General features: G+C 64.5%; 107 protein-coding genes, 1 tRNA gene, 1 other RNA gene and 3 pseudogenes (2 of these 112 only partly in view). 77 read left to right on the top strand and 35 right to left on the bottom strand.

Annotated elements, in window-relative coordinates; genetic code table 11:
• The 5 genes from dnaX to CA260_RS13390 form a co-directional block, all read left to right on the top strand.
• Positions 1-352 carry the 3' portion of a DNA polymerase III subunit gamma/tau gene (gene dnaX / locus CA260_RS13410; protein WP_111983582.1) on the top strand. It extends 1316 nt beyond the left edge of the window, so only the last 352 of its 1668 coding nucleotides appear in the window; the start codon falls outside the window, past its left edge; it ends in the stop codon at positions 350-352.
• A 21-nt stretch (positions 353-373) separates the two neighbouring features.
• On the top strand, positions 374-697 hold the full coding sequence (locus CA260_RS13405) for a YbaB/EbfC family nucleoid-associated protein (RefSeq protein ID WP_111983581.1): 324 nt from the start codon (positions 374-376) through the stop codon (positions 695-697).
• A 143-nt stretch (positions 698-840) separates the two neighbouring features.
• Positions 841-1434, top strand: coding sequence for a recombination mediator RecR (recR, locus tag CA260_RS13400; RefSeq protein ID WP_111983580.1), 594 nt, complete (start codon positions 841-843; stop codon positions 1432-1434).
• An 8-nt stretch (positions 1435-1442) separates the two neighbouring features.
• Positions 1443-1847 carry a GNAT family N-acetyltransferase gene (locus CA260_RS13395; RefSeq protein ID WP_111983579.1) on the top strand — a complete coding sequence of 135 codons (405 nt, stop codon included), beginning with the start codon at positions 1443-1445 and terminating at the stop codon, positions 1845-1847.
• Between the two features lie 17 nt (positions 1848-1864).
• A complete protein-coding gene (locus CA260_RS13390; RefSeq protein ID WP_111983578.1) occupies positions 1865-2209 on the top strand; it encodes a histidine triad nucleotide-binding protein in 345 nt (114 codons plus the stop codon).
• Between the two features lie 84 nt (positions 2210-2293).
• Here CA260_RS13390 and CA260_RS13385 read toward each other — a convergent pair whose 3' ends face one another.
• From CA260_RS13385 to CA260_RS13370, 4 genes are read right to left on the bottom strand one after another with little or no spacing between them, the layout of a single operon-like run.
• Positions 2294-2902 carry a Slp family lipoprotein gene (locus CA260_RS13385; RefSeq protein WP_111983577.1) on the bottom strand — a complete coding sequence of 203 codons (609 nt, stop codon included), beginning with the start codon at positions 2900-2902 and terminating at the stop codon, positions 2294-2296.
• A gap of 48 nt (positions 2903-2950) precedes the next feature.
• Positions 2951-4927, bottom strand: a complete 1977-nt coding sequence (locus CA260_RS13380; protein WP_111983576.1) for a transglutaminase TgpA family protein — start codon at positions 4925-4927, stop codon at positions 2951-2953.
• Entirely contained in the window at positions 4924-5880 is a 957-nt protein-coding gene (locus CA260_RS13375; protein ID WP_111983575.1) for a DUF58 domain-containing protein, read from the bottom strand. Before CA260_RS13375 ends, CA260_RS13380 begins: the two co-directional genes overlap by 4 nt.
• On the bottom strand, positions 5880-6821 hold the full coding sequence (locus CA260_RS13370) for an AAA family ATPase (protein ID WP_111983574.1): 942 nt from the start codon (positions 6819-6821) through the stop codon (positions 5880-5882). Before CA260_RS13370 ends, CA260_RS13375 begins: the two co-directional genes overlap by 1 nt.
• A gap of 41 nt (positions 6822-6862) precedes the next feature.
• Between CA260_RS13370 and CA260_RS13365 the strand changes: the two genes are divergently transcribed.
• Entirely contained in the window at positions 6863-8461 is a 1599-nt protein-coding gene (locus tag CA260_RS13365) for an ArnT family glycosyltransferase (RefSeq protein WP_111983573.1), read from the top strand.
• 4 nt (positions 8462-8465) lie between these two features.
• Here CA260_RS13365 and CA260_RS13360 read toward each other — a convergent pair whose 3' ends face one another.
• Both CA260_RS13360 and CA260_RS13355 read right to left on the bottom strand, forming a co-directional pair.
• On the bottom strand, positions 8466-9050 hold the full coding sequence (locus tag CA260_RS13360; protein ID WP_111983572.1) for a Maf family protein: 585 nt from the start codon (positions 9048-9050) through the stop codon (positions 8466-8468).
• Complete coding sequence (locus tag CA260_RS13355; protein ID WP_111983571.1) at positions 9047-9502, bottom strand: hypothetical protein; 456 nt, start codon at positions 9500-9502, stop codon at positions 9047-9049. The genes CA260_RS13360 and CA260_RS13355 overlap by 4 nt, the downstream gene beginning before the upstream one ends.
• Positions 9503-9678: 176 nt before the next feature.
• Between CA260_RS13355 and CA260_RS13350 the strand changes: the two genes are divergently transcribed.
• The 43 genes and pseudogenes from CA260_RS13350 (at position 9679) to gyrA (ending at position 54681) form a co-directional block, all read left to right on the top strand.
• Positions 9679-10161 (top strand): YceD family protein, encoded by a 483-nt coding sequence (locus tag CA260_RS13350; RefSeq protein ID WP_111983570.1) that lies wholly within the window; start codon positions 9679-9681, stop codon positions 10159-10161.
• Between the two features lie 18 nt (positions 10162-10179).
• Positions 10180-10374 (top strand): 50S ribosomal protein L32, encoded by a 195-nt coding sequence (gene rpmF / locus CA260_RS13345; RefSeq protein WP_038616846.1) that lies wholly within the window; start codon positions 10180-10182, stop codon positions 10372-10374.
• Between the two features lie 148 nt (positions 10375-10522).
• On the top strand, positions 10523-11500 hold the full coding sequence (locus CA260_RS13340) for a beta-ketoacyl-ACP synthase III (protein ID WP_111983569.1): 978 nt from the start codon (positions 10523-10525) through the stop codon (positions 11498-11500).
• Positions 11501-11774: 274 nt separating this feature from the next.
• Complete coding sequence (gene fabD, locus CA260_RS13335) at positions 11775-12722, top strand: ACP S-malonyltransferase (RefSeq protein WP_111984381.1); 948 nt, start codon at positions 11775-11777, stop codon at positions 12720-12722.
• A 63-nt stretch (positions 12723-12785) separates the two neighbouring features.
• Positions 12786-13529: a 3-oxoacyl-ACP reductase FabG gene (fabG, locus tag CA260_RS13330; RefSeq protein ID WP_111983568.1), complete on the top strand. Its 744-nt coding sequence runs from the start codon at positions 12786-12788 to the stop codon at positions 13527-13529.
• Between the two features lie 299 nt (positions 13530-13828).
• On the top strand, positions 13829-14068 hold the full coding sequence (acpP, locus tag CA260_RS13325; RefSeq protein WP_038616856.1) for an acyl carrier protein: 240 nt from the start codon (positions 13829-13831) through the stop codon (positions 14066-14068).
• Positions 14069-14282: 214 nt separating this feature from the next.
• Positions 14283-15521 carry a beta-ketoacyl-ACP synthase II gene (gene fabF / locus CA260_RS13320; RefSeq protein WP_111983567.1) on the top strand — a complete coding sequence of 413 codons (1239 nt, stop codon included), beginning with the start codon at positions 14283-14285 and terminating at the stop codon, positions 15519-15521.
• Between the two features lie 5 nt (positions 15522-15526).
• Positions 15527-16879, top strand: a complete 1353-nt coding sequence (locus tag CA260_RS13315; protein ID WP_111984380.1) for an aminodeoxychorismate synthase component I — start codon at positions 15527-15529, stop codon at positions 16877-16879.
• Positions 16879-17706, top strand: coding sequence for an aminodeoxychorismate lyase (gene pabC, locus CA260_RS13310; protein ID WP_111983566.1), 828 nt, complete (start codon positions 16879-16881; stop codon positions 17704-17706). Before CA260_RS13315 ends, pabC begins: the two co-directional genes overlap by 1 nt.
• The gene (mltG, locus tag CA260_RS13305) at positions 17703-18740 is read left to right on the top strand and encodes an endolytic transglycosylase MltG (protein WP_111983565.1); all 1038 of its coding nucleotides are present in this window, start codon (positions 17703-17705) and stop codon (positions 18738-18740) included. Before pabC ends, mltG begins: the two co-directional genes overlap by 4 nt.
• Positions 18737-19372, top strand: a complete 636-nt coding sequence (tmk, locus tag CA260_RS13300; protein WP_111983564.1) for a dTMP kinase — start codon at positions 18737-18739, stop codon at positions 19370-19372. The genes mltG and tmk overlap by 4 nt, the downstream gene beginning before the upstream one ends.
• Positions 19369-20304, top strand: coding sequence for a DNA polymerase III subunit delta' (holB, locus tag CA260_RS13295; protein WP_111983563.1), 936 nt, complete (start codon positions 19369-19371; stop codon positions 20302-20304). The genes tmk and holB overlap by 4 nt, the downstream gene beginning before the upstream one ends.
• A gap of 78 nt (positions 20305-20382) precedes the next feature.
• On the top strand, positions 20383-22008 hold the full coding sequence (locus CA260_RS13290; RefSeq protein WP_111983562.1) for a hypothetical protein: 1626 nt from the start codon (positions 20383-20385) through the stop codon (positions 22006-22008).
• 1 nt (position 22009) lies between these two features.
• Positions 22010-22939: a PIG-L deacetylase family protein gene (locus CA260_RS13285; RefSeq protein ID WP_111983561.1), complete on the top strand. Its 930-nt coding sequence runs from the start codon at positions 22010-22012 to the stop codon at positions 22937-22939.
• A 113-nt stretch (positions 22940-23052) separates the two neighbouring features.
• A complete protein-coding gene (locus CA260_RS13280; RefSeq protein ID WP_038616875.1) occupies positions 23053-23409 on the top strand; it encodes a PilZ domain-containing protein in 357 nt (118 codons plus the stop codon).
• Positions 23410-23690: 281 nt separating this feature from the next.
• Positions 23691-24047, top strand: a complete 357-nt coding sequence (locus CA260_RS13275) for an NADH-quinone oxidoreductase subunit A (RefSeq protein ID WP_038616877.1) — start codon at positions 23691-23693, stop codon at positions 24045-24047.
• Entirely contained in the window at positions 24038-24595 is a 558-nt protein-coding gene (locus CA260_RS13270; protein WP_111983560.1) for a NuoB/complex I 20 kDa subunit family protein, read from the top strand. The genes CA260_RS13275 and CA260_RS13270 overlap by 10 nt, the downstream gene beginning before the upstream one ends.
• Before the next feature lie 17 nt (positions 24596-24612).
• On the top strand, positions 24613-25341 hold the full coding sequence (locus CA260_RS13265) for an NADH-quinone oxidoreductase subunit C (protein ID WP_111983559.1): 729 nt from the start codon (positions 24613-24615) through the stop codon (positions 25339-25341).
• Between the two features lie 2 nt (positions 25342-25343).
• Positions 25344-26599, top strand: a pseudogene (locus tag CA260_RS13260) (NADH-quinone oxidoreductase subunit D).
• Positions 26600-26617: 18 nt separating this feature from the next.
• Positions 26618-27145: an NADH-quinone oxidoreductase subunit NuoE gene (gene nuoE / locus CA260_RS13255; protein WP_111983558.1), complete on the top strand. Its 528-nt coding sequence runs from the start codon at positions 26618-26620 to the stop codon at positions 27143-27145.
• A gap of 12 nt (positions 27146-27157) precedes the next feature.
• A complete protein-coding gene (gene nuoF / locus CA260_RS13250) occupies positions 27158-28468 on the top strand; it encodes an NADH-quinone oxidoreductase subunit NuoF (RefSeq protein WP_111983557.1) in 1311 nt (436 codons plus the stop codon).
• Entirely contained in the window at positions 28465-30786 is a 2322-nt protein-coding gene (nuoG, locus tag CA260_RS13245; protein ID WP_111983556.1) for an NADH-quinone oxidoreductase subunit NuoG, read from the top strand. The genes nuoF and nuoG overlap by 4 nt, the downstream gene beginning before the upstream one ends.
• A gap of 4 nt (positions 30787-30790) precedes the next feature.
• The gene (nuoH, locus tag CA260_RS13240) at positions 30791-31816 is read left to right on the top strand and encodes an NADH-quinone oxidoreductase subunit NuoH (RefSeq protein ID WP_111983555.1); all 1026 of its coding nucleotides are present in this window, start codon (positions 30791-30793) and stop codon (positions 31814-31816) included.
• A 103-nt stretch (positions 31817-31919) separates the two neighbouring features.
• Positions 31920-32411, top strand: coding sequence for an NADH-quinone oxidoreductase subunit NuoI (gene nuoI, locus CA260_RS13235; protein ID WP_111983554.1), 492 nt, complete (start codon positions 31920-31922; stop codon positions 32409-32411).
• Between the two features lie 10 nt (positions 32412-32421).
• Entirely contained in the window at positions 32422-33075 is a 654-nt protein-coding gene (locus tag CA260_RS13230) for an NADH-quinone oxidoreductase subunit J (protein ID WP_425479746.1), read from the top strand.
• Entirely contained in the window at positions 33072-33377 is a 306-nt protein-coding gene (gene nuoK, locus CA260_RS13225; RefSeq protein WP_038616898.1) for an NADH-quinone oxidoreductase subunit NuoK, read from the top strand. The genes CA260_RS13230 and nuoK overlap by 4 nt, the downstream gene beginning before the upstream one ends.
• Positions 33378-33381: 4 nt before the next feature.
• Positions 33382-35414 (top strand): annotated as a pseudogene (gene nuoL, locus CA260_RS13220) (NADH-quinone oxidoreductase subunit L).
• A gap of 13 nt (positions 35415-35427) precedes the next feature.
• Positions 35428-36936, top strand: coding sequence for an NADH-quinone oxidoreductase subunit M (locus CA260_RS13215; protein WP_111983553.1), 1509 nt, complete (start codon positions 35428-35430; stop codon positions 36934-36936).
• Positions 36937-36952: 16 nt separating this feature from the next.
• Complete coding sequence (gene nuoN / locus CA260_RS13210; protein WP_111983552.1) at positions 36953-38392, top strand: NADH-quinone oxidoreductase subunit NuoN; 1440 nt, start codon at positions 36953-36955, stop codon at positions 38390-38392.
• A 112-nt stretch (positions 38393-38504) separates the two neighbouring features.
• Positions 38505-38581, top strand: a tRNA-Met gene (locus tag CA260_RS13205).
• Positions 38582-38801: 220 nt separating this feature from the next.
• On the top strand, positions 38802-39317 hold the full coding sequence (gene rimP / locus CA260_RS13200) for a ribosome maturation factor RimP (RefSeq protein WP_111983551.1): 516 nt from the start codon (positions 38802-38804) through the stop codon (positions 39315-39317).
• Positions 39318-39365: 48 nt separating this feature from the next.
• Positions 39366-40871: a transcription termination factor NusA gene (gene nusA, locus CA260_RS13195; RefSeq protein ID WP_111983550.1), complete on the top strand. Its 1506-nt coding sequence runs from the start codon at positions 39366-39368 to the stop codon at positions 40869-40871.
• Between the two features lie 124 nt (positions 40872-40995).
• Positions 40996-43827 carry a translation initiation factor IF-2 gene (gene infB / locus CA260_RS13190; protein ID WP_111983549.1) on the top strand — a complete coding sequence of 944 codons (2832 nt, stop codon included), beginning with the start codon at positions 40996-40998 and terminating at the stop codon, positions 43825-43827.
• 159 nt (positions 43828-43986) lie between these two features.
• Positions 43987-44382: a 30S ribosome-binding factor RbfA gene (gene rbfA / locus CA260_RS13185; protein ID WP_111983548.1), complete on the top strand. Its 396-nt coding sequence runs from the start codon at positions 43987-43989 to the stop codon at positions 44380-44382.
• Between the two features lie 64 nt (positions 44383-44446).
• The gene (truB, locus tag CA260_RS13180; protein ID WP_111983547.1) at positions 44447-45388 is read left to right on the top strand and encodes a tRNA pseudouridine(55) synthase TruB; all 942 of its coding nucleotides are present in this window, start codon (positions 44447-44449) and stop codon (positions 45386-45388) included.
• A 145-nt stretch (positions 45389-45533) separates the two neighbouring features.
• Positions 45534-45803, top strand: a complete 270-nt coding sequence (gene rpsO / locus CA260_RS13175) for a 30S ribosomal protein S15 (RefSeq protein ID WP_038616913.1) — start codon at positions 45534-45536, stop codon at positions 45801-45803.
• 18 nt (positions 45804-45821) lie between these two features.
• The gene (gene pnp, locus CA260_RS13170; protein WP_111983546.1) at positions 45822-47927 is read left to right on the top strand and encodes a polyribonucleotide nucleotidyltransferase; all 2106 of its coding nucleotides are present in this window, start codon (positions 45822-45824) and stop codon (positions 47925-47927) included.
• A gap of 156 nt (positions 47928-48083) precedes the next feature.
• On the top strand, positions 48084-49127 hold the full coding sequence (locus CA260_RS13165; protein ID WP_111983545.1) for a poly(R)-hydroxyalkanoic acid synthase subunit PhaE: 1044 nt from the start codon (positions 48084-48086) through the stop codon (positions 49125-49127).
• A 9-nt stretch (positions 49128-49136) separates the two neighbouring features.
• Positions 49137-50204 carry a class III poly(R)-hydroxyalkanoic acid synthase subunit PhaC gene (locus CA260_RS13160; protein ID WP_111983544.1) on the top strand — a complete coding sequence of 356 codons (1068 nt, stop codon included), beginning with the start codon at positions 49137-49139 and terminating at the stop codon, positions 50202-50204.
• Between the two features lie 28 nt (positions 50205-50232).
• On the top strand, positions 50233-50418 hold the full coding sequence (locus tag CA260_RS13155) for a PspC domain-containing protein (RefSeq protein ID WP_111983543.1): 186 nt from the start codon (positions 50233-50235) through the stop codon (positions 50416-50418).
• A 56-nt stretch (positions 50419-50474) separates the two neighbouring features.
• Positions 50475-51485: an S-methyl-5-thioribose-1-phosphate isomerase gene (mtnA, locus tag CA260_RS13150; RefSeq protein ID WP_111983542.1), complete on the top strand. Its 1011-nt coding sequence runs from the start codon at positions 50475-50477 to the stop codon at positions 51483-51485.
• Positions 51485-51895, top strand: coding sequence for a GtrA family protein (locus CA260_RS13145; RefSeq protein ID WP_111983541.1), 411 nt, complete (start codon positions 51485-51487; stop codon positions 51893-51895). The genes mtnA and CA260_RS13145 overlap by 1 nt, the downstream gene beginning before the upstream one ends.
• Positions 51896-52032: 137 nt before the next feature.
• The gene (gene gyrA / locus CA260_RS13140; RefSeq protein ID WP_111983540.1) at positions 52033-54681 is read left to right on the top strand and encodes a DNA gyrase subunit A; all 2649 of its coding nucleotides are present in this window, start codon (positions 52033-52035) and stop codon (positions 54679-54681) included.
• Between the two features lie 59 nt (positions 54682-54740).
• On the opposite strand, the gene CA260_RS13135 is transcribed toward gyrA, so the two are convergent.
• The 3 genes from CA260_RS13135 to CA260_RS13125 form a co-directional block, all read right to left on the bottom strand.
• Positions 54741-56741 carry an amidohydrolase family protein gene (locus CA260_RS13135; RefSeq protein WP_111983539.1) on the bottom strand — a complete coding sequence of 667 codons (2001 nt, stop codon included), beginning with the start codon at positions 56739-56741 and terminating at the stop codon, positions 54741-54743.
• Between the two features lie 124 nt (positions 56742-56865).
• Positions 56866-57246, bottom strand: coding sequence for a DUF427 domain-containing protein (locus tag CA260_RS13130; RefSeq protein WP_111983538.1), 381 nt, complete (start codon positions 57244-57246; stop codon positions 56866-56868).
• A gap of 75 nt (positions 57247-57321) precedes the next feature.
• Positions 57322-57801, bottom strand: coding sequence for a peroxiredoxin (locus tag CA260_RS13125; protein WP_111983537.1), 480 nt, complete (start codon positions 57799-57801; stop codon positions 57322-57324).
• A gap of 229 nt (positions 57802-58030) precedes the next feature.
• On the opposite strand from CA260_RS13125, the gene CA260_RS13120 reads away from it, so the two are divergent.
• On the top strand, positions 58031-58930 hold the full coding sequence (locus tag CA260_RS13120) for a DnaJ C-terminal domain-containing protein (RefSeq protein WP_111983536.1): 900 nt from the start codon (positions 58031-58033) through the stop codon (positions 58928-58930).
• Between the two features lie 72 nt (positions 58931-59002).
• On the opposite strand, the gene pilH is transcribed toward CA260_RS13120, so the two are convergent.
• From pilH to CA260_RS13080, 8 genes are all read right to left on the bottom strand, one after another.
• On the bottom strand, positions 59003-59368 hold the full coding sequence (gene pilH, locus CA260_RS13115) for a twitching motility response regulator PilH (protein WP_038616934.1): 366 nt from the start codon (positions 59366-59368) through the stop codon (positions 59003-59005).
• A gap of 69 nt (positions 59369-59437) precedes the next feature.
• A complete protein-coding gene (locus tag CA260_RS13110; RefSeq protein WP_111983535.1) occupies positions 59438-60445 on the bottom strand; it encodes an oxidoreductase in 1008 nt (335 codons plus the stop codon).
• Positions 60446-60482: 37 nt separating this feature from the next.
• Positions 60483-61079 carry a TIGR00730 family Rossman fold protein gene (locus CA260_RS13105; protein ID WP_111983534.1) on the bottom strand — a complete coding sequence of 199 codons (597 nt, stop codon included), beginning with the start codon at positions 61077-61079 and terminating at the stop codon, positions 60483-60485.
• 221 nt (positions 61080-61300) lie between these two features.
• On the bottom strand, positions 61301-62725 hold the full coding sequence (gene lpdA, locus CA260_RS13100) for a dihydrolipoyl dehydrogenase (protein WP_111983533.1): 1425 nt from the start codon (positions 62723-62725) through the stop codon (positions 61301-61303).
• Positions 62726-62866: 141 nt separating this feature from the next.
• A complete protein-coding gene (odhB, locus tag CA260_RS13095; protein ID WP_111983532.1) occupies positions 62867-64075 on the bottom strand; it encodes a 2-oxoglutarate dehydrogenase complex dihydrolipoyllysine-residue succinyltransferase in 1209 nt (402 codons plus the stop codon).
• 143 nt (positions 64076-64218) lie between these two features.
• Entirely contained in the window at positions 64219-67065 is a 2847-nt protein-coding gene (locus tag CA260_RS13090) for a 2-oxoglutarate dehydrogenase E1 component (RefSeq protein WP_111983531.1), read from the bottom strand.
• A 249-nt stretch (positions 67066-67314) separates the two neighbouring features.
• Positions 67315-68265 (bottom strand): GNAT family N-acetyltransferase, encoded by a 951-nt coding sequence (locus CA260_RS13085; RefSeq protein WP_111983530.1) that lies wholly within the window; start codon positions 68263-68265, stop codon positions 67315-67317.
• Positions 68262-69455 (bottom strand): cupin domain-containing protein, encoded by a 1194-nt coding sequence (locus CA260_RS13080; protein WP_111983529.1) that lies wholly within the window; start codon positions 69453-69455, stop codon positions 68262-68264. The genes CA260_RS13085 and CA260_RS13080 overlap by 4 nt, the downstream gene beginning before the upstream one ends.
• A gap of 253 nt (positions 69456-69708) precedes the next feature.
• On the opposite strand from CA260_RS13080, the gene CA260_RS13075 reads away from it, so the two are divergent.
• From CA260_RS13075 to CA260_RS13035, 9 genes and pseudogenes are all read left to right on the top strand, one after another.
• Complete coding sequence (locus CA260_RS13075; protein WP_238149810.1) at positions 69709-71472, top strand: assimilatory sulfite reductase (NADPH) flavoprotein subunit; 1764 nt, start codon at positions 69709-69711, stop codon at positions 71470-71472.
• Position 71473: 1 nt separating this feature from the next.
• Complete coding sequence (cysI, locus tag CA260_RS13070) at positions 71474-73168, top strand: assimilatory sulfite reductase (NADPH) hemoprotein subunit (protein WP_111983527.1); 1695 nt, start codon at positions 71474-71476, stop codon at positions 73166-73168.
• Positions 73165-73887 (top strand): phosphoadenylyl-sulfate reductase, encoded by a 723-nt coding sequence (locus tag CA260_RS13065; RefSeq protein ID WP_111983526.1) that lies wholly within the window; start codon positions 73165-73167, stop codon positions 73885-73887. The genes cysI and CA260_RS13065 overlap by 4 nt, the downstream gene beginning before the upstream one ends.
• 70 nt (positions 73888-73957) lie before the next feature.
• Entirely contained in the window at positions 73958-75715 is a 1758-nt protein-coding gene (locus CA260_RS13060) for a bifunctional sulfate adenylyltransferase/adenylylsulfate kinase (RefSeq protein ID WP_111983525.1), read from the top strand.
• 1021 nt (positions 75716-76736) lie between these two features.
• Positions 76737-76835 (top strand): annotated as a pseudogene (locus tag CA260_RS13055) (IS481 family transposase); the annotation flags it as partial.
• A gap of 240 nt (positions 76836-77075) precedes the next feature.
• Positions 77076-77687 (top strand): HEAT repeat domain-containing protein, encoded by a 612-nt coding sequence (locus CA260_RS13050; protein WP_111983524.1) that lies wholly within the window; start codon positions 77076-77078, stop codon positions 77685-77687.
• A gap of 101 nt (positions 77688-77788) precedes the next feature.
• Positions 77789-78223, top strand: coding sequence for a hypothetical protein (locus tag CA260_RS20945; protein WP_146745350.1), 435 nt, complete (start codon positions 77789-77791; stop codon positions 78221-78223).
• Between the two features lie 61 nt (positions 78224-78284).
• Positions 78285-78641 (top strand): ExbD/TolR family protein, encoded by a 357-nt coding sequence (locus CA260_RS13040; RefSeq protein ID WP_111983522.1) that lies wholly within the window; start codon positions 78285-78287, stop codon positions 78639-78641.
• A 479-nt stretch (positions 78642-79120) separates the two neighbouring features.
• A complete protein-coding gene (locus CA260_RS13035; RefSeq protein WP_111983521.1) occupies positions 79121-79513 on the top strand; it encodes a hypothetical protein in 393 nt (130 codons plus the stop codon).
• Between the two features lie 173 nt (positions 79514-79686).
• Here the strand turns inward: CA260_RS13035 and CA260_RS13030 are convergent, their stop codons facing one another.
• From CA260_RS13030 to CA260_RS13010, 5 genes are all read right to left on the bottom strand, one after another.
• Positions 79687-80688: an aldo/keto reductase gene (locus CA260_RS13030; RefSeq protein WP_111983520.1), complete on the bottom strand. Its 1002-nt coding sequence runs from the start codon at positions 80686-80688 to the stop codon at positions 79687-79689.
• Positions 80689-80707: 19 nt separating this feature from the next.
• A complete protein-coding gene (locus tag CA260_RS13025) occupies positions 80708-81070 on the bottom strand; it encodes a MoaF-related domain-containing protein (RefSeq protein ID WP_111983519.1) in 363 nt (120 codons plus the stop codon).
• A 21-nt stretch (positions 81071-81091) separates the two neighbouring features.
• Positions 81092-82204 (bottom strand): alkene reductase, encoded by a 1113-nt coding sequence (locus CA260_RS13020; RefSeq protein WP_111983518.1) that lies wholly within the window; start codon positions 82202-82204, stop codon positions 81092-81094.
• Positions 82205-82336: 132 nt separating this feature from the next.
• Positions 82337-83140 (bottom strand): 2,5-didehydrogluconate reductase DkgB, encoded by an 804-nt coding sequence (dkgB, locus tag CA260_RS13015; RefSeq protein WP_111983517.1) that lies wholly within the window; start codon positions 83138-83140, stop codon positions 82337-82339.
• A 40-nt stretch (positions 83141-83180) separates the two neighbouring features.
• Complete coding sequence (locus CA260_RS13010) at positions 83181-84365, bottom strand: MFS transporter (protein ID WP_111983516.1); 1185 nt, start codon at positions 84363-84365, stop codon at positions 83181-83183.
• 100 nt (positions 84366-84465) lie between these two features.
• On the opposite strand from CA260_RS13010, the gene CA260_RS13005 reads away from it, so the two are divergent.
• A complete protein-coding gene (locus CA260_RS13005) occupies positions 84466-85368 on the top strand; it encodes a LysR family transcriptional regulator (protein ID WP_111983515.1) in 903 nt (300 codons plus the stop codon).
• Positions 85369-85506: 138 nt separating this feature from the next.
• On the opposite strand, the gene CA260_RS13000 is transcribed toward CA260_RS13005, so the two are convergent.
• Positions 85507-87195: a hypothetical protein gene (locus CA260_RS13000; RefSeq protein ID WP_238149756.1), complete on the bottom strand. Its 1689-nt coding sequence runs from the start codon at positions 87193-87195 to the stop codon at positions 85507-85509.
• A gap of 710 nt (positions 87196-87905) precedes the next feature.
• Between CA260_RS13000 and CA260_RS12995 the strand changes: the two genes are divergently transcribed.
• Both CA260_RS12995 and CA260_RS12990 read left to right on the top strand, forming a co-directional pair.
• Positions 87906-90164: a GH92 family glycosyl hydrolase gene (locus CA260_RS12995; RefSeq protein WP_202864095.1), complete on the top strand. Its 2259-nt coding sequence runs from the start codon at positions 87906-87908 to the stop codon at positions 90162-90164.
• A 14-nt stretch (positions 90165-90178) separates the two neighbouring features.
• On the top strand, positions 90179-90613 hold the full coding sequence (locus tag CA260_RS12990) for a hypothetical protein (RefSeq protein ID WP_146745349.1): 435 nt from the start codon (positions 90179-90181) through the stop codon (positions 90611-90613).
• Positions 90614-90754: 141 nt separating this feature from the next.
• Here CA260_RS12990 and CA260_RS12985 read toward each other — a convergent pair whose 3' ends face one another.
• Genes CA260_RS12985 through CA260_RS12965 form a run of 5 tightly spaced genes read right to left on the bottom strand, consistent with a single transcriptional unit; the run spans position 90755 to position 98332 of the window.
• Positions 90755-91612 (bottom strand): MurR/RpiR family transcriptional regulator, encoded by an 858-nt coding sequence (locus CA260_RS12985; RefSeq protein WP_111983512.1) that lies wholly within the window; start codon positions 91610-91612, stop codon positions 90755-90757.
• A 10-nt stretch (positions 91613-91622) separates the two neighbouring features.
• A complete protein-coding gene (locus CA260_RS12980) occupies positions 91623-92945 on the bottom strand; it encodes a peptide MFS transporter (RefSeq protein WP_111983511.1) in 1323 nt (440 codons plus the stop codon).
• 23 nt (positions 92946-92968) lie between these two features.
• Positions 92969-93985: a dipeptide epimerase gene (locus CA260_RS12975; RefSeq protein ID WP_111983510.1), complete on the bottom strand. Its 1017-nt coding sequence runs from the start codon at positions 93983-93985 to the stop codon at positions 92969-92971.
• An 11-nt stretch (positions 93986-93996) separates the two neighbouring features.
• Positions 93997-95988, bottom strand: coding sequence for a serine hydrolase domain-containing protein (locus tag CA260_RS12970; RefSeq protein ID WP_111983509.1), 1992 nt, complete (start codon positions 95986-95988; stop codon positions 93997-93999).
• A 28-nt stretch (positions 95989-96016) separates the two neighbouring features.
• The gene (locus CA260_RS12965; RefSeq protein WP_111983508.1) at positions 96017-98332 is read right to left on the bottom strand and encodes a TonB-dependent receptor; all 2316 of its coding nucleotides are present in this window, start codon (positions 98330-98332) and stop codon (positions 96017-96019) included.
• Between the two features lie 245 nt (positions 98333-98577).
• On the opposite strand from CA260_RS12965, the gene CA260_RS12960 reads away from it, so the two are divergent.
• Together CA260_RS12960 and CA260_RS12955 are read left to right on the top strand one after the other, a co-directional pair.
• On the top strand, positions 98578-98964 hold the full coding sequence (locus CA260_RS12960) for a DUF1398 domain-containing protein (RefSeq protein WP_111983507.1): 387 nt from the start codon (positions 98578-98580) through the stop codon (positions 98962-98964).
• Positions 98965-99079: 115 nt separating this feature from the next.
• A complete protein-coding gene (locus CA260_RS12955; RefSeq protein WP_172461839.1) occupies positions 99080-99475 on the top strand; it encodes a nuclear transport factor 2 family protein in 396 nt (131 codons plus the stop codon).
• Between the two features lie 128 nt (positions 99476-99603).
• On the opposite strand, the gene CA260_RS12950 is transcribed toward CA260_RS12955, so the two are convergent.
• Positions 99604-100362, bottom strand: coding sequence for a hypothetical protein (locus tag CA260_RS12950; protein WP_111983505.1), 759 nt, complete (start codon positions 100360-100362; stop codon positions 99604-99606).
• Positions 100359-100850, bottom strand: a complete 492-nt coding sequence (locus tag CA260_RS12945) for an RNA polymerase sigma factor (protein ID WP_111983504.1) — start codon at positions 100848-100850, stop codon at positions 100359-100361. Before CA260_RS12945 ends, CA260_RS12950 begins: the two co-directional genes overlap by 4 nt.
• A 120-nt stretch (positions 100851-100970) precedes the next feature.
• Here CA260_RS12945 and CA260_RS12940 point away from each other — a divergent pair, with 120 nt between their 5' ends.
• Together CA260_RS12940 and CA260_RS12935 are read left to right on the top strand one after the other, a co-directional pair.
• Positions 100971-102218 (top strand): S8 family serine peptidase, encoded by a 1248-nt coding sequence (locus CA260_RS12940; protein WP_111983503.1) that lies wholly within the window; start codon positions 100971-100973, stop codon positions 102216-102218.
• 106 nt (positions 102219-102324) lie between these two features.
• Positions 102325-103242, top strand: coding sequence for a hypothetical protein (locus tag CA260_RS12935; RefSeq protein ID WP_111983502.1), 918 nt, complete (start codon positions 102325-102327; stop codon positions 103240-103242).
• 223 nt (positions 103243-103465) lie between these two features.
• Here CA260_RS12935 and CA260_RS12930 read toward each other — a convergent pair whose 3' ends face one another.
• A complete protein-coding gene (locus CA260_RS12930) occupies positions 103466-104575 on the bottom strand; it encodes an S-(hydroxymethyl)glutathione dehydrogenase/class III alcohol dehydrogenase (RefSeq protein ID WP_111983501.1) in 1110 nt (369 codons plus the stop codon).
• A 56-nt stretch (positions 104576-104631) separates the two neighbouring features.
• Entirely contained in the window at positions 104632-104907 is a 276-nt protein-coding gene (frmR, locus tag CA260_RS12925; protein WP_111983500.1) for a formaldehyde-responsive transcriptional repressor FrmR, read from the bottom strand.
• A 330-nt stretch (positions 104908-105237) separates the two neighbouring features.
• On the opposite strand from frmR, the gene CA260_RS12920 reads away from it, so the two are divergent.
• The 9 genes from CA260_RS12920 (at position 105238) to CA260_RS12880 (ending at position 112305) form a co-directional block, all read left to right on the top strand.
• On the top strand, positions 105238-106185 hold the full coding sequence (locus tag CA260_RS12920; protein WP_111983499.1) for an ABC transporter ATP-binding protein: 948 nt from the start codon (positions 105238-105240) through the stop codon (positions 106183-106185).
• The gene (locus CA260_RS12915; protein ID WP_111983498.1) at positions 106182-106943 is read left to right on the top strand and encodes an ABC transporter permease; all 762 of its coding nucleotides are present in this window, start codon (positions 106182-106184) and stop codon (positions 106941-106943) included. Before CA260_RS12920 ends, CA260_RS12915 begins: the two co-directional genes overlap by 4 nt.
• A 695-nt stretch (positions 106944-107638) precedes the next feature.
• On the top strand, positions 107639-107950 hold the full coding sequence (locus CA260_RS12910) for a HigA family addiction module antitoxin (RefSeq protein WP_111983497.1): 312 nt from the start codon (positions 107639-107641) through the stop codon (positions 107948-107950).
• A 121-nt stretch (positions 107951-108071) separates the two neighbouring features.
• Entirely contained in the window at positions 108072-108428 is a 357-nt protein-coding gene (locus tag CA260_RS12905; protein ID WP_146745348.1) for a hypothetical protein, read from the top strand.
• Positions 108429-108534: 106 nt separating this feature from the next.
• Entirely contained in the window at positions 108535-108963 is a 429-nt protein-coding gene (locus CA260_RS12900; protein WP_111983495.1) for a hypothetical protein, read from the top strand.
• A gap of 298 nt (positions 108964-109261) precedes the next feature.
• Positions 109262-109744, top strand: a complete 483-nt coding sequence (locus tag CA260_RS12895; RefSeq protein WP_111983494.1) for a hypothetical protein — start codon at positions 109262-109264, stop codon at positions 109742-109744.
• A 256-nt stretch (positions 109745-110000) separates the two neighbouring features.
• Positions 110001-110303, top strand: coding sequence for a hypothetical protein (locus CA260_RS20940; protein ID WP_146745347.1), 303 nt, complete (start codon positions 110001-110003; stop codon positions 110301-110303).
• A 108-nt stretch (positions 110304-110411) separates the two neighbouring features.
• The gene (locus tag CA260_RS12885) at positions 110412-111191 is read left to right on the top strand and encodes a DUF4253 domain-containing protein (RefSeq protein WP_111983492.1); all 780 of its coding nucleotides are present in this window, start codon (positions 110412-110414) and stop codon (positions 111189-111191) included.
• A 700-nt stretch (positions 111192-111891) separates the two neighbouring features.
• Positions 111892-112305 (top strand): hypothetical protein, encoded by a 414-nt coding sequence (locus CA260_RS12880; RefSeq protein ID WP_111983491.1) that lies wholly within the window; start codon positions 111892-111894, stop codon positions 112303-112305.
• Positions 112306-112457: 152 nt separating this feature from the next.
• On the opposite strand, the gene CA260_RS21365 is transcribed toward CA260_RS12880, so the two are convergent.
• A complete protein-coding gene (locus CA260_RS21365) occupies positions 112458-113003 on the bottom strand; it encodes an NIPSNAP family protein (RefSeq protein ID WP_238149754.1) in 546 nt (181 codons plus the stop codon).
• Between CA260_RS21365 and CA260_RS12870 the strand changes: the two genes are divergently transcribed.
• Positions 113002-113754, top strand: a complete 753-nt coding sequence (locus tag CA260_RS12870) for an ArsR/SmtB family transcription factor (protein WP_202864094.1) — start codon at positions 113002-113004, stop codon at positions 113752-113754. The genes CA260_RS21365 and CA260_RS12870 overlap by 2 nt on opposite strands.
• An 843-nt stretch (positions 113755-114597) precedes the next feature.
• Here the strand turns inward: CA260_RS12870 and CA260_RS21180 are convergent.
• Entirely contained in the window at positions 114598-114738 is a 141-nt protein-coding gene (locus CA260_RS21180) for a hypothetical protein (RefSeq protein ID WP_172461838.1), read from the bottom strand.
• A 130-nt stretch (positions 114739-114868) separates the two neighbouring features.
• Positions 114869-115221: a transfer-messenger RNA gene (gene ssrA, locus CA260_RS12865) on the bottom strand.
• A 107-nt stretch (positions 115222-115328) separates the two neighbouring features.
• Here ssrA and CA260_RS12860 point away from each other — a divergent pair.
• Positions 115329-115343, top strand: partial view of a GNAT family N-acetyltransferase gene (locus CA260_RS12860; protein WP_111983489.1) — the start only. The gene runs 498 nt beyond the window's last position; only the first 15 of its 513 coding nucleotides appear in the window; the start codon lies at positions 115329-115331; the stop codon falls past the right edge of the window.

Raw genomic sequence — 115343 nt, 5'->3', positions numbered from 1 at the left:
GAACCTGCGAGGCCCGTTGGGTCAGCTGGCGCAGAACGCGGCGTTGCGTGGCCGCGACGGCCCCACCCTGATCCTCGCCCTGCAGCCGGCGCACATGCATCTGGCCGTGGAACCCATGGTGAGCCAGATGGAGGAACGCATCAGCCAGGCCCTGGGCGAGCGCGTCAAGCTGCGCTTCACCGAGGAGCGTGCTGCGTCGGTGGAAACACCGGCGGCACGAGCCGCCAGCGCCCGCGAAGCGGCCCAGTCGGCCGCGGAACAGGCCATCGATGAGGATCCACTGGTGCAGTCCCTCAAGCGCGAATTCGGCGCGCGCGTGGTGCCCCAGTCGATCAAGCCCTACGAAAACTGAAAGCAATAGCGGAGTAACGCCATGAGAGGACAGATCGGTCAGCTGATGCAGCAGGCCCAGCGCATGCAGGAGGAAATGAAGCGTGCGCAGGAAGAGATCGCCAAGCTCGAAGTAACCGGCAGCGCCGGTGGTGGCCTGGTGACCGTGCTGATGACCGGCGCGCACGAAGTGCGCCGCGTGCAGATCGACCGCAAGCTGTTTGCGGACGACCCGGAAATGGCCGAAGACCTGGTGGCCGCGGCGATCAACGACGCCGTGAACAAGGTCGCCGAGGTCAGCAAGAACAAGCTCGGCGGTGTGACCGCCGGCATGAGCCTGCCGCCCGGCTTCAAGATGCCGTTCTAAACCTGCCTCCCGTAGGAGCGCACCCAGTGCGCGACCGCGGAGCCTGGGTTGTACGGCGTCGTCAACACAGGCGAGCGCCAACGCCACTGTCCGCAGGTTGATCGCGCACTGGGTGCGCTCCTACAGGGTCGAATGTTCGATTCATGAGCAAACTCCTCACCGACCTCATCGAAGCCCTGCGTTGCCTTCCTGGCGTGGGAGGCAAGAGCGCGCAGCGCATGGCCTTCCATCTGCTGGAGCGCGATCGCGAGCGTGGCCTGCGCCTGTCGCAGGTGTTGGGGCAGGCGATGCGCGATATCGGCAATTGCTCGCGCTGCCGCAACTTCAGCGAGACGCCGGTGTGCACGCTGTGCGCCAGCAGCAGCCGTGACCGGCAGGTGCTGTGCGTGGTGGAGTCGCCGACCGAACTTGCCGCGATCGAGCAGGCCACCGGCTATCGCGGACAGTACTTCGTGCTGCTGGGCCGCCTGTCGCCACTGGATGGCCTGGGCCCGCAGGAGCTGGGCCTGGACCTGCTGGCCGACCGGCTCGCCGAGGGCGAAATCGAGGAAATGATCATCGCCACCAATCCCACCGTGGAAGGCGAGGCAACCGCGCATTACCTGGCGCAGCTCGCCCGCGCCGGCAACGTGAGGCCTACGCGGCTGGCGCATGGCGTGCCGCTGGGCGGTGAGCTGGAGTACGTGGACCGCGGCACGCTGGCCCATGCCTTCGGCAGCCGTCAGTCGCTGGACTGAGAGGGCGCATGGAACCGCAACTTTCGCGCGAGATTCCCGGCAACCACGAATACCGCGCGTTGCGCACGGCGGCAGGCCTCAGCGTGATGAGCGAAGAAGGCGCGGCGCTTGGCTTGCCCGCGAGCTGGTGCGCGGTGTGCGTGCGCGACAACGGCGAACTGATCGGCATGGGACGCGTGGTCGGCGACGGTGGCCTGTTCCTGTGGGTGGTCGATATCGCCGTGGCGCCAGCCAGGCAGGGACAGGGGTGGGGCCGGCGCATCATGCAAGCACTGATGGACGAGGTGCACGCGCGCGCACCCAAGCGCACCATGGTCGGCCTGATCGCCGACGGCACCGCGCACGAGCTCTACGAAAAGTTCGGCTTCAAGCTGGTGGCGCCTGGCGCGCACGGCATGCTGCTGCGTCTTTGAACGAAAGGAGTCCTGACATGGGCGACACCATCTTCGGCAAGATCATCCGTCGCGAAATTCCCGCGGACATCGTCTATGAAGACGACGACGTGCTCGCCTTCCGCGACCTCAACCCGCAGGCGCCGGTGCATGTGCTGTTCGTGCCGAAGCGGGCGATCGCCACGCTGGATGCGGCGACCACCAGCGACTCCGAGCTGCTGGGCAAGCTGCTGCTCGCCACCGCCGCCTATGCGCGCCGCGAAGGCCTGGCCGAGCAGGGGTATCGCACGGTGATCAACTGCAATGAACACGGCGGGCAGACGGTGTTCCATCTGCACGTGCATCTGCTCGGCGGCCGCCAGATGCATTGGCCACCGGGTTGATCCTTCGGGATCGACGGATGCGCGTCGCGCGTCCGTTGATGCGAGAAAAAAAACGCCGGCGCGAAGCCGGCGTTTTCATGTGGATCAGTGATGCGGCGGTGGTGGCATGGGACGAGGCACCGGCCGCACGATCACGCGCGTCGGGTAGTAGCCACCCCAGTAGCCATAGCCGCCCCAGCCATACGGCCCCCACGGACCCCAGTACGGGCCCCAGAACGGGTCGTACCAGCCGGGGCCGTAATTCACCATCACGCGCTCCGGCCACAGGTAAACCACGTTGGCGTCCACGCGCGGGTAGGCGTAGTTGTACTCGCCCACCTTCTCCTGCATGGTGCCGTGCAATACGCCGGTGACGGTGATGTCGCGATCGCGGGTGAACACTTCCGGATCGTAGAAGCCTGCGCGGCACGCGACGAAGCGGCCTTGCGTATCACTGTTGCTGCTGCTGGCGGCCTTCGGGCGCGCCTGGTCGTCCAGCGGGCGCTGCAGGATGAAGAAGCAGGTTTCGTTGGGACCGGGCCGGGTTTCGATGATCTGGCCGCCCCAGCGCACCTGCACTTCACCACCGCCGCCCTGCTGGGCGCCGACCGACGTGATCTCGGTGAACGTGCCTTGCAGTGGCTGCGGCACCGTTGCGCAGGCGGCCAGCGTGCCGATGGCAGTCGCGAGAATCAACGGCTTGTACATGGACATGACGCTTTCTCCATCGTGTAGCAGGCGCGGCGCGCCCGCGGTTCAATATCATTTGACCATGCGACGCGGTCGAAAGTCCCGTGCGGCCTGTCGAAAGTTCTTCAGCAGTTCCGCGGGCGGCTCGTCGTAGGCGTAACGCAATTCCAGATACGTCCTCATCAAGCGCTCCAATTCCGCGCGATGGGTGGGGAGGGCCCGAGCCGCGCGGATGAAGAAGTGCTGCGGTCCTTCGCTGTGGCGGCGTACCACGCCCAGCGAAGCCAACCGCCGCTCCAACAACTGCATCGATGCGCGTGCCGGGTCGTTCGCGGGGCGCTTCCACATCGCCCACGCAAGTCCCAGCGCCGCGAACAACGAACCACCGATGGCCAGCAGCAACCCCAACATGCCCGGGTCGGCGTCGCGCAGGCCGAACGGCGTCAGCAATCCATGCTGTCGCAGTGTGTCAAAGCCGATAACGCCTTGGTTCCACCAGCGGTTGACGACGTCCCAGCGGTTGCGCAGTCCGAGCCACCATTGACTGGGCGACCAGCCTGTCGCCTCGCCGGTCGCCGCCGCGGCGGCGCCAAGCCTGACGCGCTCGGGCCGCACCGCCGCCGTGGGGTCGACGCGTCGCCAGCCTTGGCCCGGTAGCCAGACTTCGCTCCATGCGTGCGCATCCGACTGGCGCACCAGCAGGTAATTGCCCAGTTCATTCCAGTAACCGCCCTGATAACCCGTGACCACGCGTGCGGGAATGCCGGCCGCGCGCATCAGCACGGTGAACGCGGAGGAATAGTGTTCGCAGAAGCCTTCGTGGGTGGAGAACAGGAAGTCGTCGACCGCATCCCTGCCCAGCGGCGCGGGCGCGAGCGTGTAACTGAAGCCTCCATCGTGGAACAGCTTCAGCGCCGCCTGCACGATTGCCTTGTCGTTGCTGCCGAACTCGGCGCGCCAGCGTTGCGCGAGCGCCTGCGTCTGCGGGTTGAAGCCGGCGGGAAGCCGCAGTCCGCGTCGGCGCTCGCGATCGTCGAGACGCGGTTCCAGGCGATAGGACGAGGCGGAGCGCAGCGTATAGGTCCGCGTGTCGTTCACGGGCCGCGCGGACAGCACCTCGTAATCGAAGCTGAGCAGCGCCTGCTCCGGTGCTTCGACAGGTACATCCAGCGCGGGCAGCACGCGCTGGCCGCTGGCCTCCAGGGTGATGGTGTAGCGCGTCAACGGGCTCTGGTGCTCGACCTCGCCGGGTGTGCCGCCGGTGCCGATGTGGCTCCAGCGGCGTCCGTCGTAATTCCACATGACGTACGCGCGGAAGTAGCGCTGCGATGTCGGCGGCGGAGCGGCGTCGAAGCTCACCCGCATGGCCGGCCGGTCGTCGGTGAGGAGATCGGTGAAATCGCCGGGCGACATGTCCTCGCTGAGGCCGGTTCGCGCTTGTCCCGGATTGGGCGTGCCCCACAGCGGGGAGCTCAGGCGCGGCACCAGCACGAAGGCCAGCAGCGCCAGCGGGAGCGAGGCAGCCAGCAATCCAAGTGCGGGCAACAGTTCGCGTGGAAGCGGGACCGCCGCATGGGTCGGTTCGAGCGCGCGCAGCGTGGCCAGCGCCGGCAGCAGGCCCAGCGCCACCAGTACCGTCGCGACCATGCCCTGGTCGAACAGCAGCGCGCTCATCAGCGCGAAGCAGGAGAAGGCGGCGCCGACCCGCGCGTCGCGCGCCGTTTCCGATTCCAGCAATTTCAGGACAAGCAGGCCGACGGCCAACGCGGCGCCGGGCTCGCGCCCGAACAGGCTGCCGTAGTAGAAGATCACCACGCCGGAAAGCAGCGCGACCAGCGGCAGCTTCAGCAGTGCCGGCGCGCGACCGCCGCGCCGGCGACGCTGCCACCAGCGGGCTCCCAGCGTGCCGGCGAGGGCGGCGGCCAGCCATATCGGCATGTGCGGCGCGTGCACCGCGAGCACCACGGCGACGGTGAGGCACAGCAGGTCGAACGGGCGCGCCTCGAGCGGCACCTTGGCGCTGCGGCGAAACCATGCGATGCGCCTCATGGCAATCGCGCCAGCGCGTTCATGCAATGCACGTAGTGGCTGCGTCCGTGGCCGAGGGCGATGTCCTCGCCAGGAAGCCATAGCGCAGTCGGCCTGCCGACCGCTTCGGCCTCGCCCAGCCATCGCGCCAATCGCGCGATGCGTGCTTCAGGCGACAGTGGCGACAGTGCACGCCAGTCCAGTCGCCATTCCTCACGGGCTTCCGGCTGCTCGAAATCCTTCACCAGCAGGTGCTCGTGACGAGCGCTGTGCTTCCACGCGATATGGCGTTGCGGATCGCCGGCGCGGTAATCGCGCAAGGCCGCGATGTCCTCGCCCTGGTGAAGACGGCGGCGCAGGTCGTATTCGCCCTGCAGCACCGGCGGTGGTCCGGCGGGCTCGGGGCGCGGCCATACCAGCACGGCGTGATCGGGATGGATCCAGCTCCATGCGTGGAACAAGCCCACCGGCCAGTTGCTCCACAGCTTGATGCGCGGCAACGGTTGCCAGCCCCGCTGCGAGGTGGCGAGATTCAGCGTCAGCCAGGTTTCCGTGCGTGCGGGTGCCATGAACGTTTCCGTTTGGCCGTCCATATCGGCATGCACGGAAGCGTGGGCATGATCGTCAGCGGCGAAAACCAGCTGGATCACCATGGACTCGCTCGCGATGGCCTGTCCCTGCCGAATGGCGCTCAGGCGCAGGCCATGGAGGCTGCGGAACGCCACCAGCATGCTCGTGGCGCATGCCGAACCCAGCATGCAGGTGAGCAGCAGCGCCGCATTGTTGGAGTAGTTGAGTGCGCCCAGCAGCATCACCAGCAACAAGAGGGTGAACGCTGTACCGAAAGCGGTCGGCACGATATAGACACGCCGGCGATGCAGCGTGATGGGCAGGCTTTCGGGCCGCTTGTAGCGGGTGAGCGCGGGCAGGCGCCGCTCGGCCCAGGCCTGAAGGCGACGGAATGCCGCCGGCATCAATCCACCGCGACGTCGGCCAGCAGCGCACGCGCCAGGCTTTCTCCGCTGGCGCCGCGCGTCGTGACCAGGCGATGCGCGGCCAAGGGAACGAACAAGGCCTGGATGTCCTCTGGCAACACATGCGAGCGACCGCTCAGCATCGCCCATGCGCGTGCGGCGCCGAGCAATGCGAGGCCCGCGCGCGGCGACAGGCCCACGCGGATGTCGGCATGTCGCCGGCTGGCGGCGAGCAGGGCCTGCAGATAATCGAGCAGGGCGCCGCTCGCGGTGATGGCCTGAGCATGGCGAGCGAGTTCGGTGAGGCCTGCGTTGTCCAGCTGCGGAGAGAGCTGCGCGAGCAGGTCACGCCGATCGCTGCCGGTGAGCAGTGCGCGTTCGGCCGTGGCATCGGGGTAATCGAGCGAAACACGCAGCATGAAGCGGTCGAGCTGCGAATCGGGCAGCGGGAACGTGCCGGCGAGATCGAGTGGATTCTGCGTGGCCACCACGAAGAACGGCTGCGGCAGCGCATGCGTTTGGCCGTCCACGGTGACCTGCGCCTCCGCCATCGCTTCCAGCAGCGCACTCTGCGTCTTTGGCGTGGCGCGGTTGATTTCGTCGGCCAGCAGCAGGCCGGTGAAGATCGGTCCCGGATGAAAACGAAACTGCGCCGTTTCGCGCTCGTAGACGCTTACCCCGATAATGTCCGACGGCAGCAGGTCGCTGGTGAACTGCACGCGCTGGAACTCCAGCGCGAAGCTCGCAGCGAGCGCATGCGCCAGCGTGGTCTTGCCCACGCCGGGTACGTCCTCCAGCAGCAGATGGCCACCCGCGATCAGGCAGGTGAAGGCGAGCTTGACCTGGCGCGGCTTGCCCAGCAGTACGCGATTGACCTGGGCCATCGCGGCTTCGAGTCGGGCGTGCAGCGTTTCATCGTGCAGCGGAGTGATGGCGGACATGGGGTTCTGGCAGTGGGGAAGGGCAGTGCAGGGCAAGAAGCATGCGTGACGTCGGCAGTGTAGCCGTGGGCGTCGCGCGCTGGCGAGCCGTGTTCCTGGCCGGTTTCGTGACGCTGTTCCTGCTCAAGCTCATGCTTGCCGCGACGCTGTCGCCGTTCGGTGACGAAGCGTTCTATTGGCAGGAGAGTCGGCACCTCGCGTGGGGCTACAGCGATCTGCCGCCTTTGACTGCATGGCTCATCCGCTTGGGGGAAATCGTGTGCGGCCACGGGCTGCTTGGCCTGCGCTGGCCGTTCCTGCTGATCGGCAGTGCCTTGCCCTGGCTGGTGCGTGCCCTGGCGCGCGGGCAATTCGATGAAAAGACCGGCTGGCAGGCCGGAGCGTTGTGCCTGGTCTTGCCACTTGCCGGCAGCCTGGGCGTGATGGCGGTACCCGACGTTCCCCTCACCGTCGCCATCACCGTGGCCCTGTGGGCGCTGCTGCGCGCAATGCAGCGCGATCGCCTTCGCGGCTGGTGCTGGCTGGGCTTCGCGCTCGGTGTGTGCTGGCTGGCCCACTATCGCGCTGCGATGCCGATGCTTGCCGGCTTGCTGCTGTTGTCGATCACGCCACGCGGGCGACAACAATGGCGGCGGACCGGCCTCTGGCTCGCCATGGGCGTGGCTGCATTGGGGCTTGTTCCCCTGGTGATTTCCAATTGGCAGCAGGGCGGCGCCGGCGTGGCGTTCCAGGTGGCCGAACGCAATCCGTGGCGATTCCACGCCGATGCGCTGGTACAGCCGGTCGAACAGGCGATCGCCTGCACGCCGCTGCTCTATGCGCTGTTGTTGTGGACCGCTTGGCGTTGCTGGAAGCGCCGTCATGAAGGCGCGCCGTGGGACGTCGTCGGCATCGTCTCCGCCAGCTTCATCGTTCTCTATTTCGCTCTGGGCCTGTTTGCCGATGACCTGCGTTTTCGCGCGCACTGGCCGTTGCCCGGCTATCTGCCCTTGCTCGCGGTGCTGCCGGTGCTGTTGCGGGAACACGCGCCCTGTCGCCGGGGCTGGATCGCCGCGGCCCTCGGCCTCGCCTTGGCGGGACAACTGAGCGGGTTGGCCTATCTGGGTTTGGCCGCGACCGGGGAACGGGGCGCCAGCGTGCTGGCCCATCTCAAGGTTTTTCCTGCGCGTTTCGTGGGATGGACGGAAAGTGGTGCTGCGGCTCGCCAGCTGCTGGCACGGCATCCCGCCGTGCTGGTGGCGGACAACTTCATGCTGGCTGCCGAAATCGATTTCCAGCTTGGCGGCCACGTGCCGGTCTATGTGCTGGACAGTCCGCTCAACCTGAAGCACGGGCGTGCCCCGCAACTGGCCATCTGGCAGCGCGACGAAACCGCGTTGCGGCGCTTGCATGGAGGCGCCCCGATGCTGCTCGTGCTCGATGAGAAGGCGCTGCGCGTGCACGAACGCGCGGATTGGCTACGCACGCTTTGCGGGCGCATCGAGGAACCGGAGTCGTTGCTTCGCCTGGATCTCTACGAAGGCCGCCGACGCGTGGCCTTTTATGCGGGACGGGTCCCCTCCGGCGTACCGGGCGATGCCGTGATGGACGATCGGTGTCCGCTATGGCAATTCGCCCGCACAGCCGACGCGGCGAAGTGACCGCTCAAGGCAGCGCCATGCCCGACTCGCGCAGCAAACGAGCCAGGGCAATGAGCGGCAGGCCGATCAGGGCGCTGGGATCCTCGTTGTCGATGCGCTCGAACAGGCTGATGCCCAGGCCTTCGCACTTGAAGCTGCCGGCGCAGTCCAGTGGCTGCTCCCGTTCGACATAGCGAGCGATCTCGCCCGCATCCAGGCTGCGAAAATGCACGCGCGTGTGGTCGACATGGATCAGGTCGCGGCCACTGCGCGTGTCATGCAGGCACAGCGCCGTGTGGAAATGCACTTCGCGGCCTGAGCTGGCGGCCAGCTGCGCGCGAGCCCGTTCAACGGTTCCGGGCTTGTCCAGCACCAGGCCCTCCAGCTCGGCAACCTGGTCGGAGCCGATCACCAAGGCGTCTTCGAGGCCTTCGGCTGCTGCATGGGCCTTGGCAATGGCCAGGCGCAGTGCGCGATCATGGGGCGTTTCACCGTGTAGGGCGGCTTCATCGGTGCCGGGGGATCGCTGCTCGAAAGTCGGGTAGAGCCGGCTCAGCAGCTCGGCGCGATAGCGCGAGGTGGAGCCCAGCACCAGGGTTGGCGAGGTCATGCGTCGTGTTCCCGCCGCAGGTGCTCGCGCATGGCGCTGTCGAGGTCGTGCTGAGCGCGATCCAGCGCCGTCAGGAGAGGGCGCAACTTGTCGCGCGTATCGTTCATGGCTGCGACGGCCTCGTCCAGCTGCTGCTGGCTGGCGCGCGGTGCCTGGTCGCGGATCCAGATGCGTTGCTGCAGCAGGGAGCGCAAGCCAGCGTCCACGGCGTGGCGGGCCTCTTGCTCGCTGCTGGCGGGGAGATCAGGGTTGACCGACATCACCGCGTGAGCCTGCTGCAGGCCGGTGCGGCAGGTCCGCAGGTCCGATTCCAGGCGGTCGGCCAGCTCCAGCAGGCGATGCAGGCTGCCGGCCCGGCGTTCGGCCCTGCGCCGATAAACCAGCGCCACACCGATCAGGGCCGCGGCCAGCACCACCAGTGCCGCCAGGCCGAGTATCAGATTGAGGTTCACGGAATCGGCCGACTCGTAGTGAAGAAGTGCCCGCAGTCTGCCGCACCGGGCGAATTCAGGCAAAATGCCCGTTTGCGGTCGCCAGGCGGCCGTTACCCGTTGACTTCAACGTGTTGTAATCCTAAGATTTCATGTCTATGTCCGTGACACTGCCAGAGTCCGTGGACGCTTGGCGCATGGTCTCGGCGCGGCGTTCGTTCCAAGGGGTACTGCCCATTGCCGCCTTGCCGCGACTGGGCGAGGCCTTGGCCGGTACGGAAGGAACAGCGCAATACGAGCTGGATTTTGGTCGTGACGAGTTCGGTACGGCGTACCTCGCCGTTCGCGTCCAGGCCCCGCTCACGCTGACCTGCCAACGCACCCTGGAGCCTTTCGTGCTGCCGGTGACGGTGGACAGCCAGCTTGGGTTGATCCGTTCGGAACGTGAGGAATCGGCGCTGCCGCCGGGCTTCGAGCCGCTGCTCGTCGCCGGCGACGGCAAGCTGAACCTGGCGGACGTGATCGAAGATGAATTGTTGTTGGCACTGCCGCTGGTCCCGGTCAATCCGGACAGCCAATTGCCCGAAGAAGTAGTAGGCCCCGGGCCGGAGGAAGCCTCCTCTGGTGAAGGGCGTTCCGATAACCCGTTCGCGGTTTTGCGCGAACTCAAGAAACGTTGATTTAGCTGGAGACTCGCCATGGCCGTTGCCAAGAGCCGCAAGACCCCGTCCACCCGCGGCATGCGTCGTTCGCACGATGCGCTGAAGTCCGTGCAACTGGCCACCGATCCGACCAGTGGCGAAGTGCACCTGCGCCATCACGTCACCAAGGATGGCTACTACCGCGGCAAGAAGGTCATCGACACCAACACGGCGGTGGTCGAAGAGGATTGATCGTTCCCGCAAGGGATACGGTTCCGCATGGCGGCGCGATTTCGCGCCGCTTTGCGTTTATGCGATCACCCACGTAACGTTGACGGGTTGATGGAGGCCGCAGCATCGCGTGCCGTCCCTCTGTCGCCCTCCGACGTATGGAAAGTTAATGGCCCAGATCTATGCCCGCATCACCGGCACCGGCAGCGCGCTGCCCGAGCGAGTGGTGACCAATGCCGATCTCGAGAAGATCGTCGAAACCAGTGACGAATGGATTCGCACCCGCACCGGCATCCAGCGCCGCCACATCGCCGCCGATGGCCAGACCACCGGTGACCTCGCCACCGAGGCTGCGCAGCGCGCCCTCGAGGCGGCCGGCGTCAAGGCGTCCGAGCTCGACCTGATCGTGCTGGGCACCACCACGCCCGACATCATTTTCCCGTCCACCGCCTGCCTCGTTCAGCATCGCCTGGGGGCCAACGGCTGCGCCGCATTTGACGTCAACGCGGCCTGCTCGGGCTTCGTCTACGCGCTGGGCATTGCCGACAAGTTCATTCGCAGTGGCCAGTCCAAGAAAGTGCTGGTGATCGGCGCCGAAACGCTGACCCGCATGATCGACTGGAACGAGCGCGAAACCTGCGTGCTGTTCGGTGACGGCGCCGGCGCCGTGGTGCTGGAGGCCTCTGAAGAACCCGGCATCTACGCCACTCTGTTGCATGCCGACGGCGGTTTCAAGCACCTGCTGTACAACCCGGTGGGCGTGTCCGTGGGCTTCAAGGACGACGAGCTGAACCACGGCGTGCGCATCAACATGTCCGGCCGCGAAGTGTTCAAGGTCGCGGTGAAGACGTTGGATTCGCTGGTGGACGAAACGCTGCAGGCCGCCGGCATGGAAGCTTCGCAGATCGACTGGCTGATCCCGCACCAGGCCAACCTTCGCATCATCGAAGCCACGGCCAAGCGCCTGGACATGCCGATGGAGCAGGTCGTCGTCACCGTGCAGGAGCACGCCAACACCTCCTCGGGCTCGGTGCCGCTGGCGCTGGACTACGCCGTGCGTTCGGGCAAGGTGCAGCGCGGCCAGAATCTGCTGCTCGAAGCTTTCGGCGGTGGTTTTACCTGGGCTTCGGCGCTGCTGCGTTACTGAGCTTGACCGTTGCCGCACTGAAAATGCCGCCCACGGGGCGGCATTTTTTTGCCGCCATTTCCGTGCGGCAGCCTTCCGTTGACGGCGTCGAGGCAAAAGGCTCCTCAACCGGAAAGCGACTGCACCGTGCTCCAGATGTCAGCCATTGACGGAAAAACATGCGAAAGCGCCGGGGCAGGAAACAGGCCAAGCGCCCATTTCCGTGCGAATACAGCTGCGTATGGCGGCCAATACTGGCACCATTCCGTTTTTCGATTCGGAAGATTCGCGCTCCATGACCCAGACCGCCGCTACGCTCGCATTCGTTTTCCCGGGGCAGGGCTCCCAGTCCGTGGGCATGCTGGCCGAACTGGCCGCCGCCCATCCGGAAGTGAAGGCCACGTTCGACGAAGCCTCGCAAGGCGCTGGCGTCGACCTTTGGGTGCTGAGCCAGCAGGGGCCGGAAGAGGACCTCAACCGTACCGAAAACACCCAGCCGGCCTTGCTGGCGGCCAGCGTGGCCGTGTGGCGCGTATGGCAGAAGCTTGGCGGCGTGCAGCCCGCGCAGCTCTCGGGTCACAGCCTGGGCGAGTACAGCGCGCTGGTATGCGCCGGAGCCTTGTCGCTGAATGACGCGGCCGCATTGGTGGCCGAGCGCGGCCGCCTGATGCAGGCGGCGGTTCCGCCGGGCGTGGGTGCGATGGCCGCCATCCTCGGTGGTGATGACGCGCAGATCGCGGCCGTGTGTGACGAAGTGGCGCAGGGCCAGGTGGTGTCGCCGGCGAACTTCAATTCGCCGGGCCAGCTCGTCATCGCCGGCAGCGCCGAAGCCGTGGATCGCGCGCTCGCCAAGCTGGCCGAGCAGGGCGTGAAGAAGGCGATCAAGCTGGCCGTATCCGTGCCTTCGCATTGCGCGCTGATGCGTGATGCGTCCGATCGACTGGGCGAGCGCATGGCGTCGATCTCGTGGCAGCTGCCGTCGATTCCCGTGATCCAGAATGCCGAAGCGCGCAGCTACGGCACGCTCGAAGATATCCGTGGCGCATTGCAGCGCCAGCTGTACCTGCCGGTGCGCTGGACCGAATGCGTGCAGGCGCTGGTGGCCGGTGGCGCCACGCGCATGGCCGAGGCGGGCCCGGGCAAGGTGCTCGCCGGTCTCATCAAGCGCATCGACAAGAGCGTCGAGGCGCGCGCCATCGGGGCGCCTGCGGACATCGATGCCGCGCGTACCGAGTGGGCCTGAGCCGCTTTACAGACATCATGCGTTGGACGTATCGACGTCCGGCCACCCAAAGGGAACTGACAGATGAGCAAGACACTGCAAGGTGAGATCGCCCTCGTCACCGGCGCCAGCCGCGGCATCGGTGCCGCCATTGCCGATGAACTGGCATCGCTTGGCGCGACCGTCATCGGCACCGCCACCAGCGAAAGCGGCGCGGCCGCGATCGGCGACCGGCTGGCGCCAAACGGCGGCCACGGCCGCGTCCTCAACGTTACGGGCGAGGGCGCCGTCGAAAAGTTGATCGACGACATCACCAAGGAATTCGGTGCCGTGTCGATCCTGGTGAACAACGCCGGCATCACGCGCGACCAATTGCTGATGCGCATGCGCGACGAGGACTGGCAGGCCATTCTCGATACCAATCTCACCTCGGTCTATCGCGCTTCCAAGGCGGTCATGCGCGGCATGATGAAGGCACGCAAGGGTCGCATCATTTCCATCGCCTCGGTGATCGGCCTCACCGGCAATCCGGGCCAGGCCAACTACGCCGCGGCGAAGGCCGGCATCATCGCGTTCTCCAAGTCGCTGGCGCGGGAAATCGGTTCGCGTGGCATCACCGTCAACGTGGTGGCCCCGGGCTTCATCGACACCGACATGACCCGTGCGCTGCCCGAGGAATCCAAGACGGCGCTGCTCGGCCAGATCGCGCTTGGCCGCCTCGGCGAAGCCAGCGACATCGCGAAGGCGGTGGCCTTCCTGGCCTCTCCGGCGGCGTCTTACATCACCGGTGAGACGCTGCACGTCAACGGCGGCATGTACATGCCATAAGGCATGAGGAATCGGCGGCAACCCCCGCCGCACCCTGCATTGTTTGAAACGGCCGGATGCCGCTCCAGCTTGCTGGAGGGGTGCCGGGCGCGCCGGCACGGGCCGGCTTAACAAGGAGTTGTCGCAAGCGGATTCGTTTTAGGCGACAATTGCTTCTTTCGCGCCGGTCCCGTGGCCTGCGTTTAACCACCGCTGGCGGACCATGGCAGCCATGAGGCTTAGCCACTACAATCCGCCGGCCATATGCCGGCCCTGAGGCCGGTGTGACAGGTAACTACTCCTTGGGAGGTATTGGCAACATGAGCACCATCGAAGAGCGCGTCAAGAAAATCGTCGTCGAGCAGTTGGGCGTGAAGGAAGATGAAGTCACGGCGAACGCTTCGTTCGTGGACGATCTGGGCGCTGATTCGCTGGACACCGTTGAGCTGGTGATGGCTCTCGAGGAAGAGTTCGAGACCGAGATTCCGGACGAAGAGGCCGAGAAGATCACCACGGTGCAGCAGGCCGTTGACTACATCAAGGCCCACACCAAGGAGTGATCGCTCCGTTGTGGCCGGCGCATCTGAGCATGCGCCCGACCACCGGCGATATCGGAAGCTGCGCCACATTGGCGCAGTTTTCGTTTCTGCAATTTGCAACGTCCGATCCCGTATGGTGTGCGCCGCGCACCGAAGGGCCCGGATGACGTGGCCGCGATAGCGCGGAAAGGCCATCCGAAGCGATGGCACCACGGAAACTCGAGGGAAGATCAGTATGAGCAAACGACGTGTGGTTGTAACCGGCCTCGGCATCATTTCGCCGGTGGGCAACGATATCGCCAGCGCCTGGGACAACATCCTCAAGGGCGTGAGCGGCATTGGCGAGGTTACCCATTTCGACGCCACCGCCTATGCCACGCGCATTGCCGGTCAGGTACGTGATTTCGATCCTGCGCAATGGATCGCCCCCAAAGAAATCAAGAAAATGGATCCGTTCATCCATTACGGCATCGCCGCAGGCACGCAAGCCCTGCGCGATTCCGGCCTGGAAGTGACGGAACAGAACGCGCCGCGCATCGGCGTGGCCGTGGCGGCCGGCATCGGCGGCCTGCACACCATCGAACACACCTCGATCGAGCTGCACGACAAGGGGCCGCGTCGCGTGTCTCCGTTCTTCGTGCCCTCGTCGATCATCAACATGGTGTCGGGTCACCTCTCGATCATGTACGGCCTGAAGGGCCCGAACATCGCGTGCGTGACCGCGTGCACCACCGGCACCCACAACATCGGCCTGGCCGCGCGCATGATCCAGTACGGCGATGCCGACGTGATGATCGCCGGCGGCGCCGAATTCGCCACTACTGGCACGGCGATGGCGGGCTTCTGCTCGGCCAAGGCCATGTCCACCCGCAACGACGAGCCGACCAAGGCCAGCCGTCCGTGGGACAAGGACCGCGACGGCTTCGTGCTGTCCGAAGGCGCCGGCGTGATGGTGCTCGAAGAGTACGAACACGCCAAGGCGCGCGGCGCGAAGATCTACGCCGAGCTCGTGGGCTTCGGCATGAGCGGCGATGCCTTCCATATCACCGCGCCCAGCGAGGGTGGCGAAGGTGCGGCGCGCTGCATGGAAAGCGCGTTGAAGGACGCCAAGCTCAATCCGGCCGAGGTGCAGTACATCAACGCGCACGGCACCTCGACGCCGCTGGGTGACCTGGGTGAAGTGCTGGCCGCCAAGCGCGTATTCGGCGATCACGCCTACAAGCTGGCGATGAGCTCGACCAAGTCGGTGACCGGTCACCTGCTCGGTGCGGCCGGTGGCGTGGAAGCCATCTTCACCATCCTGGCGCTGCGCGACCAGGTGCTGCCGCCCACCATCAACCTGGACGAGCCCAGCGAAGGCTGCGACCTCGACTTCGTGGCGCATACCGCGCGTGAAGCCAAGCTCGACGTGGCCATCTCCAACTCGTTCGGCTTCGGTGGCACCAACGGCACGCTGGCATTCCGTCGCGTTTGAGCGGCGTGACCACGTTCCACAAGCGTACCTTGCACGGCCGGCGCGATCTCCTCGCGCCGGCCGCTGCATTTCCGGAGCGCTATCCCGGCCTGCTGCAGAGCGTGACGCAGGGTTCGGCGCAGGCGCGCTACGACATCCTCTTCGCCTTTCCGCAGGAAAGCCTGACGCTGTGCGCGGACGGGCGGCTGCGCGACGGCAAGGGTCATGAACGCCCGGGGCGTTTCCTCGATGCGCTCGATGACGCGTGGAGAGCGGAGCGGTTGCCGCGAGGCGATGCGGACGAGCTCCCGTTCCATGGCGGATGGTTGTTGCTGCTCGCCTACGAGCTTGCCGGCGATATCGAGCCACGTTTGCGCCTGCGCATGCCCGACGACATTCCGGTGGCCTTGGCCGTGCGTTGCCCCGCGGCGATCGTGGTCGATCATGAGCGTCATCGCACGGTACTCATTGCCGAAGCTGGTCACGAGGCATGGCTCGACGCGATGGAGGCGGACCTCGCGGTCGACGCCTTGCCGGCGGCGCTCGGCGCCCCCGATGCCTGCGGCGAGGACGCGCCGTCGCTCTTTCTCCGCGGCGTCGATCGCATCCATGAACACCTGCATGCCGGCGACATTTTCCAGGTGAACCTTTCCCGCGCGTGGCACGCGCACTATGCAACGCCGCCCGCCGCCGCTTCGTTGTATGCCGCGTTGAGACAGGCCAATCCCGCGCCTTTTGCCGGTCTGCTGCAGCAACAGGGGTGGGCCGTGGTCAGTTCCTCGCCGGAGCGGCTGGTGGAAGTACGCAACGGGCTCGCGCAAACCCGTCCCATCGCCGGTACGCGTCCACGGACGCCCGACGATGACGAAGGAGCGCGCATCCTCGAACTCAGCACGCATCCCAAGGAGCGCGCCGAGCACGTGATGCTTATCGATCTCGAGCGCAACGACCTGGGACGCGTCTGCGTGCCGGGTACCGTCGAGGTGAACGAGCTGATGGTGGTGGAAAGCTACGCGCACGTGCATCACATCGTTTCCAACGTGCGTGGTCGGCTGCGTGCGGATGTGACGCCGGGGCAGGTGATCGCCGCGACGTTTCCAGGCGGCACCATCACCGGCTGTCCGAAGGTGCGTTGCATGGAGATCATCGCCGCGCTGGAGGACGCACCGCGAGGCGCCTATACCGGCGCGCTCGGCTACCTCGATCGCAATGGCGATCTGGACCTCAATATCCTCATTCGCACGTTCACGCTGTCCGGCTGCCAGGTCACCTTGCGCGCGGGCGCCGGCATCGTCGCCGATTCGGTGGCGGACAAGGAACTGGACGAAACGCGTGCGAAGGCGCGCGGGCTGCTGCGTGCCCTGGGAGTGCAGGGCTGATGGCTGCCGTGCGCGTCCTCGTCAATGGTGCGCCGGCCGATACCCTTTCCGTCGCCGACCGTGGTGTAGCCTACGGTGATGGCCTGTTCGAAACCATTCGCTTCGTGCACGGCCTGGCTCCGTTATGGGCGCGACACCAGCAGCGCCTGCAGGATGGCTGCCGACGTCTGGGAATACCTGCACCAGACGCCGAACAATGCTTGCGCGAGGCCGCGGCGGTATCGGCCGGATGGGATCATGCCGTGGTGCGCATCACGCTGACGCGTGGCGTGGGGCCACGCGGTTACGCGCCACCAGCATCGCCGCAGCCCACGCGCATCGTGGCGGCGTTCGAGGCACCCGCGATGCATGGCGACTCCTATCTGCAGGGTATCCGCGTGCGCTGGTGCGAAACGCGTCTCGGACTGCAGCCGTTGCTCGCCGGCATGAAGCACCTCAATCGCCTGGAACAGGTGCTCGCACGAGCGGAGTGGAGCGAAGCCGCCATTCCCGAAGGGCTGCTGCTCGATCTCGATGGCAACGTCATTTCGGCCACCATGGCCAACCTGTTCGCGGTGATCGATGGCACGCTGGTCACGCCGTCCGTCGAACGTTGTGGCGTGGCGGGCGTGGCCCGCGCCGAGGTGCTGTCCGCTCGCCCGGATGCGCAGGTGACCACCCTGCGCCCGGACCAGCTGCAACATGCCCGTGAGGTCTTCCTCACTTCCGGCGTCCGAGGCATCCTGCCCGTTCAGGCCGTGGGCGATACGGTGTATGGTCCCGGCCCGGTTACCCGCGCCATGCAGCGGCACTGGTGCGGACTGGGTTTCCCGATGGAGCAGGCATGAACCGAGTGAAGATGCATGGGCGGGCGTTCTGGCGTGCGCTCGCCGTGCTGGTGCTGTTGGCCGTGGCGGGCGCCGTGGCCTACGGCTGGATCGACTACCAGCGCTTCGCGCGAACCCCGTTGGCCGTTTCCGCGCAAGCGACCAGCATCGACGTAGGCAAGGGCAGCAACCTGCGCGATGTCGTCGGCCTGCTGCGCGAGCAGCATGTCACCACGACGGGTCCGTTGTACTGGCGCGTGCTGGCCGAGCAGCTGCGCGTGGCAGGCCGCCTGCACGCGGGCGAATACGCACTGACCGCCGGCATGACGCCGCGCGACCTGCTGCTCAACATGGCCGCGGGCAAGGTGCTGCAGCGCAACTTCACCATCGTCGACGGCTGGACCTTCCGCGATTTGCGCCAAGCCCTGGCCAAGGCCGACAAGCTGCGGCAGGACGGCGCCACGCTGGATGATGCCCAGCTGATGGCGAAGATCGGCGCGCCTGGCGAGATGCCGGAGGGGCGCTTCCTGCCCGAGACCTACGCCTACGTGAAAGGTGACACCGACCTGGACATTTTGCGTCGTGCCCACGCGGCCATGGCGAAGATGCTCGATACGCTGTGGGCCCAGCGCGACAAGCAGGTGCCGCTGGCGACGCCATACGATGCGCTGATCCTCGCTTCCATCGTGGAGAAGGAAACCGGTCGCGCCGACGAGCGCCCACGCATCGCCGGTGTGTTCGTGCGTCGCCTGCAGAACCACATGCTGCTGCAGACCGATCCCACGGTGATCTACGGCATGGGCGAGAGCTACGCCGGCAACATCCACAAGTCGGACCTCACCACCGACACGCCGTACAATACGTATACGCGCCAGGGGCTGCCGCCGACGCCAATCGCCATGCCGGGCAAGCCGGCCATCGAAGCGGCGCTGCATCCGGCCCAGGGCACCGAGCTTTATTTCGTTTCCCGTGGCGACGGTTCGCATGTGTTCTCCTCTTCACTGGATGAGCACAATCGCAACGTGGCCTGCTACCAGTTGAAGCGCTGCCAATGACCCTACGCGGCAAATTCATTTCGCTTGAAGGCGGCGAGGGCGCCGGCAAGAGCACCTTGCTCGCCGGCCTGCAGAAGCATCTCGTCGAACAGGGCGTGGCGTTGGTGCAGACCCGTGAGCCAGGGGGCACGCCGTTGGGCGAAGCCGTGCGCGCCATCGTGCTCGACGCAGCACGCCATGACATGTCCGCGGAGGCTGAGCTGTTGTTGATGTTCGCCTCGCGCGCGCAGCTGGTGCGCGAACGCATCGAGCCCGCGCTCGCCGCGGGGCACTGGGTGCTTTGCGACCGCTTCACCGACGCCAGCTATGCCTACCAGGGCGGCGGCCGTGGTGTGCCGAAGGAACGGATCGCCTTGCTCGAACAATGGGCGACCGAAGGTTTGACGCCCGATCTCACCTTGCTGCTCGACCTGCCCGTGGCGACCGGTCGCGCGCGTGCCGCGGGACGCGGCGAGGCCGACCGCATCGAAAGCGAGGCCGACGCCTTCTTCGAGCGCGTGCGCGCCACCTATCGCGAGCGAGCCGCCGAGCAGCCCCAGCGGTTTCGCATCATCGATGCGAGCCTTACGCCGGCGGAAGTGCTCGATGCCGCCATCGAAGCCACGCGACACCTGTTTGGAGCCGCCGCGTGAGCGTGATGCCCTGGCATGAGGAACACTGGAGCCGGCTGCAGGCGCGGCGCGCACGCGATGCCATGCCGCACGCGCTGTTGCTGTGTGGTCCTGCGGGCCTGGGCAAGCGCGACTTCATGCATCGCTTTGCGCAAGGCTTGTTGTGCCAGCAGCCCCATGATGGCGAGCCGTGCGGCGAATGCCGCGGTTGCCTGCTGTTCGAAGCGGGCACGCATCCCGACTATGCCGTGCTGAGTTTTGGCCTGCGCAAGGATGGCGTGCAGCGCAGCGAAATCGTGGTCGACCAGATCCGCGAGCTGTCCGCGCGCCTCGCCATGTCCAGCCAGTTTGGCGGCTGGCAGATCGTCTGCATCGACCCGGCCGACGCCATGAATGCGGCGGCGGCGAACGCGCTGCTCAAGACGCTGGAGGAACCTTCGCCGCAGACGCTGTTGCTGCTGGTCGCCGACGCGCCATGGCGACTCCCGCAGACCATCCGCAGCCGCTGCCAGCGTATCGAATTCCATCTGCCGTCTCGCGATACCGCACTCGCCTGGCTGCGGCAGGCCGGCGTGAAGGATGCCGAGGCCGCGCTCGATGCGGCGGGCGGCAATCCCGGCATGGCACGTGCCTGGGCGGAAGAAGGTGCGCTGGCGCGGCGCCAGGAAGTCCGCAAGGATCTGGGTGCGCTGGCTACCGGTCGCGGCGAGGCAATGGAAGTCGCCCGTCGATGGTTGGACAACGAACCCGAACAGCGCCTCTGGTTCGCCGCCCAGGCGGCAGCGGACGAGATGAAGGCGCGCGCCACGCGAAGCACCGGCCCGCTGGTCAGCCAGTTGGATGATGAAGCGCTGGACCGGTGGTACATGTCGGCCAATCGCACGCGTGAATCATTGCGTGGTCCCTTGCGGGGCGACCTGTTGCTGCTGGAGCTGCTCGCCGGCTGGCATTGAGCGGGAGGGCATCGCCGCGTCATCGGGCAGCCATCCATGGGAAAGCCCTGTGACAGGCCGTCTTCCTAGTCTGGCGGCATGAAGTCCCCACTTCATCAAGGCGTTTCCCTCTGGCCGTGGATCTCCCTGCTGCTCCTGCTGGTTCTTCGGCTGGCATGGCTCAACGCCTACCCGCTCAATTCCGACGAAGCGCAGCATGCGCACGTTTCATGGGCGTGGACCCAGGGTTTGCTGCCTTATCGCGATGTCTTCGATAACCATGGCCCACTGTTCGGCTGGCTGCATTCGCCGTTGCTGAAGCTGCTGGACGGTCGGGCCGACGTACTCACATGGCTGCGCCTGGCGATGCAGTTCTGGTACGTGGTCGCCCTTGGCGCTGCCGGCTGGATGGCGCGGCGCCTTTATGGCTGGCGCGTGGCCCTGGTGGTCGTGCTCGTCGCCGGCCTGTTTCCGCGCTTTTTCATCGTGAGCGGCCAGTTCCGCACCGATGACATGTGGATGGCACTGTGGCTGGCGGGACTTGCCTTCGTGGTCGGCGTGCCTCCGCGTGCCTGGCGATTCTTCATGATGGGCTTGCTGGCCGGCTGCGCGCTTTCCGTGTCGCAGAAGACGCTGGTCCTGATCGGCACCACGCTGGTGACGGTCATCGTGCTGCGCCAGTTGCTTCCCGCCGGTGCACCCCGCGCGAACCTGCGCTGCTGGATGGCTGCGGTCATCGGCCTGTTGCTGGTTCCCGCCGTCTTTTCCGTCTGGCTGGCCATCCATGGCGCGCTGGGCGACGCCTGGTATGGGCTGGTTCTCTACAACCTTGGTGGTGCGACCAAGCGGCATGCGGCCCAACAGCTGCTGTGGTTCCTGCTGCTGGGAGCGGCGGCGCTGGTGCTGGCAATGCGCGAAGTGCGACGGCGTTCGCTGGGCGAGTTCGACTGGACCGTATTCTTTGCCATGCAGGGCGGCCTCTACCTGCTATTGATCTGGTTCATCTGGCCGCTGATCACCAAGCAGGATTTTCTGCCCGTTTTGCCCACGCTCGTGCTTGCCCTGGGGGGCTGGGCTTCGCAATGGTCATGGCTGGGCTTGCGGCCGCGGCTGCGGGCTGCCTTCCTGTTGTTGATATTCGGTGCCGAACTGGCGACCGTGGTGGCCTACGCGCCGCCGTGGCAGGACGAACTGGCCGGGCAGCGCGCCGAATTGACGCTGGTACTGCGTTATACGGACAAAACCGACACAGTCATGGATCCGAAGGGCGATACCATTTTCCGCATGCGCCCTTACTACCCCGTACTTGAAAGTCTGGCCGTGCATCGCCTGCGCAAGGGCATGATGGCGGACACCATCGCCGATGAACTGGTGACCCACGGCACCATGGTCGTCGTGCCTCGGCGCTTGCCGTATGCCAGCGCGCACTTCGTGGCGGAGAATTACATACCGGCCGGCCGTGATGTGTGGATTGCCGGGCACATGTTTCCGACCCCTGGCCCCGAACAGGCCATCGACGTGGCCGTGCCCGGCAACTATGTGCTGACCGATGGATTCCGGCGGCTCAAGGCAAGCGTGGATGGAGGCCCCGTCGCCGATCATTGGCACCTCGATCGCGGCGTGCATCAACTGAAAACCGAAGGTGGCATTCCCGTCGCGCTGGTATGGGGGCAGGCCTTCGATCGCGGCTGGCGCCCCGCGACCCTGCAGGAACAGGGAGGCTGAAATGGCCTTCAGTTTGAACGCAAGGACGCGCCTGCTGGTGGTCGCGCCCCATCCCGACGACGAATCGATCGCCACCGGCGAGCTGATTCAGCAGGTCAGGCATTCGGGCGGCGAGGTCCGCATCCTGCTGCTCACCCATGGCGACAACAATCCGTGGCCGCAGCGCTGGGTGGAACGCCGCCTGCGCATTGGCGTCGACGAGCGCCAGCGTTGGGGCGAGCGGCGGCGCGCCGAAGTGGGGCAGGCCATGGCCCAACTGGGCGTGGATGCCTCGGCGCTCGAAGCCTTGGGATGGCCGGACATGGGCATCACGGCCAGGCTGCGCACCGATCTTGAAGCCAGCATCACCAGCCTCCTCGGTTGCCTCGATGCCTGCCAGCCCAACCTCGTGGCGATTCCCGCACTGGGCGACCATCATCCGGACCACAGCGCCGCCCACGTGCTCGTCCGGCTGGCCCTGGACCGTTGGCAGGGCGGGACGCCCGAGCTGCTGGCCTATCTGGTCCATGGTCGTGAAGGCCAGGCGACGGGGCGGGTGAAGCTGGATTCCTCGGTGGGCCTGCATGCCAACAAGCTCGCGGCGCTGGCCTGTCATCGCAGCCAGATGGCGTTGAGCGGCAAGCGCATGCGTCGCCTCGCCGACCGGGCGGAGCGCTATCTTCAGGTGCGCAAGGCGGGCTCGCGCGAGGCCGCTGCCGTGCTGCCGTGGCAGCCGTCCTCCGCACTGCATCCTTGGCTACACCTGATGCTGGTGGACGGGCAGGGCGCGCGCAGCTGGCCGTGGCGCGAAGCGCCGCTCGCCCGGGACGGGCAGGGCCGACACGTCCTGCATGCGTTGGGCGAGGAGATGACGGGCCCCGTGTTCGCCAAGCTCTACATGAACCTGCCGTCGCCCTGGATCTTCGATCGCTGGGGATGGTGCGAACTCTGAGCCGCACGCTCCGTCACATTCCTTCGACGCATCGCTTGTGGCCGGGGCGGGCCGGTCGCTAGGATGCGGGGGCATAAGGGGTGTCGGATCCACGGTGGTCCGCAGGAGCAGTCATGAATCCGGCCATTGCCGCCCGCCAGGGCATAATTTCGTTGAAGATCAAGGACACGGCGGCGCTGTACAACGCCTACATGCCCTATCTGAAGAACGGTGGCCTGTTCGCGCCCACGGCCCAGCGCTACGCGTTGGGCGACGAGGTGGTGCTGCTGATCAACCTCACCGACGAGGGCGAGCGCCTGTCGGTGGCGGGCAAGGTGGTCTGGGTCACGCCGGTGGGCGCCCAGGGCAACCGCACCGCGGGTATCGGCGTGCATTTCAACGAGTCCGCCGACGGCGAAGCGGCCCGCACCCGCATCGAGAACCTGCTGGCAGGCATGACCTCGTCGGAGCGTCCCACGCTGACCATGTAAGACCTTGGTCTTACGTCGCACGCACCCGCCCGCTGTGAGGCGTTCGAAGATGCGTGCGAATCGCCTTGCGAATACCCGTCAAGGCTTGTTGTTGTTAAGCACGCTGATACAATGCCGCGGTTCACGATTGAGATCGTGGAAAATCGGACGCTCGCGGCTGCAAATGCAATGTGAACGTGGCGCATAGCCCATGGCCTTCGTTGGCCTGCCGAACCCCGGTTCCGGACCGTTTCCCCGACGGTCACTGATGCGCCGACGAAGGCGCGGAGGTTCGTTTCACCGTGCTTGCCGAATACTGGCCCATCCTGCTGTTCATCGGCGTCGCCGCCGGCCTCGGCGTGGTCCTGCTGGCCATTGGCCTGCTGGCCGGACCCCGCCGTCCCGAATCGGAAAAGCTCTCGCCCTACGAGTGCGGCTTCGAAGCCTTCGAAGACGCCCGCATGCGCTTTGACGTGCGCTACTACCTGCTGGCGATCCTCTTCATCATTTTCGACCTGGAAATCGCCTTCCTGTTCCCATGGGCGGTGGTGTTCCAGAAGATCGGCATCATCGCGCTGATTGAAATGGCGACGTTCCTGCTGCTCTTGGTCATTGGTTTTGCTTACGTGTGGAAGAAGGGAGCACTGGAATGGGAGTGATCTCGTCCCTTGATCGGGTGATGCACAACCCGCAGCCGTTGAACCTGGTGGACGACATCCTGCGTCCGGCCGAGGACAACCCGATCGTCCAGCGCGGCTTCGCCACCACCAGCGTCGATGCGCTGATGAACTGGGCGCGCACCGGCTCGATGTGGCCGATGACCTTCGGTCTGGCCTGCTGCGCCGTGGAAATGATGCACGCCGGCGCCGCGCGGCTGGACCTGGACCGCTACGGCGTGATCTTCCGCCCGAGTCCGCGCCAGTCCGACGTGATGATCGTGGCCGGTACCCTGGTCAACAAGATGGCCCCGGCGCTGCGCAAGGTCTACGACCAGATGCCGGATCCCAAGTGGGTCATCTCGATGGGCAGCTGCGCCAACGGCGGCGGTTACTACCACTACTCCTATTCGGTGGTGCGTGGCTGCGACCGCATCGTGCCGGTGGACATCTACGTGCCGGGCTGCCCGCCGACGGCCGAAGCGCTGATCCACGGCATCCTGCAGTTGCAGAAGAAGATCCGCCGCACCCACACCATCGCGCGTTCCTGAGAAAGGCGCAGCAGAACATGACCGATATCTCTTCGAACTCGCTGGCCGAGCGCCTTTCTGCGCGGTTCGGCGACACGCTGAAGATCAGCGTCGTACGCAACGAAGTCACCGCCGAAGTGGCCGCCGCCGACCTGCTCGCGGTGGCCACCGCTTTGCGTGACGAAACCCCGTTCCGTTTCGGCGTGCCGATCGACGTGTGTGGCGTCGACTACCTCGGCTACGGCCAGACCGAGTGGGACACGGAAACCGTGTCCGGCACCGGTTTCTCGCGTGGCGTGGAAGGCGAGGCCATGGGCCGCTTCAAGTGGTCCGACCGTCCGCGTCCCGACATGCAGAAGCGCCGCTTCGCCTCCGTCGTGCACCTGCTTTCGCTGGAGAACAACCAGCGCCTGCGCCTGCGCGTGTTCGGCGAAGACGACACGCTGCCGGTGGTGCCTTCGCTGACCGGCATCTGGCCGGGCGTGAACTGGTTCGAACGCGAGTCGTTCGACCTGTTCGGCATCGTCTACGAAGGCCACCCCGACCTGCGTCGCATCCTTACCGACTACGGCTTCATGGGTCATCCGTTCCGCAAGGACTTCCCGCTGATCGGCAACGTCGAAGTGCGTTACGACCCCGAGCAGAAGCGCGTGGTGTACGAACCCGTGTCGATCGAGCCGCGCGTGCTGGTGCCGCGCGTCATCCGTGACGACGCCGACCTGCTGCAGGCCAAGGCCGAAGCGGCCGACAACTGGCGGAACAATTAATCATGGCGCAAGAGATCCGCAACTACACCATGAACTTCGGCCCGCAGCACCCGGCAGCGCACGGCGTGCTGCGCCTCGTGCTCGAGCTCGACGGCGAGACCATCGTCCGTGCCGATCCGCACGTGGGCCTGCTCCACCGCGGCACCGAGAAGCTGGCCGAGTCCAAGCCGTTCAACCAGTCGATCGGTACATGGACCGTCTCGACTACGTGTCGATGATGGTCAACGAGCACGGCTACGTGCTCGCCATCGAAACCCTGCTCGGCATCGAGGCGCCGGAGCGTGCGCAGTACATCCGCACCATGTTCGACGAGATCACCCGCATCCTGAACCACCTGATGTGGATTGGCTCCAACGCGCTCGACCTGGGTGCGATGGCCGTGTTCCTGTACGCGTTCCGTGAGCGCGAGGAACTGATGGACGTCTACGAGGCGGTGTCGGGCGCGCGCATGCACGCGACCTACTACCGTCCGGGCGGCGTCTACCGCGACCTGCCGGAGCGCATGTCGCAGTACCGTGAGTCGCCCTGGCACAAGGGCAAGGACCTCAAGCGCCTCAACAGCTGGCGCGAAGGTTCCATGCTCGACTTCATCGAGGCGTTCGCCGCCGACTTCCCGTCGAAGGTGGACGAATACGAAGAACTGCTCACCAACAACCGCATCTGGAAGCAGCGCACCGTCGGCATCGGCGTGATCTCGCCGGAAATGGCCCAGGCCTGGGGCCTGACCGGCGTGATGCTGCGCGGTTCTGGCATCGAGTGGGACCTGCGCAAGAAGCAGCCGTACGCGAAATACGCCGAGATGGATTTCGACATCCCGGTGGCCTCGGGTGGCGACTGCTACGACCGTTACCTGGTGCGCGTCGAAGAGATGCGCCAGTCCAACCGCATCATCCAGCAATGCGTGAAGTGGCTGAAGGCCAACCCGGGCCCGGTCATCGTCCAGAACTTCAAGGTCGCGCCGCCCAAGCGCGAAGACATGAAGGAGGACATGGAAGCGCTGATCCACCACTTCAAGCTCTTCACGGAAGGCTATGGCGTGCCTGCGGGCGAGACCTACGCCGCCGTCGAGGCGCCGAAGGGCGAGTTCGGCTGCTATCTGGTCTCCGACGGCGCGAACAAGCCGTTCCGCGTGCACCTGCGCGCGCCTGGCTTCGCCCACCTGTCCTCGATGGACGCCTTCGTTCGCGGCCACATGCTGGCCGACGTCGTGGCGATGATCGGTACCTATGACCTCGTGTTCGGCGAAGTCGATCGCTGAGCCCGGAGGAAAGCACACATGAAAGCCACCGGAAATTACGAGCAGGTCAAGAACGTCGACCCGCTCGTCGTACTCAACGAACACACTCGTCATCACATCGAGGAGTGGGTTGCCCGTTTTCCGCCCGACCGCAAGCGTTCGGCGCTGATCCAGGCGCTGTTCGCCGCGCAGGAGCAGAACCACGGCTTCCTCACTGACGAGCTGATCACGGCCGTCGCCAAGTACCTCGAACTGCCCGCCGTGTGGGCCTACGAGGTCGCCAGCTTCTACTCGATGCTCGAGACCAAGCCGGTGGGCCGCAACAACGTCGCCATCTGCACCAACATCTCCTGCTGGCTCAACGGCGCGGAAGACCTGGTGAAGCATTGCGAGCAGAAGCTGGGCATCAAGCTCGGTGAAAGCACCGCCGATGGCCGCGTGTATCTGAAGCGCGAAGAAGAATGCATCGCCGCTTGCGCCAGCGCGCCGGCGATGACCGTCAATGGTCACTACCACGAGCGTCTGTCGATCCAGAAGATCGACGAGATTCTCGACGGTCTCAAGTAAGGGCAGGGCGCCATGGCATACGGTCCGGCACCGAAAGAACATCAAGTTGTGTACACCACGCTGCATTTCGACAAGCCGTGGGCGATGGACAGCTATACCCAGGTCGGTGGTTATGAGGCGTGGAAGAAGATCCTCGCCGAGAAGCCCGACCCGACTGCTTTGATCGAAGAGATCAAGAAGAGCAACCTGCGCGGCCGTGGCGGCGCGGGCTTCCCGACCGGCCTGAAGTGGTCCTTCATGCCCAAGGGCGACATGCAGAAGTACATCCTCTGCAACTCGGACGAATCCGAACCCGGCACCTGCAAAGACCGCGACATCCTGCGCTTCAACCCGCATGCGGTGATCGAGGGCATGGCGATCGCGTGCTACTGCACGGGCTCGACCGTCGCCTACAACTACCTGCGTGGCGAATTCCATCACGAGCCGTTCGAGCATTTCGAAGAGGCGCTGAAGGAAGCCTACGCGGCCGGCCTGCTGGGCAAGAACATCCAAGGCACCGGCCTCAACGTGGACATCTATGGCGCGCTCGGCGCCGGCGCGTACATCTGCGGCGAAGAGACCGCGCTGATGGAATCGCTGGAAGGCAAGAAGGGCCAGCCGCGCTTCAAGCCGCCGTTCCCGGCCAACTTCGGCCTGTACGGCAAGCCCAGCACCATCAACAACACCGAAACCTATGCCTCGGTGCCGGCCATCCTGCGCAAGGGCGCGGACTGGTTCCTGGCGCAGAGCAAGACCAAGAACGGTGGCCCGAAGATCTTCTCGGTCTCCGGTTGCGTGCAGAAGGGCGGCAACTTCGAAGTGCCGCTGGGCACCACCTTCGACGAGCTGCTGGAAATGGCCGGCGGCCTGCGTCCGGGCCGCACGCTGAAGGGTGCGATCCCGGGCGGCGTGTCGATGCCGGTGCTGCGTGCCGAACAGCTGAAGGGCCTGCCGTTCGACTACGACACCTTGCGCGACCTCAAGACGGGCCTCGGCTCGGGCGCCATCGTGGTGCTCGACGACACCGTGTGCACGGTGCGCTTCACCCGTCGTATCTCGCAGTTCTTCCACAAGGAAAGCTGCGGCCAGTGCACGCCGTGCCGCGAAGGCACCGGCTGGATGCACCGCGTGCTGGACCGCATCGTTGCCGGCCAAGGCACGATGGACGACCTGCATCGCCTGAAGGCCATTGCCGGCCAGATCGAAGGCCACACCATCTGCGCGTTCGGCGAAGCCGCCGCGTGGCCGGTGCAGGGCTTCCTGCGCCAGTTCTGGGATGAATTCGAGTACTACATCGTCAACGGTCGCTCCATCGTCGACGACAAGCTTGGAGCCGCCGCATGAGTGCGCAGCCCGCTACGCCCAACCTCGACCTGGTGAACATCGAGGTCGATGGCAAGCCCACGCAGATCCGCAAGGGCGCCATGATCATCGAAGCGGCCGACGCCATTGGCGTGTCGATCCCGCGCTTCTGCTACCACCGCAAGCTCCCGATCGCCGCCAACTGCCGCATGTGCCTGGTGGAAGTGGAGATGGGCGGCAAGCCCATGCCCAAGCCGCAGCCGGCTTGCGCCACCCCGGTGGCGGAAGGCATGAAGGTGAAGACCCGTACGGACGTCGCCCTGAAGTATCAGAAGGACGTCATGGAATTCCTGCTGATCAACCACCCGCTGGATTGCCCGATCTGCGATCAGGGCGGCGAGTGCGAACTGCAGGACGTCGCGCTGGGCTACGGCCGCAGCGTGTCGCGCTACACCGAGCGCAAGCGCACCATCGCGGACGAAAACCTCGGCCCGCTGGTCGCCACCGAGATGACCCGCTGCATCCAGTGCACGCGCTGCGTGCGCTTCACCAGCGAGATCGCCGGCACCTACGAGCTGGGCGGCATGAGCCGTGGCGACAACCTGCAGATCGGCACCTACATCGGCAAGACCATCGAGACGGAGCTGTCGGGCAACATCATCGACGTCTGCCCGGTCGGCGCGCTGACCAACAAGCCGTTCCAGTACCAGGCGCGCGCCTGGGAATTGATCGCCAAGCCGTCCGTCGCCTATCACGACGCGCTGGGCTCGAACCTGTGGCTGCATACCCGCCGCGGCGAGGTGCTGCGCACGGTGCCGCGCGACAACGAATCGATCAACGAGTGCTGGCTGTCCGACCGTGACCGCTACAGCCACCAGGGCCTGTACGCTGCCGATCGCGTGAACGCGCCGCAGGTGAAGCGCAACGGCCAGTGGCAGACCACGACGTGGGAAGACGCACTGGGTGCGGCTGCGGAATCGCTGAAGGCAGTGCCGGGCAGCGAACTGGGCGTGCTGGTCTACCCGGCCACCACCAACGAGGAAGGCGACCTGCTGGTTCGCCTCGCGCGAGGCCTGGGCAGCGCCCACATCGACCACCGCCTGCGCCAGCTCGACTTCGCCGACAACGCGGCCGCCGTGGCGTTCGCCAAGCCGGTGGCCGAACTGGACAAGGTCAAGGCGGCGTTGCTGGTCGGCTCGGACCTGCGTCACGAGATGCCGCTGCTTAACCACCGTATCCATCAGGCGGTGAAGAAGGGCGCCAAGGTCTACGCCGTCAATCCGGCGAGCTTCAACTTCAACTACAAGCTGGCCGGCGAAGCCATCGTGGCGCCGCAGGCACTGGTCGATGCGCTGCTGTCGCTGGCCAAGGCGGCCGTCGAAGGCGGTGCGAGCGCGCCTTCCGCATTGGCTTCGGCCATCGACGGCGCGTCGTCCGACCAGGGTGACAAGGACGCCATCGCCGCGATGAAGAGCGGCAGCGCCGTGGTCATCCTCGGCGAGGCGGCTGTCACCCATCCGCAGGCCTCTTGGCTGCGTACCGTGGCTCGCTTCATCGCGGAGGCCACCGGTGCCGGCTACAACGAACTGCCGGTTGGCGCGAACGCTGTGGGCCTGGCCCAGGTCGGCGTGCTGCCGGGCAATGGCGGTCTCGACGCACAGGCCATGCTGGCCCAGCCGCGCAAGGCTTACGTGCTGTACGGCGTCGAGCCGCAAGACGTGGCCGACGGCGCTGCGCTGCTCAAGGCGTTGAAGGGCGCCCAGCAGGTCGTCGCGTTCTCCGCCTATGCCAGCCCCGCGCTGCGCGAAGTGGCCAACGTGATCCTGCCGATCGCGCTGCTGCCGGAAATCGACGGCACCCTGGTGAACGTCGACGGCCTCGCCCAGAGCGTGGCCGCCGGCGCCAAGGCCCCGGGCGAAGCACGTCCGGGCTGGAAGGTGCTGCGCGCCCTGGGCGGCGTGCTCAAGGTTGCCGGCTTCGAGTTCGACGACCTGGCTGGCCTGCGCGAAGGCATCAGCCCGCGTGGTCACCAGGCTCGCGCCGAACTGGCGTCGCGTCCGTCGGCCTCGGGCCTGACGCGTCTCGCTACCTGGCCGATCTACCGCACCGACGCGGTACTCCGTCGCGCCACGGCGCTGAGCAAGCATCCGCTGAACCGCGTACCGGCCGTACGCGTGAATGCCGATGAAGCGCAGCGCCAGGGGCTGGGCGAGGGCGCCGCGGTCCGCATCGCCGATGCCGTGCTGCCGCTGGTCATCGATGCAAGCGTGCCCGACGGCGCCGCCTGGATCGAAGCCGCACACGACGACACTGTCACGCTGCCGCCGTACGGCGCGGCCCTCACCCTGAGCAAGGCGTAAGCACATGGGCGAACAGATCCTCAACCAGATCATCTGGCCAATCGTCTACATCCTGTGCATCGTCCTGCCGCTGGTGATCGCGGTCGCGATGTACGTGTGGTGGGAGCGCAAGGTCATCGGCTGGATGCATGTGCGCATGGGACCCAACAAGATCGGTCCCTTCGGCCTGCTGCAGGCCTTTGCCGACGTGGTCAAGCTGCTGCTGAAGGAAGTGATCCTTCCGACCAGTGCGAACAAGGCGCTGTATTACCTGGCACCGATGATCGCGCTGGTGCCTGCGCTGGCCGCCTGGGCGGTGATTCCGTTCGACGACAAGATGGTGCTGGCCAACGTCAACGCCGGTCTTCTGTACCTGCTGGCGATGACCTCGCTGGGCGTGTACGGCATCATCCTCGCCGGCTGGGCTTCCAACTCGCGCTACGCACTGCTGGGCGCCATGCGTTCGGCCGCGCAGGTCATCTCCTATGAACTGGCGATGGGCCTGTGCCTGGTCTGCGTGCTGGTGCTGTCGGGTTCGCTGAACCTGACCGACATCGTGCATGCACAGGCTGGCAGCAAGGGCATCGGCGACTGGTTCATGTGGCCGCTGCTGCCGGTCTTCATCATCTACTTCATCTCGGGCGTGGCCGAAACCAATCGCGCGCCGTTCGACGTGGCGGAAGGTGAATCGGAAATCGTCGCCGGCTTCCACGTGGAATACTCGGGCTCGGCCTTCGCGCTGTTCTTCCTGGCCGAATACGCCAACATGATCCTGGTCAGCTTCCTGGCCTCGATCCTGTTCATGGGCGGCTGGCTGTCGCCGCTGCCGGCATCGTGGGGCTTCCTGGGCCACGGCAGCATCCTGTGGCTGTTCGCCAAGGTTTTCCTGTTCGCCTTCCTCTTCCTGTGGTTCCGCGCCAGCTTCCCGCGCTACCGCTATGACCAGATCATGCGTCTGGGCTGGAAGGTATTCATCCCCATCACCATCGTCTGGGTCCTCGTCGCCGGCTGCATGAAGTATTTCGGCTGGGTCACGGTGGGGGGCTTATGAGGGCTAGTTTCGACCAGCGTCATCGCGAGCACCCGCCCCTCATCCGCCCTGACGGGCACCTTCTCCCCGGAAGGGAGAAGGGCGTTATGCCGAGAGCGTACCTATGAACCGCGTTACTCACTATTTCAAGAGCCTGCTGCTCATCGAGCTGTTCAAGGGCATGGCCCTGACCATGCGCTACATGTTCAGCCCGAAGTACACGATGCGCTACCCGATGGAGCACATCCCCAAGTCCAACCGCTTCCGCGGTCTGCATGCGCTTCGCCGTTACGCCAACGGCGAAGAGCGTTGCATCGCGTGCAAGCTGTGCGAGGCGGTGTGCCCGGCACTCGCCATCACCATCGACTCGGCCCCGCGCGAAAGCGACGGCCAGCGCCGCACCACGCGCTACGACATCGACCTGTTCAAGTGCATCTTCTGCGGATTCTGCGAAGAGAGCTGCCCGGTCGACTCGATCGTCGAGACGCATATTCACGAGTACCACTTCGAGCAGCGTGGCGAGAACGTGGTGACCAAGCCGCAGTTGCTGGCCATCGGTGACCGCTTCGAAGCGGACATCGCCGCGGCCCGCGCTCAAGACGCCGCGTACCGTTGAGGACACTACTGTGATCGATCCTTCTGTGTTCCAACTCGTCTGCTTCTACGCGTTCGCTGCGGTCACCGTGGTCGCCGCGCTGGGCGTGATCAGCCTGCGCAACACGGTGCATGCCGTGCTGGCGCTGGTGCTCACCTTCTTCAGCACCGCGTGCATCTGGCTGCTCGCCGAAGCGGAGTTCCTCGCCATCGCCCTCATCGTGGTCTACGTGGGCGCGGTGATGGTGCTGTTCCTGTTCGTGGTGATGATGCTCGACATCAACCAGGAGCGGGTGCGCGAAGGTTTCATCAAGTACCTGCCGGTGGGCATCATCGTGGCCCTGGTCATGCTCGGCGAAATGCTCGCGTTGATCGGCGTGCGCGCCATGCACCAGGCGGTGATGGGCGCCGATCCCGCGGCCGCCGTCGGCATGTCCAACACCGAATGGCTGGGCCATGCGCTGTATACCCAGTTCCTGCTGCCGTTCGAAATCGCCGCATTGATCCTCACCGTCGGCGTCGTCGCCGCCGTCGTGCTGACCCTGCGTCACCGCACCGGCGTGCGCCACCAGCAGGCCTCGCAGCAGGTTCGCGTCAAGGCAGCCAGCCGCATCCGCGTGGTGAAGATGGCGGCTGAAGTGCCCGCCGCGCCCCAGGCAGAACCGGGCAAGGAGACCACCCCATGATCACGCTCGCCCATTTCATCGTGCTCGGCGCGGTGCTCTTCAGCATCGCCCTGGCCAGTCTCTTCATCAATCGCAAGAACGTGATCGTGCTGCTGATGTCGATCGAGCTCATGCTGCTCGCCGTCAACATCAACTTCGTGGCGTTCTCCCGTTTCCTGGGGGACGTGGCAGGGCAGGTGTTCGTGTTCTTCATCCTCACCGTGGCCGCGGCGGAAACCGCCATCGGCCTGGCGATCCTGGTCCTGCTGTTCCGCAACCGCAGCACCATCAATGTCGCCGAAATCGACAGCATGAAGGGTTGAGCCAATGCCATTGTCTACCTCCATTCTGCTGACCATCGCGCTGGCACCGCTCGTCGGATGCCTGCTCGCGGGCTTCTTCGGCCGTTTCATCGGCCGCGCCGGCGCGCATACCGTGACCATCCTCGGCGTGGCGCTCGCCTGCGGCCTGTCGATCTACGTGCTGTACCAGCTCACCGCTGGTGGCGCCCCGGTCTACAACCAGAACATCTACACCTGGTTCGAGATCGGCCAGTACTCCGCGCACGTGGGTTTCCTGATCGACCGCCTCACCGCCATGATGATGGTGGTGGTCACCTTCGTGTCGCTGCTGGTGCACATCTACACCATCGGCTACATGCATGAGGATCCGGGTTACCAGCGCTTCTTCAGCTACATCTCGCTGTTCACCTTCTCGATGTTGATGCTCGTGATGAGCAACAACTTCCTGCAGCTGTTCTTCGGCTGGGAAGCGGTGGGTCTCGTGTCGTACCTGCTGATCGGCTTCTACTTCAAGCGAGAGAGCGCCATCTACGCGAACATGAAGGCGTTCCTCGTGAACCGCGTGGGCGATTTCGGCTTCCTGCTCGGCATCGCCGGGGTGCTGTATTTCCTGGGCACCCTCGACTACGCGACCGCGTTCTCGGCTGCGCCGACGCTGGTCGGCAAGACCCTGCAGATCACGCAGAACACCCATTGGGATGCCGCCACGGTCATCTGCATCTGCCTGTTCATCGGCGCGATGGGCAAGTCGGCGCAGTTCCCGCTGCACGTCTGGCTGCCTGACTCGATGGAAGGCCCGACGCCGATCTCCGCGCTGATTCACGCGGCGACGATGGTGACGGCCGGCATCTTCATGGTGTCGCGCATGTCGCCGCTGTTCGAGCTGTCGGATACCGCGCTGTCGTTCATCACGGTGATCGGCGCGATCACCGCGCTGTTCATGGGCTTCCTCGGGATCGTCCAGAACGACATCAAGCGTGTCGTCGCTTACTCGACGCTGTCGCAGCTCGGCTACATGACGGTCGCGCTCGGCGTGTCGGCCTATCCGGCGCCGTGTTCCACCTGATGACGCACGCGTTCTTCAAGGCGCTGCTGTTCCTCGGCGCCGGCTCGGTGATCATCGGCATGCACCACGATCAGGACATGCGCAACATGGGCGGCCTGCGCAAGTACATGCCGATCACCTGGATCACCTTGTGGATCGGTTCACTGGCGCTGTGCGGCGTGCCGTTCTTCGCGGGCTTCTACTCGAAGGACGCGATCATCGAAGCCGTGGGCGAGTCGCATCGCTGGGGTTCGAACTACGCCTACTTCTGCGTGATGGCCGGTGCCTTCGTGACCGCGCTGTACACCTTCCGCCAGATGTACCTGACCTTCCACGGCAAGGAGCGCTTCACCGTGGTGCACGACCATGGCCACGGCCATCACGTCGAGCACAAGGACGATCACGGCCACCACGAGCCGGGCATCATGCACGAGACCCCGCACGAGACGCCGTGGGTGGTGACGCTGCCGCTGATCCTGCTGGCCATTCCGTCGATCCTGGTGGGTGCGTTCGCCATCAAGCCGCTGCTGTATGGCGAGTGGTTCGGTTCGGCCATCCACGTCAATGAGGCGAACAACGTGCTGGGTGAGCTCGGCAAGGAGTTCCACAGCTGGCTGGGCATGGCGTTGCACGGTTTCACGCAGCTGCCATTCCTGCTGGTGCTGACCGCGTTTGCGATCCAGACCTACATCTATCTGTTCAACCCGTCGGTGGCCGACCGCATCAAGAATGCGCTCAAGCCGATCTACAACGTGCTCAACCACAAGTACTGGTTCGACGCGGTGTACTACATCGTGTTCGCCCGCGGCGGCATCGCGCTGGGTCGTGCCCTGTGGAAGGGTGGCGACGCGGCGGTGATCGATGGCGTGCTCGTCGACGGTTCGGCTGGCCTGGTGGACCGCATCGCCGGTGGCGTGCGCCGCCTGCAGTCCGGTTATCTCTATCACTACGCCTTCGCAATGATTCTCGGCCTTATCCTGCTGCTCGGCGGGTATTGGCTGGTCGGGCAATAAGGGAACCTGCTCCATGTTCAATCATTTGCTCAGCCTGCTGATCTGGCTCCCCATCGTGGGCGCCATCCCCGTGCTGCTCGCCGGCTCCAGCCGGCCGAACGCCGCGCGCTGGATCTCGCTGCTGGTGGCCATCGCCACCTTCGCGGTCAGCCTCTACCTGTTGCCGCAGTACAACGCGGGCGACGCCGCCAAGCAGCTGGTCGAAGACCATCTGTGGATCGCCGGCCTCAACGTGCATTACGCACTGGCTGTCGACGGCATCTCCGTGGCGCTGATCCTGCTGACCACCTTCGTGGGCATCCTGGTCATCGTGGGCGCCTGGGAGGTCATCCAGGTCAACCCGCACCAGTACATGGCCGCCATGCTGGTGCTCGAAGGCCTGATGATCGGCGTGTTCTGCGCGACGGACGCGTTGCTGTTCTACGTGTTCTTCGAGGCCATGCTGATCCCGATGTTCATCCTCATCGGTGTCTGGGGTGGCCCGCGTCGCGTGTACGCCACGCTGAAGTTCTTCATCTACACGTTCTTCGGCTCCATCTTCATGCTGGTGGGCCTGATCTACCTGTACCTGAAGGCCGGCACGTTCGACCTGGCGCAGCTGACCGCGCTGCCGTTGAGCATGAAGGAGCAGACCTGGCTGTTCTTCGCCTTCCTCATCGCCTTCGCGGTGAAGGTGCCGATGGTGCCGGTGCACACCTGGCTGCCGGATGCGCACGTGGAAGCGCCGACGGGCGGCTCGGTGGTGCTGGCCGCGATCATGCTGAAGCTCGGCGGCTACGGTTTCCTGCGTTTCTCGCTGCCGATCACGCCGGACGCCACGGAGTCCTATGCCCCGGTCGTGATCACGCTGTCGCTGATCGCGGTGATCTACATCGGCTACATCGCGCTGGTGCAGGAGGACATGAAGAAGCTGGTGGCGTACTCGTCCGTGGCGCACATGGGCTTCGTCACCCTGGGCATCTTCATCGCCTTCATGCTGGTGCGCGGCAACAACAACCTGGACGCGGCCAAGCTGGGCGTGCAGGGCGCCATGGTGCAGATGATTTCGCACGGCTTCGTGTCGGGCGCGATGTTCTCGTGCATCGGCGTGCTGTATGACCGCCTGCATACCCGCCAGATCAAGGACTACGGCGGCGTCATCAACGTGATGCCGTGGTTCGGTTTCTTCTACGTGCTGTTCGCCATGGCCAACACCGGCATGCCGGGCACCAGCGGCTTCGTCGGCGAGTTCCAGGTGATCCTGGCCAGCTTCCAGGCCAACCCGTGGATCGCGCTGTTTGCCGCCTTCACGCTGATCATCAGTGCGGCCTACACGCTGTACCTGGTCAAGCGCGTGCTGTGGGGCGACATCACCAACCCGCACGTGGCCGAGATGAAGGACATCAACGGCCGCGAGTGGTTTGTGCTGGGCGCCTTTGCCGCGGGCACGCTGGTGCTGGGCATCTGGCCGGAGCCGCTGGTCCATCTGATGGACAGCTCGGTGTCACAGCTGGTCACGCAGCTTGGCAATCACAAGATCTAAGCAGGACTGACTGATCATGCCGAATTTCAATGACATTCTGATCCTGCTGCCGGAGCTGTATCTGGTGGCGGCAGCGTGCTTGCTGCTGCTCCTGGACGCCTTCATGAAGGCGGAACAGCGCCCCTTGCTGCACTGGCTCTCCATCGCCGTACTGGTGGTGGCGATCTACCTGGTGGTGGGTGGCCAGCCCAGCCAGCCGGTGACCGCCTTCAGCGGCATGTTCGTCCGCGACGGCGTGGCCGAGATCCTCAAGGTCTTCGCGCTGCTCGCCACCGCCCTGGTGTTCGTCTACGCCAAGCCGTACCTGATCGACCGCAAGCTCTTCGTCGGCGAGTTCTACACGCTGTCGATCTTCGCGGTGATCGGCATCATGCTGCTGGTCTCGGCCGGCAGCCTGGTCACGGTGTACCTGGGCCTGGAGCAGCTCACGCTGTCGTCCTATGCGCTGGTGGCGCTCAATCGCGATTCGCGACTCTCGTCGGAAGCGGCCATCAAGTACTTCGTGCTGGGCGCGCTCGCCTCGGGCATGCTGCTGTACGGCATGTCGATGGTCTATGGCGCCACCGGCACGCTGGACCTGGCCCGCCTGCACATGGCCGCGACCCACACCGGCATGCCGCACCTGCTGGTCTTCGGCCTGATCTTCATGATCGTGGGCATCGCCTTCAAGCTGGGCGCGGCGCCGTTCCACATGTGGATTCCGGACGTGTACCAGGGTTCGCCGACCGCCGTGACCATCTTCATCGGCTCGGCGCCGAAGCTGGCTGCGTTCGGCATGGCCTACCGCCTGCTGGCCTCCGGCCTGGGTGACCTGTCGCAGCACTGGCAGCTGATGCTGGCCTGCCTGGCGGTCCTGTCGCTGGCCATCGGCAACATCGTGGCCATCGTGCAAAGCAACCTCAAGCGTCTGCTGGCGTATTCGACCATCTCGCACATGGGGTACCTGCTGCTGGGTCTGGTCAATGCAGGCCCCGAGGGTTACGCGGCGGCGCTGTTCTATGCGATCAGCTATGCGCTGATGGGCACGGCGGCCTTCGGCGTGATCCTGGCGCTGGCCCGTGCGGGTTTCGAATGCGAGGAGATCGACGATCTCAAGGGCCTGAACCAGCGTTCGCCGTGGGCCGCGTTCCTGATGATGCTGGTGATGTTCTCGCTGGCCGGCGTGCCTCCGCTGTTTGGCTTCTTCGCCAAGCTGCTGGTACTGCAGGCCGCGATCCATGCCGGGTTCCTGTGGCTGGCGATCGTCGGTGCCGTGTTCGCCATCATCGGCCTCTACTACTACCTGCGCGTGGTGAAGGTGATGTACTTCGACAAGCCGGTCGAAGGCACCGAAGTGCGCCTGCAGGGTGATGTATCGGTTCGCCTGGTGCTTTCGCTGAATGTGCTGGCGCTGCTGGTGCTGGGCCTCGCCTGGGGCCCGCTGTTTGGCTGGTGCCAGCGCGTATTCGTCGGTTGATGCGCATCGAGGCGGATGCTTCCGCCACGATGTTTTTGCAGAAGTACTGAAATAAATTTGCGAAACAGGCTTGCAAGAAATCGGCCATCTCGCTAATATTTCCGGACTCTGATGCGGGGTGGAGCAGTCTGGCAGCTCGTCGGGCTCATAACCCGAAGGTCGCAGGTTCGAATCCTGCCCCCGCTACCAGATCTTTCTTAGAACAAGAAAGCCTCCTCGTGAGGCTTTTTTGTTGGGCGCAAGGAAGCGTCGCACATGTGTCACACGCCGCTTCGATGCTGGCTGCGCCAAGGTGCCCCGGAAAGGTCTGGATGGGTCGGGACATCGGCGAGGACGCTCTCCTTAAGAGCAGGGAATGGGCCGCTTGAGCCCATTTTTTGTTTCTGGCGACGGTAACGGTAGACGAATCATGGATACGCAGGCATTAGCTCAACGCTTCACCGAAGTCCTGGCCGATCTGGGCCTGGAATGCATCGGCGTGGAGTTCACCCCGTCGCAGGGGCAGAGTACCCTGCGTGTCTATCTGGACGCCGAGGGCCGCGAGGTCAACCTCGATGACTGCGAAGCGGCCAGCCGTGAACTGTCGGCGATGCTGGACGTTGAGGACCCGGTTCCGGGCCACTATGTATTGGAAGTTTCTTCCCCCGGCATCGACCGTCCGCTGTTCACCGCGGCGCAGTTCGCCAAGGTGTCCGGGACGGAAGTGAAGGTATTGCTGAAGGCGCCCCTGGAAGGACGCCGCCGCTTGCGCGGCAAGGTGATCTCGGTGGACGGCGAGAGGATCTCGCTGGAAGCAGAGGGGAAGACCTTCGAGTTCGACCACGACGCGGTGGAAAGCGCGCGCGTGGTACCCGATTGGGCAGCGCTCGGTTACGTGCCGCAGCCCAAGCCGGGCAAGAAACCGGGCAAGAAGGCCTCGAAGTAAATCAATCGAAAACCGATCGGCGCCGGCGGCGTCTACGGAGTTGCTGCAATGAGCAAAGAACTTTTGCTGGTGGTTGACGCGGTCGCCAATGAAAAGGGCGTGTCGCGTGAAGTGATTTTCCAGGCGATGGAAGCGGCGCTCGCGTCCGCGGCCAAGAAGCGCTATCCGGACGAAGATCCGGATATCCGCGTGACCATCGACCGCCACAGCGGCGATTACGAGACCTTCCGTCGTTGGGAAATCATTGCCGACGATGGCGAGATGGAGTCCCCGTTCCACCAGGTGCGCCTGATGGACGCCGTCGACGAGCGCGAAGACTCGCAGGTCGGCGAATACATCGAGGCGCAGATCGAGAACGCCGAGTTCGGCCGCATCGCCGCACAGGCCGCCAAGCAGGTGATCGTGCAGCGCGTGCGCGAGGCCGAGCGCCAGCAGGTGGTCGACGCCTTCCGCGATCGCGTGGGCGAGCTGGTCACCGGCATCGTCAAGCGCGTCGAGCGCGGCAACGTCTACCTCGACCTGGGCGGCAACGCCGAGGCCTTCATCCCGCGCGACAAGACCATTCCGCGCGAATCGGCCCGCGTTGGCGACCGCGTCCGTGGTTACCTCTTCGAGGTGCGTTCGGAAGCCCGTGGCCCGCAGCTGTTCGTGTCGCGCGCCGCGCCGGAGTTCATGATCGAGCTGTTCAAGCTCGAAGTGCCGGAAGTGGGCCAGGGCCTGGTCGAGATCAAGGGCTGCGCCCGCGATCCGGGCGATCGCGCCAAGATCGCCGTAGTCGCGCACGATTCGCGCACCGATCCCATCGGCGCCTGCATCGGCATGCGTGGTTCGCGCGTGCAGGCCGTGTCCAACGAGCTCAATGGCGAGCGCGTGGACATCATCCTGTGGCACGAGAACCAGGCCCAGTACGTCATCAACGCGATGGCGCCGGCGGAAGTGCAGTCCATCATCATGGACGAAGAGAAGCACTCGATGGACATCGCCGTGGCCGAGGACAAGCTGTCCCAGGCCATCGGTCGCGGTGGCCAGAACGTGCGCCTTGCCAGCAAGCTCACCGGCTGGCAGCTCAACGTGATGACGCAGGACCAGGTCGCCGCCAAGAGCGAGGCCGAGCAGGAAGCCGCACGCCAGCTGTTCATGGACAAGCTGGAAGTGGATCAGGAGATCGCCAACATCCTCGTGCAGGAAGGCTTCTCCAGTGTCGAGGAAATTGCCTACGTGCCCAGCGCCGAGCTGCTGGCGGTCGAAGGCTTCGACGAGGACATCGTCGAGGAGTTGCGCGCCCGCGCCCGCGACGCGCTGCTGACCGAAGCACTGGCGGTGGAAGAGAGCATCGACGAGCACCAGCCGTCGGAAGAGCTCCTGCAGCTGCCGGGCATGGACGAAGCCACGGCCTATGCGCTGGCGGCTCGCGAAGTGGTGACGGTGGACGATCTGGCCGACCTCGCGGTCGACGACCTGATCGACATCGAGGGTATGGACGAAGATCGCGCTGCAGCGCTGATCATGGCTGCACGCGCGCCGATGATCGAGCGTCTGGAGAAGGGTGGCTAACCGCGGGCGGCGGCGCCCTGGATGGGCGCACCGAGGAAGGCTGAGACGCCTTCCACCAGGGATGGGGGTGGTCGTGCGGAAGTGACTGCATGGCCTAGCGCGGGAACGGCGGAGAAAGAACACGATGTCGGACGTAACGATCAAACAACTCGCCAAGGTACTTGGCATGCCGGTGGACAAGCTGCTCGGACAGCTGTCCGAGGCCGGTATGAAATTCTCCGATCCGGAGCAGATCATCAGCAGCACCGAGAAGGTGAAGCTGCTGGGCTTCCTGCGCCGCACCCACGGCAAGGGCGAACTCGCCGCCGCCGAATCGGACGACAGCTCGCCGCGCCAGATCACGCTCAAGCGCCGAAAGGTGAGTGAGCTGAAGGTGGCCACGCCAGGCGCCCGGGGCGCCGCTGGCGCCAAGACGGTGAACGTCGAGGTCCGTGCCAAGCGCACCTACGTCAAGCGCAGCGTCATCGCCGAAGAAGCCGGCAGCGACGTCGAGCGCGAGGACGCCGTGCGCAAGCTGCAGGAATCGCAGCAGCAGCGCGACCATGAGGAAAACGAGCGCCTGGAAGCGGATCGCCGCCGCCAGGAAGAAGCCAGCCAGCGCGAAGCCGAAGCCCAGCGCCAGCGGGAAGCCGAAGAAGAGCAGCGCCGTCAGCAGGCCGCCGAGGCCGAAGCTACGGCGCGCGCTCATGAGCAGGCCCAGCGCGCCGCTGCGGAAGCCGCCGCGCCCGAGCCGGTGGAGGCACCCGTCGAGGCCGCCGAAAAGGCTGCGGCTGCCGAGCCGGCGGTGCAGCGCATCGATCACAGCTCGCTGGGCATGATCGTGCCCACCATTCATGAGCCGCGCCGCCGCGAGAAGAAGGTCGTCATCACGCCGGCCCCTGCAGCCTCGAAGCCTGCCGCGACGGCGGCGCCCGTGGCCAATCGCCCGGGCCCGGCTGCCGCTGGTGCGGCCGCGCCTGCCGCTGGTGCGGCGGGCGACAGCCGCAACAAGGCCCGTCATGGCCGTGATCGTGACGACACGCCGGGCGGCAAGCGTTTCGCCGCGGGCGAACTGCACCTGAGCGAAGCCGATCGCGCGCGTCGCTCCAGCAACAAGCGCGGCAAACCCGGCAAGGGTCCGAACCGCGATGTACCGCGTGGCGGCTCGCCGGCCTCCAGCGGCCCGCACGGCTTTACCCGTCCAACCGCCGCGGTCGTGCGCGAAGTCGTGGTGGGTGACAACAACGTGGTGGCCGACCTCGCCAACAAGATGGCGGTCAAGGGTTCGGAAGTGGTCAAGGCCCTCTTCAAGATGGGCGTGATGGCCACCATCAACCAGACCATCGACCACGACACCGCGGTGCTGGTGGTTGAAGAGCTAGGCCACAAGGCCGTGGCTGCGAGCGAGAACAACGCCGAAGCCGCGCTGGCTGCCCACACGCAGAACGCGGAGCTGGAAGGCGAGAAGAAGCCGCGTCCGCCGGTGGTCACCATCATGGGCCACGTCGACCACGGCAAGACCTCGACGCTCGACTACATCCGTCGCACCAAGGTGGCTTCGGGCGAAGCAGGCGGCATTACGCAGCACATCGGTGCGTACCACGTGGAAACGCCCAAGGGCGTCATCACGTTCCTGGATACCCCGGGCCATGCGGCGTTCACCTCGATGCGTGCTCGCGGCGCCCAGTCCACCGACATCGTGGTGCTGGTGGTCGCGGCCGACGACGGCGTCATGCCGCAGACGGCCGAAGCCGTGCAGCATGCGCGCGCCGCCAAGGTGCCGCTGATCGTGGCGCTCAACAAGATGGACAAGTCCGACGCCAACCCGGACCACGTCAAGCAGGGCCTCGGCAACCTGGAAGTGATCCCGGAAGAGTGGGGTGGTGACACGCCGTTCGTGCCGATCTCGGCCAAGACCGGCATGGGCATCGACGACCTGCTCGACGCGATCCTGGTCCAGGCCGAAGTGATGGAGCTGACGGCGGTCGAAGACGGCCCGGCCTCCGGCGTGGTGATCGAGTCCAGCCTGGACCGCGGTCGCGGCCCGGTGGCGACGGTGCTGGTGCAGCAGGGCACGCTCAAGCGCGGCGACTTCGTCGTCTGCGGCATCGAGTATGGCCGCATGCGCGCACTGATCGACGAGAACGGCAAGACCGTGCAGGAAGCCGGTCCGTCCATTCCGGTGCAGGTGCTGGGTCTGTCCGGCGTGCCGGAATCGGGTGACGATTTCGTGGTCGTGGCCGACGAGCGCCTGGCCCGCGAAGTGGCGGCCGAGCGCCAGCTCAAGCGTCGTGAAACGCGCATGGTCAGCAAGGCCAACCGCCTTGAGGACATCATGGCCCAGATGGGCCAGGGTGCCGAGCAGCAGACGCTCAACATCCTGGTCAAGGCCGACGTGCAGGGTTCGGTGCAGGCGCTGCGCGAGTCGCTCAGCCAGATCGGCAACGAGAACGTGAAGGTCAACGTGATCGCGGCCGGCGTCGGCGGCATCACCGAGTCCGATGCGACGCTCGCCGCCGCCTCCAAGGCGCTGGTCATCGGCTTCAACGTCCGTGCCGACGCCTCGGCGCGCAAGGTGATCGATACCTCGGGCCTCGACGTCCGTTACTTCTCGATCATCTATGACGTGATCGACCAGGTGAAGCAGGCCGCTTCGGGCTTGCTGGGCAAGGAAGTGCGCGAGGAAATCATCGGCATCGCCCAGGTGCGCGAGGTGTTCCGCAGCTCCAAGTTCGGCGCGGTGGCCGGTTGCATGGTCACCGAAGGCACGGTCAAGCGCAGCAAGCCGATCCGCGTGCTGCGCGACAACACCGTGGTCTTCCAGGGCGAACTGGAGTCGCTGCGTCGCTTCAAGGACCTCGTCGACGAAGTACGCAACGGCATGGAATGCGGTATCGCCGTGAAGCAGTACAACGACGTCAAGGTCGGCGACCAGATCGAGTGCTTCGAGCGTATCGAGGTTGCCCGCACGCTGTGATCGAGGGACGAGGAGTGAGTAGCGACATCGCGAAAACTCCATGTCCGGCAAGTTCTCGAAGCCCGGGCAGCTTTGTCCGGGCTTCGTTTTTCTACGTAAACTGCGGCGTTGGCGCCCTCGCCACCGTCTCGCGTCCCCGTGACGACGAAGGAGTTACCCATGCCCTCACGCGATTTCAAACGTACCGACCGCGTCGGCGCCGAGCTGCGCCGCGAAATTGGCCTGCTGGTCCATGCCGCCGTGCGCGACCACGGGCTGCCGTCGGTGAGCGTGTCCGACGTCGAGGTCACCCGCGATCTCGATTGGGCGACGGTTTGGGTAACCGCCCTGCAGCCGGAGCGTTCCGTCGAGGCCGTCAAGGCACTCAAGGAACTGGCAGTGGAATTCCGCCGCGAGCTGTCGCGCAGCATGCGCCTGCGCCGCGTGCCGGAACTGCGCTTCAAGTACGACGACTCGGTCGACAAGGGCGAGCGCATCGAAACGCTGCTCCGCCAGGACAGCGATCGTAATCCGGCGCCGTCCAAGGACGAGGCCGAGGACGCTGCCGAGGACTGAGGCGTGTTTATCGTAACGGGGTGGTCCGTATCGCTGGGGCAGGGCGGCGGGGCCGCATGACCTCATGAGCAAGAAGAAAAGCCGAATCCGTTTCCGCGACCTGCACGGTATCGTCCTGCTGGACAAGCCCTTGGGCCTGAGTTCGAACGAGGCCCTGCAGGTTGTTCGCAAAGGTATTTTTCGCGCGGAGAAGGGCGGCCATACCGGCGCGCTCGACCCGCTGGCTACCGGCCTGCTGCCTCTATGCTTCGGGGAGGCCACCAAGCTCGCTGGCATGCTGCTGGGTTCCCGCAAGGCCTATCTGGCCGAGTGCAAGCTCGGCGCCACCACCAGCACCGCCGATCTCGAAGGCGAGGTGGTCCAGGTTCGGCCGGTGCCTGAACTTTCCGAAGCGGCCATCGAGGCCGCCCTGGCCAAGCTGCGCGGACGCATTACCCAAGTGCCGCCCGTGTATTCGGCCATCAAGCTCGACGGCGAGCCGCTTTACGTCAAGGCGCGGCGCGGCGAGGCCGTGGACGTGCCCTCGCGTGAGGTGGACGTCTATCGGCTGGAGCTGGCCAGTCGCTCGGAGGACAGTCTCACCCTGTACGTCGAATGCGGTTCGGGCACTTACGTGCGCAGCCTGGCAGTCGACCTGGGAGAGGACCTGGGTTGCGGTGCCCATCTGACGGCGCTCCGTCGCCTCTGGGTGGATCCGTTCAGGGAGCCCGCCATGGTCACGGTCGAACAGCTGCAGGCGGCGGCCGGGCAGGGGGACGACGCCTTGCTCGCGTTGCTGCTGCCGGTGTCGGCGGGTCTGGAGGGGCTGCCTGAGTTGAGGCTGGACGCCGAGCGCACCCTGGCCGTCTCACAGGGGCAGCAGATTCCGGTGGATCCAGCGCTGTCGGGGCAGCACGCGGTGTTCGACGAGGACGGCCGCTTGCTGATCCTGGGCGAAGCGGTGGACGGAAAACTGCGCATCGTGCGCGGGTTCAACCTGCCGCGGACCGGGCAGGATGCCGGATGACCATGACGGTCTTGTTGTCGTTGGGCTCCGCTCGCTACAATACGGAGCTTGTTTCAGAATTTTCATTCATCTAGGCGAAGCTTGCGCAACGTCATGGCGTGACGTTGCGCAAGCTTCGCACCCGTTTTTTTAGGAAGAGCTAATCATGTCCCTTACCGCAGAACAGACCGGCAAGATCATCGCTGACTTCGGCCGCGTGCCGAACGACACGGGTTCGCCGGAAGTGCAGGTCGCCCTGCTGTCGGCCCGCATCGACCACCTCACCGACCACTTCAAGGCTCACAAGCAGGATCACCATTCCCGCCGCGGTCTGCTGAAGCTGGTCAACCAGCGCAAGCGCCTGCTGAGCTACCTGAAGGATCGTGACCTGGCTCGTTACCAGAGCCTCATCGAGCGCCTCGGCCTCCGTCGTTAAGGTTGAAGGAATACACACGTGGCGAAAGTAACCAAGTCATTCCAGTTCGGTAATCACGAAGTCACACTGGAGACGGGCGAAATCGCCCGCCAGGCTTCCGGTGCCGTCATGGTCAGCATGGGCGGTACTGTGGTGCTGGTCACCGTGGTGGCCGCTGCCAAGGCGAAGGAAGGTCAAGACTTCTTCCCGCTCACGGTGGACTACGTCGAGAAGTTCTACTCGGCCGGCCGCATCCCGGGTGGCTTCTTCAAGCGCGAAGGCCGCCCGACCGAGAAGGAGACGCTCACCTCGCGTCTGATCGATCGCCCGGTGCGCCCGCTGTTCCCGGAAGAGTTCAAGAACGAAGTGCAGGTCATCGCACAGGTCGTGTCGCTGAACCCGGAAATCGACGGTGACATCCCGGCCATGCTGGGCGCCTCCGCGGCGCTGAGCCTCGCCGGCATCCCGTTCAAGGGTCCGATCGGCGCTGCCCGCGTCGGTTACGCCGATGGCAAGTACCTGCTGAACCCGACCGCGTCGGAGCTCAAGACCTCCAAACTCGACCTCGTGGTCGCCGGTACGGCCAACGCAGTGCTGATGGTGGAGTCCGAAGCCCAGCTGCTGTCCGAGGAAGTGATGCTCGGCGCCGTGGTGTTCGGTCACCAGCAGATGCAGACGGCCATCCGCGCCATCGCCGAGCTGGCCACCCAGGCCGCCCGTCCGTCCATGTCGTGGCAGGCCCCGGCCCGCAACGAGTCGCTCGTCGCCGCCCTCACGGGTGCCGTGGGCAACCAGCTCGAGACCGCCTTCCAGGTGCGTGACAAGCTGCAGCGCCGCGACGCCATCGCCGCCATCAAGGCCGACGTGCTGGCCTCGCTGGCTGCCGACGCCGAAGCCAAGGGCTGGGACAAGGCCGAGCTGGCCAAGGAATTCGCCGAGCTCGAATACCGCACCATGCGCGACGGCGTGCTGAAGACCAAGGTCCGCATCGACGGCCGCAACCTGGACGACGTCCGCCCGATCACCGTCCGCGTCGGCGTCCTGCCGCGCACCCATGGCTCGGCGCTGTTCACCCGTGGCGAAACCCAGGCGCTGGTCGTGACCACTCTGGGCACCACGCGTGATGCGCAGATCATCGACGCGCCGGAAGGCGAGTCGAAGGATGCCTTCCTGTTCCATTACAACTTCCCGCCGTTCTCGGTGGGCGAGGCCGGTCGCTTCGGCGCCCCGAAGCGTCGCGAAATCGGCCACGGCCGTCTCGCCAAGCGCGGCGTGCAGGCGGTCAAGCCGACCATCGAAGAGTTCCCGTACGTGGTCCGCGTGGTCTCGGAAATCACCGAGTCCAACGGTTCCTCGTCGATGGCCTCGGTGTGCGGTTCCTCGCTCGCCATGATGGACGCCGGCATCCCGCTGAAGGCTCCGGTGGCCGGTATCGCCATGGGCCTGGTGAAGGAAGGCAACGACTTCGTCGTGCTGTCGGACATCCTCGGCGACGAAGATCACCTCGGCGACATGGACTTCAAGGTGGCCGGTACCGCCGATGGCGTGACCGCGCTGCAGATGGACATCAAGATCGACGGCATCACCGAAGAGATCATGAAGGTGGCGCTGGAGCAGGCCAAGCGTGGCCGCCTGCACATCCTCGGCGAAATGGCGAAGGTCATCAGCACCCATCGCACCGAGATGAGCGAGTTCGCCCCGCGCCTGCTCACCATCAAGATCCACCCGGACAAGATCCGCGAAGTGATCGGCAAGGGCGGCGCCACCATCCGCTCGATCACCGAAGAGACCGGCACCACCATCGACATCAGCGACGACGGCACTGTGGTCATCGCTTCGGTCAATCGGGAGGCCGCCAATGCCGCCAAGGCGCGCATCGAGCAGATCGTCTCCGACGTCGAGCCGGGTCGCATCTACGAGGGCAAGGTCGCCAAGCTGATGGATTTCGGCGCGTTCGTGACCATCATGCCGGGCAAGGACGGCCTGGTGCACGTCTCGCAGATTTCCAGCGAGCGCGTGGAAAAGGTCTCCGACAAGCTGAAGGAAGGCGACATCGTCAAGGTCAAGGTGCTGGAAGTGGACAAGCAGGGCCGTATCCGCCTGTCCATGAAGGCCGTAGCCGAGGACGAAGGCGCGAACGCCTGAGTCTTGCTCCAGAGGTAACGACGAAAGCCCGGCCACGTGCCGGGCTTTTGTTTTCAAGGCTCCCAAGGCGCCAAAAGTGCTTGCCCGTAATGCCGTTTTTGCGTTCGCCGTAACCTGCTTTTGCTACGATGCCGGCTGAGTAATGAGGACGTAGGCATGGCCGACCAGGCGAGTGATGTGTTCAAGGATTACCAGATGCTGGCACAGCAATCCTGGGATGCCTGGACCCGATACCTGCAACAGCACGCGACGCCGTCTTATGTGCCGGGCGCTGGCGCTGCGATGCCGGGTGCCGACGACCTGATGTCGCGCAGCATGGCGGCGCTGAAGGGCTACAACGAGTGGTTGCAGGGCGCCGTGGGTAGCGGCCTCGGGCAGGGCCCGGCCGACTGGCAGCAAGCGCTGCAGAACCTGTTTTCGAGCCTCGGCGGGCAACCGTTCGCGCATGCGTTCGCATCGATCGACAGCGAGGCTGCGCGAAGCTTTACCCAGTTGTGGCAGTCGTGGCTGCAGAACAGCCAGTCGGGCCTGCGTTTCGATGTGGAGCACATGGCTGCGTTCGGCTTTACCCGCGAACGCCAGTTGCAGCAGCAGGAAATGGCTGCGGCGATGCAGGAGTACCTGGACTGGGCCGGCAAGTACCAGGCGTTGATCCAGCGCGCCAATACCGAAGGCTTCGAGCGTCTGCAGGCCAGGCTTGCCGAGCTCACCGATTCCACTCGTCAGGTCGAATCGTTGAAGGCGCTCTACGATCTGTGGGTCGATGGCGTGGAAGAGGCGTACGCGCAGATTGCGCTGTCCGAGGAATTCCGCCACGTCTACGGTGAGATGGTCAACGCGCAGGGCCGACTGCGGCAGTTGCAGCAGCAGCAACTTGAAGCGACGTGCCGCGAGCTGGGCATGCCGACGCGCAGCGAGGTATCCGCGCTGGGCAAGCGCCTGCACGAGCTGCGTCGCGAAGTGCGCGGTCACCAGGCAGCGCCCGTGTCCGACGAAGTGGCGGCGCTGCGCGCGGAAGTGGCGGCGCTGAAGCGCCAGTTGTCGGGCAAGAGCGAGGAGGCGAAGACCGCCAAGCGGCCAGGCACGCGCAGCAGCAAGCGCGAAACCGAAAAAGATGCCGTCGTGCGCCGCGCCGAGCCGGCGGCCGCGGTCGTCGCCCGCAAGTCCGTCGTGCGCGGCAGCTCGCGCACGCGCAAGTAAGGAGCGTCCATGTTTCCGCCGCTACGCCTCGACCCCGCCGCATTGACGGGCGAGATCGCCGCCTTCCAGCGCAAGCTGGCCGCCGGCCTGGGCAATCTTCAGCACCAGTTGGAACCCGAGTACGCCAACACGCCACGCGAGGTCGTGTACCGCGAGGACAAGCTCACGGTGTGGCGCATGAAGGGACGCGGCAAGCCGACAGCGACGACGCCGACGCTTATCGTCTACGCGCTGGTCAACACGGTATGGATGACCGACCTGCAGGAAGACCGCTCGCTGGTGCGCAACCTGCTTGAGCAGGGCGAGGACGTCTATCTCATCGATTGGGGTTATCCGGACGGCGCCGATCGCTGGTTGACGCTGGATGACTACATCAACGGTTATCTCGACCGCTGCGTGGATGCCGTGCGCAACGCGGCAGGCGTGGATGCGATCAACCTGCTCGGCATCTGCCAGGGCGGCACGTTCTCGCTGTGCTACACGGCCACCCACGGCGAGAAGGTAAAGAACCTGGTCACCATGGTCACGCCGGTGGACTTCCAGACGCCCGACAACATGCTGTCGAGCTGGTCGCGCGACCTGGATGTGGATCTGTTCGTCGACACCATGGGCAACATCCCGGCCGAGCTGCTCAATTGGGTCTACCTCACGCTGAAGCCGGTGCGACTCAACCAGCAGAAGTACGTGGGTTTGGTCGACATCCTCGACAACCCGAAGGAACTGCAGAACTTCCTGCGCATGGAGCGCTGGATCTTCGATTCGCCGGACCAGGCGGGCGAGGCGTTCCGTGAGTTCATCAAGGACTTCTACCAGCAGAACAAGCTGATCAAGGGCGATCTGGTGATCGGCGGCAAGCCGGTCGATCTCGGGATGATCACCCAGCCGGTGCTCAACATCTTCGCCGAGCAGGACCATCTGGTGCCGCCCGATGCGTCGCTCGCCCTTGGCCGTCATGTGGGCACGACCGATTACACCCAGCTCGCCTTCAAGGGCGGGCATATCGGCATCTATGTCTCCGGTCGTGCCCAGCGCGAGGTGCCGCCGGCTATCCACCAGTGGCTCAGTACGCGAAACTGAGCGCTGGCCCGAGGAAGAGAGATCGCTCATGGAAAAGCGTCTGCATCGTTCGCTCACCGACAGGAAGCTCGCCGGCGTCTGCGGCGGCATTGCCGAATACCTGGGTTGGGATCCCACCCTGGTCCGCATCCTGTGGGTCGTCCTTACGTTCATGGGCGGCTCGGGCATCGTGGCGTACCTGGTGCTGTGGCTGCTGATGCCTGACGGCCCCTGATTTCTCGTCGCGGACACGCTGTCCGCTTCCTTCTATTTCGATTGGCAAGACCGTTTATGGATTACGACCGTTACGACCGCATTCGTGCCGTGCAGTGGCAGGGCGATCACCTGCGCCTGCTCGACCAGCGCGTGCTTCCGCAGGAAGAACGCTGGATCGATTGCGCCAGCGCCACCGACGTGACCCAGGCCATCAAGGACCTGGCCGTGCGCGGCGCGCCCGCCATCGGCATCGCCGCAGCCTGGGGCGTGGTGCTGGCGGCGAAGCAGGGTGAACCGTTGGATGCCGCGCTGGCCATGTTGCGTGCTGCGCGCCCCACGGCGGTGAACCTGATGTGGGCGTTGGACCGCATGAAGGCACGCATCGCCGCTGGCGCCGACGCCGCGGCGCTCGAGCGTGAGGCGCAGGCGATCCAGGACGAAGACCTTGCCGCCAACCGCCACATGGGCGAGCTGGGCGCTTCCCTGATCGCGCCGCATTCGGGCGTGCTCACGCATTGCAACACCGGTTCGCTCGCCACGGCGGGTTTCGGCACGGCGCTGGGTGTCATCCGCGCCGGCGTGGCCAACGGTCGCGTCGAGCGTGTGTACGCCGGCGAGACTCGCCCGTGGCAGCAGGGTGCTCGCCTCACCATGTGGGAGCTGGTGCGTGACGGCGTGCCGGCCAAGCTCATTGCCGACTCCGCTGCCGCGCACCTGATGCGTACGGGTGAAGTGCAGTGGGTGATCGTGGGCGCCGATCGCATCGCCGCCAATGGCGATACCGCCAACAAGATCGGTACGTACCAGCTCGCGATCGCAGCGCGCCACCACGGCGTGAAGTTCATGGTCGTGGCGCCGTCGTCCACGGTGGACATGGCCACGGCATCGGGCGAGGACATCGAGATCGAGCTGCGAGATCCGGCCGAGCTGCTGGCCGTTGCCGGGCGCCGCACCGTCGTGGACGGTGCCCAGGCGTGGAATCCCGTCTTCGACGTCACGCCGGCGTCGTTGATCGATGCCATCGTCACCGAGAAGGGCGTGATCGAACGCCCGAGCACACAGGCCATGCAGGCGATGTTCGGCTGATGGGATTGCGCCGGCAGGTCGTGCTGTTCGGCGTCGGTGGTGTCATCGGCCTGGTGGTCGACGCCGGCGTGGTGCAGGCGCTGGTCAGCTGGGGGCATTGGAACGCGTACGTCGCGCGCGTGGTGTCGTTCCTTTCCGCCGCGACGGCGACCTGGTTGTGGAACCGTCGCTACACCTTCGCGCATCGTCTCAGCGGCCGCTCGTTGCGCGCCGAATGGCTGCATTGGATCGCGTTGATGAGCGTGGGCGCGGTGGTCAATTACGCCGCCTACGCGGCCATTCTCATGTTCTATCCATGGCTGCATCGCTGGCCCGCGCTGGCCGTGGCGGCGAGCTCGGCCGCAGCCTCGCTGGTTAATTTTTCGACAGCCCGCGGCGTGCTTTTCAAGCGCGCCAAAACCTCGGTTTAAGTCATTGATTCACAAGTAATAAATACTGTGAATTCGACGTCAAACGTGTTACACTTAGCGGGTTGTTTCCAGGTCGCTGGCCAACGCACGGAGGGTGCGTACGCAGCGACCCTTTTCTTCATCAGGGAAGCCGATTGATGGCAGAACTCGCCAAAGAAGTCATTCGCGTCAACATCGAAGACGAGATGCGCCAGAGCTACCTCGATTACGCCATGAGCGTGATCGTGGGACGCGCCCTTCCGGATGTCCGCGACGGCCTCAAGCCTGTGCACCGCCGCGTCCTGTTCGCCATGAACGAACTGGGCAACGCCTGGAACAAGCCCTACAAGAAATCGGCCCGCGTGGTCGGTGACGTCATCGGTAAATACCACCCGCACGGCGACGCCTCGGTCTACGACACGATCGTGCGCATGGCGCAGGCCTTCTCGCTGCGCTACATGCTGGTCGACGGCCAGGGCAACTTCGGTTCGGTCGACGGCGACAACGCGGCGGCGATGCGATACACCGAAGTGCGCATGGCGAGCCTCACGCACGAGCTGCTGGCCGACATCGACAAGGACACCGTCGACTTCGGTCCCAACTACGACGAAAGTGAGCAGGAGCCGCTGGTCCTGCCGACGCGCGTGCCGAACCTGCTGATCAATGGTTCGTCGGGTATCGCGGTCGGCATGGCGACCAACGTGCCGCCGCACAACCTCAACGAAGTCATCGCCGCGACCATCGCGCTGATCGACGATCCGACGCTGTCGGTCGATGACCTCATGCACTATGTTCCCGGGCCGGATTTCCCGACCGCGGGCATCATCAACGGTTCGTCCGGCATCATCGAGGCGTATCGCACGGGTCGCGGCCGCATCCTGGTGCGCGCCAAGACCGAGATCGAGACCGAATCCAACGGCCGCGAGACCATCCTCGTCCACGAACTGCCGTATCAGGTGAACAAGGCTCGCCTGATCGAGAAGATCGCCGAGCTGGTCAAGGAAAAGAAGATCGAAGGCATCAGCGAACTGCGCGACGAGTCCGACAAGGACGGCATGCGCGTGGTGATCGAGATCCGTCGCGACGCGATGGCCGACGTGGTGCTCAACAACCTGTTCCAGCAGACCCAGCTGCAGGTGACGTTCGGCATCAACATGGTCGCGCTTTTGGACGGCCAGCCGCGCCTGCTGAATCTCAAGGACATCCTCGAGGCCTTCATCCGCCACCGCCGCGAAGTGGTGACGCGCCGCACCATCTTCGAGCTGCGCAAGGCGCGTGCGCGTGCGCACATCCTCGAAGGCCTCACCGTCGCGCTCGCCAACATCGACGAGATGATCGAGCTGATCCGCACCTCGGCGTCGCCGCAGGAAGCGCGTGAGCGCATGCTGGCGCGCAAGTGGCAGCCGGGCATGGTGGCCACGCTGCTGCAGGCCGCGGGCGCGGAAGCCTCGCGTCCGGAAGACATGGACCCGCGTGACGGCCTCAAGGCCGAGGGCTACCAGCTGTCCGAAGTGCAGGCTCAGGAAATCCTGGCGATGCGCCTGCATCGCCTCACCGGGCTGGAGCAGGAAAAGCTCTCGGACGAATACCGCCAGGTGCTGGAGACGATCCGCGGCCTGATCCAGATCCTGGAAGATCCCGCACGCCTGCTCGCGGTGATCCGCGACGAGCTGATCGTGATCAACGAGGAGTTCGGCGACAAGCGTCGTACCGAGATCCAGCATTCGCAGGAAGACCTCAACGTCCTCGACCTGATCGCGCCGGAAGACGTCGTGGTCACGCTGTCGCACACCGGCTACGTGAAACGTCAGCCGGCCAGCACGTATCGCGCGCAGCGCCGCGGCGGCAAGGGTCGTTCGGCCTCGGCGTTGAAGGATGAGGATTTCGTCGAGCAGCTGTGGGTGGTGAATACCCATGACACGCTGCTCACCTTCACCAGCACCGGCCGCGTGTACTGGCTCAACGTGTACCAGATGCCGGAGTCCGGTCCGAACGCGCGCGGCAAGCCGATGGTGAACCTGCTGCCGCTGGGCGAGGGCGAGAAGGTACAGGCCGTGCTGCCGGTGCGCGAATACACTGAAGATCGCTTCGTGTTCTTCGCCACCAAGCAGGGCACGGTGAAGAAGACGCCGCTCACCGAGTTCGCGTTCCAGCTGCAGAAGGGCAAGATCGCCATCAACCTCGACGAGGGCGATGCGCTGGTCAACGTCGCGCTGACCGATGGCAACAGCGACGTGCTGCTGTTCGCCTCCAACGGCAAGACGGTGCGCTTCGACGAGTCGGAAGTGCGCTCCATGGGCCGTACCGCCACCGGCGTGCGCGGCATGCGGCTGGCGGACGATGCCTCCGTGGTGTCGCTGATCGTGGCGGCCGAGGGCGACATCCTTACCGCGACCGAGCGTGGCTACGGCAAGCGCACGGCGCTCGACGAGTTCCCGAAAAAGGGGCGTGGCACGCAGGGCGTGATCGGCATCCAGTGTTCCGAACGCAACGGTGCGCTGGTCGCGGCAACCCAGGTCACCGAAGCGCACGAGATGATGCTGATCTCCGACCAGGGCACGCTGGTGCGTACCCGCGTGGCGGAAGTCTCGCAGCTCAGCCGCAACACGCAGGGCGTGACGCTGATCCGCCTGCCCGCGGACGAGAAGCTGGTCAGCGTGGTTCGTCTCGATGCGGAAACGGAGAACGGTGAAGGCGAAGAGGGCGCAGCCCCCGACGCGATCGGTGATGACGTATCCACGGCGTCTGACGCAGCCGGCGGCGATGTGCCCGAAACCGGTGATGACACGCCCGGCGACGGCGAGTGATCCCCGCCCGATGAGGTGAAGAAAACCCCGGCATGGCCGGGGTTTTCTTTTTCACGCGATCACGGCCTGAAGCCCACCGATCGCCATAGTGGCACCGGGTCGTAGACCGCGCCTGCCTCGATGGTCTTGGCGATGCGTCGCGTGTTGTGGATGTCGGCCAGCGGATCGGCGTCGAGCAGCACCATGTCGGCTCGCTTGCCCACGGTCAACGTGCCGACTTCGTTCTCCAGGCCCATGACTCGTGCCGGCACGCTCGTCGCCGCCATCAATGCTTCCATCGGCGTGAAGCCGGCCTGGACGTAGATTTCCAGTTCGCGGTGCAGCGAATAGCCGGGAATGGCCTGATCCGTACCCGCAACGATGGGAAGGCCCTGTCGATGCAGTTCGCGCAAGGTGGCGAGCAGATAGTCGTAGCGCTTGGCGCGCTCAGCGGACACGCCGGGGCTGTCCAGCGCCGCGGCGAGTTCGGGCGCCACGTGCGTGATGCCGGGCTCGATCGCGCTGAGCGGCGTCGTCTGCGGATGCATCTGTGTCTCGAACAGGACGATGGTGTCGTCGATGACGGTGTGGTGTTCGCGGAACAGCGCCAGCTGGCGCGTCGCATCCGGCGTGGTGAAGTCCAGCGGCGGCAGCGGTTTGTTGCGCTCCATGTGCAGCAGGTCGCGCGCGACGAAATGGATGTGGTTGATGCCGTCGAAGCCATCCTTGACGACCTGTTCGGACGTCATGCCCTCAGGCACGTGGCCTGTCACCGTCATGCCCAGGCGGTGCGCTTCGGCCGTGATCACCGGTACCAGTTCCGGCTTCATGCTGCTGTAGATCTTGATCTGTCGCGCGCCGACGTCCTTGTAGCGTTTGACCCATGCCTTGGCCTGTTCAGGGGTGTCCGCAACGACCGCACCCAGGGTGATCGGCCCGGTGCCATCGATGACACCAGCCATCAGGATGCGTGGGCCAATGCCGCGCCCCTGGTCGATGGCGTCGCGCACTGCGGTAATGAAGTCGAAGATGTTGCCGCAATCGCGCACGGTGGTAATGCCGGAGGCCAGGTACACCGGTCCCCATTCGACCTGCTCGTAATGCGCGTGCATGTCCCACAGCCCAGGGATGAGGAACTTGCCGTGCCCGTCGACGATGTCATATCCCTTGGTCGATGCATGATCCTTGGCATGTGCGATGCGCGTAATGCGTCCATCTTCCATGAACACGGAGACGTCGCTTTGCGCCGGTGCGCCGGTGCCGTCGATCAATGTGGCATGCGTGACGACGAGACGCTTGACGATCGGCTGCCGGGCCTGGGCGGCGAGCTGGGCCAGCGTGGCCAGGCCATCGTTGGCGGCGCGCTGGATGAAGGTGCCGAGCGCCGGCTCGTAGGCTTCGCGCACAGCCTCGAAATGATCGAATTCGGCATCACGCGTGACCAGGGCGGCCAACTGGTTGTTGTCGTCCATCCATAGCGCTTCGCTGCCCCATGCCAGGCCGGACACCTGGTAGCCGTGCAGGGTGACATCGCGATCGGCAAGCTTGATGTGGAGATCGGACGTGGGCTGGATATGGATGTCGTTGCCGGGCGGCGCGGCGATGCGCCCGGGGTGGCCCTGCGAAAGCCAGTACCTCATCAGCATCTGCTGCATGGCGACCGGCGAATAGCCGTCCATCAGGAAGGTGTGGTCGTTGGCCGGATAAAGCGTCTTCTTGCCATCGCGCACGAGCGATACGTGGGCGCGCGTCGCATCGATGGCGAAATCATCGTTCAATTCGCTGGAGCGCGAGGAATGGCCGCGGGTCGTCAAGGAAAGCGGATGCGCCTCATCGGTCGCACGGTATTCGGTCTTGAGCGGCACCGGTGTGCCGCGATCGGTGAACAGGAAATCGGAGGTGAGCAGCAGTTGCCCATCCTTGCGCTCGATCGTATAGGTCTCCTTGCCGATCGCTCGCGCGAACTTGTGCAGCACGAACGCACCTTGTTCGTTCGTCGGGGTTGTCTGCGCGTGGATATCCGATGAGGCGAAAGCGAGGACAGCGGCGATGACGAACGCACTTGCACACTCCAGCTTCATGGACAGCTCCTGACGCGGGTGACGGGCGGCGTCCCGATGGGGCGTCGACAACGCGGTCGATGCGGGACCCGGCGACGTTACCCGTGCAGGTTCGGGGGCGCCAGTGCGTGCGGTGTGGGCCCCGTCAGGCGGGCGTCACGCTGATGTCGTCGACCCGGGTCGTGTAGAACGCGAGATGGTCCTTGATGGGCGCCACGGCATCGTAGGGATGCTCGTAGGTCCACACGGCGTTGACCGAACGGTCTCCGCCCAGTGGAATACTGTAGTACGAGCAGTCACCCTTGTATGGGCAATAGGTCTGGTGGTCGGTGCGTTCGAGCAGCGACATGTCCACGTCCTTGCGCGGGATGTAATGCACCGGCGGGTAGGACGCCTCGCGCAGGGTGAGCGCGGACCGTGTATCGGCCAGCACGCGGCCGCCGATGCGAACGACGATATGGGAAGCGTCGGGCGTGACCTCGATCGGATGATCGGGACCGGGAATCCGCTGAACGCGGCTGTTCATGGCATTCGACCTGCGGCAAAGGGAGTGCCGAGGCTACTCCCTCCGGTGATCAGGCGAGGTGTACGCAGCCCGATCTCAGGCCGTGGCTTCGAGCATGGCCTCGGCGGACGACACGCGGAATTCGCCCGGCGCCTCGACCTGCAACTGCTTCACCACGCCATCTTCGGCGTACAGCGCGAAACGGCGCGAGCGCAGGCCCATGCCATAGCCGCTGCCATCCAGTTCCAGGCCCAGTGCGCGGGTGAAGCTGCCGTTGCCGTCGGCCAGCATCAGCATGCCGTGGGGCACGTTCTGGGACGTGGCCCAGGCCTGCATGACGTAGGCGTCGTTCACGGCAAGGCACATCACCTCGATGCCTCGCGCCTGGAATTCGGTGAAATGCTGGACATAGCCCGGCAGGTGCTTGTTCGAGCAGGTGGGCGTGAAGGCACCGGGCACGGCGAACATCACCACCTTGCGGCCGGCGAACAGTGCGCCGGTATGGGTCTGTTCGATGCTTTCGCCGATCGCGCGGATCTCGGCATCGGGCAGGGTCTGGCCGACCTTGATGCTCATGGGCAGGTGCCTTGCAGGAGGAGAGGAGGCGGATGCTAGCGCCTGTCAGGGTAGGTTGTCGCCTTGAATCACGTGGCTTTCGCACCCATCTCAACGACCATAGAGAGGGTGGCGGTCAACGCCATGCATGACCCAACGAGTCAGGCGGGTTCTGCCTTGCCGGTGAAGCGGCGGGAAGGTGAAAGTTCCCGCACGCCACGCTGGGCGGAGCGATCGCCGGGGAGCGGCAGTGGAATTCAAAGACTATTACGACATCCTGGGCGTAAAGCCCGAGGCGACAGAAGCCGAGATCAAGGCGGCCTATCGCAAGCTGGCCAAGAAGTACCACCCCGACCGCAACAAGGAAGCGGGCGCGGAAGAGAAGTTCAAGGCGATCAACGAAGCGAACGAAGTGCTTCGTGATACCGAGAAACGTCGCGCCTACGACGAGCTGCGTGCCGGCGGTTATCGCGGTGGCGAACAGTTCCGTCCGCCGCCGGGTTGGGGCCAGGGCCACGGCTTCGATTTCGGTGGCGACAGCGGCGGTGATTTCAGCGATTTCTTCGAGAGCCTGTTTGGCCGGGGCGGTGCCGGTCAGCGCGGTGCGCCGCGCGCGCGTCGTGGCGGTGATGTGCATGCACACGTGCAGATCGACCTGCAGACCGCGTTCGACGGTGGTCGCACGCGGCTGGCCCTGCAGGACGGACACGGTGGCGAGCGCGTGCTGGAAGTGAAGATTCCCGCGGGCATCCAGCCGGGACAGGTGATCCGCCTGGCAGGACAAGGCCATGGGGGAAGTGGCGGTGCACCCAGCGGCGACCTGTTGCTCGAGGTAGGCATTCGCGACGATGCGCGCTTCAGGCTGGATGGCCGCAACGTGTTGCACGTGTTGCCCATCGCGCCGTGGGAGGCTGCCCTCGGCGCCACGGTGCCGGTGCCTACCCTGGCTGGTACGGTGGACCTGCGCATTCCTGCGGGATCGCAATCGGGTCGCAAGCTGCGGCTCAAGGGGCGTGGCCTGCCAGGCGCGCATCCGGGTGACCAACTGGTGGAGCTGTCGATCCGTACGCCGGTCGCCGACAGCGACGAGCAGCGCAAGGCCTACGAGTCGTTGCGCGATGCGTTCGAGGGATACGACCCTCGGCACTGAAGGCCGTACGGACGTCCAAACGAAAACGGCGCCATGAGGCGCCGTTTTTCGTTTTGGAGCGTGCCGCTTTGATCAGGCGGGCAGCAGCTCCTTGAGCGTGGTCACCAGTTCCTCTTCCTTGATCGGCTTGGTGACATAGGCCTTCGCGCCCTGACGCAGGCCCCATACCTTGTCGGTTTCCTGGTCCTTGGTGGTCACCAGCACGACCGGGATATGCGAGGTATCCGGGTCCTTGCTGATGGTGCGGGTGGCCTGGAAACCGTTGAGGTTCGGCATCACCACGTCCATCAGGATCAGATCAGGGCGTTCGCGCCTGGCCGCCTCGACACCCGCCGCGCCATCTTCCGCGGTGAGCGCCTCGTGCCCGAGCTTTTCGACGATGCGCTTGATGCCCAGCAACTGCGACGGCGAATCGTCGACGATCAGGATGCGTGCCATAAGGTGGGATTCCCCTTGTTGTTTCGTTTGATTCTAAAGGCGCGGGTGCCGCGCTTCCAAGCATGGCGGTCAGGCGTCGGCGCCCACGCGTACCAGAGTACGCCCGAATGACTCGCCTGCGAGCATGTGATCGAAAATAGCCGGCAATTGCTCCAGCGTCACCTCGCGGGTGGCGATGCGCTCCAGGTGTTGCGGCTTCCAATCCGTGGCGAGACGCTCCCATACGCGGTCGCGGATGTCCCGCGCGGTGCCGGCCGAGGCGATACCCAGCAGGCTGGCGCCGCGAATGATGAACGGCATCACGGTACTTTCGAAGCCGATGCCGCCGGCGTTGCCGCAAATGGCGACGTTGCCGTAGGGCGCGATCAGCGGCAGCAGGCCGGCCAGCATGGCGCCGCCGACGTTGTCCAGCGCGCCGCCAAAACGTGCCGAATCCATCGGCTTGCCGCTGAAGACCAGCTGGTGGCGATCAATGCATTCGGCCGCGCCGAGGTCGCGCAGGAAATCGAAGTGAGTGTTCTTGCCGCTGATCGCATGCACGGCGTAACCGGCACGCGTGAAGATGTCGATGGCCAGCATGCCCACGCCGCCGGTGGCACCGGTCACTGCGAGCGGGCCGAGCGCCGGCGTCTGGCGGTTGTCTTCCATGCGCAGCAGGGCGAGCGCGGCCGTAAAGCCGGCGGTACCGATGATCATGCTCTCGCGCAGGCTGAGGCCTTTGGGCAAGGGGATGGTCCAGGCCGAGGGCAGGCGGATGTATTCGCCGTAGCCGCCGTCGCGTACCTCCGAAAGGCCGCTGCCGGTGCACAGCACGGCGTCGCCTTCCTTGAATGCGGGATCGGTGGAGGCCACTACGGTGCCAGCCGCGTCGATGCCGCCATTGAGCGGATATTGGCGAAGGATCTTGCCCTTGCCGCTGCCGGCCAGCGCGTCCTTGTAATTGACCGAGGAATAGGCCACCTGCACCAGCACGTCGCCGGCGCTCAGCGCATCGGCGCTGATCGTCTCGATGCCGCCGCGGTAGCCGGCGTCGTCGTTGTGGATGCGGAAGGCTCGAAAGGGGGAGGGGGTATTCATTGCCGTTCCTTACGTGGGTTCGCGTGCCGGGCCGGAATCAGGCTTCGACGCTGCTGCGGTCGATCCACTTGGGCGTGTAACTACCCTGATAGCCTTCCATCCAATCGAACAGCTGCTGCATGTCCTGCCCGAACCATACACTCTCGCGCTGCTCGGGACGCACGAAACGCTCGTCCACCATGTGGTCCATCATGGCGCGCAATGGCGTGTAATAGCCGCGTACGTCGAGGAAAGCGCAAGGGTAACGATGCAGGCCGAGCTGGGCCCAGGTCAGCATCTCGAACATTTCGTCCATGGTGCCGAAGCCGCCGGGCAGCGCCACGAAAGCATCGGACAGTTCGAACATGCGCGTTTTGCGCTGGTGCATGGTTTCCACCACGACCAGTTCGGTGAGGTCGGCGTGTGCAACCTCCAGGTCGACCAGCTGGCGCGGGATCACGCCAATCACCTTGCCGCCGCCGGCCAGCACCGCATCGGCCACCGTGCCCATCAGGCCGACCTTGCCGCCACCGTATACGAGTGCAATGCCACGCCGGGCCATCTCGGCACCGAAGGCGCGGGCCTGCTCGACGTATTCGGGATGCTTGCCGCTGCTGGAGCCGCAATAGACGCAAAGGGCAGTGGGTTGGGGCATGGGGCTGACGTCGCGAAAGGTTGAATCAGGCGTCATTCCGGCGCAGGCCGGAATCCAGTGACGATACCGCACGATTGTCGGGATGAAGCGGAACCCTTGGGTCGCTTCGCGGCAACTGAATTACGACGCTACTGGATTCCGGCCTGCGCCGGAATGACGGCGAAAAGCAAACGGCCCGCTCATGTCGCCAGGAGCGGGCCGCCGTGGCCTTGCAGCGGGGTTTAGTTGCCCTTGTGGATCGCGCGCTTGTCGACCGACAGCGCCGCCTCGTGCACGGCTTCCGACAGCGTCGGGTGCGCGTGGACGATGCGGGCGAGGTCTTCGGAGGAGCCCTTGAACTCCATCGCGACGACGCACTCGGCGATCAGCTCGGACACGCCCGGGCCCACCATGTGCACGCCCAGGATGCGGTCCGTTTCGGCATGGGCAAGCATCTTCACCTGGCCGATGGCCTCGTTCATGGCCACGGCGCGGCCGATGGCGGCGAACGGGAAGGTGCCGACCTTGTAGGGGACGCCTTCGTCCTTCAGCTGCTTCTCGGTCTTGCCGGCCCAGGCGATTTCCGGCTCGGTGTAGATCACCCACGGCACGGTGTCGAGGTTGATGTGGCCCGCCTTGCCGGCGATCCACTCGGCCACGGCTACGCCTTCCTCGGAACCCTTGTGGGCCAGCATCGGGCCGCGCACGGCGTCGCCGATGGCCCACACGCCGTTCACGCCGGTGTGGTTGTGCTCGTCGACCACGATGCGGCCGCGCTCGTCCAGCTTCACGCCGGTGTCGTCGGCCAGCAGGCCGTCGGTGTAGGCGCGGCGGCCCACGGCGACCAGCAGCTTGTCGACCACCAGTTCGTGCGCGCCGTCCTTGTCTTCATAGGTCAGGGCGACTTCGTTCTTCTTGATCTCGGCCTTGGTCAGCTTGGCGCCGAGCTTGATGTTCAGGCCCAGCTTGGCGAATTCCTTGGCGGCGATCTTGGCGATGTCCGCGTCGGCCACGCTCAAGAAATCCGGCAGCGCCTCGAGCACGGTCACGTCAGAACCCAGGCGCTTCCACACACTGCCCAGCTCCAGGCCGATCACGCCGGCGCCGATCACGCCCAGGCGCTTGGGCACTTCGGTGAAATCCAGCGCGCCGGCGTTGTCGACGATGAATTTGTTGTCGAACTTGGCGAACGGCAGCTCGATCGGCACCGAGCCGGAAGCGAGGATCACGTTGGTGGCGCTGATGGTCTGCTTGGAGCCGTCGTTGCCGGTGATCTCCACCTCATTGCCCTTCAGCAGCTTGCCCTTGCCGAAGAACGGGGTGACCTTGTTGGCCTTGAACAGCTGGCCGATGCCGCCGGTGAACTGCTTGACGATCTTGTCCTTGCGGCCGATGAAGGTGCCCAGGTCGACCTTGGCGCCTTCCACCGTGATGCCGTGGACCGGCAGGTTGTGGGCGATGTTGTAGTACTGCTTGGACGAATCCAGCAGCGCCTTGGACGGGATGCAGCCCACGTTGAGGCAGGTGCCGCCGAGGGCCTGCTTGCCGTCCTTGCCGACGAAGGCGTCCACGCAGGCGGTCTTCAGGCCCAGCTGCGCGGCGCGGATCGCGGCCACATAGCCGGCAGGGCCGGCGCCGATGACGATGACGTCGAATTTTTCGCTCATGTCGATTCTCGTAGTGCCCCTCTCCCGGCGGGAGAGGGTGCCCGGAGGGCGGGTGAGGGTGCGTGCGGAGCGAGGCGTTTCGGCATGACCGAACCCTCACCCCAACCCCTCTCCCGCAGGGAGAGGGGTCGACGCGGGGACTTAGATGCCGAGCAGCATGCGCTGCGGGTTTTCCAGCTGGTTCTTGATGTCGACCAGGAACAGCACCGCGTCCTTGCCATCGATGATGCGATGGTCGTAGGACAGCGCCAGGTACATCATCGGGGCGGCGATCACCTGGCCGTTCTCGACGATGGCGCGCTCCTTGATGGCGTGCATGCCCAGAATGGCGCTCTGCGGCGGGTTCACGATCGGGGTCGACAGCAGCGAACCGAAGGTGCCGCCGTTGGTGATGGTGAAGGTGCCGCCCTGCAGGTCGTCCAGCCCCAGCTTGCCGTCACGTGCCTTCTTGGCGTATTCGACGATGCCGCGCTCGACGTCGGCGAAGCTCTGGTCCTGCACGTCGCGCAGCACCGGCGTCACCAGGCCCTTGTCGGTGGACACGGCGATCGAGATGTCCTGGTAGCCGTGATAGATGATGTCGTTGCCGTCGACCGATGCGTTGACGATCGGGTGGCGCTTCAGCGCCTCGGCGGCAGCCTTCACGAAGAAGCTCATGAAGCCGAGCTTCACGCCGTTCGCCTTTTCGAACGACTCGCCCAGCGCCTTGCGCATCTTCACCACCTCGGCCAGGTTCACTTCGTTGAACGAGGTGAGCATGGCGATGGAGTTCTTCGACTGCATCAGGCGCTCGGCGATGCGCGCGCGCATGCGGGTCATCGGCACGCGCTCTTCCGGACGGGCGCCCGGGGTCGGCTTGGCGGCCGGCGCGGCGGCTGCCGGAGCGGCGCCACCCTTGCCGTAGTTGACCAGGTCTTCCTTGGTCACGCGGCCGTCGCGGCCGGTGCCGGCGACCTTGGAAGCGTCGATGTTCTGCTCGGTGGCCACGCGCAGGCCGGCCGGCGACAGGTCGGCGTTGCCGGCCTTGGCGGCAGCGGGAGCGGCCGGTGCAGCAGCGGCGGGCGCTGGGGCGGCGGCGGGAGCCGCGGCCGGGGACGGCGCAGCGGCGGCAGCGCCTTCCTCGATCACCGCGATGACCTGCTGGCTGGTCACGGTGTCACCGGACTGGAACTTGATTTCCTTCAGCACGCCGTCCACCGGGGAGGGCACTTCCAGCACGACCTTGTCGGTTTCGAGGTCGACCAGGTTCTCGTCGCGCTTGACCGCTTCACCGGCCTTCTTGTGCCAGGTGGCGATGGTGGCGTCGGAGACGGACTCGGGCAGGACGGGAACTTTGACTTCGATGGACATATGGATTCCTTTGATTAGTGCGTTCTTCCATGAACGCTAAGGTCAAAAAGCGGCCTTCCATAGCCGCACTATTCAAATTTGGTGCGCTCATCCTGAGCGAAGATCAAAAGCGGCCATCCATGGCCGCACTCTTCAATAGAAACTCATTCCGCCGCGTGGTCGGTGCCGATTGGCGCGACCAGTGCCTGCTCGACCAGTGCCGCCTGCTCGGCGACATGGGTGTTGAGGTGACCGGCGGCCGGTGCCGGCGAGCGAGCGCGTCCCGCATACGAGAGACTCTGCTTGCTGCCCACGCAGGCCTGCAGGTGATGACGAATCTGGAACCACGCGCCCTGGTTCATCGGCTCTTCCTGACACCAGATGACTTCCTTGGCGCCGCTGTACTTCTCGAGTTCCGCAGTGACCTGCGGACGCGGGAACGGGTAGAGCTGCTCCACGCGCACGATGGCGACGTCGGTGAGGCCGCGCTTCTCGGCGTCTTCGAGCAGGTCGTAGTAGACCTTGCCCGAGCACAGCACCACGCGCTTGACCTTCTTGGCGGCCAGTTCGCGATGTTCCGGGATCACCAACTGGAAGCTGCCGGTGGCCAGTTCGTCCAGCGTCGACACGGCCAGCTTGTGGCGCAGCAGCGACTTGGGCGTCATCACGATCAGCGGCTTGCGCGTCGGGCGTACCATCTGGCGGCGGATCATGTGGAATGCCTGGGCCGGCGTGGTCGGCACGCAGACCTGCATGTTGTCCAGCGCGCACAGCTGCAGGAAGCGCTCGAGGCGGGCGGAGGAGTGCTCCGGACCCTGGCCTTCGTAGCCATGCGGCAGGAACAGCGCGAGGCCGCACAGGCGGTTCCACTTCGCTTCGCCCGAGCTGATGAACTGGTCGATCACCACCTGGGCGCCGTTGGCGAAATCGCCGAACTGGCCTTCCCAGATGTGCAGCGTGTACGGATCGGTGGTGGCGCTGCCGTATTCGAACGCCATGACCGCTTCTTCGCTGAGCAGCGAGTCGATGACTTCAACGTCGGCGCCGTCACGCACGTTGGCCAGCGGCATGAAGGTGTAGCCGGTCTTCTGGTCATGCAGCACGGCATGGCGATGGAAGAACGTGCCGCGGCCCACGTCCTGGCCCACGAGGCGCAGGTTGTAGTTCTCGTCGATGAGCGAGGCGTAGGCCAGGTTCTCGGCGAAGCCCCAGTCGCCCGGCAGCTCGCCGGCCGCCATCTTGGCGCGGTCGTCGTAGATCTTGGCCACGCGCGACTGCAGCGTCATGTCCTTGGGCACGACCAGGATCTGGTTGGCCAGCTCGACCAGGCGCTGCTTGGCGACACCGGTGTTGCTCTCGGTGGACAGCTTGCCACCGATGAACTTGTCCCAGTCGACCTCGATGTCCTTGATGAGGGCCTTGGTGAGTTCGGTCATCGGCTCGCCCGCTTCGAGGCGGCTGCGGTAGTCCTCGAACATCTTCTGGCCGTCGCCATCGGCGATCACGCCCTGCTTGACCAGCTCCTGCGCGTAGAGGTCGCGGGTGGTCGGGCGCTTGCGGATGATCTGGTACATCACCGGCTGGGTCGCGGACGGCTCGTCGGCCTCATTGTGGCCGTGGCGGCGGTAGCACACCAGGTCGATCACCACGTCCTTGCGGAACTCCTTGCGGAAGTCGTAGGCGAGGCGGGTGGCCTGGATCACCGCTTCCGGGTCGTCGCCGTTCACGTGGAACACCGGCGCATTCACCATCTTGGCGATGTCGGTGCAGTACAGCGTGGAGCGGGTGTCCTGCGGGTTGGAGGTGGTGAAGCCCACCTGGTTGTTCACCACGATGTGCAGGCTGCCGCCGATCTTGAAGCCGCGGGCCTGGGACATGTTGAACAGTTCCATGTTCACGCCCTGGCCGGCCAGCGCCGAGTCGCCGTGCACGATGACGGCCATCGACTGCTTGCGCTCGGTGTCGCGGCGACGGATCTGGCGCGAATGCACCGAGCCGGCCACCACCGGGTTGACGATTTCCAGGTGCGACGGGTTGAACGCCAGCGCCACGTGGGTGCCGCCGTTCGGCGTCTTGACGTCGGCGGAGAAGCCCATGTGGTACTTCACGTCGCCCGAGTGGGCCGGGTCATCCGGATGGTCCCACTTGCCTTCGAACTCGTTGAACAGGGTGCGCGGCGGCTTGCCCAGGATGTTGACCAGCATGTTGAGGCGGCCGCGGTGGGCCATGCCGATAACGACTTCCTTGATGCCGTTGTCGCCCGCGGCGCGGACCACGTCGTCCACCATCGGGATCAGGCTGTCGCCGCCTTCCAGCGAGAAGCGCTTCTGGCCGACGTACTTGGTGTGCAGGTAGCGCTCCAGGCCTTCGGCCGCGGTCAGCTCGGCGAGGATGCGCTTCTTGCCCGCGGCGTCCAGGCCGGCGCTGCCGTTGGCCTGCTCCAGGCGGGTGTAGATCCAGTTGCGCTGCTCATGGTTGCTGATGTGCATGAACTCGACGCCGAGGGTGTTGGTGTACACCTTCTTCAGTCGAGCCAGCAGCTCGCGCAGCTTCATGCGCTGGCCGCCACCGGCGAAGTTGCCGCAGTCGAACTCGGTGTCGAGGTCGGCGTCGGAGAGGCCGTGGAAGGCGGGCTCCAGATCCGGCGCCGGCAGTTTTTCGGCCAGGCCCAGCGGATCGAGGTCGGCGGCCAGGTGGCCGCGCGAACGGTAGGCGGTGAGGATGCGCAGCACGCCGGCCTGCTTGCGGGCGTGGGCGTCGTCCACCGGGCCGGCGGCGACGGCAACGCCGTTACGGCGCTGCTTTTGCGCGGCCTCTATACGCGCAATGGCCGCAGAGTGGGGCACGTCCCCCGACTCGCGGCCTTTGAAAGTCTCGAAATATTTGCCCCAGGTGGCGTCGACCGACGAGGGGTCCGCCAACCACGATTCATAGAGCTGTTCAACGTAATCGGCGTTGCCGCCGGCGAGTTGGGAGGATTCGAAAAACTCGCGGATCAGATTAGTGCTCACGTCACCACCGGTGAGGAAGGGAGGCTTGCAGCGGTTCCGGCCGGGGGAGGCCGGTAGGCTGGGAAAAATCCCGTTAATTATAGCCTTGGGGTGCTGCGACGCGGCAACCCAAGCAGCGCATCTGAAATGGGGGTGACGGGCGATATTTCGACCCCGAGGGTACCGACCATCGTCGTAGACAGCGGTTTTCCCGAAGAATGGTGCCTGCGGGTTCGCCGTGCGATCGGCGGCGCTTCGTTCAGCGACGGGCTAGAGATCGAGCGGCTGGAGCGCCCGGGCAGGAGCGGATCGCTCCCAGACTTCATTGAAGTGCTGCGCCAGCGGTGCCTGGAACGCCCGGTCCCTGTGGGAGGCGCGGGCGTCGGCGCGTCGTGCATCGGGCTGGAAAAGGTAGCCGCCCTGGTCGGTGAGCAGGTAGGCGGAGGCGTAGGCGAGGTCCACGTCTTCCAGTGGCGTGCGGATGTGCAGCACGCTCGGCAGGCGCTGGGCCAGGGCGACCAGGCGATGGCTGTGGCGCAGGGCGGCCTCGGGATCGTGCAGGAGGATGCGGATCTCCGCGCCGCGACCGGAGGTGGCAATGCGCCGGAGCTCGGCCATCTCGCCCAGGCTGGCGTAGAGCTCGTTGTCGAGTGCGGGCTGGTAGATGGAGAGCCGGTGCTTTGCCTCGGTCAGCAATTGCAGCCGGGCGGCGGCGATCTCGCTGCGGTTGCCGGTGGGCAGCGCATGGCCATCCGGATTCGAGGCGGCCGGCTCCGTGTGGGTGGCCAGCTCCAGCCGCATCGGGTGATGGAGGATGCCGGCGTCCTCGAAGGGCTCGCCGTGGGCGACGAAGCCTTCGCGTTCGTAGAAGGTCACCGCGGACAGCTGGGCGTCCAGTGCGACATCCGCCCGGCCCTGCGATCGCGCCCGTGCCACCAGGGCCCGCAACAGGCCGAGGCCGACGCCTTGGCCGCGCCAGGGCAGGCGCACGGCCACCCGCCCGATCTTGCCGTGGGGCGTGAGGCGCGCGCAGCCAATCGGTTCGCCGCTTTCATCGCGGGCCAGCAAATGGAAGGAGAGCGAGTCCAGGTTGTCCCATTCGAGCGACTCGGGGACGGCCTGTTCCCGCACGAAGACTTCCAGCCGGATCGCGCTCAGGGCCTCGCGGTCGCCCGCGCGGGCCCAGTCGGCGTGCTCGACGTGGAAGCCCTGGAGCTTCACCGGCGCCGGCTCTTGCGGACGACCAGGTTGCCGTCGTTGACCAGGGCCAGCAGCAGGCTCGCTTCGGCGGCAGGCAGATCCTTGCCGGGTGCCAGCTCGCGCTCGCTGCAGACCCGCCCGGCCCAGTCGACCGACGTCGGGTAGGCCTGACCGTTGACGAACAGCGTGGCGCCACGCTTGTCGCGCGCCCATGCCATGCGTGCCCAGGGATGGCGCAGCAACGAGGCGCCGCCGTCCAGCTGCTTGCGCAAGGCGGCCTCGGTGAGTTCCTTCTCGGGCGGCACCGGCAGCTGCGCGTTGCGGTAGCGGGTGATGAAGCGCCCGAACCAGTCGGCGAGCGTGGCGTCGTCCAGCGTGGCCGCGAACGGCAGCGCCTCGCGTACGCGCGCGAGGGCGGCGCGATCGATTTCGCCGGCGGCCTTGGCCGGCGCCAGATCGGCATCGGCGTAGCGCAGCTCGTCGGGCAGGCGTTCGGCCAGGTAATCGGCAAGGTCGCCGGTGAGTTCCGCGCGCGAAGGCGCACGCATCCCCACCGAGATCGTCATGCACGGGCCGCCGAAGGCGACGCCGTCGTGCGGCACGCCGGGCGGCAGGTAGAGCATGTCGCCGGGTTCGAGCATCCACTCATGGGTGGGCTCGAAGTGCTGGAGCTGCTTGAGCTCCACGTCCGGGCGGAAATCCTTGGGCGCGGCGGGATCGGTGCTGATCGCCCAGTGGCGCTGGCCAATGCCCTGCAGCAGGAATACGTCGTACTGGTCCACGTGCGCGCCCACGCCGCCGCCCGGCTCGGCGTACGAAATCATGATGTCGTCGAGGCGCCAGCTGGGCAGGAAGCTGAAGTGCTCCAGCAGGGCGGCCACGTCGGCGTCCCACTTGTCCACGTCCTGCACCAGCAGGGTCCAGTTGCGGTCCGGCGTGCTGGCGAAGTCCTTCTCGGTGAGCGGGCCGGTCTTCACCTTCCAGCGGTCACGGTTCTCGTCATGGATGATCAGGCGCGACAGGGCGGTTTCTTCCAGCGCCAGGCCGGCCAGGTCATCGGGCTGGATGGGCGGGACGAAGTCGGGGAACGCCTGGCGGATCAGCAGCGGGCGCTTCTGCCAGTAATCGCGAAGGAACTGGGCGGGGCTCATGCCGAGCGGCTGCCTGGCGGAGCCGCGGACTTCGATGGGGAGGGCGTGGGATGTCGTCATCTTGCCATTCTAAGCCAACACGGCGCGGCCGCCCGTTGATCGTGGTCAGTGCGTGAAGGAACACGGGCTTTCGCCGGACCCGGTCTCGCGCGGCCCGGCGGCCTCGCCGAAATGAGCGCGAAGGCATGTGCATATGCCAACACGTCCTTTCACATGACAAAACGCGATGACTACTTTGGGTGGCCAGATGTTTGGACGTCCAAAGGAAGTCGATGTGAATGCCGTCGTAGCGATCGACAATCGCCTGCCGTCGATGGAAGCCTCCCGGCTGTCGACGTTGGAGCGGCTGGTGGATGGCCTCGGTCCCGCCGAGCTCTACTGGATCGCCGCATGGAGCGCCGCAAGGGCGGAGCGCCTGCAGCGCGGCGATGCGTCCACGGCAGTCGCCGCGAAAGCCGTCGCCGGGCAACTCACCATCCTCTACGGCAGCCAGACCGGACAGGCCAGGCGCGTGGCGGCCCAACTGCATGCGCGAGCGGAAGCGGCGGGCCTGGCGGCGCGGCTGGTACGTGCCGATGCGTATCCGCAGCGCGAACTTGCCAAGGAAACCCACCTCGTCGTGGTGATCAGCACGCAGGGCGACGCCGAACCGCCCGATGACGCGCGCGGCCTGGTCGAGTTCGTGCTCGGCAAGCGTGCGCCGAAGTTGCCCGGCCTGCGCTATGCCGTACTTGGCCTGGGCGACTCCAGCTATCCGCAGTTCTGCGCGATCGGCCGTCAGCTCGACGACCGCCTTGCGGCGCTGGGCGCCACGCGGTTCGCTGCACTGGGCGAGGCCGACGTGGATGTCGATGCCGTGGCGGCGCCGTGGTCGGACAGCACGCTGGAACAGGCCAGGCAGGCGCTCGGCACCTCGCAGCCCGCGCGCGTCGCCACGCTGCAGCCGGTGCCTCATCGTGCGACGCACACGCGCGAGCATCCTTTCCATGCCGCCGTGCTGGACAACCAGTCCATCGTGGCGCGCGATGCCGGTCGCGATGTGCGCCATATGGAGCTGTCGCTGGAAGGTTCCGGACTGAGTTACGAGCCCGGCGATTCGCTGGGCGTGTGGCCGAGCAATCCGCCAGCCCTGGTCGACCAATGGCTGGGCGTGCTCAAGCTCGACGGCGAGCAGGTCGTGACGCATGAAGGCCGCAGCCTGCCGCTGCGGCAGTGGCTGTCGCGCGAACGGGAGCTCACGCGTCTCAGCCGCCCGCTGGTGGCCGTGCTGGCGGACGCCGCCGGCGACGACGAGCTCGCACGCCTGCTGCGCCCTGACCAGTCCGCTGCACTGGCGGCATTGATGGCCGAGCATCAGCCCATCGACCTGTGGCGGCGTCATGCCAGCGACTGGTCGGCGGAAGAACTGGTGGCGGCGCTGCGTCCGCTGGTGCCGCGCCTGTATTCGATTGCGTCCAGCCGGAAGGCGGTGGGTGAAGAAGTCCATCTCACCGTGGGCGTGGTGGACTATGTGGCGCACGGCGAACGGCATTGGGGGGCGGCGTCTTCGTTCCTCGCGCAGGCGGGCGACGAGCAGTCGTTGCCGATCTATATCGAACCCAACGAGCGCTTCCGCCTGCCGCAGGACGATGCACGGGACATCATCATGATCGGCCCCGGCACGGGCATCGCGCCTTTCCGTGCGTTCGTGCAGGAGCGTCGTGAAACCGGCGCGCGCGGGCGCAACTGGTTGTTCTTCGGCAATCGCCACTTCAGCAGCGAATTCCTGTACCAGGTCGAGTGGCAGGCGGCCTTGCGCGATGGTTCGCTGCATCGTCTGGACCTTGCGTTCTCGCGCGACGACGCGGCGAAGGTCTACGTGCAGCAGCGCCTGCGCGAGCAGGGACGTGAGCTCTACGCCTGGCTGCAAGAGGGCGCGCAGCTGTATGTCTGCGGCGACGCCAACCGCATGGCGAAGGACGTCAACGCCGCGCTGATCGACATCGCGACGACGCATGGCGGACATACCCACGAACAGGCCAGGGAGTGGCTTTCCGATCTGCTGCAACAGGGGCGCTACGCCCGCGACGTGTACTGACATGAGCTCATCGCCTTCCGATCTCGAACGCATCAAGGTCCACAGCCGCTACCTGCGCGGCACCATTGCCGAGGGCCTGCGCGACACGGTGACGGGCGCCATCAGCGAGGACGACAACAAGCTGCTCAAGTTCCACGGCAGTTACCTGCAGGACGACCGCGACCTGCGCGATGAACGTCGCCGCCAGAAGCTGGAGCCGGCTTACGCCTTCATGTTGCGCGCGCGCCTGCCTTCTGGCGTGGTCACGCCCGCGCAGTGGCTGGTATTCGACCGGCTCGCGCGCGAACACGCCAACGGCACGCTGCGCATCACGACGCGGCAGACCTTCCAGTGGCACGGCATCATCAAGCGCCATCTCAAGCCCACCATCGCGGCCATCCATGAGGCGCTGGCCTCCACCATCGCGGCCTGCGGCGACGTGGTGCGCAACGTGGTGAGCACGGCCAACCCGGTGGAGTCAGAAGCACATGCGCTCGCCTATGCGTGGGCAACGCGCCTGTCCGCCGAGCTCGCGCCGAAGACGCGCGCCTATCACGAGATCTGGCTCGACGGCGAACCGCTGGTGGAAGAGCCCGGCCAGGAGGAGCCGCTGTACGGCGCCACCTATCTGCCGCGCAAGTTCAAGATCGGTCTGGCGATACCGCCGCTCAACGACGTCGACGTGTTCGCGCAGGACCTGGGACTGATCGCCATCATCGAGCAGGGCGAACTCAAGGGCTTCAACATCGCCGTAGGCGGCGGCATGGGTGCCACGCACGGCGATGGATCGACCTATCCGCGTCTTGCCAGCGTGATGGGTTTCGTCGTGCCGGATCAGTTGCTGGCGGTGGCCGAGGCCATCATCACCGTCCAGCGCGATTGGGGCGATCGCAGCGAGCGCAAGCACGCGCGCCTGAAGTACACCATCGACAAGCACGGGCTCGACGCATTCAAGGCGGAAGTGGAAAAGCGCCTCGGCTTCGCATTGTCGCCCGAGCGTCCCTATGGCTTTGACCACAACGGCGATCGTTACGGCTGGATCGAAGGCAACGACGGCCGTTGGCACCTGACCCTGCAGATCGAATCCGGACGCCTGGCGGATGTCGGCGAGCGTCGTTGGCTGACCGGCTTGCGTGAACTGGCCAAGGTGCATCAGGGCGACTTCCGGCTCACCTGCAACCAGAACGTGATCATCGCCCATGTGGCGGCTGCGGATCGCGAGCGCATCGATGCGATCGTCGCTGCGCACGGTTTGGACGTCTATCGCGCGCACAGCGGCATCCGCCGCCATGCCGTGGCGTGCGTGGCCTTGCCCACCTGCGGACTGGCGATGGCGGAAAGCGAGCGCTATCTTCCCGACCTGCTGCCCAAGCTGGAAGCCTTGCTGGAATCGCATGGCCTGCGTGATGCGCCGATCCTCTTGCGCCTGTCCGGTTGCCCGAACGGGTGCTCGCGTCCTTATCTGGGCGAGATCGCCCTGGTCGGGCGTGGGCCAGGTCGTTACGACCTGCGTCTGGGCGCGGACTTCCGCGGACAACGGCTCAATCGACCCTACCGCGAGAACGTGGACGAGGCGGCGATCCTCGAAGCGCTCGCGCCGTTGTTTGCCGATTACGCGGCGAGTCGTCGGCAGGGCGAGCATTTTGGCGATTTCCTGCTGCGCACGGACGTCATCGTGGACGACGCATCGCGCATCGATACCGGGGTGGCCGCATGAAGCAGTCGCTGCTCGAGGAAGCGCAGCACGATCCAAAGGCCTTGGATGCACTGAACCAGTGGCTGGGTACGCTCGATGCGGAACGGCGCGTCGTGTGGGCCTTGGCGTATGCGCCCGGCGCTCATGTGCTCTCCTCGAGCTTCGGGGCGCAGGCTGCCGTATCGCTGCACCTGTTGACGCGGCAGCGCCCGGGACTGCCCGTGGTGTTGATCGACACCGGCTACCTGTTTCCCGAGACCTATCAATTCATCGACGCATTGCGCAGCCGGCTGGACTTGAATCTCAAGGTCTACAGTGCCGCCGAAAGTCCGGCCTGGATGGAGGCGCGCGAAGGCCGCCTGTGGGAGCAGGGCGTCTCCGGCATCGATCGCTACAACCAGCTGCGCAAAGTGGAACCGATGCGGCGCGCGCTGGAAGACTTGCAAGCAGGCAGCTGGTTCGCGGGCCTGCGCCGCAGCCAGGCACGCACGCGGGCGACGATTCCGTTCGCCGAACGGCGCGATGGTCGCTGGAAATTCCATCCCATCGCCGACTGGACCGACCGCGACGTGGGCATGTACCTGCGCCGCCACGGCTTGCCTTACCACCCGTTGTGGGACCAGGGCTACCTCTCGATCGGCGACGTGCATACCACGCATCGATGGGAACCCGGCTCCGACCTCGACTCCACGCGCTTCTTCGGACTCAAGCGCGAATGCGGCCTGCACGGATTGGCTTGATCGCCACGGCCGACACAACCAGCCCAGCGCACGACGCTGGCCGATGCCCCGACACGACAAGAAACAGACCATGAGCCAGACAGCCCTTGCCCAGACCGATAGTGCCTTTTCCTCCGATGCGTTGGTGCCGCCTCATGGCGGCGAACTCAAGGAACTCTACCTGCCGCCCGCCGAAGCGGAACAACTGAAGCAGCGCAGTGCGGGTTTGCCCGGCGTGGATCTCGATACGCGGCAGCTCTGCGACCTCGAACTGTTGCTAAGCGGCGCCTTCTCCCCGCTGGATGGGTTCCTCACCCAGCGCGACTACGACCGCGTGGTCGAGGAACTTCGCCTGGCCGACGGCACGCTGTGGCCGATACCCATCACGCTGGACGTAAGCGAAGCGTTCGCCGCAAAGCTGGCGCCAGGCAGCGAAGTGGCGCTGCGCGATACGCAGGGCGTGCCACTGGCCGTGCTGGACGTGGAAGACATCTATCGCCCGGATCGCGAGCACGAGGCGCTCACGGTTTTCGGAACCACCGATCGCACGCATCCGGGTGTGGCCGAATTGCTGGATCGCTACGGCCCCGTATACCTGGGCGGACGCGTGAAGGGCATCCAGTCGCCCGCGCATTTCGACTTCGCCACCTTGCGCGATACGCCGCGCAGCCTGCGCGCGTGGTTTGCCGACCATGGCTGGAGTCGCATCGTCGCTTTCCAGACGCGCAACCCGATGCACCGGGCGCATCGCGAGCTGACCTTGCGCGCCGCGCAGCAGGTGGGCGCCAAGTTGCTGGTGCAGCCCTCCGTGGGCCGAACCAAGCCGGGCGATGTCGACCACTACACCCGCGTGCGCTGCTACCAGGCACTGCTGCCGCAATACCCGGCCCACAGTGCGAAGCTTTCGCTGTTGCCGCTGGCGATGCGCATGGGCGGCCCGCGCGAGGCGCTGTGGCACGCGATCATCCGCAAGAACTACGGTGCCAGCCATTTCATCGTCGGTCGCGACCATGCCGGCCCCGGCAACGGCGCCGACGGCAAGCCGTTCTACGGCGCTTTCGATGCACAGCACCTGCTGGAGCGCTACCAGCACGAACTCGGCATCCAGGTGGTGCCATTCCCCGCCATGGTCTACGTGGCCAATCGCGATACCTACCTGCCATCGACGGAGGTGCAACCGGACGACGAGGTGCGCGACATCTCCGGCACGCAACTGCGGCGGCACCTGCACGAAGGGAGCGACATCCCGTCGTGGTTCTCCTTTCCCGAGGTGGTGAAGATCCTGCGCGAGCGGCACCCGGCACAGGCGACGCGTGGATTCGCGCTGTTCTTCACGGGGCTGTCGGGAGCCGGCAAGTCCACCATTGCGCAGGCGGTGGTTGCGCAGCTGCTTGAGCGAACCAGCCGTTCCATCACGGTTCTTGACGGTGATGAGGTGCGCAAGCATCTCTCGCGTGGTTTGGGCTTCTCGCGGGAGGACCGCCACGCCAACGTGACACGCATTGGCTATGTGGCGAGTGAGATCGTGCGACATGGCGGTATCGCCGTTTGCGCGCCGATCGCGCCTTACGCCGAATCGCGAGCGGAGGCACGCGGATTGGTCGAGGCGCACGGCGACTTCATCGAGATCCATGTCGCCACCGAGTTGGAGGTGTGCGAGGCACGCGATCGCAAGGGGCTTTATGCGCAGGCGCGCGCAGGAACGATTGCGCAGTTCACCGGAATCAGTGATCCGTATGAGGTGCCGGAGCAGCCGGAGTTGCGGGTGGATGGCAACGCGGGCGAGCCGGCGGTGCTTGCGCAGCACATCGTAGAGCTGTTGCAGCAGCGGGGATTGTTGAGGGTGTGATCGAAAGCCACTCCCGGCCGATGCGTCATTCGATTGCGTTCGTTGTAGGAGCGCATCCTGTGCGCGACCGCCTTTCGCCTCAGTCTCTACGCTCGTCGCCCCCCGGCGTAGGCCGGGGCCCAGTAGCGATGAGGTGATTTTCGCGATACGGCGACCGGGCTCGCCTGCGACCGAAGGGAGTCCCCGTGGGGCGGCGGGCTTCCGCCGGCCTGCCGGAGGCCGGGTCACTTCTCTTTGCGTGGCCACGCACGCGCAGGAGCGCGTGCGAACGGCGAAGCCGGCCCGTACGCGGAGAGGCGCCATGGATGGCGCCGGCTTTGAGGAGCGAGGAAGGGCGGAGGGCAGGACGCCCGGAGTAAAGAGAAGTAACCACCGTAAAGGTGGCAATGCCAAGAGAAAGGCCACCCCGATGCCGCGCCCCTGCGGGGTCGCAGACGGGAGGCGGGGTGGATCGACAGGGCATCCTGCCCTGACGATCCACTGGCCGGCGTCCTGCCGGCCACCCTTCGGGCTGTTCCACCTCCCGCCCGCTCGCGGCATAGGGGAGTGGAGGTCAAGAGCCAGGGCAAAGAGCAGGTTCTCTTCCCTGTAGGAGCGCACCCAGTGCGCGATCGGCGCCGACGATTAACCTCTGCGGTCGCGCACTGGGTGCGCTCCTACAACGAACAACCCAGCCCCGTAATGCGATGTGCCGCGTAGCGGCACGAGCCTTCACCTAACCCCTGTGTGGCGGTGAGGGGTGGACGATCAGGCCCCGCAGGGGTGCCCGACAGGATGTCGGGCACTTTTCGTCCGGGCAGGAGCCCGGTCGAAAAGCCCGGCCGCCCCTCACGGACTGGCTGGGCGCAGCCCAGACAGCGCCATGCGGGGTGCCGTTCTCTTTGGTTACTTTCTGACGCGAAGCTAATCCCTGTGGGACTTGGGCAATCAAGAGAAAGTGACCCGACCTTCCCACGGGGACTAGGTATTCAGTCCCATGTTTTGATGGTGCAATCTTTTCTCTTCAATGGAAGGAAGCACTATGGGACAGGTTCTTCATGGGAGCGCCACGACGACTGAGGCAGTCCGTCGAGCAATACAAAATAGTCAAGAGAGCCTGAGAGCCCTGTCCAGGCGTTACGTCTTCGCTGATGGATGGAAATGGCAAAGACCGCATCGTGCTGAAAGTTACGGCGGCTGGGCAATCCAGCCTGGAATTTCGCGATGCCGCGGGCCGCGTGGTCAAGAATGTGAATCCAGAAGAACTCTGAACGTAGCGACGAGGTCTGGCTGGCGCGGTCATGCCCTCGAAAGCGTTTGGGCCAAAGTCCGCTTCCGACCCGAAGCGGACCTTGCCGAATAGAGGGCCAGGGGAGTTGATATGTCGGTTGAAGACGAATTCGAGGTGCTACGGCTGGCAGTCATTCGAGCCGATGACGAGCACATGGGCGACGTACGCCCCATGGAGCCACCGCTCGTAAAAATTCTTGATCTTGTTCGGAACCATCCTGCGAAACAGAAGTTCTTCGAGGAGCAGTTCGTCCGTATGGCCACGTGGGACCTCTTATCACCGCCAGAGCTGGTTCCGTTCTGCATGCGTGAACTAAGGTGGCCTGGAGTCCTTCGGGCCGTCCGGTCGAAATATGACCTCCTGCATTCGACCAACAGCCATGCCCGGTATATGAACTATTGCAGCCACGTAACGAGGTCCTATACCGACTTCGTTTGGGAGGATGCAGGCATGTGGGACTACTACCGTGCCAAGGAGCTTGTGCCCTCAGTAGTGCCAGCCCTTGTTGAACACCTGGCCTCCGATAGTCCCGACGTAGTCTTCAATGCGCTATTTGCGCTCGAAGAAATCGGCCCGCCCGCAACTTATGCGGTCCCGGCCATCGAGAAGTTCATCAGGACGTGGCGCGGTCAGGAGGATCTCAGGGCCAGAGCGCGCTTGGCATTCAAGGCAATAACTGGCAAGGACGCAAGTGCGGGCTAGTTGCCTTGTAAAAAGGTCCGCGATCGACCCAAGACAGACAGTCCTGAATTCGTCCTGTCCGTCAGTTCTCGTACTAAACCCTTTCGCCAAGAGGGGTCGCCGTGTCTGTAACTGCCGAAGTCCTTCGTCTTCGCGAATGGCTCGCTCGTCAAGACGTGAGCGAATCTGCAATTACTGCAGCGTCAGTGTGGGAGGCATTCAAGAGTTACGGCCGAGAAGTCTTCCATGTCGACGGCATTGGGCTCTTGTTCCAAGTGGGTGTCTTTCACTTCTCCGGTCCGCGCCAGTTCTACTTTGATCCGGTCGTGCAGTTCGCACGACTGGACGAGGACGGCGAACATGACCATTTCGAACAGCTTCATTGCGAATTGACTTGCGCTCCTACCGAGGCTCTTGAGCGCACTAAGGCAGTACTTTGGTCTTTCGACTTTTCAACTGCTGATGCATTCTTCGCTGCCGTAGAGTCTTTGCCCGAATTTCGTACTGCCATCCAGGCAAACGGCTATGCGTTACAGGTTATGCATGAGATTGTTTAGGTCTGCTTCCGACCCATAGCGGACCTTGGGCAACAGATATTCCGGTGGCAGGAGGAGGCATATGCGTTGGATAAAGATCGTCAGCCTGCTAGCCACTGGGGCTCTGTTTGGCGGTGTGTTGGGCGGCTACGTCGTGTTTGAATTCATGAGGGACGTCGGCCGCCCCGACCGAGTGCCGCATACGATCATTTATCTGGCACGGGATGGGCGCGCCAAGGTCGGGGAGGTCGTAACCGGCGATGAGGATGTGTTGAAACGTCTTGGCCCACCCGATGCCATACAGGTCGATCTTTGGATTTGCCCTTCGACTGACTACCGCAGGGTGAAGGCCCTGCTATCCGAACTACGGAAAGCTGGATACGAGAACATTGGATTCGGAGCACCCAACCCCAGTGATCCCCTTTGCGCCGGCGGCTGATAGGAATACGTTGCCGCTTCACGCCACGATGCAACGGTTCCGTGTGGCTGCTTTCGACCCAAGGCGGACCTGAGCGACATATAGATCGACCACAGAGGGTTGGGTCATGCGAGCGTCACTGGAAGGCTAGAACAATGGTTGGACCGAGGTCGAATTGAGCCTATCTGCTTCGGACATCGACCGCCTCATTGCCTTGTTGCAAATGATCAAAGCTGAGCCCGATCAGCACTTCCATGCACTAGCAACTTTGCCGAAGCGGGTGGAGTCGGTCAGATCACGTTTCAGATTCAACAGCCGGATGAAACCGACAATCTGTGCCTGAGTGGCCGGGCTATGGGCGAAAGTGAGTCCGTTTGACCATGACTAAAGCGTCTGCTTTCGACCCGAATCGGACCTTTTGAATAACGGGTTTGCATGACACCCAATGACTTCAGGGACCATCACGTAGCAACGGCATATCCGTTGACCGCGAGAAGAAGATGCTCATCCATGACAGCGAACTTTTAATCAAGACAGTAAAGTATTCGATCATCGACCTGTTTGCCGTATTTGTTCTCGGCGCTTACCTTCTGGCTCTGTTTAAGGATCGGTTGCCTTACGGCCGTGTTGAGCAACTAAGGCGGTTGGGTTGGCTGCTGGTTGGCATTGCTTTCCTGCTTATCGGTCTAGGCATGCTGATGTTGACCTTCCATCAGCTCGACGAAGGAGTGGCCACCCGTATATCGCGCGATGGATCACGGGTTAGCGCCAGTTTCTCCTCCGAGCCGATGATGTTCGTTTTCATCGTCGCCTTTGAGATATTTTTCTCGGGTTTTTTTGCCTTCATCGGCTTCGGTTATCTAAAGCTCTTTCGGTCAATGGGCGACCCATAGGTTTGCCGGCTGGGCTGGGTAGCAAGAGAATCAGTCATCGCCACATTGGGTGAACGCGGGCGCTTGATGTCCGCTTTCGACTGCGATTTCAGCCGATCAACGCAACACACCGAAACCGGGGTTAGGGTGCACTTTTTGGCCGCTTCTTCGGCGGCGGTGTTTGGAGGCGACCTTTAGGCACCCCCGGGCAACGGCGCGCCAGGCGACACCAGGCCGCGCTTGCGCAGCTCCCGCCAGAACGCGCTGGGAATCGTTGCCTCGGCCAGCGCGAGGTTCTCCGCAATGCGGCTCGGCCGGCTTGCGCCGGGAATGACTGCGGCCACCGCGGGGTGCGCGAGGGAGAACTGCAGGGCGGCGGCGCGGATATCGACGCCAAACTCGGTGCACAGCGCGCGCAGGCTCTCGACGCGGGCAAGGATCTCCGGCGTCGCCTTCTGGTACTCGTAATGCTCGCCGCCGGCGAGGATGCCGGAGTTGTACGGGCCGCCGACGACAATGCGGGCGCCGCGATCGAGGCTCATGGGCATCAGTTCCTGCAACGCTTCGGCATGATCGAGCAGGGTGTAGCGACCGGCGATCAGGAATCCATCGGGATCGGCCTCGCGCAGCGCCATGACGCATGGCTCGACACGATTGACGCCCAGTCCCCATGCCTTGATGACACCTTCCTCGCGCAACCGCGTCAGTGCGGCTGCGGCGCCCGTCATCGCGCCATGGAGCACATCCTTCCAGGCATCGCCATGGAAGTCCCTGGCCGGATCATGGATCCACACGATGTCCAGCCGATCGGTCTTCAGGCGCTTGAGGCTCGCTTCGATCGCGCGCAGGGTGCCGTCGGCGCTGTAGTCGTAGACGATCTTGTTCGGCAGGCCGTGTTCGAACAGTCCGCCTTTCTCGCCGAGATCACGGCGGGTCGTATCTTCGACTTCATCGAGGATCAGGCGGCCCACCTTGGTGCTGAGTACGTACGCATCGCGCGGATGATGCTGCAGCGCTTCGCCGAGCCGAAGCTCGGCGAGGCCTGCGCCATACAGTGGTGCCGCATCGAAGTAGCGGATGCCTTGCTGCCAGGCGGCCTCAACGGTGTCGATGGCTTCTTGCTCGGGAATATTGCGGTACATGTTGCCCAGCGGCGCGGTACCGAAGCCGACCTTGGTCGGAATGGAAATAGTCATGGGTCGTTCGCTCAGATGATCATGGAAGGGTGGATGCCGTGATGTCGGCGGCATCCAGCTCCACCAGGCCCCCCTGCATGCGGTGGAAACTCAGGTCGGGTGCAGTGAAGAAGGCTTGTGATCGTCCGTCTGCGAAATCATCGATATGCACGACGGTGGCGCCGTTGGCTTCCTGCCACGAAATGGCATAGACGCCCTCGGCGATCTGCCGCCAATCACAAGGCGACTCGCCACTGGCACCGGTATAGGGCCCGGCGACAATGGCGTACCGGACCGAGCGCCCGTCCGCGGCATAGATGTTGTGCGCCGACAGGCCGTCGTAGTCCACGCGGAAGGCGCGGCCGGCGAAATGGGGAAGAGTATGGTTGGATTGCTGGTTCATGGGTCAGCCTCTGGAAAGCGCTCAGGCCGCAGCGAGCGCGGGATAGTCCGTCAATCCATGCGCACTGCCGCCGAACAACGTGGCACGGTCATGCGTATTGAGTGGCGCGCCGATACGCAGCCGCTCCGGCAGGTCGGGGTTGGCCACGAACGGACGGCCAAACGCGATCAGGTCGGCCCATCCTTCGTTCAACGCGATGCGGGCGCGCTCGGCGGTGTACTTGCCGGCATAGATCAGCGTGCCGGGGAAAGCGGCGCGCAGCTGCCGCTTGAACTCGACCGGCATGTGCGGGGCATCGTCCCAGTCGGCTTCGGCGAAATGGATGTAGGCGATACCGAGCGTGCCCAGCAGTTTGGCCGCGGCCAGATAGGTGGTTTCCGGGTCGGCATCGGCGCACCCGTTGAGCGTGGTCAGCGGCGCCAGGCGAACGCCGACGCGGCGCTTGTCGCCGGTGCCTTCGATCAGCGCCTGCGTGACCTCGGCGAGAAAGCGCAGGCGGTTCTCCAGCGAACCGCCATAGGCGTCGGTGCGATCGTTGGCGTTGGAGTCAATGAACTGGTTGACCAGGTAGCCATTGGCCGCATGCAGCTCGACGCCGTCGAAGCCGGCCGCCATGGCATTGCGCGCCGCCTGGCGGTAGTCATCGACGATGGCGTGGATTTCCTCCAGCTTGAGCGCGCGCGGCTTGGACGCCTGCACGAAGCCGGGCGTGCCGTTGCTCTCGGCGACAAAGACGTTGACGCCCTCGGCCTGGATGGCCGAAGAGGAGACCGGCGCCTGGCCATCGAGCAGGCTGGTGTGGCTCAGGCGGCCGACGTGCCACAACTGGGCAAAGATGCGCCCGCCGGCCTTGTGCACCGCCTGGGTGATCTTGCGCCATCCGGCCACCTGCGCCGGCGAATGGATGCCCGGCGTCCACGCATAGCCTTTGCCTAGCGGCGAAATCCAGGTGCCTTCGCTGACGATCAGGCCGGCGCTGGCGCGCTGCGCGTAGTACGCGGCCATCAGTTCGTTGGGTACGTCGCCGGGCTGGCTCGCGCGGGAGCGCGTCATCGGCGGCATAACGATGCGGTTGGGCAGTTCGAGGCCACCGAGCGCATAGGGTTGGAAGAGGGCATCCGATGTATCAGACATGAGGGTCTCCGTGACCGGCACATGCATGCCGGTCGATGAGTAGAGTGGGTGACGTGCGCTCGGCGAACCCGTTTCGTCGTGCAGCCGTTGGTGCCGGGGGGCAACGCCGATTCGTGCGATCGACCGCTGCGATCAATCCCACGCCGGCGCGAGGCCAGCGGGGTTCACTTCGCGGCCATCACGCTCCAACGCGGCGATCTTCGCCATGTCGTCTGCATCGAGGTGCAGGTCGCGGGCAAGCAGGTTGCTGGCGAGGTTCTCGCGTTTGGTCGACGAGGGAATCACCGCATAGCCAAGCTGCAGCGCCCACGCCAGCGCCACCTGGGCCACCGTCGCGTGGTGCTTGTCCGCGATCTTCGCCAGCACCGGGTCCTTCAGTACCTTGCCATAGGCCAGCGTCATATAGGACGTGACCGTGATGTCCTGTTCCTTGAGGAACGCGGTCAGCTTGCGGCCCTGCAGGTAGGGGCTCAGCTCGATCTGGTTGGTGGCGATTTCGTTCTTGCCTACGGCCGCGATCGCTTGTTTCGTCAGCTCGATGTTGAAGTTGGAAATGCCGATCTGCCGGGTGAGGCCCAGGGCCTTCGCTTCGGCCAGCGCGGTCATGTATTCGGACAGATCGACACCGTTGCCGGGTGCCGGCCAGTGGATCAGGGCGAGATCGACATAGGGCATGCGCAGCTTTTCCAGGCTGTCTCGCAGGCTGGGTACCAGCTTGTTTTTCGCGTAGTTCTCGGTCCAGATCTTGGTGGTGACGAACAGCTCGTCGCGCTCGATGCCGCTGTCGACGATGGCCTGACCAACCTCGGCTTCATTGCCGTAGATCTGCGCGGTGTCGACGGCGCGATAGCCGAGTTCCAGCGCGGTGCGCACCGAGTCGATGACGGTCTGGCCGGTCAGGCGGAAGGTACCGACACCAAAGGTTGGAATGCTCATGGAGGCTCCTGAGGGAATAGGTCGATGTAGGGGAGGGGAATCAGGCTTGTGCGAGCTGGGTCGACGCGGTGCGGTTGTCCAGACGGCCAGCGAGTACGGTCAGTCCAAAGGCGCCGAGCGTCACCAGTGCGGCGATCCACGGCGTATGCGCCAGGCCGAGATGACTCACCACTTGCGCGCCGGCCCAGGAACCACCGGCCACGCCGAGATTGAATGCGGAGATGTTGAAGCCGGCGGCGACATCCGTGGCTTCGGGCGCCACGTGTTCGGCCTGCCGCACGACATACACCTGCAGGGCTGGCACGTTGCCGAAAGCCACGGCGCCCCACGCCAGCACCGTCAACACCACCAGCGGCTTGCTGGGCGCAGTGAAGGTCAGCACCAGCAGCACGACGGCCAGCAGTCCGAAGATGATCTTCAGGGCGCTCACCGGACCGCGCTGGTCAGCGAGACGTCCGCCCCACACATTGCCGATCGCGACCGACACGCCGTACGCCAGCAGCGCCACGCCGACCATGTCGGGCTTGAAGCCGGCGATGTCTTCGAGGATGGGCGCGAGGAAGGTGAAGGCAATCAGCGAGCCTCCGTAACCCACGGCCGTCATCGCATAGACCAGCAACAGGCGCGGTTCCAGCAGTACGCGCATCTGGCGGCGCAGCGGTGCAGGCGTGGCATGCGGGATGTTGTTCGGCACCAGGGCCAGCGCACCGATCAGCGCGATCACGCCAAACGCGGCAACGGCAAGGAAGGTCATGCGCCAGCCGAAGTGCTGGCCAATGAAGGTGCCGAGCGGAATGCCGGCGACGAACGCGACGGTCATGCCGCTGAACATCGTCGCGATCGCGCTCGCGGCCTTTTCCTTCGGCACGAGGGTGGTCGCGATGATCGAGCCGACCGAGAAGAATACGCCGTGCGCGAGGCCGGTCAGCACGCGGGCGACGATCAGCGATTCGTAGTTCGGCGCCTGCCATGCGACGAGGTTGCCGACGGTGAACAGCGCCATCAGCGCGGCGAGCAGCGTCTTGCGCGGCACGCGGCCGGTCAGCGCGGACAGGATGGGCGCGCCGATGGCGACGCCAAGGGCGTAGAGGCTGACCAGCAGGCCGGCCGAGGGAAGGCCCACGCCGAGGTCACCGGCAATCGTCGGGATCAGGCCGACGATGACGAACTCCGTGGTGCCGATGGCGAAGGCCGCCAGGGTCAGGGCAAGCAGTGCGAGAGGCATGACTGGGATCCGGGAAAGAATCGATGGAGCGCAGTCTGATCGCTTTACATTTGCGGATTAAGCCGCGTATAAGCGAAATACTATTGAATTGAAGTAAACAATGAAGACGACCCTCGACGAATTGCAGGCCTTCGTGGCCGTCGTGGACACGGGTTCGATCACCGCGGCCGCGGAGCAACTGGAGCTGACCATCTCGGCCACCAGTCGCACCCTGAGCCGCCTCGAAGAGAAGCTGCAGACCACGCTGCTGACGCGCACCACGCGCCGGCTGGAGCTCACCGAAGAGGGCGCGGCCTTCCTGCAGCACGCCCGCACCATCCTCGCCTCGGTGGACGAGGCGGAAGAACAGATGGCGGCACGGCGCCTGCGCCCGATCGGACGCCTTCGCGTTGATGCGGCGACGCCGTTCGTGTTGCACGTCATCGTGCCTCATCTCGCCGGGTTCCGTGCCCGTTTCCCGGAAGTGGAGCTGGAGCTCAACTCCAACGAGGGCATCATCGACCTGATCGAAAAGCGTACCGACGTCGCGTTTCGCATTGGTGTCCTGAAGGATTCCACGCTGCACGCACGGTCGCTCGGCACCAGTCGCGTGCGCGTGCTGGCGAGTCCCGGTTACCTGAAGCGACGTGGCACTCCGACCCGGTCCGCGCAGTTGGCGCAGCACGATCTTCTCGGCTTCACCCAGCCCGACAGTCTGAACGACTGGCCGCTGCGCGATGACAACGGAAACATCCTCCACATCACGCCCACCATTGCGTCGTCCAGCGGCGAAACGCTCCGCCAGATGGCCTTGGCCGGCCTGGGCATCGTCTGCCTTTCCGATTTCCTGACGCGTGAAGACCGGCGATCGGGTCGACTGGTGCAGCTATTTGCCAGGCAGACGCTGGACGTCCGCCAATCCGTCAACGCCGTCTACTACCGGAACACGACGTTGGCCTCGCGCATCACCTGCTTCGTGGATTACATGGTCGAGGCCTTGGGCAAAAAGCCGTTCGAGGAGTAGGCGCGGGCTGGCGGTAGCCTTGGCCTGCGCCTTTTGATCCTTTGGCGATGCCTTGTGATCGCAGTGGACGTCCTGCACGCAAAGAAAAGGGCGTGATGGGTAGTCCCATCACGCCCCATTGCCATGCTCGGTTGACGCTTAGAGACCGATGGCCGAAATACGCGTCGCCCAGTTGCTCAGGGCACCGCGCGTGCCACCGCACTGGCCAAAGGGAGGCGCCATGTACTGGGCCAGCGTGCACGTCTGCGCGATGTACTCGGAGGCAAGCCAGACGGTGTTGCCGTCGACGACGGCCGCACCATAATCGCCCCAGCGCGGGCGACCGCCACCGAGATACGGGATGCCGGTAAAGCCGTCCCACGGACCGGCGCCCGCCGCCGCGATATGCACATCGCCGGCGCCGATCTTCGCATCCAGGCTGGCATAGCCGGCGCTCGGATAGTCGTTGGGGCCGACCACGGTGAACGCGATCACGCCACGTCCGCTTTGCGTGACGGCTGCCGCGCCGTAGGTGAGGTTTGCATCGGGCAGGGACAGCGTGCCATTGGCGAAGAGCACGCCCGAGTTCGGGTTGATGACGAAGTAGTTGATGCCCGAACCATGGCTGCCATCACCCAGCAGCACGTCGGTATCCAACGTGCCCCAGAGCTTGCCGTTGGCGTAGCTCACCTGCTGCATGCGAGAGTCGTTCACCGCCAGGTCGCGAGGTGTCGAATAGACGATGCTCGGGTAGCCGAGGACGGATGCACAACTCGGTGTGGCGAAGCAGTCACGCAACGGCGTATTGCCCGGCTTCTGGTGCGCCAGGCTGCTCGGCACGGCGTATTGCTGCACGGTGAGCGGCGAAACGTTCAACGCCAGGCCCGCGGGCATGGTATTGATGGCCTGCGTGTTCGACACGGACCATAACCAGATGGTGTTCGATACGCCGGAGTCGTAGAACACGGCGTCGGAACTGAGCAGATACTCCGTGCCGCCCTGTGCCGTAGCGTATTGGCCGCCCGAAGAGATGGCCGGCCAGACCGTGAACGCGGGAGCCGGAATGCTCGGATCGCCGCCGTTGAACAGCACCACGTTCGCTGGCGCGCCGGCGGCCAGCGACTGCTTGGAGATCGCATAGATCTGTGCGCCGTAGAAGCCGTCGTCGAACAACGAGAACTCGTTGGTGGTCAGGAAGATCGCATTCCCGTCAGCGCCGATATGCGGATAGTCGCCGAGGCAATATCCACCAGCGCAGCCGTGGTCCGGGGTGCCCTGCGTGCCGTTGTTCTGCACCGGCAAGCGATAGATGTTCCAGGAACCCGTGGGATTGGAGGTCGTGCTGACCGCGATGTCGAGGTGGTTGGTTCCCGCCAGGAACGACGTCGTACCCACGCGATCGATCGTCAACACCACCTGGAACCAACGCTGCGTGTTCGCATCGTAGTAGCAGGAGGGGTCGGTGATTTCCGGTCCGTAGGCACCGGTGCCGCGGTTGATCGCCGCCGGATAGCCGTAGAACGTATTGAGGTCGACTGGCCCGACGAGCTTGTTGCCGGCGTTGTCATAGATCGCCAATACGTCGTTGACGCTTTCCATCACGAAGCCGTTGCCCGCACAAAGGCCCTGATCAGGCGGTTCCACCGAAAACTGGTTGCCGCCGTTGGCGTAACGCTGGTCATGCAGATTGAGGCCATTGAACCCGCCCAACAGCTCCGGGCTTGATTTGGCACGTTTCGCATTGCCCATCCGGTTGCTGCCGGCATGTCCCTTGCTGATGCTGCGATTGACCACGGGCTCGGGCCCAAGGCCATCACCATCGCCCGAATCGGCATCACCGGCGGTCATCGCCGGGTCCAGTTCCAGGGCCGTCAACGACGCGCCGCCAAGTGCTGTGGTCGTCGGTACCGTGGTCGCTCCACGCTGAATCTGAAATGTCGTTGGGGAAGAGCCGAAGGCGTACGAAGCAAACGCCATGGCCGCCGCTGCTAGAAGCAGTCGAGTCTGCATAACACTGGTCTCCCTTTCGTTTCGTTAGGTGACCGCGCCCCTTGTTGAACGCTGCTATCGGTTGCACCGATAAGCGTCCGCGCATGTACGCATATCTGGCATATGCGTCCGCGCAACATACGCGCCCCGGCGGGTGTCCGCCATCGGCCATAGGGCCGGGGTTTCATGGCGGAAATCGCAATAACCCTCGGGTGTTAACGCTGCGAGGTTGCTGGCTGACGAGATAACGCGACGGAGGTCGCGGTGTCCTTCGTGCTCGTCGGAAGCGAGCCCCACGGCAGGACGTGGCGGTCGATGTAGCGCATGCGAGCCGGCGTCATCGGATCAAGGCAGACGCAGTCGCTGCACGCGCGGCATTCGTATGGCGACGGACGGAGAGGAATTCGACGTGACGACGCCGGATCGGCGCAGCGGCGGACTAGTCGTCGGCCAAGCGCGCAATCGCACGCCAGAGCTTGCTAGTCTTTCGGGCAATTCATTCCCCCGTTTGCGAACCACGAGACGGTGGGATTCATCGGGACTTCAAACCTCTATCCGGCCCAGGTTCGATGGCATTCCATCCAGGTGACTTCTTCAAACATGGCAGGGTGACGCGCGTGCTGGCGCTGCTCTGTCTTTCCATGCCCTTCATGGTGGCTCACGCGTCCACGCCGACACCCATCGACTGGGTCAATCCCTATATCGGCACGGCGGGCACCGGCTCGGAATACGGTGGCACCATGCCGCTCGTCACCACGCCGTTCGGCATGACCAACTGGACGGCGCAGACACGGCAGAACCGCGTCAGCGTCAGTGCCTACAACTACGCCGACGACCACATCGAAGGCTTCATCGGCACGCACCAGCCGGCCATATGGATGGGCGACTACGGCTACGTCACCCTGATGCCCGAACTCGACGATGCGACGTACACGCCGGAAGCGCGCAGGCTTGCCTTCACCCGCCAGGACGAAACGGCTTCGCCCGCTTACTACGCGGTGACCATGCAGGCCGGTGACGGGCGCCGGCTTCGCACGGAAATGACGGCAACCGACCACTGCGGCTACCTGCGCTTCTCGTTTCCCAAGGCAAGCCGGGCAGGGGTGCTCGTCGAGGCGACGCGTCCGGGCGTTCGCGGCTATGTCGAGGTCGATGCAGCGCACCGCGAAATCCGCGGCTACAACCCGGACCGTCAGGATGCGCAGCTCGGCCCGCTGGCGCTGCCCAACTTCAAGGGCTACTTCGTCATCCGGTTCAGGCAACCCATCAAGGCGTCGCATGTCTACCGCGAGGCCGCCGAGGTGCAGGGGCGCAGCGATGCGGAAGGCAGCAACGTGGGAGCCTACGTATCGTTCGACACGCAACGCGGCGAGCCTATCGAGGCGCAGGTGGGCACCTCGTTCATCAGCATCGCCCAGGCCCAGGCCAACCTCGATGCCGAGCTTCCCGCGTGGGACTTCGATGCGCGGCGCCAATCCTTGAAGGACACATGGAACGCGAAGCTGGGCCTGCTCGATATCGACGGTGCAACGGCGGACCAGCACCAGATCTTCTACACGGCCCTCTATCACGCGCTGCTGTATCCGCGCCTGTTCTCCGAGCACGGCCGCTACTACAGCGCGTTCGACGACAAGGTGCACGATGGCGTGTCGTATACCGACTATTCGATCTGGGATACGTTCCGCGCCGAACACAGCCTGTTGACGCTGCTCGCACCCGAGCGGATCGACGGCATGATCCAGGCGCTGCTGCAGGATTACCGCGAAGGCGGCTGGATGCCCAAATGGCCCAATCCTTCGTACACCAACATCATGATCGGCACCCATGCCGACTCGCTGGTGGCTGAAGCGATCGTCAAAGGGTTTCGCGGTTTCGATGGGCAGCTGGCTTATGCCGCGGTGCGCAAGGACGCCATGACGCCTCCCGACGGCGACACCACGCGGCAATGGCGTGACCGCGAGCCCCACACGCCCTACGAAGCGCGCGCCGGCCTGACCTATGCGCTGAAGCTCGGTTACCTGCCTTCGGACAAGGTGGCCGAATCGGCATCGAGCACACTCGAAGAGTCGTACGACGACTACGCGGTTGCTCGCGTGGCCCAGGCTACCGGGCACGAGGACGATTACGCCTACTTCATGCGGCGCGCGTCCAACTATCGCCTGCTGTTCAATCCGGCACGCGGCTTCATGCAGGCGCGCCGCGCCGATGGCTCATGGGCGTCGCCCTCGGATGGCTGGACCGAGGGTGATGAGTGGGCCTACCTCTTCGCCGCGTTGCACGACATCCCGGGCACCATCGAACTGCTTGGCGGACCGGCGGCGGCCGAGGCGAAACTCGATGCCCATTTCCGCGATGGGCACAACCATCACGACAACGAACCAAGCCATCACTACGGCTACCTCTACGATTTCATGGGCGCACCCTGGAAAACCCAGGCCCGCGTGCGCGACATCGCCGCCAGCGCCTACGCCAACACACCGGTCGGCATCCTCGGCAACGAAGACTGCGGCCAGATGTCGGCGTGGTACGTCTTCACCGCCATGGGCTTCTATCCGCTCAACCCGGCGTCGGGCGACTACATGATCGGCAGCCCATTGTTCACGCGCCTCGCGTTGAAGCTGGGCAACGGCAAGAGCTTCATCGTCACCGCCAAGAACAACTCGACCGACAACGTGTACATCCAGTCGGCCATGCTCAACGGCAAGCCACTGGATGCGCCGGTCATCACCTATCAGCAGATCATGGACGGCGGAAAGCTCGACTTCGTGATGGGGCCGAAACCGTCGGGATGGGCGAAGTCCTGGCGGGCGCAACCGGTGGCGCATTAGTCCCCGGGAGGCACATGCTGTTGACGCGCGATCCGGGCGGCTTGAACATCCGGCCGCATCGCCGTGACGATCGCCAACTGGGGAGGGGATTCATGGCATTGAGTAGCCGATTGGTTCTTGCGGCCCTTGTGGGGCTGTCGATCGTGGTTGGGTGCTATCAGGCGGTGCTGTTTGGTCTTGGGTACTCCGTGGGGGCACCATTTCAAGCGATCTATTCGCTGGTCTTCGTGTTGCTTCTCATTGTCTGGATCGACCTGGACTGCCGAGGCCGCGAAGACATCTACCGGCCATTCGAATTTGACTTCCTGATATTCGTATTCTGGCTGCCATACCTGCCGTATTACCTGCTGCGCACTCGCCGTGCCCGGGGACTGCTGTGGCTGCTCGGTCTCTTCTTGTTGTTCCACGTCGGATACTTTCTTCAGTGGCTCGTTTACTTCGCACGCTAAAGGCCGCATGAGCGCGAAGCAGATATGTACCGCTCGCCATGTCGTGAGGCCCCATTTGGGCCGCGGCGGGATTTGCCGGCTAGATCCCAACGCCTGACGGATGTCCGCATCCGCCTTCCGGCAGACGTCATCGATATCCGCTTATCGCGCCTTCGGCGGCCTACCAGGCGCCGCGCCGAGGTAACCCACCAGATCCTGGCGCAGTTCGTTGATCTCGCTGAGGCGGTCCATCACATCGCCGCGTTCCTTGCTCACGTCGGCCACGATGAGGCTGAACAGGCTGGAGACGGCGCTGAAGCTGTGCCATACCTCGCTGGCTTCGACCATCAGCACGTGCGGCGTGAGTTCGCGTGCCCAGTAGCAATCGGTATCGGTGATCAGCACCAGCGGGATCTTCCGTTCGACCACGCGTTCGGCGATGGTACGGAACTGCCTGAAGTAGCGCCGCATGTCGATGAGCACGACGCAGCTGTTCTTGTTCGAGTCCAGCAGCAGGTCGAGGTAGGCGGCATCGGAGCCGTCGCTGAAGATCACGCGCGGACGCACCTGCTGCAGCAGCTTCGCCAGGCCGAGGCCGAGGAAGGTGCTGTGCTGGAAGCTCGCCACGGATACATGATCAGCCGAGACCAGCAGCTTGATGATGTTCTTCCACGCCTTGCTGCGCGCCAGTGCGTGTGCACTCGCGAGGCCGCGCGTCTCCGCCTGCAGGTGCGAGTCGATCTCGTCGGCGTCCTTGGCCTGTTCCTGCGGCTTGTAGAAATGGCGCCAGGTGTTGTCGCCGCGAATCTCCTCCTTGAGATCGCCGAAGCTTCCATAACCCAGCGAGCGCAGGAAGCGGCCAACGGTCATCGGGCTGACGCCTACGCGTTTGCCTACCGAGGTGGCCGTTTCGAAAGGCAGGTCGCGGATGTTGTGCAGCAGGTAGGTCGCCACCTTGCGTTCGGAGGTCGTGTAGCCCTCCCAGTTTTCCTTGAGCTTTTGCTTGAGGTCCTTGGACATGCGATGGGGCTCACGGAGACGCCATGGTGGCGTGGGCCGGATTATCACGCATTTGGTCACGTCCCACGCGAACACCCAGCATGAGAAGCAGGGCCGCCGAACCGCCGGCCACGCCGCCAATGACCAGGAAGAACGCGCCATGCGGCAGCTTGCTCCACAGCGTGCCCAACGCTCCCGCCAGCAGGTTTCCGAAGAAACCGGCGAAGAACCAGATGGCGATGCAGGTCGCGCGCAAGCCTTCCGGCGCCATGCGTCCGAACAGGCCAAGGCCCACGGGAAGGATGTAGAGCTCGCCCAGCGTCATGAGTACGAACCAGCCGACCAGCCACGCCCAATGGGCGTGGACGCCGCGTGCCTCCGTCCACGTCGCCACGCCGGCAAGCGCCAGGTACGACGCGCCGACCACCGCCGCGCCAAAGGCCATCTTGTAGAGCGATGGTGTGTCCACGCCACGCTTGGCGAGCCGCGACCAGCGGGCGACCAGCAACGGCGTGGCGGCGAAGACGACCAGCGGGTCCAGCGCCTGGAACCACGCCATGGGAAGGCTCCACGCCGTGGTTACCTGTCGATCCACGCCCACATCCGCCCACAAGGCAATGGTGTTGCCCACCTGTTCGTACGCGCCGCGGAACACCACGACGATGGCGGCCACGCCCATGAGGAAGAACAGCTGGCGTCGCGCTGCGTGACTCATGGGGGAGCGGGTTTCCCTCACCTGCGCCAGGCGCGCGGGCTCCGCCGGCAGATGCCGAAGGCCCGCTACATAGATCACCAGCGAAACGAGCATGCCGACGCCCGCTGCCGCGAACCCCCAATGCCAGCCGTAGGCTTCGCCCAAGAAGCCGCATACCAGCGGCGCGAGGAACGCACCGAGGTTCACGCCCACGTAGTAGATGTTGTACGCACTCTTGCTGCGCACGTCGCCTTCGCGATAAAGCCCTTCGATCTGGCTGGCAAGGCAGGGCAGGAACAGGCCATTACCCAGCGCAATGGTCACCAGCGCCGGATAGAACAGCGGCTCGGACGCCATCATGAAATGGCCGAGCGCCATGGTGGCGCCGCCCACGACCACCGCGCGACGCTTGCCCAGCCAGCGGTCGGCGATGAGGCCGCCGAGCACGGGCGTGAAATAGACCATCGCCGCATAGGCGCCATAGATCAGCGAGGCGTATTCCTGCGTGATGTCCAGGCGCTTGGTCATGTAGTAGACCAGCAGGGCGCGCATGCCGAAGAAGGAGAACATCTCCCACATCTCGGTGAGGAACAGCACCGTCAGTCCGATCGGATGACCGAGGAACTGACGCTCGCGACCTGCCGGTGCTGCCTTGGACATGCTCGATCTCGCTTCGGTGGATGCTACGCGGCCACGTTGCGAGGGCCGCCCCAGACTTCATCGGGGCACCACACGCGACCTTCCTGGTAGCTGATGGCGGGGTTTCGGTCTGCACGGATGAACATCGGCCCGTCCAGGTCGACCACCGAACACAGTGAGCCCAGCACGAAGGCCGGCCCCATCGACCAGGACGTGCCACCCATGTTTCCCACCATCAGCTGAAACCCCAGTTTGCCTGCCTCGCGAGCGAGCGCAAGGCCCGCGGTGAGTCCACCGCATTTGTCGAGCTTGATGTTGATGATCTGAACGCGCCCCACGAGCCTGGCGAGATCGCTGCGATCCTGCACGCTCTCGTCGGCGGCAAAGGGGATGGGGCAGTCGAATCCGTCGAACAAGGCTTCCTGCCCGATCGGAAACGGCTGCTCGATCACCGCCACGCCGGCGTCGATGAAGGTGGGCACCACATCGCGCAAGGTGTCGCGTGTGAACCCCTGGTTGGCGTCCACCATCAGCCATGCATCGGGACAGGCTCGTCGCGCCGCCTTTACCCGCTCGGCGTTGAGCGGGTCGTTGGTGAGCTTGAGCTTGATCGCCTTCGCACCCTTGAGCTCGCGCGCCGCCGTTTCCACCTCGGCCGGCGCATCCGCGCTCAGCGTGTACGTGGTCAACAAGGGTCGCGGCTCGGCAATGCCCGCGAGTTGCCACACGGAGGCGTTTCGACGCTTGGCCTCGAGATCCCACAGCGCGCAATCCAGTGCGTTGCGCGCGCCGCCGGCAGGCAGCAGGCTCAGCACCTGCTCACGCGTCACGCCGCCTTCGATCAGGCCGCGCAAGGCTTCCACCTGACGGATCATCGCCGTCGGCGTGTCATGTCGGTAGTAGACGCCCAGGCCTTCCCCGCGACCGGTGAGCTCGCCATCACGCAGCGTCACCACCAGTGCATCGCATTCGGTGAAGGTATAACCGGTGATGTGGAACGGCTGCTTGAGCGGCAGCTTCTCGATGTGTGTTTCCAATACCACGGACGACGGCCCGGTCATGATCGCTTTCCTCAGAAGTGCGTGTTGAAGCTGACCAGCCCGAACGCCAGGACGAACCAGCCGAGATAGAGCGCCGCCAGCGCAAGCACGGTTTCGCCGAACGTCACCCAGCGGCTGCGGTGCCCTCGGGTCAGCGTGCTGGCGGCGTGCGCCACGATGGCGATGACGCCGACCAGCGCGACGACGCCAAGCGCGTACAGCAGCACCATCCACGGTGCAGCCGAGCCATGCAGCAGCAGTTTCTCGTTGGCGCCAATGGCCGCCGCCAGCGCGAACCAGCCTGCGACGGCCAGGAACATCGCCAGCACGCCGAGACGGGAGAGGCGGCGGAAACGACGCACGGCCTGTGGCAGTTCAAGCGTCGCGCCGTAGTGGCGGCGCACCACCGGCCCGATCGCCCAGATGAGCAACGTTGCCAGCACGACGAACATGGACAGGCCGAGCAGCGGCATGACGTTGCCGGCGCCGTGCGACCCGGCTACGCGCCCGAACACCGTGATGGCAGGGAGGTAATCGGTGGTCCAGTAGTCGATGCTGCCATCGGCGCGCGTCACGAAATGGATCCGGTCGCGGCCGTTGACTTCGCGATACTGCAGCGGCGCCACTTCACGCCAGTGCAACGGTTTGCCCGCATCGTCGCTCAGCATGGGCGACACGGTCAGCGTGCCGTCCGCATCGGCGGCAACGTGGAATTGCGACAGCAACGAGAACAGGCGCAACGCGCTGTCGTTGCGACGCGTCATCTGATACCAGCCGACCACCTTCGATGCATCGCGCGCCGCACTTGCCAGCACCTTCTGCGCCGGCAGCGGGGCAGGGAAATACCGATCGAGGAAGCCATGGAAGATGGCGGCTCGCACCATCCGCACACCGCCTGCATCGGGGCTGCCTGCGCTGTTGAACGACATGAAGATGCCGACGCCCTTGTCCAGCAGCAGATGCAAGTCGCTGTGGAACACCACGGTGTCGCCGCCGTGTCCCGCGATGCGCAGTCCGTTGCGGTCTTCCCGGTAGAAACCCAGGCCGTAACCCGGCATGCCCGGTGCCGGCGTGTAGTGCTGCTCGTGCATCGCGCTGACGGTTTCGGGCTTGAGGATGCTCGCATCGCCGACGCGGCCACCCTGCAGCTGCGCGATCATGAAGCGCGCCATATCCGTGGCGGTGGCGCTCATCGCGCCGGCCGGCGCCGGATCCACGGCCTCGAATGGCTGCGGTTTGCCGTCGGACGCCGTGCGGTAGCCCTTGGACATCAAGGGCGCCAGCGAGGCCGGCAAAGGCTGCGCAAAGGTGGAGTGCGTCATGCCCAGCGGCGCGAAGACGTGATGGGCGATGTAGTCCTCGAACCGCTCGCCCGACACGCGCTGCACGATATAGCCGGCCAAACCGCAACCGTAATTCGAATACGCCACGCGATCGCCCGCCGGGAAGATGCGTGCCGGCACGTGCGCCTTGAGGTAATGCTCCAGGTTCACGTCATCGACGGATGCCGGAAGCAGGTCGCGTGCGGCATCCTCGAAGCCCGGCGTATGCGTCAGCAGATCGTGCAGCGTGATGGGGCGGCCATCGCGTGGCGGGATCTTGAAGTCGAGGTAGTCGTTGATGTCGCGATCCAGCTGCAGCGATCCGCGTTCCACCAGCTGCATCACCGCCGTCCAGGTGAACAGCTTGGACGTCGAGCCAGGACGGAACAGCGTGCTGTCGGGCGATACCGGCGCGCGCGTGGCGAGGTCGGCATAGCCATAGCCCCTGGCGAACAGCAGCTGTCCGTCCTTTACCACCACGACCACGCCACCGGCGATATCGCTGCGCCGAAGCGCAAAAGGCATCAGGCCGTCGAAGAAGCTGCCGACATCCGCCTCCGTCATCGCAGGTGTTGCGTTGGCCGCAGAGGAGGCCGTGCTGCTGTTCGATGCAGGCTCGGGCGTGCCCTGCGCCTGCGCGATGCCCAAACCCATGCCCAGGCACGCGACAAGCGCCGCGGCACGCTTCAGTGGTCCCGTCATGTTGGCAATCCCGAGATCGGTGGGTGCTTCAGAAATCCACGGTGGCGGACACGCCGATCGTGCGTGGCGTCTGCACCGTGGCATTGAAGGGGCTTGCGATGGAGCTCTGCGTTTCCGGCCACACCGAGGTAATGCCGTGCTTGTTCGCCAGGTTCTTGGCGTAGACCTTGAACGTCCAGTTGCCCACGTTGGCGCCGGCGTAGAGGTTCAGGTCGTTGAAACCCGGCAGGTAGTAGCGCGGTGCTGGCTGCGTATTGAATTCGGCGGCGCGGCGGCCGACGTAGCTGAAGTTGCCGCCGACAAAGCCGGACCACGATCCCATCGGGAAGTTGTAGTCAACACCGAGATTCGCGTTCCACTTCGGCACGTACGGCAACGGATCGCCCTTCAGGCCGTACACGCTGCCCGGCGGGTTGTCCTGTGCAAGCTTGGCATCGGTATACGTGGCGTTGGCCCACAGCGTGAGGCCGCGCCCCGGGTTGTAGCGCCAGCTGGCTTCGAAGCCTTCGCTGGTCGCCTTGCCGCCATTGCCGAGAAAGCTGAAACCGCCGGCCGTCGACGTCAGCTGCACCTTGGACCAGTCGATGTAGAACGCGTTGAGCTCGACGCTCATGCGCCGGTCGAGCATCAGCGCCTTCAGGCCCAGCTCGTAGTTGGTGAGCTTGTCCGGATCGAAAGTGAGCGGTGCGCCGAGCCCCGGAGGCACGCCCACGTTCGCACCACCCGGACGGAAACCCGATGCCACGCGGAGATAAGCCATGACGTCATCGCTGAACTTGTAGCTCGGATTGAACAGGTAGGTGACGGGATGATCGCTGCCGCGCGTGGTGAAGCTGGAGTCGCCGGTCAGGATGCCCGTATTCGTCTGCGTGTACGTCGTCTGGTCGCTGCTGTAGCGCGCGCCCACCAGGATGCTGAAGCGATCGGTGGCGTGCCAGGTCAGGTCGCCATAGCCGGCCCACTCCTTGAAGATGGCCGGGCCCACGGAAACGACGCCCAGCGTAGGCAGCGCGATCGGTGCCCCGGTGTTGTAGTCGAAGCTGGTGATCGTTTGTCCATCGACCGTGTGTTCGCGCGTGAAGAACAGGCCCGTGCGCCACTCCCACGCCTGGTCCGCGGGCGACTGCAGGCGCAGTTCCTGCGTCACCTTGTTGAGGGAAATCGGCTGCACCTCGGCGTAGCCGCCGTTCGGCACGCCGAAGATCGTGTTGAGCATGGGCCCGAACAGACTCGTCAGATCCTGGCTCTGGTTGAGCCGCAGCGTGCCGTAGCTGGTGGTGGAGTACAGCGTGGCCCAGCCCATGTCGTCACTGATGGACAGGTCATACAGGCGATACTTCACCTTGAACATGCCCGTGCCGGCGGCGCGGTTCTGCTTGTCCCAGCCGTAGATGGGCTGCATCGTATTCGGATCGAGATCGATGCCGCCGTTGGCCAGCCCATCGCTGCTCAGGTTCTGCGCGAGGGCAGAGAAGCGCACCGATACCTTCTCGCTGGGCGTCCACAAAAGCTGTGCACGGCCGCCGCGAACCTTGGCCTCGTTCACTTCCTTCTGGCCCGTGTTCACGTTGTCGATAAAGCCGGGATCCGTGCGCGCGTAGGCGTTGACACGCAGACCCAACGTGTCGGCAATGAGCGGAATATTGGCCATGGCGTGCGTGCCGAAACCGTTGCCGCCGCTGTCGACGCTGTTCGCATCGACACCGATGCGTCCGCTCGCCTGGGTGGTGTCGGGCGGCGTGGTCACGAACTTGACGAGTCCGCCGAGCGTGTTCGAACCGTAAAGCGTGCCCTGTGGTCCACGCAGTACTTCGATGCGCTCGATGTCGCTGGGATCGATATCCGGCGTCAGCATGCTGCCGGCAGCATAGATCGTGCTCGATCCGTAGGGCGTGTCGTCGATATAGGTGCCCACGGTGGCGTTGGGCTGGTGGCTGCCCGAGGTGATGCCGCGCAGCACCAGCTGCGTCCAGCCTTGTCCGCTGGAAATGGTGTTGAGGCCGGGCATCTGCGTCGCGTAGTCGGCGAAGCTGTTCGCGCTCTGGCGTTCCAGGTGCGCTTCGTCGAGCACCGACACCGCCATGGGCACATCCTGCAGTCGCTCGTCGCGCTTGTTGGCCGTGACGATGACCGTACCCAGCTGCGTGGGGTTGGCCGGTGCCTGCCGGGACGATGCCCCGGCATCCTGTCCGCTGTCGGCAGCCGGCTGGTTCGCGGCATCACTGGCCGAAGTGGCACCGCTGCCGGGCGCAGTCTCGGCCTGTGAACAAAGCGGAATCGCCAGCCCCAGCGCAATGGCCAGGCACAGACGACGACGATCGTACGGCGAACAGAACTTATCCACGACACGTCCCCCACGTGAAACGGCTATCCCGTTGCCTATTGTGATATCACTCTAACAATTGCGTGTCAATGTTCGTTAACGAACATTTTTGGGTCGGGCAACAAGGCTGCGCCCCGGGGCGCGGGTTGGCAGGAGAGAACGGCGCACATGCTGATCGTTGTACCCTGGCAACCCGACGGCTCTGGAAAGTGGCGCGGAAGCTGCTCGCGACGGGCACGGCCGCTGGACACCGGAGGACATGATCGATGTTCACCCTGCAGCAGATCGACGAACTTCATGCGCGCCTCGGCAAGGCCAAGACGCTCGCGCTGTACGTGCGGTCGCTGCACGCCATTGGCGTCGAACACTACGAGTCTTACGTGGCGGACGGTCATTCCGAATACTTCGGAAAAGACGGCTACACGATCGTTTCCCCGCCCGTGCACAACCCGTTGGTCATCGCTGATGTGAGCCAACCCGAATCGTTTCTTCAACACTTACGCCGACACGAACTGGGCGAGACCGGTTACATGGACATGTCCCGTGGCCTGGCGGAAAGTGGGATCGAAAAATGGTCAGTCGATGCCGTCGGCATGACCATGACCTTCTACGATATGGCCGGCAACGCGATGCTGGTGAATGAGATCAGCTGATCGGATGCGCTATCGGATACGTTCTTTCGTCGCGAGGCATAGGCCGCCGCGGTTCTCTTGGTCCCCACGTTTGGGAGTAAACATGTTCGTGCGTACGAAGACACTCTCACTATGCATGCTGGCAATGCTGTGTCCGCTGTCTGCCGTGGCCTGCGATAACACGTCTGACGATCCGGTGTCGGTCGTCCAGGCGCAGGTGGATGCATACAACGCACACGACGTCGCCAAGTTTGCCTCCTGCTACGCCGACGACGTTTCCGTCACCGACCTGAGCGGAAAGCGTCCCGTCGTCCTGGGCACGGCGGCCTTGAAAAAAGCCTACGCCTTTCTCGAAGCCAAGCCGAAAGCATTCCGCGTGGAAATCATCCAGCGCGTGGTCAATGGCGCGGTGGTGGTGGATCAAGAGCAGGTGATGGGTCTTCCCGCGGACAAGGGACAACCCAAAGCCCTGGCGGTGTACGAGGTACGCGAGGGGAAGATCCAGAAGGTCTGGTTCCCGCCGCGTGATTGATCAGGGTTCCCGTGCTTTGTGAAGCGTCAGGACAGCATCACGCCCGGTACGAATCAGTACGCATCCACTCCCTGACAGCCGTGTCGACGCTTTCGCATTCGGGCTTCCCGGCGTAGAGACGGCGTGCGCTAACGCCAGCCGGCGTCGCGCGCGGCGCGCTCCTGCGTTGCATCGAAGACACTGCCGTTGAGACGCGCATCGACGGCGGCTTGTACTTCCGGCGTCAGTGAGGTGGCGGCCTGTCGCCATTCTCCACCTTCCGATGACATCGCCGGGCCAAGCACAGCCAAGGCCCAGCCCGAGTCATCATGGCATGCAAGGCCAGCGCGCGATGGTGGCGTGCGTACGACGAAGGTGCGGCAGACGTGCCCGTCGGCGCCGCGGAAACTCAGGCCAATGGCGATAGGGGCACGCGCATCCGGTTCGCTCGCCAAGGCCTGATCGAGCGTGTGGGCGAGGGCGCCCGCCGCATAGGCCTGGCCACTCTGCATGCGCGTCAGCTCGTCATCAGGGCGCCACCACCAGAGGGACATGGCGGCCAGCACGATCGATGCAGCCAAGGCCGCTCCCAGCATCCGTCGGCGACGGGCAGCATGGCGGCGAGCGTTGCCCAGCGTGTCTTTGCTCGCCGATGCAGTCTGCGGTTCGGCCGGATTCGACCCTTTCGATGTTGCGGGGCGAAGCAATGTGGACAGGTGCTCGGGTACCGGTTCTTCCAGCACAGGATCGAACATGGACCGCAGCTGCGCACGCAAGTCGCGCGCACGTTTCACCCGTTCGGCAAGGGCCGCGTCGTGTGCCATTGCGGCGTCCAGCTCCGCTGCACTGGCAGCGTCCAGCTCACCGTCCACGTAGGCCTGCAAGATGTCGTCATCGATCGGATTCATGCTTCTGTCCCAAGATGGGCCTGCAGGGCGGTACGGGCTCGTGCCAGGCGGCTGGTGACTGTCCCCACGGGCACTTCGAGCATGTCGGCCGCTTCGCTGTACGACATGCCTTCAATCAGCACCAAGGCCACGACCTCCCGATGGTCCGGCGGCAGTGCGGCCAGCGCCTTCGCAAGTGCAAGCTTCTGCACGGATGGCGTGTTCGCGTTGTCGGCCACCGCATCGCCCGCTTCTTCGGGCGCGAACAGAGCCTGCGAACGGTGGCGTGCGCGCAGTTCGTCGCGCCATGCATTGCGTGCGATCGCGAACACCCACTTGTCCAGCGCCGCGTCCGGTCGCCATTGTCCGGACCGTGCGAGTGCACGCTCCAGCACGATCTGCACCAGGTCATCGGCGTCGTCCATTTGCCCCGCGAGCGCCCGGGCAAGGCGACGCAGGCGTGGCAATAACGCAATCAAACCTTCGCGCATGGCGTCGCTCGAATTCACACGTCACCTTTCAATACGTCTGGAGGGGTGGATTCCTTCCATGGACGCTTCAACGCGGTTCAAGGGGGTAAAGCGCGGCCATGCTAGCATCCGGCCCCGTTGCCCTGGAGGCCCCTGGCGATGCCTTTGCGCCGTACTTCCCGCTGGTCCGTTCTTGGCTTGTCCGTGGCGTGGATCTTGGCGGCCGCCGCGCCGATACACGCGCAAGTGCTGGGGCCCGCGCAGCGGCTAACGGGTTTGCAGGCGCCTATCAACACCCGCCTGCCGATGCCCCTGCCAAGCGCGAATCTGCAGGGCATCGACAATGTGCTGCAGCGTTCCTTGGCGCTCACACGGACGGTGCAGATCAATGCGCTGCTGCGCAAAGAGGGCAGGCGCGTCGACATGGATCCGCAGGGTGCGCCGATCCTTCGCGGTGAATTTCTCGCCATGAATCTTTCGGGTGCGTCACTCGATGCGGTGTTGGCGCTTGGCTTCAGCAAGGCGCATGAGGTGTCGATCGACGCCGTGCCGGAGCTGAGTTTTGTCGTGCTTCGCGATACCCGCAATCTCCGGGCGGAAGAGGCCATGCGTATCCTGCGACAGGCTGCGCCGGCGGCGACGTTTACGTACCAGCATCTCTATCTGCCAGCAGGCAACAGCGAAGACCCTGCGCAGGCAACGTCGTCGATATCCCCGCCGGAGGAGGTGAGGCGCTTGGGGCTGATCGACGGTGGCGTCGATACGACGAATCCTGCACTGGTGCATGCACACGTCGAGCAACACGGCTGCGGTACGCCAAAGCCTTCGCGACACGGCACGGCCGTCGCCGCACGGCTTGTCGATGGCGAAGCAGGCGAATTGTTTGCAGCCGATCTCTGGTGCGGAGACACGGTCGGCGGTGCCACGTCCCAACTGGTGGAGGCGTTGGCGTGGATGGCAAGCAAGCATGTGCCCGTGATCAACATCAGCTTGGTTGGTCCTGACAACCCGGTACTCGCGCGTGCCATACAGGCCATGCTCGCGCGCGGCCACGTGCTGGTCAGTGCGGCGGGCAACGACGGCCCGGCGGCACCGCCGCTGTTTCCGGCGGCCTATCCGGGTGTGATTGGTGTCGGCGGCGTCGACGCGCGCGGTCGTGTGCTACCCGAGTCTGCCAGCGGCGATCAGGTTGCCTTCTGCGCATCCGGAGTGATCGGTAGCGGGCGTGACACCCTGCGTGGTACGTCGTTTGCTGCGCCCATTGTGGCGCACAAGGCAGCGCATTGGACGGAAGTACCAAGCCCGGGGGCCCCCGCACGGGTACTTCAGCACCTCATCGGAGAAGCTCGCGCGCTCGATCCCTCCGGCCATGATCCGCGCTGCGGCCATGGCGTGCTGTCGCCCTGAACCTGAATGCGGACCAACGGCAGCCCTTGGCGGGGGAAGGATCCGCAAATCGCGAACGTAGAGGACTCTGCAAGCCTGGCATTCGCTTCAGGCAGGAGATCCACACATGCGAAACCAGCTCCACAAGAAGACGCTTTGCATCGCTCTGCGCGCAGGTGCCGTTGCCCTGATCACGGCCGCCACTGCACACGCCCAGGTTCTTGGCGGCGGCATGGGCGGAGGACTCGCCGGCCGAGGCCAGTCCGCCATAGGCCCGGTGGGCGGTCAGATCGGCGGCTCGATGCGCGGCATGGGGAACATGGGCATGCCGGATCTGCATGACGTCCAGCGGCGTGCCGGGGCAGTGCGGCAACGCACGGAGGCAGTCAGTCGATCGGCGACGGATACCGCGACCCGGACATCCCATCCAGTGAATGGTCGTGCGGCTGGCGATGCTGCCGCTGATGTCGCCGTCACAAGTGGCAATGGCACGCACGCTGCGCTCGATGGCGCAGCAGACCCCGCTGCGACGACCGCTGGCGTGCGGCGGTCCATAGGAAATGCCGCGGGACAGGTGATGGACCGTACCGGCTCAGCCGTATCGACGGCCAAACAAGGCGCCAATACCGCAATCGATCGCACGCAGAACGCGTCCAACGGGGCGGCTGTGCTGGCGGGTGTTGCAACTGCGGCCGGCGGCGAGGCGGTCAAGCAGGCCACTGGCAATGCCGTGCAGGCGGCCTCAACGAGCGCGAATGGTCAGGGCATCGCTCAAACGTCGCAGCAAGCGGGAACATCGGCCCAGTCGTCCCAAGCCTCGGGCGATAGTGCAGGCCACGCCGGCAGTTTGATGGGCGCTGGCGTCATCGGCGGCAGCGCGAGTTCCAGCCATGATGCGTCAGGCCGGAACACCTCGGCTGACGCCAATGGCCACACCGCTGTCGACGTTCGTGACAATGGCCCAGGCGATGCGACTGGCGGCGCGTCCGGCTCGACGCAGGCCAGTGGCAACGCAAGCATCGGCGTGACTACGGGGCAGCACTGAGGCTCCGTGCTCGTAAACATGTAAGGGACGCTGCACTTCACAAACGGCTACCGAAGGACACCGGGCGTCCGAGCGCGAGAATCAGCCAGTCGGTCGGGCGGAGCGCAGCATCATCCGTGATGCTGCGCTCTCCATTTACTCGTCGGTGAAGTTGACCACCGAACGCGGTCGCTGGCTCTATTCTTCACCGAGGCATTCGCTGTGCATGAACGGGCAAGCGTTCTCAAAAATGCACCACCGTGCGAATCGACTTGCCCTCATGCATCAGGTCGAAGGCTTCATTGATGTCCGTGAGCGGTTTGGTATGCGTCACGAACGGCGCCAGCTGGATCTTGCCGGCCATGGAGTCTTCCACCATGCCCGGCAGCTGTGAGCGGCCCTTGACGCCGCCGAACGCCGTGCCCATCCAACGGCGGCCAGTAACGAGCTGGAAGGGGCGGGTGGAGATTTCCTGACCTGCGCCCGCCACACCGATGATGATCGACTGGCCCCAGCCACGATGCGCGCATTCGAGCGCGGCGCGCATCACGTTGACGTTGCCGATGCATTCGAAGCTGTGGTCCACGCCCCAGCCGGTCATGTCGACGATGACTTGCTGGATCGGCTTGTCGTAGTCCTTCGGATTCACGACGTCGGTGGCGCCGAACGAGCGCGCCAGGTCGAATTTGCCCGGGTTGGTGTCGATCGCGATGATGCGGCCGGCCTTGGCGAGCTTGGCGCCCTGGATCACGGCCAGACCGATGCCGCCCAGGCCGAACACGGCCACGCTGTCGCCTTCCTGCACCTTGGCCGTGTTCTTCACCGCGCCCAGGCCGGTGGTGACGCCGCAACCCAGCAGGCAGACGTGCTCGGGGTTGGCATCCGGGTGGATCTTGGCGAGCGAGACTTCGGCCACCACCGTGTATTCGCTGAAGGTGGAGCAGCCCATGTAGTGGTAGATCGGCTGGCCGTTGTAGCTGAAACGCGTGGTGCCATCCGGCATCAGGCCCTTGCCCTGCGTGGCGCGCACGGACACGCACAGGTTGGTCTTGCCGCTCTTGCAGAACAGGCATTCGCCGCACTCGGCGGTATAAAGCGGAATGACATGGTCGCCGGGCTTCACGCTGGTCACGCCTTCGCCCACTTCCACCACGATGCCTGCGCCTTCATGGCCGAGCACGGCAGGGAAGATGCCTTCGGGATCGTCGCCCGAAAGCGTGAACGCATCGGTGTGGCAGACGCCGGTGTGGGTGATCTTCATCAGCACTTCGCCCTTGCGCGGCGGTTCCACGTCGATGGTGACGATTTGCAGGGGCTTGCCCGCTTCGAAGGCAACAGCAGCGCGTGATTTCATGGCGATGATCCTGGGCGAATGGTCGGATGGCCGGCGAAACGGCCATCGGGGAAGAGTTAACGGAGATAGGAACGCACGAGGGACACCACCTCTTCGATGGACTTGTCGGGTTTGCCGTTGGCTTGTGCCATGTGGGCAAACGCTTCCCTCAGGTGACTTTCGAGCACGCCGGCCATCAGGCCATTGATCGCCCCGCGCACGGCCGCGATCTGCTGCAGGATGGGGCCGCACTCGGCGCCATGCTCAAGCGCCGTCTCGAGCGCATCCAGCTGGCCGCGAACGCGCCGGACGCGCGTCAATACACGCTTTTTCTCTTCGGCGGTATGCGGCATGTGCGTTCTCCCGATACTAGACGGGGGTATCCTATATACCCCCTCCCAGTATTTCAAGCTGGTGCATGGTCCGTAAAAGTGGCCGCTTTCGATGAGGTCGGGTTGAAACTGCCGGGCGCCGGCTCCATCGCTTGATGCGTCACGTGTGGTCGGAGATCCGAAGTGGACATCCTCGGCAGTGATGCCGTTGTGGATCAGCTGACGACCTCGCTTTGCGATGCCCATGAGTGGCGCATCGATGACACCACGTAGCCAACGCGTGGTTTTAGACACGCCAGCCATGAAGCGTAGACTCCCAACGCTGCGCAACACGCCAGACCAAGGAATGCAATGAGCGAACAGGCCACGACGACGCCCCACGCAGTTTCCATACGAGGCGTCAGCAAGACCTACAACAGCGGCTTTCAGGCACTGAAGCCGATCGACCTCGACATCCGGCAAGGAGAGATCTTCGCGCTCCTCGGCCCCAATGGTGCAGGCAAGACCACGCTGATCAGCATCATCTGCGGCATCGTCAAGCCAAGCTCGGGCGAAGTGAGCGCCGATGGCCATGACGTGTTGCGCGACTATCGCATCACGCGATCAAAGATCGGGCTGGTGCCGCAAGAGCTGTCCACGGATGCCTTCGAAACCGTATGGGCATCGGTAAGGTTCAGCCGCGGCCTGTTCGGTCGTGCCCGCAACGACCAGCACATCGAAAAAGTGTTGCGCGATCTGTCGCTGTGGGACAAGAAAGACTCGAAGATCATGACGCTGTCCGGCGGCATGAAGCGCCGCGTGCTTATCGCCAAGGCGTTGGCGCACGAACCGAGCATCCTGTTCCTGGACGAACCCACGGCCGGCGTGGACGTGGAGCTGCGCCACGACATGTGGGAGATGGTGCGCAAGCTGCGCGAAACCGGTGTCACCATCATCCTGACCACGCATTACATCGAAGAGGCCGAGGAAATGGCCGATCGCGTGGGCGTCATCAACCATGGCGAACTGATCCTCGTCGAGGACAAGCACGTGTTGATGCGCAAGCTGGGCAAGAAGCAGCTTTCCATCAGCCTGCAGACGCCCTTGCAGGCCTTGCCCGAAGGGTTGGGCGACTATGCGCTCGAACTTTCCGAAGACGGCACGACGCTGACCTACACATTCGATGCGCAGAGCGACGACACCGGCATTGCCGTCCTGCTGCGCAAGCTGGGAGAACGAGGCGTGGACTTCAAGGACCTGCACACATTGGAAAGCTCGCTCGAAGACATCTTCGTCAGCCTCGTGCGGGGTGCCCGATGAACATGCCCGCCGTTCGTGCCATCTACCGTTTCGAGATGGCCCGCACCTTTCGCACGCTCACGCAAAGCATTGTGTCGCCGGTGCTGTCGACCTCGCTGTACTTCATCGTGTTCGGCACGGCCATCGGGTCGCGCATGGGTGAAATCGGCGGCACCAGCTACGGTGCCTTCATCATCCCCGGCCTGATCATGCTGTCGCTGCTCAACGAAAGCATTTCCAATGCCTCGTTCGGCATCTACCTGCCCAAATGGTCGGGCACCATCTACGAACTGCTCTCCGCGCCGGTGTCGCCGTTCGAGGCGGTGCTCGGCTATGTCGGTGCGGCCGCGACCAAATCGGTGATGCTGGGCTTGCTGATACTCGTGACTGCACGTTTCTTCGTGCCCTACAGCATCATGCACCCGCTGTGGATGATGGCCTTCCTGCTGCTCACCGCGGTCACCTTCAGCTCGTTCGGCTTCATCATCGGTCTCTGGGCCGATGACTTCCAGAAGCTACAGGTGATCCCGCTGATGGTGGTCACGCCACTGACGTTCCTTGGTGGCGCGTTCTACTCGATCGGCATGCTGCCGCCGTTCTGGCAGAAGGTCGCGCTGTTCAATCCTGTGGTGTATCTGATCAGTGGGTTCCGCTGGAGCTTCTATGGCCATTCCGACGTCAACGTGGTGCTGAGCGCGGGCATGACCATGGCGTTTCTTGTGGTGTGTGCGGTGGCGATCGGCTGGATCTTCCGCACGGGCTACAAGCTGCGCTCGTAGTGCATGCGGCGGGACGGCGCGCGATTTCACCGATGAAATCGCGATGCCGCTCTCGATTCAGGGCGGTACATCCGCCTGCATTTGGCGTTGCGCCTGTCGAGAGATACGCGCAGCGCGACGGACATCCGCCGCTATGTCGCTACGCTGCATGCTGATGGTCGCGCGAGAACAACGCCGACAGGCGTGTTCGCCTGCGCTTGCTACGGTTTCATGGTCGCGCGTGGAATCGCCTAACGATGTCGCGCGTGACCTCGACGGCAAGGTCGAGAAGCGCGGGCCGAGTGAGTAGCAGCTCAACCGACCCGCTGACCATCAACAACTTCAACGGAGTTGATCATGGCTAGCCAGGATCATACGGGACGCATTCGCCCGTCCTTTCCCCTCATCGGCACCCTCACTTCCTGTTCCGCCGGCGCATGGCCGTGGGGCAGGGTGGCTCGCAGTTGCAGGCGTCAGCGCACGCCGACAGCCGCCGTCGGCAACGCAGCCGTCCCATTCGCTCGTCCCGAAGGCTTGATAACAAGCTCGAAATGAGCGTTTTCCACGCCGGGTGACCGCACACGCAGCGCATCCGTCCGCCCGACGCTGCGCTGCACCAAAGCGATCGCTTACATTGACTCCCGGTATTGGCCGACACGGAAGCCTGTAAGGCTGAATCCGTCATCGGGCCGTGCCTGACAGGAAAGGAAGCCCACATGAACCTCATCAAGCTCGATCCCCTGATGGACTTCGACCCATCCGATCCATTACGCAGCCCCGGCGACGTGCTGCTGAACGACCACCTGCGCCCCCGCACCATGACCCTCTCCTGGCTGGCCCGCCGCACCGGCATTTCCGTCTCGTCGCTGCGGCAGATCGCGAGAGGCGAGCGCCGCATCAACGCCGAGTTCGCGCTGCGCCTGGCCTGCGTCATGGACCCTACGCCGGCCTATTGGCTGGTGCTGCAGGCGCGTTATGACCTCACGATAGTGGGGGCGCGACGAGATGGCCGTCGACGATTGACCTGACGCTCAACCCTGGCTTCCACCCGCTCGGCTTGTTCGGTCAGCGCGGAGGGGCTGGCACCCGGGGCGGCCAGGGCGACCCGAGTGGACGGCTAGATGGCCGTCCGTCCGTAGCGGTACTCCCATGCGGTTCGCAGACTTGCCATACTCCGTGCCGGGGATTCAAGGCGTCCCCGCCTTCTTGGCGGGACGGCGCTGGAAAAAAGGGGGGGATATGGGGCTTTGGTCAGTCTTGGCCGTCGGGCAGGATTTCCTGCGTGCCGAAGGCATCGCCGATTTCGAACTCTACGGCGTCGTCGCTGCCTGCGATGCGGATGCCGCGCTCTCAAAGGCCATCGACCTCGCGACACGGCACTGGCCGGAGATCGCGCTGAGCCATCAAACCTCTCATTCCGAAGCGGTCATCCACGCCGAGGCCATCAACGAGGTGGCTTTGGTCAACGGAATGGAGGTGGACGTCGTCGACGTCTCCTGGATGTAGATGCAAGGCCCGCCCTCAAAGGCGGAAAGCTTGGCTTACGCAGTTACGCATTCGTCGATTCCAAACGGTCTTCCAACAGGGGGTAGGGCTTATGCAATCGAAAGGCATGGTATTGGCAACGGTTGGACTCATCATCATCGTGGGTTTCATCGTGCAGCGAAGCTACAGTTCGAGCGTGCGTCCCGACCGAAATCCGGATCCTCAAAAGAACGCATTGCCCGTGAACTCACTGGAGTTCAAACCCATCGATCACAGCAGCTACGACCTGGGCTATCAGTCAGGAAAGTCCGGCGCCAGTCCAACGACTGCCCCCGCCGACTGGGCCAGCTACTGGCTTGGCTACGGCGAGGAGAAGCGCGCCGAAGGCGACACGCCGCCGCGCCCCGGTAGCTTCGCCGACTTGCTGCATGAAGATCAGCGCTGCATCCAGGGTGAAGTGATCACGGTCCGCGACAAGACTTACGCCAAGACCAAGGACGCCTCCGGAGCCACCTTCCTGTGCAACCGGTTCACGGTGCTGCCGCTTGGCCACTAGCGCCGTTGGTGCATACAGCGGGGACGAAGACCTGTTCGGCCCCGCTGAATGCCAGGCCGCTTTCGAGTCGCACGACGGAGGAGGGCCTGATGCTTGACTCGCTATCCCAGGATGACGAATTTGGCGGCTATCCCACCGGGCGCGTTCTCATCCTTATTGCACTGTTCGCGGCTGCTCGACGATGAGAAGAGATCTTCGTGGCAGGGGCATGTCCGCTTCCGACCCTAGCGGACCATTTGAACTCGCTCGCAATAGTCATCCAAAGGGGAAAAGGATGAGGTACGCATTGGTTGCTTCCATGCTTCTGCTTATCAGCCTATCCGGATCGGCCCGATCGGAAGAGTTTGAATTTAGTGGTCTGCGTATCGACTGGCTGGATGGCTATCAACGGATTGATAACCAGGGACAGGTGACGGCGGCTCTGTCCGGGGAGGATGGAGCGGGCGTGCTTGTAAGCGTCTTCAATCCCAAGGCTGGTACTACGCAACTGACGCCTGGGAACAGGATGTACCAACTTGCTGAGATTGACCTCCCAAAGTTGGCCGCTGACCAAGGAAAGGTTGTTATTCCACTGAAGCGATCGGTTCTTGATAACGGCAGTCTCCTCTATTCAACGGCAACCCAAACCGTTAACGATGGCCATGCCGGGTACTACCTTCAATTCATGCTGGTCAGTGGCGGCCGCGTTGCGCTATTTACCGTCGAGGGCGATGGTGACGCGCTGGGAATGTATTCGCGCTTTGCACCTTTGTTCAAAAGCGCATCATGGGAAGTAAACTGATTTTGAGCCTGAGGGTTGCCAATTGAACTGCTATGTCCGCTTCCGACCCACAGCGGACATGTCGATCGCTATGAAATTTTCATCCGGTGGTGCCTTACCTATGCAGAAGTCCGGCTACCTCATTGTCGGTTGCGCAGCTATTTCGATTGTGGCGCTTTGGTCTTCCGTGGACAATTTTCGCGCAAGCCCCTCAAAGCTGATTGACGTCAGTGGCGTCGTAACCAGCATGCGGTGCGAGGAGGGAAGGCGTGGGAACATGGCTTCCGTTGAACTTGAAATCGCCGGTTCGACGGAGGTGTATCCCTATCCCGGCATACTGCCCCGTGCCCGGGAGCTCTGTGACCGAGTGAACATAGGCACTCACGTTGCATTGCGTTATTCGACGCCCGGTGACCCCGAAATCTGGAGTGTCGCCATAGAGGGGCGTTCATTTATCGACACTCAAGAAGCCGAGTCATGGCGACACGTGAACGGCTGGGCGGCAATTGGCGTGGGCGCGTTCTTCCTGATGGGCGGCTTGATGACCTGGCGCCGCTATGGGTTTAACCAACACTTCTGAGCTCGAGTTTGCCTAGGCTACGATCTTGCCGGCGGTGGTAGGTGTCCGCTCCCGACCCAGAGCGGACCTGGCCGAGGGGTAGACAGAGGTCAACCACAGGGGGGAGAGGTGACTAACGACGCGGATCTAAGAGATCGTCGACGCTTCCTGCGATACGTAACACACATCTTTGGGACGGTTCCGTTATTGGGCCGCTGGTCAAGGGCGACGGCTACTGACATCAAGGTCAGTAGAGGGAAGCTGCCCTTCGATTATGAGATCGTGCCAGGCGCAGAAGCGGCCGATCGGATTTCGGCATTGCGCAAGAGAGAATCGTGTGTGCCTGTCGTGCTTGGCGAACCTTCGCGCTTGGCGACGCTGGCGAGCCTACTTCGAAGCAACGGGAGCTTCGATGAGACGAAACGCAAAGGGTTGGCACTTGATGTCGACAAGTGGATCCGAGACAGGCGTGCCAGCGATCCCGATTACTACATTGCTGATGGCCCTCTCACCGGCGTGGAGCTGGTTGAGCCATTAACGTCAGTCCGTGATGTGCTCAGCGGAACCTACCTGCCCAAGGTCGCCATTGCGCTCTGCAGAGTGACCGAACCGTGGGAGGTGGCTGCTGTTCTGCGTCCAGGAGGATGGAACGACTGTCCTGACTCCACGGTACATTTGGCCTTCTTTAAGCGATGGTACGAATTGTACGGTGCAGTGGTCACTTCGATGACTGACGACGTCATTGAGTTCACTGTCGCGCATCCGCCGAAGTCGCCGCAGCAAGCCACGCGGTTGGCGGAGGAACAGTTCGTATATTGCGCGGACATCGTCCACCAAGGCGTAAACAGCATACGGAATCTCGCGGCGATACTAACCTCCGCTAATAACTGGTATTTCTGGTGGGACTAGTGGCTAGAGCCCGCTTTCGACCCGTGACTGACATTTCGAGGGTTGCTTCAAAAGGGGAACTCGTGGGCACTCTTCGGCACCAATGGCGGATTGGGCTGTTTGTAACTGGGCTGGCAATCCTGATAAGTAGTTCATTGGCCTCAACGCCCGACTCGAAAGCGACCGACACTGTAAAAAGGCTCTACCGAGACTATTCATGGGAGGCAACCATGATTGACGGGCCGGACCCTTGGATCGGTGACGCACCAAAACCTGTGCTCGAGCGATATCTCGACAGCGACTTGTCCGCCATTTGGGTTAAGTCCAGGGCCTGCAAGGGAAGTGATTGTGCTGTTGACTGGGTGGGTTACGACCCGCTTTGGGACAGCATGGATCCCACCGGGTTCTGTAACATCAACATAGAAGCCACGGATGATCCGCACGTTGTGAGGGTCGAAATGGATGCCTCGTGCGGACCTACGCCGGCGTGTAAGTCAGAGGCTGAGACACGAGTTCGCCTCACCTATGTTCTGAAGCAGACAACAATGGGATGGCGCATTTCGGATATACAGAGCGAAGTGCATGGCTCGTTAAAGGCCGCCCTTTTGAGGGCGTTAAGTGAACCTTGAGGTGTCCGCTTCCGACCCGTAGCAGACCTTAGGAGCTATGTTGTTCGGTCGTGGACTTTCGGTTTCCGAGGAAGGGACACAGGGGGAACTACATGTGGGCAAATTTTTGGGCGATGCCAAAGCTACTTAGGCTCATGACCGGTCATGCGTTGGCGTGCGTGACCTTCCTTGTCATGTCCGTGGTGCCCAACGATTCCTTCGCTATCGAGGGGCGTCATGTTTCTCAGGCGGAATGGTGGAGCAGCGGTGCGGGCCCATTTGCATCACTTGTCGGGATTTTCGGGCTACTGGCCGGCGTATCACTTCTCAGGAAGGCGAGATGGGCGCGCTTTCTTTATCTAGCATTCGCTACCGTTGGTCTTGTCATCCCCTATCCGGTCATGGGAAACCCAACGCTCGGATTGGTTGGACTCTTACTGGTGGCGGCAGCAGCGGTATATCTGTTCAAGGCCCAGGGTGCCGTCTCGTACTTTGAGCAAGAAATTCCCAGAAAAATTGGCAATTGAAGGGGCGGCTTCCGACCCGGAGCTGACTTCCAGGATGTAATGGGATGGAGTAGGGAAGTGGAAGCGCTAGGACTGTTCGTGAAGCTACTGTCGTTACTTCATCGCCTAGAAGCGGCTTGGACCCATCCCCCAGCCGATGATGCCCGTTCTCTTCACGGTTTCATGGCGGGTATGTCAAACGTCCCGTCCACGACCTCGACGAAGTTCCGTTCTTCCTTGGAGATGAAGCGCTTTTCGTGTGCGAATGCGAAGTTTTTCTGCGCGTCAGGGTCTTGCCGCAATCGTTCCTGGTATGTTTCGTACGCGCTCAGGCTCTCGAGTGCGATCAGTCCCCAGCCGACATAATTGGTGCCTTGCCACGGCAGGAAGTAGCCGACCAGATGACCGCCGCACCGGGGAATGATGCGGCCCCATTGTTCAGCGTAGTGCTTGAAAGCGTCGCGTTGAAAGGGATCGATCTCGTAGCGGATGATGCAAAGCATGGTCATGGGAACGCTCCCCGGTGTGCGTCGCGAAGGGAATCCGACTTGCGGTTGGGTTGGTCCGGCAAACGCGTCGAAGCCGGAAGATGCGGCAATGCAGAAGGCCGCCAGCGCGGCGGTTCCTGAAAGAAATCTGCGACGCTTCATGTCATGCGCCACGGAAAGCGGTGACGAATGGGCTTGTTGGTCGCTGTCGACTTGATCTTCGGTTTTCATGCCGAAGATGTTCTCGCTACTTCAAACCCTACACTTCGCTGACGATCAAACTATGGAAGCAGAGCACCCCGAGGCAGCAGTCTCCGAAATGGCCGCGGCGATCGCGGAGCCGGCGCGAACGCGCATGCTATGCGCACTACTGGATGGCCGCGCGCGAACCAGTACCGAGCTCGCACTGGTTGCCGGGGTCAATCCGTCCACGGCCAGCGTCCATCTGGCCAAATTGCGCGAGCGCCGTCTGGTGTTGATGCATGTGCAAGGCAGGCACCGCTACTACAGTCTGCACGATCATCAGGTTGCCGCTGCCATAGAGGCGCTTACGGTGATCGCGGGCGGACCGATAGGGACGTTTGAGCCCAATACCCCGGAGCGCATGCGCGCTGCGCGCACATGCTATGACCATATGGCTGGCGCCTTGGGCGTCGCGCTGCGTGACCGTTTGCGGGCGATGGGCTGGTTGTCGGACGTACATGGCAGCAAGGGTCTCTACGACCTTACTGTTGAAGGAACAGATGAGTTGTCAAAGTTGGGCATGGACGTTTCCGCCGCGCGCGCGCAGCGGCGCCGTTTCGCGTGCGACTGTTTGGACTGGAGCGAACGGAGGCCGCATCTTGCCGGAGCAGTCGGCGCCGGTCTGTTGAGCATTGCCTTGCAGCGCAAATGGGTGGTCAAGGACTTCGAGAGTCGTGTCCTGTCCGTAACCAAGATCGGTCTGCGTGAAATGCGCAGGCGATTCGACCTCGTGCTGTGAAGTATTTCCGAGCATGGGTCGGGACAGCAGGTGCGTTGTAGCCATTGCGGTCGGAAACCTTTTGACTTGCGGTCAACCGGGCCTGACCTGGACGCAGGCTGATTGTTGCAACCTCAAGGGTGTCCGCTTCCGAGGGTTTCATCCCGCGCTTGCAAAGACTGCGGACAACGAGAAGAGAGACCAGGCTGGAGGGCGTTCAACGAGCCTCTCCTCCTATAAGTCGTAGGCCGCGCCAAGCCGATGCACCGCACTTCAAACGGTGGGCGTTACGAATACACTACGTTCCACATCGATCAAAAGACGGCCTTCGCATGGACAAGCCAGCTCAAGCAGAAGAGAGCCGCGGGTCGCTCTGGGCCGGAGTCACTCGTGCCGCACGATGGCTCGTTCTTGCCGCATTGGACGTCGTGTCGTTGATCATTGCCCTGGCGATACTGTTTTCACTGAGACTCACCTGGTAACCGTTCGTTGGCGCCCGCTTCTTTGACGCGAGGCGGAGCCTCGCGCAGAGAGAAGAGGGGCTCGCCTCAACCGCCCTCGCGGCTTCGCCAGCGTCATGTTCCCGGTGCCTGCTTCCCTGCTGCCCGAACCGGCCGGCGCTCTGCGTTGGTTGGCGTTGGTAATCATCGTCTCGCTGATCGCTTGCGCATGGTCGGCGCGGCAAGCCATGCGACTGTCGGTGGTGAGGGCGCTGCAATACGAGTGATGAGTGCGTCATCGATGCCATTGCTGCGGAGCCATTCGCTCTCGTTCGTCCAGCTCAGGCCAACGGAAGAGTGCGCGGACGAGGCACGCTGATCTCGTTCGCCGGGCGCGGAGAGCGTGTGCCGCACGGGTGGTGGGTTAGCGCGGCAATTCCACCGACGTGCCATGCCCGCTCGAGAGCCCCCGTCGTCGCAGATCGTTCTCGTGGCGCTGCCACCAGACAAGCAAGGCAACGAGTATGACGATGCCGGCGATGGCAATGAGACGAGTGGGCTTCAAGCGATAGGTCTCCTGAGCGGCTCGACTAATGGTAACGCGCGTCGCCAGGCGGCTCTCGTGAACGAGCGGGCATGTTCGCTCTACGCCCAGGAAAAAAGCCCGGCGATTTCTCGCCGGGCTTTCTCTTTGATGGTGGAGGTGGCGGGAGTCGAACCCGCGTCCGAAGGCGTTTGACGCCCGGTACTACATGCTTAGCTCGCTGTTGGATCTCGTCCCGCGACAGCACAGCGTGCAAAGCGCATCGAAGGACCAGCCTGCTTGATTTAACCCTTGCCGACAGGCGGCGGCTTCGGGCGATCTCGTGATAATGACCCTACATCCACGAGCACGAGCACAAGTGGGTTCGGGGCTAGGCCTTAAGCGGCCAGAGCGTAGTTGTCGTCGTTGGCAACTATGAGTTTTGCCGCTGGATTAACGAGGAAAGCTGCCCCCTCGGCATGCACCAAGCCATCTCACTACCCCCGTCGAAGCCATGACACCCCCGGGGAAACTGATGCTGGTCAGTCAGTATATGGAGGCGGGAGGGCTTTCATCAAGGCGGTAGATCAAGGCTATCGTGTGGCGCCGACCACCACCGGAAGGGAAGGGCCATGCTGCGAGTTCGC

Origin of the sequence: Dyella jiangningensis (assembly GCF_003264855.1) — a bacterium.
Lineage (GTDB): Bacteria > Pseudomonadota > Gammaproteobacteria > Xanthomonadales > Rhodanobacteraceae > Dyella > Dyella jiangningensis_C.
Note: the sequence above shows the minus strand (reverse complement) of the source record. Positions and strands in the feature narration are given on the sequence as shown.

Coding starts and splice junctions, on each gene's coding strand:
- nuoE (WP_111983558.1), top strand. CDS start 26,618: ATGAAAGCCACCGGAAATTACGAGCAGGTCAAGAACGTCGACCCGCTC.
- CA260_RS13280 (WP_038616875.1), top strand. CDS start 23,053: ATGAATCCGGCCATTGCCGCCCGCCAGGGCATAATTTCGTTGAAGATC.
- mtnA (WP_111983542.1), top strand. CDS start 50,475: ATGGATTACGACCGTTACGACCGCATTCGTGCCGTGCAGTGGCAGGGC.
- fabF (WP_111983567.1), top strand. CDS start 14,283: ATGAGCAAACGACGTGTGGTTGTAACCGGCCTCGGCATCATTTCGCCG.
- CA260_RS13270 (WP_111983560.1), top strand. CDS start 24,038: ATGGGAGTGATCTCGTCCCTTGATCGGGTGATGCACAACCCGCAGCCG.
- CA260_RS13360 (WP_111983572.1), bottom strand. CDS start 9,050: ATGACCTCGCCAACCCTGGTGCTGGGCTCCACCTCGCGCTATCGCGCC.
- CA260_RS13395 (WP_111983579.1), top strand. CDS start 1,443: ATGGAACCGCAACTTTCGCGCGAGATTCCCGGCAACCACGAATACCGC.
- CA260_RS13000 (WP_238149756.1), bottom strand. CDS start 87,195: ATGACCGCCGGTGATGCCGATTCGGGCGATGGTGATGGCCTTGGGCCC.
- CA260_RS13065 (WP_111983526.1), top strand. CDS start 73,165: ATGAAGCAGTCGCTGCTCGAGGAAGCGCAGCACGATCCAAAGGCCTTG.
- odhB (WP_111983532.1), bottom strand. CDS start 64,075: ATGTCCATCGAAGTCAAAGTTCCCGTCCTGCCCGAGTCCGTCTCCGAC.
- CA260_RS12970 (WP_111983509.1), bottom strand. CDS start 95,988: ATGACGGGACCACTGAAGCGTGCCGCGGCGCTTGTCGCGTGCCTGGGC.
- CA260_RS13385 (WP_111983577.1), bottom strand. CDS start 2,902: ATGTCCATGTACAAGCCGTTGATTCTCGCGACTGCCATCGGCACGCTG.
- CA260_RS12920 (WP_111983499.1), top strand. CDS start 105,238: ATGAGCGAACAGGCCACGACGACGCCCCACGCAGTTTCCATACGAGGC.
- rimP (WP_111983551.1), top strand. CDS start 38,802: ATGGATACGCAGGCATTAGCTCAACGCTTCACCGAAGTCCTGGCCGAT.
- CA260_RS13290 (WP_111983562.1), top strand. CDS start 20,383: ATGAAGTCCCCACTTCATCAAGGCGTTTCCCTCTGGCCGTGGATCTCC.
- CA260_RS13350 (WP_111983570.1), top strand. CDS start 9,679: ATGGTCTCGGCGCGGCGTTCGTTCCAAGGGGTACTGCCCATTGCCGCC.
- acpP (WP_038616856.1), top strand. CDS start 13,829: ATGAGCACCATCGAAGAGCGCGTCAAGAAAATCGTCGTCGAGCAGTTG.
- CA260_RS12960 (WP_111983507.1), top strand. CDS start 98,578: ATGTTCACCCTGCAGCAGATCGACGAACTTCATGCGCGCCTCGGCAAG.
- CA260_RS13130 (WP_111983538.1), bottom strand. CDS start 57,246: ATGAACAGCCGCGTTCAGCGGATTCCCGGTCCCGATCATCCGATCGAG.
- lpdA (WP_111983533.1), bottom strand. CDS start 62,725: ATGAGCGAAAAATTCGACGTCATCGTCATCGGCGCCGGCCCTGCCGGC.
- dkgB (WP_111983517.1), bottom strand. CDS start 83,140: ATGAGCATTCCAACCTTTGGTGTCGGTACCTTCCGCCTGACCGGCCAG.
- nuoG (WP_111983556.1), top strand. CDS start 28,465: ATGAGTGCGCAGCCCGCTACGCCCAACCTCGACCTGGTGAACATCGAG.
- truB (WP_111983547.1), top strand. CDS start 44,447: ATGAGCAAGAAGAAAAGCCGAATCCGTTTCCGCGACCTGCACGGTATC.
- frmR (WP_111983500.1), bottom strand. CDS start 104,907: ATGCCGCATACCGCCGAAGAGAAAAAGCGTGTATTGACGCGCGTCCGG.
- CA260_RS13340 (WP_111983569.1), top strand. CDS start 10,523: ATGGCCCAGATCTATGCCCGCATCACCGGCACCGGCAGCGCGCTGCCC.
- nusA (WP_111983550.1), top strand. CDS start 39,366: ATGAGCAAAGAACTTTTGCTGGTGGTTGACGCGGTCGCCAATGAAAAG.
- CA260_RS12905 (WP_146745348.1), top strand. CDS start 108,072: ATGCGGTTCGCAGACTTGCCATACTCCGTGCCGGGGATTCAAGGCGTC.
- CA260_RS12880 (WP_111983491.1), top strand. CDS start 111,892: ATGTGGGCAAATTTTTGGGCGATGCCAAAGCTACTTAGGCTCATGACC.
- CA260_RS13405 (WP_111983581.1), top strand. CDS start 374: ATGAGAGGACAGATCGGTCAGCTGATGCAGCAGGCCCAGCGCATGCAG.
- CA260_RS13265 (WP_111983559.1), top strand. CDS start 24,613: ATGACCGATATCTCTTCGAACTCGCTGGCCGAGCGCCTTTCTGCGCGG.
- pabC (WP_111983566.1), top strand. CDS start 16,879: ATGGCTGCCGTGCGCGTCCTCGTCAATGGTGCGCCGGCCGATACCCTT.
- CA260_RS13165 (WP_111983545.1), top strand. CDS start 48,084: ATGGCCGACCAGGCGAGTGATGTGTTCAAGGATTACCAGATGCTGGCA.
- CA260_RS13030 (WP_111983520.1), bottom strand. CDS start 80,688: ATGACTATTTCCATTCCGACCAAGGTCGGCTTCGGTACCGCGCCGCTG.
- fabD (WP_111984381.1), top strand. CDS start 11,775: ATGACCCAGACCGCCGCTACGCTCGCATTCGTTTTCCCGGGGCAGGGC.
- CA260_RS13040 (WP_111983522.1), top strand. CDS start 78,285: ATGCGTTGGATAAAGATCGTCAGCCTGCTAGCCACTGGGGCTCTGTTT.
- CA260_RS12995 (WP_202864095.1), top strand. CDS start 87,906: ATGGCATTCCATCCAGGTGACTTCTTCAAACATGGCAGGGTGACGCGC.
- CA260_RS12985 (WP_111983512.1), bottom strand. CDS start 91,612: ATGTCCAAGGACCTCAAGCAAAAGCTCAAGGAAAACTGGGAGGGCTAC.
- CA260_RS13160 (WP_111983544.1), top strand. CDS start 49,137: ATGTTTCCGCCGCTACGCCTCGACCCCGCCGCATTGACGGGCGAGATC.
- CA260_RS13010 (WP_111983516.1), bottom strand. CDS start 84,365: ATGCCTCTCGCACTGCTTGCCCTGACCCTGGCGGCCTTCGCCATCGGC.
- CA260_RS12870 (WP_202864094.1), top strand. CDS start 113,002: ATGCCGAAGATGTTCTCGCTACTTCAAACCCTACACTTCGCTGACGAT.
- CA260_RS13370 (WP_111983574.1), bottom strand. CDS start 6,821: ATGTCCGCCATCACTCCGCTGCACGATGAAACGCTGCACGCCCGACTC.
- CA260_RS13060 (WP_111983525.1), top strand. CDS start 73,958: ATGAGCCAGACAGCCCTTGCCCAGACCGATAGTGCCTTTTCCTCCGAT.
- nuoF (WP_111983557.1), top strand. CDS start 27,158: ATGGCATACGGTCCGGCACCGAAAGAACATCAAGTTGTGTACACCACG.
- CA260_RS13155 (WP_111983543.1), top strand. CDS start 50,233: ATGGAAAAGCGTCTGCATCGTTCGCTCACCGACAGGAAGCTCGCCGGC.
- CA260_RS13285 (WP_111983561.1), top strand. CDS start 22,010: ATGGCCTTCAGTTTGAACGCAAGGACGCGCCTGCTGGTGGTCGCGCCC.
- nuoN (WP_111983552.1), top strand. CDS start 36,953: ATGCCGAATTTCAATGACATTCTGATCCTGCTGCCGGAGCTGTATCTG.
- recR (WP_111983580.1), top strand. CDS start 841: ATGAGCAAACTCCTCACCGACCTCATCGAAGCCCTGCGTTGCCTTCCT.
- CA260_RS12955 (WP_172461839.1), top strand. CDS start 99,080: ATGCTGGCAATGCTGTGTCCGCTGTCTGCCGTGGCCTGCGATAACACG.
- CA260_RS12940 (WP_111983503.1), top strand. CDS start 100,971: ATGCCTTTGCGCCGTACTTCCCGCTGGTCCGTTCTTGGCTTGTCCGTG.
- CA260_RS13365 (WP_111983573.1), top strand. CDS start 6,863: ATGCGTGACGTCGGCAGTGTAGCCGTGGGCGTCGCGCGCTGGCGAGCC.
- CA260_RS13005 (WP_111983515.1), top strand. CDS start 84,466: ATGAAGACGACCCTCGACGAATTGCAGGCCTTCGTGGCCGTCGTGGAC.
- CA260_RS13035 (WP_111983521.1), top strand. CDS start 79,121: ATGCTCATCCATGACAGCGAACTTTTAATCAAGACAGTAAAGTATTCG.
- CA260_RS12980 (WP_111983511.1), bottom strand. CDS start 92,945: ATGTCCAAGGCAGCACCGGCAGGTCGCGAGCGTCAGTTCCTCGGTCAT.
- CA260_RS13105 (WP_111983534.1), bottom strand. CDS start 61,079: ATGCCCCAACCCACTGCCCTTTGCGTCTATTGCGGCTCCAGCAGCGGC.
- CA260_RS13135 (WP_111983539.1), bottom strand. CDS start 56,741: ATGAAGCTGGAGTGTGCAAGTGCGTTCGTCATCGCCGCTGTCCTCGCT.
- CA260_RS21365 (WP_238149754.1), bottom strand. CDS start 113,003: ATGAAAACCGAAGATCAAGTCGACAGCGACCAACAAGCCCATTCGTCA.
- nuoI (WP_111983554.1), top strand. CDS start 31,920: ATGAACCGCGTTACTCACTATTTCAAGAGCCTGCTGCTCATCGAGCTG.
- nuoK (WP_038616898.1), top strand. CDS start 33,072: ATGATCACGCTCGCCCATTTCATCGTGCTCGGCGCGGTGCTCTTCAGC.
- rpsO (WP_038616913.1), top strand. CDS start 45,534: ATGTCCCTTACCGCAGAACAGACCGGCAAGATCATCGCTGACTTCGGC.
- CA260_RS12990 (WP_146745349.1), top strand. CDS start 90,179: ATGCTGTTGACGCGCGATCCGGGCGGCTTGAACATCCGGCCGCATCGC.
- CA260_RS13050 (WP_111983524.1), top strand. CDS start 77,076: ATGTCGGTTGAAGACGAATTCGAGGTGCTACGGCTGGCAGTCATTCGA.
- CA260_RS12910 (WP_111983497.1), top strand. CDS start 107,639: ATGAACCTCATCAAGCTCGATCCCCTGATGGACTTCGACCCATCCGAT.
- CA260_RS13375 (WP_111983575.1), bottom strand. CDS start 5,880: ATGCCGGCGGCATTCCGTCGCCTTCAGGCCTGGGCCGAGCGGCGCCTG.
- CA260_RS12935 (WP_111983502.1), top strand. CDS start 102,325: ATGCGAAACCAGCTCCACAAGAAGACGCTTTGCATCGCTCTGCGCGCA.
- CA260_RS13110 (WP_111983535.1), bottom strand. CDS start 60,445: ATGAATACCCCCTCCCCCTTTCGAGCCTTCCGCATCCACAACGACGAC.
- CA260_RS13075 (WP_238149810.1), top strand. CDS start 69,709: ATGGAAGCCTCCCGGCTGTCGACGTTGGAGCGGCTGGTGGATGGCCTC.
- rpmF (WP_038616846.1), top strand. CDS start 10,180: ATGGCCGTTGCCAAGAGCCGCAAGACCCCGTCCACCCGCGGCATGCGT.
- CA260_RS13020 (WP_111983518.1), bottom strand. CDS start 82,204: ATGTCTGATACATCGGATGCCCTCTTCCAACCCTATGCGCTCGGTGGC.
- gyrA (WP_111983540.1), top strand. CDS start 52,033: ATGGCAGAACTCGCCAAAGAAGTCATTCGCGTCAACATCGAAGACGAG.
- CA260_RS12915 (WP_111983498.1), top strand. CDS start 106,182: ATGAACATGCCCGCCGTTCGTGCCATCTACCGTTTCGAGATGGCCCGC.
- CA260_RS13125 (WP_111983537.1), bottom strand. CDS start 57,801: ATGAGCATCAAGGTCGGCCAGACCCTGCCCGATGCCGAGATCCGCGCG.
- CA260_RS20940 (WP_146745347.1), top strand. CDS start 110,001: ATGGCTTCCGTTGAACTTGAAATCGCCGGTTCGACGGAGGTGTATCCC.
- CA260_RS13215 (WP_111983553.1), top strand. CDS start 35,428: ATGTTCAATCATTTGCTCAGCCTGCTGATCTGGCTCCCCATCGTGGGC.
- nuoH (WP_111983555.1), top strand. CDS start 30,791: ATGGGCGAACAGATCCTCAACCAGATCATCTGGCCAATCGTCTACATC.
- CA260_RS12895 (WP_111983494.1), top strand. CDS start 109,262: ATGCTTCTGCTTATCAGCCTATCCGGATCGGCCCGATCGGAAGAGTTT.
- cysI (WP_111983527.1), top strand. CDS start 71,474: ATGAGCTCATCGCCTTCCGATCTCGAACGCATCAAGGTCCACAGCCGC.
- CA260_RS12900 (WP_111983495.1), top strand. CDS start 108,535: ATGGTATTGGCAACGGTTGGACTCATCATCATCGTGGGTTTCATCGTG.
- CA260_RS13025 (WP_111983519.1), bottom strand. CDS start 81,070: ATGAACCAGCAATCCAACCATACTCTTCCCCATTTCGCCGGCCGCGCC.
- CA260_RS13145 (WP_111983541.1), top strand. CDS start 51,485: ATGGGATTGCGCCGGCAGGTCGTGCTGTTCGGCGTCGGTGGTGTCATC.
- CA260_RS12975 (WP_111983510.1), bottom strand. CDS start 93,985: ATGACCGGGCCGTCGTCCGTGGTATTGGAAACACACATCGAGAAGCTG.
- tmk (WP_111983564.1), top strand. CDS start 18,737: ATGACCCTACGCGGCAAATTCATTTCGCTTGAAGGCGGCGAGGGCGCC.
- CA260_RS12930 (WP_111983501.1), bottom strand. CDS start 104,575: ATGAAATCACGCGCTGCTGTTGCCTTCGAAGCGGGCAAGCCCCTGCAA.
- rbfA (WP_111983548.1), top strand. CDS start 43,987: ATGCCCTCACGCGATTTCAAACGTACCGACCGCGTCGGCGCCGAGCTG.
- infB (WP_111983549.1), top strand. CDS start 40,996: ATGTCGGACGTAACGATCAAACAACTCGCCAAGGTACTTGGCATGCCG.
- pilH (WP_038616934.1), bottom strand. CDS start 59,368: ATGGCACGCATCCTGATCGTCGACGATTCGCCGTCGCAGTTGCTGGGC.
- CA260_RS12950 (WP_111983505.1), bottom strand. CDS start 100,362: ATGAATCCGATCGATGACGACATCTTGCAGGCCTACGTGGACGGTGAG.
- CA260_RS13390 (WP_111983578.1), top strand. CDS start 1,865: ATGGGCGACACCATCTTCGGCAAGATCATCCGTCGCGAAATTCCCGCG.
- fabG (WP_111983568.1), top strand. CDS start 12,786: ATGAGCAAGACACTGCAAGGTGAGATCGCCCTCGTCACCGGCGCCAGC.
- CA260_RS13080 (WP_111983529.1), bottom strand. CDS start 69,455: ATGACGACATCCCACGCCCTCCCCATCGAAGTCCGCGGCTCCGCCAGG.
- mltG (WP_111983565.1), top strand. CDS start 17,703: ATGAACCGAGTGAAGATGCATGGGCGGGCGTTCTGGCGTGCGCTCGCC.
- CA260_RS13380 (WP_111983576.1), bottom strand. CDS start 4,927: ATGAGGCGCATCGCATGGTTTCGCCGCAGCGCCAAGGTGCCGCTCGAG.